This is a genomic window from Pseudomonas kielensis (genome assembly GCF_030505375.1).
In the GTDB taxonomy this organism is placed as follows: Bacteria; Pseudomonadota; Gammaproteobacteria; order Pseudomonadales; family Pseudomonadaceae; genus Aquipseudomonas; species Aquipseudomonas kielensis.
Genome location: NZ_CP130043.1, coordinates 4,034,548 through 4,149,890, shown reverse-complemented (window position 1 = coordinate 4,149,890; position 115,343 = coordinate 4,034,548). Strand labels below are relative to the sequence as shown.

The window sequence follows — 115,343 nt, the reverse complement described above, 5'->3', positions numbered from 1 at the left end:
GTGCCAGGCAATGGCTTCCCCTTCGCGGTCCAAGTCCGTTGCGAGATAGATGGTGTCGGCGTCTTTGGCGAGCCGACGCAGTTCTTCAATGACCTTTTCCTTGCCCGGGAGGATCTCGTACTTGGCTTTCCAGCCGTGGTCCGGATCGACACCCATGCGCGCAACCAACTGCTTGCGCGCCTTTTCCTTAGGCGACAGCGCCGGCACTTCACCAGCAGCCGCCTTGCCGCGCTTGGCGGCAGGCTCTTTGCTGGCGCTAGCCGAACCGCTGGTGGGCAGGTCTCGGATATGGCCGATACTCGACTTCACCACGTATTGGTTGCCCAGATACTTGTTGATGGTCTTGGCCTTAGCCGGGGATTCCACAATGACCAGCGATTTGCCCATGGATCAGAAAATTCCTGAATTCGAGAAGTGAAAGGCGGTTGGCGCCTGACGCGGCACCGCTATATATAGTGGCAACAAGGTGAGGTCAAGCGCAGGGTTCTGCGCGACTTGCGCTTATGGCCGGGAAAAAAGGCTGGGTTCGGCCTGCACCAAAGCAAAGCGCGGGACCTGCTCGCCGTCAACTTCGACCGACTCCAGGAACATGCTCAAAGGGCGCACCCAAAAGCCGTAATCGCCATACAGGGCTTGGTAGAAGACCACTTCCTCTTCGGTTTCGGAGTGCCGTGCAACGTTGAAAACACGGTACTGCGGACCTTTGTAATGCTGGTAGAGCCCGGGTTGGATCGGCATGCTCTGGGCCTCGTTCAAATACGTCGAAATAAAAAACAAAAAAATCTTCAGAAAAACAAAAACCGGGGCACTTGGCCCCGGCTTCCGTCAACGCAACGCTTAAACGCGTTCGAAGACGGTGGCAATGCCCTGGCCGAGGCCAATGCACATGGTCGATACACCGAAGGTGCCGCCATTCTGCTTCATGACATTGAGCAGGGTGCCGGAGATACGTGCACCGGAGCAACCGAATGGGTGGCCCAGGGCGATCGCGCCGCCGTGCAGGTTAACCTTCTCGTTCATCTTGTCGAGCACTTTCAAATCTTTCAGCACCGGCAGGGCCTGTGCGGCGAAAGCTTCGTTGAGCTCGAAGAAGTCGATGTCGGAGATGCTCAGACCCGCGCGCTTCAATGCTTTTTGTGTCGCCGGTACTGGACCATAGCCCATGATCGCCGGATCCACACCCGCCACTGCCATCGAACGGATCACCGCCATTGGCTGGATACCCAGGTCCTGGGCACGCTGCGCCGACATCACGATCATGCACGAAGCACCATCGGTGATCTGCGACGAAGTACCGGCTGTCACGGTGCCGCCCTTTGGATTGAACGCTGGCTTCAATGCCGCCAGGCTTTCCAGGGTGGTTTCCGGACGAATGGTTTCGTCGTAGTCGAACAGCTTCAGGAAACCGTTCTCGTCGTAACCCTGCATCGGGATGATTTCGTCCTTGAACTTGCCTTCCACGGTCGCCTTGTGGGCGAGTTGGTGGGAGCGCACGCCGAAGGCATCTTGCTGCTCGCGGGTAATGCCGTGCATCTTGCCCAGCATTTCCGCGGTCAGGCCCATCATGCCCGAGGCTTTGGCCGCGTACAGCGACATGTGCGGGTTCGGATCGACACCGTGCATCATGCTCACGTGACCCATATGCTCGACGCCGCCGACGACAAATACGTCACCGTTGCCGGTCATGATCGCTTGCGCGGCAGTGTGCAGGGCACTCATGGACGAGCCACACAGGCGGCTGACGGTCTGGCCTGCAGCGGTGTGCGGGATCTGCGTCATCAGGGACGCCATGCGGGCGATGTTCCAGCCCTGCTCCAGGGTCTGGTTGACGCAGCCCCAGATCACGTCCTCGACTTCGTTCGGGTCGACCTTGACGTTGCGTTCCAGCAGTTTGCTGATCAGGTGCGCCGACATGTCTTCAGCACGGGTGTTGCGGTGCATGCCGCCCTTGGAGCGGCCCATCGGAGTACGACCGAAGTCGACAATCACGACGTCTCTAGGATTCAAGCTCATAAAATTTCACTCTCGCTCAAAAGTTGGACGCTTAACCGAAGAACCGCTGGCCGGTCTTGGCCATCTCACGCAGTTTTGCGGTCGGGTGGTACAGCGCGCCCAAATCAGCGTACTGGTCAGCCAGGGCAACGAACTCGGCAACACCGAGCGAATCGATGTAGCGCAGTGCACCGCCACGGAATGGAGGGAAACCAATACCGTAGACCAGGCCCATGTCGGCTTCGGCAGCCGTCTCGACAATGCCGTCTTCCAGGCAACGCACGGTTTCCAGGCACAGCGGGATCATCATCCAGTTGATGATGTCTTCGTCAGTGACTTCGCGCTGCTCGTAAACGATTGGCTTGAGCACTTCCAGCACCGACGGGTCGGCGACTTTCTTCTGCTTGCCGCGCTTGTCGGTCTCGTAGGCGTAGAAGCCCTTGCCGTTCTTCTGGCCCAGGCGCTTGGCTTCGTAGAGCACGTCAACAGCCGAACGACGGTCGTCTTTCATGCGGTCCGGGAAGCCTTCAGCCATCACGTCACGACCGTGGTGACCGGTGTCGATGCCGACCACGTCCATCAGGTACGCCGGGCCCATCGGCCAGCCGAATTTCTCCATGATCTTGTCGATACGCACGAAGTCCACACCGGCGCTGACCAGCTTGGCGAAACCACCGAAGTACGGGAACAGGACGCGGTTGACCAAGAAGCCCGGGCAGTCGTTGACCACGATCGGGTTCTTGCCCATTTTCTTGGCATAGGCAACGGTGGTGGCCACAGCCAGCTCGCTGGACTTCTCGCCACGGATCACTTCCACCAGCGGCATCATGTGCACCGGGTTGAAGAAGTGCATGCCGACGAAGTTTTCCGGACGCTTGAGGGCCTTGGCCAGCAGGCTGATGGAAATGGTCGAGGTGTTGGACGCGAGGATGGTGTCCTCGTTGACCTGGTCTTCGACTTCAGCCAGCACAGCTTGCTTGACCTTCGGGTTCTCGACCACGGCTTCAACCACCAGGTCGACATGTCCGAAGTCGCCGTAGGACAGGGTAGGACGAATGCCGTTGAGCACTTCAGCCATTTTCGCGGCGGTCATGCGACCTTTATCCACGCGACCCACCAACAGCTTGGCAGCCTCTGCCAGGCCTTGCTCGATACCGTGCTCGTTGATGTCCTTCATCAGGATCGGCGTGCCTTTGGACGCCGACTGATAGGCGATACCGCCACCCATGATACCGGCGCCCAATACGGCAGCCTGTTTCACATCCTTGGCGATTTCGTCGTAGGCCTTGGCCTTTTTCTTCAGCTCCTGATCGTTCAGGAACAGACCGATCAAGCTCTGCGCAGCAGAGGTCTTGGCCAGTTTGACGAAACCGGCCGCTTCGATTTCCAGGGCCTTGTCGCGACCGAAGTTCGCGGCTTTCTGGATGGTCTTGATCGCTTCAACCGGCGCCGGGTAGTTCGGGCCAGCTTGACCGGCGACAAAACCCTTGGCGGTTTCGAACGCCATCATTTGCTCGATGGCGTTGAGCTTGAGCTTTTCCAGCTTCGGCTGACGCTTGGCCTTGTAGTCGAACTCGCCAGAAATGGCACGCTTGATCAGCTCCAGCGCAGCTTCCTGCAATTTGTCAGCTTCAACCACAGCATCCACCGCACCGACTTTCAGTGCGTCTTCAGCACGGTTTTCCTTGCCGGCGGCAATCCACTCGATGGCGTTGTCGGCACCGATGAGGCGCGGCAGGCGCACGGTACCGCCGAAGCCTGGGTAGATGCCCAGCTTGACTTCCGGCAGACCGATCTTGGCCGTGGTGGACATGACGCGGTAATCCGCGGCCAGGCACATTTCCAGGCCGCCACCCAACGCGATGCCGTTGATCGCGGCGACGGTTGGCACGTTGAGGTCTTCGAAATCGCTGAAAATCTTGTTGGCTTCGAGGTTGCCCGCAACCAGCTCGGCATCCGGCAGCTTGAAGTTGTCGACGAATTCGGTGATGTCGGCGCCGACGATGAACACGTCTTTACCGCTGCTGACGATCACGCCCTTGACCGACGCATCTGCCTTGATGGCGTCCACGGCCTGACGCAGTTCGTTCAGGGTTAGACGGTTGAACTTGTTGACGGACTCACCCTTGAGGTCGAACTTCAGTTCGACGATGCCACTTTCAAGAGCCTTAACCGTGATGGCTTTACCTTCGTAAATCATCAACTGATCTCCACGATATGGAAGCTGAACAGTACACGTCGGACGCTGATGTCCTGGCTGGGCATAGACGCTACGGTCGATGCTAACGCCATTCCACCAGGCACACCCGCCAACGCGATAGTCGGGATTCTGTAGGAGCGTTCTGAAATACAAACGCTCAATTCATACGCCCGTTTGATTTGGGTACGCCACCTTCACGGAATTTCCGACAATTGTCAATCGCCCAAAACGCTGGTTGAAACGCGACTTTGCGGTCATTTCCGTACCACGAAGACCAGCAACACGCGGCTGCATGTGCTGTCATTCATAGAATCAATATTTAGAATCGTCGCCCTAATCTGCAGCAAGCGCTGCTTTAACAGCTACGCTGGCAGGGGCGATAGAGGAAAAATCAGCGCGCTGGGAGGGATATCCAGCGTAGGATCAGTACGACAGAACGTTTCCGGCCTGCCTGGCCAACTCCAGCCCGATGCTGATTGTCGGGCTTTTTATTGCCCGTCATTAAACGCACCGCGCTCAGGCGAGCGCCTTGAGGGTGGCATCGATCTGCTGCAGCACCTGGGGCTCGCCCTTCTCGCCCCAATACAGGGTGATCATCTGCTTGTCCGCTTCGACCTTGTAGACGTTGCCTGGCAACTTTTCGAAATGAATCAGCAAGGCCGGATCCTCGCAGGGCTCCTGCCACTGATTGACCCACAGGCCCGGGGCTTTCTGCCAGTAGCTCCAACACGCCGGCCGGTTGCCACGGCGCGGCCGGTGGTACTGCGCACACGGGCTGGGGGGCTCCGGCTGCAGCCAGTGCGGCCACTCCTGCGGCGCCAACTGCATGGCCAGGCCGATGCGTCGCGCCTCCATGCGCAGGGCCATCCTGCCGCCCTGGCGACGCGACGGGGCGAGCCATGCCAGGGGGCTGAGCATTACCGCAAGGATTGACACCACTATCCAGACCGTCATATCTGTACTCCCGATTCTTGATGGGCGCATTGATCTCTGTCGAAACCAATACGCTTGAAACCAGCCATACTTACCCTTATCGCAATCCTCAGGAGGTGCACCCCATGCCCTACCACCATATTCTGGTCGCCGTCGATCTAACCGAAGAATGCGATCCCGTGATTCACCGCGCCCGCGAACTGGCGGTGAGCAACAGCGCCAAACTGTCCCTGGTGCACATCGTCGAACCCATGGCCATGGCCTTTGGTGGTGACGTGCCGATGGACCTGTCGCAACTGCAACAACAGCAGTTCGACCAGGCCAAGGAACGCCTCGAGCGCCTGATCCTCAAATATCCGGAGCTGACCAAGGACTGCAGCCACCTGACCTACGGCCAGCCGCGCCAGGAAATCCACCATTTCGCCAAGGAACAGGCCTGCGACCTGATCGTGGTTGGCAGCCATGGCCGTCACGGCCTGGCATTGCTGCTGGGCTCCACCGCCAATGACGTGCTGCACGGCGCGCCGTGCGATGTGCTGGCGGTTCGCCTAGTCAAAAGCTGACACCCGCTCCTACAGGGGTTCGATTCGAGCCTGCTGCATACAAAAAGCCCGGCACTCATCACTGAGCGCCGGGCTTTTTTACTGCAAGATCACTCAGGCATCCAGCTCGGCCCAACGCTCGACCATCACCTCAAGCTCAGCCTGCAACTGCTCCAGCTGGGCAATCACGGCCGCCGTCTCGGCAGCGGGACGCTGATAGAAGCTGGCGTCGGCCATTTGCGCTTCGACGGCCGCGATCTGCTGCTCCATGGCTTCGATCTGACCCGGCAGGGCTTCGAGCTCACGCTGCAACTTGTAGCTGAGCTTCTTTTTGGCCGCGGGTGCTTCCACCGCTGGCGCAGGTGCAGGCGCCGCAGCGACCACAGCCGAGTTCAGGTCAGCCTTGCCCGATTTGCTCTCGGTCACGCCCAGCAGGCGTGGCGAGCCACCCTGGCGCAGCCAGTCCTGGTAGCCGCCGACGTATTCACGCACCTTGCCTTCACCTTCGAAGACCAGGGTGCTGGTCACCACGTTGTCGAGGAATGCCCGGTCGTGACTGACCATCAGCACGGTGCCGTTGAAGGTCAGCAGGACCTCTTCCAGCAACTCGAGGGTTTCCACATCCAGGTCGTTGGTCGGTTCGTCGAGCACCAGCAGGTTGGCTGGTTTGCTGAACAACTTGGCCAGCAACAGACGGGCACGCTCGCCCCCGGACAGCGCCTTGACCGGCGTGCGGGCACGCTGCGGGCTGAACAGGAAGTCACCGAGGTAGCTCAGCACGTGGCGGCTCTGGCCGTCGATGTCGATGAAATCGCGACCTTCGGCAACGTTGTCGATCACGGTTTTTTCCAGGTCCAACTGGTGGCGCAACTGGTCGAAGTAAGCCACGTCGATGCGCGTGCCCTCTTCCACTTTGCCGCTGGTCGGTTGCAGACCGTTGAGCATCAGCTTGAGCAAGGTGGTCTTGCCGGTACCGTTGGCGCCGAGCAGGCCGATACGGTCGCCGCGCGTCAGGACCATCGAGAAATCCTTGATCAGGAATGGACCACCCGGGTGAGCAAAACTCACGTTCTCGAGGACCATCACCTGCTTGCCGGATTTGTCAGCGGTGTCCAGCTGAATGTTCGCCTTGCCGGTGCGCTCGCGGCGCTCGCTACGCTCGACGCGCAGGGCCTTGAGGGCACGTACGCGGCCTTCGTTACGGGTGCGACGGGCCTTGATGCCCTGGCGGATCCAGACTTCTTCCTGGGCCAGCTTTTTGTCGAACAGCGCGTTGGCGGTCTCTTCGGCCGCCAGCGTGGCTTCCTTGTGCACCAGGAAGCTGGCGTAGTCGCCGTTCCAGTCGATCAGCCCGCCGCGATCCAGTTCGAGGATGCGGGTGGCAAGGTTCTGCAGGAATGAACGGTCGTGCGTGATGAACAGCACGGCGCCCTGGAAATCCTTCAGGGCTTCTTCCAACCAGGCAATCGCACCGATGTCCAGGTGGTTGGTTGGTTCGTCGAGCAGCAGCAGGTCCGGCTCGGAAACCAGCGCCTGCGCCAGCAGGACGCGACGACGCCAGCCACCGGACAATTCGGCGAGGGTCTTGTCGGCAGGCAATTGCAGACGGCTCAGGGTGCTGTCGACCAATTGCTGCAAGCGCCAGCCGTCACGGGCTTCGAGGTCGTGCTGGACGTGCATCAGCTTGTCCAGGTCGGCGTCGGTGACAATGTTCTGGCTCAGGTGGTGGTACTGCGCGAGCAGCTCGCCGACACCGTCCAGGCCTTCGGCCACCACGTCGAATACGGTCCGCTCGTCGGCCACCGGCAATTCTTGCGGCAATTCGCCAATCTTGAGGCCAGGTGCGCGCCAGACGGAGCCGTCATCGGGCTTCTGATCGCCCTTGACCAGCTTCATCATGCTGGACTTGCCTGTGCCGTTGCGGCCGATGATGCACACCCGCTCACCACGGGCGATCTGCCAGGACACCTTGTCCAACAACGGCATAGAGCCGAAAGCAAGGGACACATCGCTGAATTTGAGCAGGGTCATGAGCTTCTCCAAAAACTGGGCGCGCATTCTACCTGACTTGAGGCGTCAGAAGGCTGGCATTTTCACTGTAGGAGCACTCTGCACATTAATTGTTGCGAACTTGTGCCGGCGGGCCGGCAAAGCTTTCACCCGTTGCTGGCAAAAGGCTAAGCTACAGATAATCAGTGCTGGCACCTGCTGGCACTTGTCACGATTTCTCTGCCCGGATGTCTCATGCGCAGTCGCCTCTTCAGCTTTTTATCCTGTCTGCTCCTTTCCGCCACTGCCGCTCAATCCGCCCAGGCAGTGGACCTGTCTACCCAACGCCTGTATTACGACGAAGCCAAGCGCGCCCTGGCCAAGGGTGACACCGGTCCGTATTTTCGCTACAGCCAGGCTCTCGCGGACTACCCGCTGGAGCCCTACCTGGCGTATGACGAACTGACCGCCCGCCTGAAAAGCGCGAGCAACGCCGAAATCGAGAAATTCCTCGCCGAGCACGGCGACCTGCCCCAGGCCAACTGGATGAAGTTGCGCTGGTTGCGCTGGCTGGCCGATCGCGGGGACTGGGCGACCTTCCAGAAATACTACGATCCCAAGCTCAATTTCACCGAGCTGGACTGCCTCAACGCGCAGTACCAGATCAGCCACAACCTCAAGGCTGAAGGCTACGCCAACACCGAAAAACTCTGGCTGACCGGCAAATCCCAGCCGGCCGCGTGCGACACCCTGTTCGGCATGTGGGCGGCCCAAGGCCAACTCACCGAACAGAAACGCTGGGAGCGCGCCAAGCTGGCCGCCCAGGCTCGCAACTACGCGCTGGCCAACAGCCTGGTCAGCAGCATGACCACCCTGGCACCCCGTGGCCGCCTGCTGGTGGACGTGGCGCAAAAACCCGAACTGCTGAACCAGCCATCGCGCTTCACCCCGGCGGATGAGCCCATGGCCGATGTGGTCAGCCTGGGCTTGCGCCGCCTGGCCCGCCAGGACCCGGAAAAGGCCATGGCCCTGCTCGACGGTTATGCCAGCAGCATGCATTTTTCCCGCGATGAAAAAGTCGCGATTGCCCGGGAGATCGGCCTGACCCTGGCCCGCCGCTTCGACAGCCGCGCCCTGGACGTAATGACCAAGTACGACCCGGAACTGCGTGACAACACCGTGTCCGAATGGCGCCTGCGCCTGCTGCTGCGCCTGGCCCGCTGGAACGACGCCTATCAGTTGACCCAGCGCCTGCCGCAAGACCTGGCCACCACCAATCGCTGGCGCTACTGGCAGGCCCGCAGCCTGGAACTGGCACAACCGCAGAACCCGCAAGCGCAGACCCTGTACCGCAGCCTCGCCCGTGAGCGGGACTTCTATGGCTTCCTCGCCGCCGACCGCTCGCAGTCTGCGTATTCGCTGAACAACAAGCCCCTGGTGATGAGCCAGGCCTTGATCAACAAAGTGCGCAATACTCCCGGGGTGCGCCGCGCCCTGGAATTCCATGCCCGTGGGCAGATCGTCGACGGCCGCCGCGAGTGGTACCACGTCAGTCGCCACTTCAACCGCGACGAAATGGTCGCCCAGGCCAAGCTGGCCTATGACCTGAAATGGTACTTCCCGGCCATCCGCACCATCAGCCAGGCGCAATACTGGGACGACCTGGACATCCGCTTCCCGATGGCCCACCGCAACACCCTGGTGCGCGAAGCCAAGGTGCGTGGCCTGCACTCCAGCTGGGTGTTTGCCATTACCCGCCAGGAAAGCGCCTTCATGGATGACGCCCGCTCTGGCGTCGGTGCCAGCGGCCTGATGCAACTGATGCCCGGCACCGCCAAGGAAACCGCGCGCAAGTTCAACATCCCCCTGGCCTCGCCCCAGCAAGTGCTGAACCCGGACACCAACATCCAGCTTGGCGCGGCCTACCTGAGCCAAGTCCACAGCCAGTTCAACGGCAACCGGGTACTCGCCTCCGCCGCCTACAACGCCGGCCCCGGTCGCGTGCGCCAATGGCTGCGCGGCGCCGACCACCTGAGCTTCGACGTCTGGGTGGAAAGCATCCCGTTCGACGAAACCCGCCAGTATGTGCAGAACGTGCTGTCTTATTCGGTGATCTACGGGCAGAAGCTCAACTCACCCCAACCGCTGGTGGATTGGCATGAGCGCTATTTTGATGATCAGTAACCTTCCTGACTGAAGAAAAGCCCGCATCATGGGATGCGGGCTTTTTTTTGGCAGGATTTAGCTGGCCTTGGGTGCGAATCCTACCGGCCCACGGATCCCCCACAACAGCTGGACTACTAGGTCGGTTACTGGGTCGGTTCAACACCCCTAAACAGCATCCTGCCGCCCTGAGAGCGGAAAACCCGGCCCCTTCCCTTATGACACCTCATGCCCATCACTGAACTGCAACGCCGCCAGCCGTGCATACAACGCATTGCTGTCAATCAGCTGCTGATGAGTGCCCACCGCCACCAGCTTGCCCTGGTCCATCACGGCGATCCGGTCGGCGTTTTTCACTGTGGCCAGGCGATGGGCGATGACCAGTGTGGTGCGGTTTTTCATCAGGCTCGGCAGGGCCTGCTGGATCAAGTACTCGCTCTGGGCATCGAGGGCGCTGGTGGCCTCGTCCAGTAGCAGGATCGGTGCATCCACCAGCAAGGCGCGGGCGATGGCCAGGCGCTGGCGCTGACCACCGGAAAGCCCCAGCCCGCCATCACCCAGGTGGGTCTGGTAGCCGGCGGGCATCTGCTCGATAAAGTCGTGGGCGTAGGCAATCCGCGCGGCCTCCTGGACCTGTGCCAGGGTTGCCTCGGGTTTGCCATAACGAATGTTCTCCTCAACGCTGCCAAAAAACAGCGCCGGGTTTTGTGAGACCAGGGCGAAGCAGCGACGCAGGTCCTGCGGGTCGAGTAGTGTCAGGTCTACGCCATCCAGCAGAATCTGCCCCTGCAGCGGGTCATAGAAGCGCAGCAGCAGGTCATACACCGTCGACTTGCCCGCTCCCGAAGGCCCGACCAGCGCCAGCGTTTCGCCAGCGTTGATCCGCAGGCTCAAACCGTCGACGGCAAAGCTTTGCGGGCGCGAAGGGTAGCTGAAGCGCACCTCCTGCAGTTGCAGTTCGCCGCGCACCCGCTCGGGCAAGGTTACCAGGCCAGTGGGCGGCGGCTGGATGATGTTTTCCGCACGCAGCAACTCGGCAATCCGCTCGGCCGCACCGGCAGCCCGCTGCAGCTCGCCAATCACCTCGCTCAGGGTGCCAAAGGCACTGCCGACGATCAGGCTGTAGAACACGAACGCCGCCAGCTCCCCGGCGCTGATGCGCCCTGCAATGACGTCCATGCCACCGACCCAGAGCATCACCCCGACTGCGCCGAGCACCAGGATGATGACCAGGGTGATCAGCCAGGCACGCTGCAGAATCCGTTTGCGCGCGGTGTCGAACGCCTGCTCCACCGTGGCCGCAAAACGCTGCTCGTCCTGGGCCTGATGGTTGTAGGCCTGAACCGTCTTGATCTGGCCCAGGGTCTCGGCCACATAGCTGCCGACATCGGCAATCCGGTCCTGGCTCAGGCGCGACAGGCTGCGTACCCGCCGGCCGAAAATCAGGATCGGCGCCAGCACCAACGGCAGCGCCACCACCACAATGCTGGTCAACTTCGGGTTGGTGATGAACAGCAGCACGATACCGCCGATCACCATCAAGGCATTGCGCAGGAACAGCGACAGCGACGAACCGATCACCGATTGCAGCAAGGTGGTATCGGCGGTCAGGCGCGACTGGATCTCGGAACTGCGGTTGTCCTCGTAAAACCCGGGATGCAGGTAGATCAGGTGATTGAACACCTGCCGACGGATGTCCGCCACGCAGCGCTCACCAATCCACGACACCAGGTAAAAGCGGGTGAAGGTCCCCATCGCCAGCCCCACCACCAGCAGCAGGAACAGGCCAATGCTCTGGTTGAGCAGGTGCGGCGATTGGGTCATGAAGCCTTGGTCCACCAGCAGGCGGATGCCCTGCCCCATGGACAGGGTAATGCCGGCGGTGACGATCAGCGCCAGCAAGGCACCCAAGGCCTGCCAGCGATACGGCGCAATAAATTGCAGGGACAAACGAATCGCGCGACGGTGGCGGGCTGACAGCATCAGGATCATCCAAAAGGGCCAACTGAAAGAATTAACGCGGGCCAGCGTACACCGGTCAATTCAAGGGAACTTGGGTAAATCGTAATCAGTCGGATTGAATATGACCTGTAACAATAGCGCCTAGATGCTATTGGTCTAATGTCCGGCTGGAAGTTAAAGAGTATTTCTGGTGGAGTGGAGATACCGCCTGATCGCCCTGCGTAGAGCTGTCACAGTGTGGTCACCTGGCGGATTTAGAGTACGCGCACAACCTGATGAGGAGACAGGCCATGTCCTTGCAACACAGCAGCGATGACAAGATTCAAGTGATTCGCACGCAGCCGCACCAGTCTCTGGGGTGCGCCATTATTGACGCCCAAGGCCGCGAAGTACCGATCACTGAAGACATGATCCAGAGCGCATGCCGCGAACTGGAACAGCGATTGGTCAAGCCTGCCGAACATAAGTGACATATCGCCTGATATCTTCGAACCCGGCCCGCCTAGGCCGGGTTTTTTATGGCCGCGATTGCGCTAGAGCGCCTGCGCACCCAAGGCTGCCACGATCTGACGCAACTCCGGCGACTGGCCTTCGATCTGCACGCGCAGCCCGTCAATCTCGCGGCGCTCCGGGTAGTGCTTGCGCAACAGGTCAAACGCCGTGCGCTGCTCGGCTCCGCTGACCACCAGGCTGCGCCGAAAATCCGCATCGTCGCGGCGCGGGTCGTAGACCCCACGGCAGAGCATCGCCAGCGCCCAGGCTGGATCGCAGCTGGCGCTCAGGCTGACCTGCGCCAGCCAGGGAGCGGGCAGCAGTTGATCCAGCGACACGCTCGCCGGCTGACCGAGGAACTGGCACAACGCCTGATAAATCTGGGCCGTGCCACGTTGCTTGCCATCGAGGCTGTAGCCAGCGATATGGGGGGTCGCGATCACGCACAATTCGGCGAGGGCAATATCGACACTCGGCTCGCCTTCCCAGACGTCCAGTACCGCCTGCAGGTCTTCGCGCTCCAGCAGCACTTCGCGTAGCGCCTGGTTATCCACCACCGGGCCGCGACTGGCATTGATCAACCAGGCACCCGGCTTGAGCTGCTCCAGGCGCTGGCGATCAAACAGGTGCCGGGTCGACGGGGTCAAGGGGGTGTGCAGGCTGATCACATCGCATTGCGCGATGACGTGCTCAAGGCTGGCGTAATCGCCCCCCTCGGCCGCCTGGCGCGGCGGGTCGCAGACCAGCACCTTCCAGCCCAGGCCTTGCAGCACCTTGACCAGCCGCCCACCCACCTGGCCAGCGCCGACCACCCCAAAGGTGCGCTCGGCCAGCGCCACGCCTTCGATCTCGGCCAGGGTCAACAAGCTGCCCAGCACATAGTCGACCACACCACGGGCGTTGCAACCCGGGGCGCTGGACCAACCGATATTGGCCTCGGCAAAGTACTCAAGGTCCAGGTGATCGGTGCCAATGGTGCAGGTGCCGACAAACCGCACCTTGCTGCCTTGCAGCAGGTCGCGACTGACGTGGGTCACCGAGCGCACCAGCAGCACATCGGCTTGCTCGACGGTGGCGCGATCGATGGACCGGCCCGGCACGCGGCGGATTTCGCCGAAACCTTCGAAGAAGGCGTCGAGCAGCGGAATATTTTCGTCAGCAACAATCAGCATGGCAGGCTCCTTTGGCGGACCGGCAGTGTAGCGCAGCTCCCACCAGAGGCGGCGATTACAAATCCACAACACTGGAGTTTTCCTGACTGCTGCGTCAGGGCGTAGAATGCGCCGCCTTGCGCATCAAAACCCTTTGGACGCTTCGCCTGTGAACGCCGTGACTGACAGCACCACCGCTACTGCCCCACCCCGCACCACCCCGGTTCGCCTGGAACTCAAAGGCCTGCTCGGCCTGGCCTTGCCGATCATGGTCGCGCAACTGGCCACCACGGCCATGGGGTTTGTCGATGCGGTGATGGCCGGCCGGGTCAGCCCAAAGGACCTGGCGGCAGTGGCCCTGGGTAACTCGATCTGGATTCCGGTGTACCTGTTGATGACCGGCGTGCTGCTGGCCACCACCCCCAAGGTCGCCCAACGTTTTGGCGCCGGGCAATTCGAGCAGATCGGCCCTCTGACCCGCCAGGCCCTGTGGCTGGCGTTGTTCGTCGGTCTGCTGGGCAGCGGCCTGTTGCTCAGCGCCGAGCCGATCCTGCACTGGATGAAAGTCGACCCGCAGCTGATCGACCCGAGCATGGGCTATCTACAGGGCATCGCATTCGGTTTTCCAGGTATCGCCTTCTACTACGTGCTGCGCTGCTACAGCGATGGCATGGGGCGTACCCGCCCGAGCATGGCCATCGGCCTGAGCGGCCTGCTGCTCAACATCCCGCTCAACTATGCGCTGATCTACGGCCACTTCGGCCTACCGGCCATGGGCGGCGTTGGCTGCGGTTGGGCCAGTGGCATCGTGATGTGGTTCATGGCGCTGAGCATGGCTGGCTGGACCCGCTGGGCGCCCTTCTATGCCCGCACCCGGGTGCTGGTGCGGATCGATCGGCCGCAATGGGCGGTGATCAAACGCCTGATCGGCATCGGCCTGCCGATCGGCATCGCGGTGTTCGCCGAATCGAGCATCTTCGCGGTCATTGCCCTGCTGATCGGCAGCCTCGGCTCGACCGTGGTGGCCGGGCACCAGATCGCTCTGAACATCAGCTCGCTGCTGTTCATGATTCCCTACTCGTTGGGCATGGCGGTCACCGTCCGGGTCGGCCAGGCACTGGGTGCCGGCAACCCCTACCAGGCACGTTTCGCGGCGAAGGTCGGGCTGGGTGCGGCCCTGGTGTTTGCGGCATTCTCGGCGGGCCTGATCCTGCTGTTGCGCGAACCCATCGCCTCGATCTACACCCCTGACCAGAGTGTGATCCAGATCGCCTCGATGCTGATCGTGTATGCCGCGCTGTACCAGTTCTCCGATGCGATCCAGGTGATCTGCGCCGGGGCGCTACGGGGCTATCAGGACACCCGGGTGACGATGATCCTGACCCTGTTCGCCTATTGGGGCATCGGCCTGCCGGTGGGCTACGTACTGGGACTGACCGACTGGTTCGGCCCGGCCAGCGGCCCGAGCGGGTTGTGGGAAGGCCTGATCGCCGGCCTGAGCTGCGCGGCGCTGATGCTGTCGATCCGCCTGGTGCGCAGCGCTCGCAAGCGGATTCGTATTCATCAGCGCACCACCGGCCCTGTAACCGCCGGTTAATCGGACTTCTTGCGAATCCAGTACAGGTAGGTGCCGCTGTCTTCATGCTGGCCGACCAGTTCATGGTCGAGAAACACGCAGAACTTGGGAATGTCGCGACGGGTCGAAGGGTCCGTGGCAATCACCTTGAGCAGGCCGCCGGGGACCAGGTCGCGAATGTGTTGGTGCAGCATCATCACCGGTTCCGGACAGTTCAGGCCGGTGGCGTCGAGGGTGCCGTCAACCGGCGTATGGATCAATTCACTCATGTCTGACTCCTGAAACGTGCCGGCATTGTCGCGCAAAGCCGGGGGCTGCGTCAGCTATGGCGTAACACCATTACTGTGGCAGCGATCCCGCTCGCAATGGGCCCCCACTCAACGGGATTTGGTTTTTTTCACATCATGCCGGCGCAAATGGCAGGTCACTTCCTCGCGGTCGTGATACAGCTGCTTGCAGCCGATATCGACCCGAATCCCGCGGACCTTGAAACCTTCCGCGATGCGCTCGAGCAAGCGCTTCACTTCGGCATAACGCTGCTTCATCGGCAGCTTCAGGTTGACCACCGCTTCGCGGCAATGCCCGTCACCGATCCACTCTTCCAGCATCGCCGCGTTGCGCGCCGGCTTCTCGACGATGTCGCAGACCATCCAGTCCACCGGCTGCTTGGGCTTGAAGGTGAAGCCGTCGGCCATCAAGTGCTGCACCAGCCCGGTGTCCATCAGGCTTTCAGCCATCGGCCCGTTGTCGATAGCCGTGACCAGCATGCCCCGATTGACCAGTTGCCAGGTCCAGCCACCCGGGGCGGCACCGAGGTCGACGCCGGTCATGTCACTGTGCAGGCGCTCATCCCACTGGTCACGCGGGATGAAGTGGTGCCAGGCCTCTTCCAGTTTCAGGGTGGAGCGGCTTGGCGCTTCACGGGGAAACTTCAGGCGCGGAATACCCATCGGCCACATGGCCGAGTTGTTGGCTTCCGCCAGGCCCATGAACACTTCGCGCCCACTTTTGAAGGTCAGCAGCAAACGTGGCTTGTGCGGGTCTTCCACCAGCTTGCCAGCCGCCATGAGCGCCTTGCGCAGGTGGCCTTCGAATTTCTTGCAGAAGTTCGACAGTTCCTTGCCGTCATTGGTATCGACCATTTCCAGCCACAGGCTGCCGCACACCGGGAAATCCGCCAGGTGGGCGAGGATCACACTGATGCGATCGGTTTCCGGCAGATCAATAAAGATTCCGCGCGCCCATTGCCGCGGGAAGATCAACTGGGCAAAACGCTGGCCGCGCATCAAGCGCTCGGCGCCGTCTTCCTCGGTGCAGACGAACTCGGCGCAGGCGCTGGCGGTTTTGGCCTTGGCGTAGCCGGCTACGTTCAAACGCGCAGCATGTTCGGCGATCTCCGAGCAGACTTCACCTTCGAAGCCCGGCCGGCAATGCATAAAGAGGATGTTCATTAAATCTCCTGGGCAAGTGCGCGCAAACTTGCCCTGTAGCAAAGCCTGTCACGAAAACCGGCGCATGATAACTGACTTCGGAACCCTGGACCCGCCCATAGAGTCCAGTAATTAGCCAGCTACTTAAAACAGAGCTAGGTTTAATGCTCTGTCCGTCCCGTCAGTCCGTAGCCGTGCGGACTCAAAGGAGTCATTTCAATGCCGTCCCTCGATAGCCTGAAAACCCTTAGCACCCTGCAAGTCGACGACAAGACCTATCACTACTTCAGCTTGCCGACGGCTGCCAAAGCCCTGGGCAACCTCGACCAGCTGCCGATGTCGCTCAAGGTACTGCTGGAAAACCTGCTGCGCTGGGAGGATGGGAAAACCGTCACCGGCGCCGATCTCAAGGCCCTCGCCGGCTGGCTCAAGGAGCGGCGCAGCGACCGGGAAATCCAGTACCGCCCGGCGCGGGTATTGATGCAAGACTTTACCGGAGTGCCGGCGGTGGTCGACCTGGCCGCCATGCGTGCCGCCATGGCCAAGGCCGGCGGCGACCCGCAACGCATCAATCCGCTGTCGCCGGTGGACCTGGTGATCGACCACTCCGTAATGGTCGACAAATTCGCCAGCAGCAGTGCGTTCGAAGAGAACGTCGACATCGAAATGCAGCGCAATGGCGAACGCTACGCCTTCCTGCGCTGGGGCCAGAGCGCCTTCGACAACTTCAGCGTGGTCCCGCCGGGCACCGGCATCTGCCACCAGGTGAACCTTGAATACCTCGGGCGCACGGTGTGGACCAAAGACGAGGACGGCCGTACCTATGCCTTCCCCGACACCCTGGTGGGCACCGACTCCCACACCACCATGATCAACGGCCTCGGGGTGCTGGGCTGGGGTGTCGGCGGGATCGAGGCCGAAGCGGCGATGCTCGGCCAACCGGTGTCGATGCTGATTCCGGAAGTGATCGGCTTCAAGCTCACGGGCAAGCTCAAGGAGGGCATCACCGCCACCGACCTGGTGCTGACCGTGACCCAGATGCTGCGCAAGAAAGGCGTGGTGGGCAAATTTGTCGAGTTCTACGGCGACGGCCTGGCCGAACTGCCCCTGGCCGACCGCGCCACCATTGCCAACATGGCTCCGGAATACGGCGCGACCTGCGGCTTCTTCCCGGTGGACCAGGTAACGCTGGACTACCTGAGCCTGTCCGGGCGTCCGACTGCGGTGGTCAAGCTGGTGGAGGCCTACAGCAAAGCCCAGGGCCTGTGGCGCCTGCCCGGCCAGGAGCCGGTGTTCAGCGACAGCCTGGCGCTGGACATGGCCAGCGTCGAAGCCAGCCTCGCCGGGCCAAAACGCCCGCAAGACCGGGTCTCGCTGCCCAACGTGGCCCAGGCCTTCAGCGATTTCCTCGGGCTGCAGGTCAAGCCCACCAGCAAGGAAGAAGGCCGCCTGGAAAGTGAAGGCGGTGGCGGTGTGGCCGTAGGCAATGCCGACCTGGTCGGCGAGGCGGATTACCAATACGAGGGTCAGACCTATCGCCTGAAAAACGGCGCCGTGGTCATTGCCGCCATCACCTCCTGCACCAACACCTCCAACCCCAGCGTGATGATGGCCGCCGGGCTGGTGGCGAAAAAAGCCGTGGAAAAAGGCCTGCGGCGCAAACCCTGGGTCAAGAGCTCCCTGGCGCCCGGCTCCAAAGTGGTGACCGACTACTACAAAGCCGCCGGCCTGACCCAATACCTCGACCAACTGGGCTTTGCCCTGGTGGGTTACGGCTGCACCACCTGCATCGGCAACTCCGGCCCCTTGCCGGAGCCAATCGAAAAAGCCATCCAGGGCTCGGACCTCACCGTCGCCTCGGTGCTGTCGGGCAACCGCAACTTTGAAGGCCGGGTCCATCCCCTGGTGAAAACCAACTGGCTCGCCTCGCCCCCGCTGGTGGTGGCCTATGCACTGGCCGGCACGGTGCGCATTGATATCAGCCGCGAATCACTGGGCGACGACAAGGACGGCAACCCGGTGTACCTGCGCGACATCTGGCCCAGCACCCAAGAGATCGCCGATGCGGTCAACCAGGTCAACACCGCCATGTTCCACAAGGAGTACGCCGAAGTATTCGCCGGCGACGAACAGTGGCAGGCCATCGAGGTGCCTCAAGCAGCCACCTACGTCTGGCAGCCAGACTCCACCTACATCCAGCACCCGCCGTTCTTCGACCACATCGACGGCCCGCCGCCAGTGGTCGAGGACGTCAATCACGCCCGGGTACTGGCGCTGCTCGGCGACTCGGTGACCACCGACCACATCTCCCCCGCCGGCAACATCAAAGCCGACAGCCCGGCCGGCCGCTACCTGCGCGAAAAAGGGGTCGAGCCACGGGACTTCAACTCCTACGGCTCACGGCGCGGCAACCATGAAGTGATGATGCGCGGCACCTTCGCCAACATTCGCATCCGCAATGAAATGCTCGGTGGCGAAGAAGGTGGCAACACCCTGTACATCCCCACTGGCGAGAAAATGGCGATCTATGACGCAGCCATGCGCTACCAGGCCGCCGGCACCCCGCTGGTGGTGATCGCCGGGCAGGAATACGGCACCGGCTCCAGCCGCGACTGGGCCGCCAAGGGCACCAACCTGCTGGGGGTCAAGGCGGTGATCGCCGAAAGCTTCGAACGGATTCACCGCTCCAACCTGGTGGGCATGGGCGTCCTGCCGCTGCAGTTCAAGCTCGACCAGAACCGCAAGAGCCTGAACCTCACCGGCAAGGAAACCCTGAGCATCCAGGGGCTCAGCGGCGTGGAACTGACGCCACGGATGAACCTGCCCCTGATCATCACCCGTGAAGACGGCAGCCGCGAGAAAGTCGAGGTGCTGTGCCGGATCGACACCCTCAATGAAGTGGAGTACTTCAAGGCCGGGGGAATCTTGCATTACGTGTTGCGGCAGTTGATTGCCTCGTAAGGGCACCCCGAGCGCTTTTCGGTGGGTACTCGCGCTGCCTTTTCAGCAGCGCGAGTACAAGCCCCATAGCTGCAAACCGACTCATTTCACGCCTCGTGACTTGGAAAGCCCAAGCGTGATGAGGTAACGCTCCTCTGTGGGCCGCTTATAGTCGCGAAAGCGATTAACCATGAGCATGACCTGATACTTGTCACCCGCTAGCCAGTAAGCCGTACCGCCTTTATTGACTTCGCGCAGTTGGGCACGCCATTGGGGGGTATCGGCGAACGATGGAAAGTCCCCGGCCCGATTCGGCGTCCAGCCGCCCTTGCGCCATTGCTCCTGCAGATCCAGTACGACATTGAGGGCGTCATCGAGTAACAGGGGCTCGATTTGCGGGGACATGCGGATACCGCTGATTAACCCATCACTGTTGAAGTTGATGGTGAAAAATCGCGCAAGTGGAGTAATGAACCCATATTGAGGATCGATGAAACGTAGCCGAGCGTCCGACTTGGGAATGCTGAACGCAAAGTGTCCAGGAATGGTTGGACCAATAGCGGCACTGGAGCGCTGACGCATATCCTCCCAGGGCTCGCCAAACTTCAGTGCGATTTCCTTTTCTGACTGTAGTTCGATCGCCCATCCCAGAAAGGCGACTACAGCCAGAGCGACAACCCAATGTCGCCAGCCAAGTTGCGTCAGCCAATTCATCGCATGCCTCTGCCAGAGGCGATATTCCATATCGCCTGTTCGATCTGGTTGCGATCGTTGCTGTGTAACAGTTGATCAAACTGCACCGCCGCCTTGAGTACGAAGGCCATGCGTTGATCAATATCCGACAGGTCAGCAAGAGGATTGCTACTGAAGCCAATCGTGCGTCCGTCATCCACTCGTTGGCACTGGCTGGCCAGGGTCAACTCGATTGCTTGAGCAACACCGGACGGAAAGTCAGTGACATGGGACAGGTGGTTGCCACGTAGCAGTGCGACCAAAACCAGGTCGCTGTACATCGCCGGTTGCAGGATATTCTTCTGTTCGTGCTTGGCAAGATGCTCAACACTCTCGGCGACACGACCGCCCTCGATGGCCTGAAAACTTTCCAGGATTTCATCGTGGTCTGCGCCGAATGCCAGCCTTTCCTGCGCCACAGGCCACAGCACCGGATTCTGAACATTTCCATAGATGTTTTTCCGCGAAGGTAAGCAGGCCTCCAGCGCCGACATCCCCCGCTCTTGATAAAAAACATGCAACGGATACACGTCCAGGAACAGCGTGGTATTACCCATGGACAACATCGTGTACACGTGTTGGTACAGCTGCTGCGCGTAGGACAGTTCGCCCTCGGGCCTGAAATCGATGCCTGGCAGCGGGTTGTTGCGCAGCGCGTGCTCGTAGTCACGTTGTGCTTGCTGGAAGGTCTGGAGTCTGGCCTGTCGCTCGCGTTCGCTGGGCTCGAGCAAGCCATAGAAGCCTGACCTGGCACTCTGTTGCAGTTGCTGCTCGGCGTCATATTCAGCCTGGATCCGGTCGATCGAATCTGCGGCATGCAGCAAGCCACAACCCACCTGTTTTGATGCGAAGGCGGCGAGGCCGGCCCACTGGAAACGCGGGTCCTGCAGCCACAGTCGGGCGTAGGCGGCGTTGATCGCGCGGTTGCGGGCCTTGGGATCGGCGATCAACTGGCCGCCCGGTGCGACGATGGACTCGGCTAGTTGCTGGTAACTGATCCAGAGATTTTCGCAGGCCCTTCCAGGTCGTTCGGTGAAGGTGGGTGTGGGGCGGCTGGGTGTTGCAGTGAAATTGGAGGAGCGCGGCCCGGTTGCAGGCTGCTGGGATGTGGCCGAAGCGGACGGCGGCGTGAAGCGCGGATCTGGTGCGAGGTCCTTGAACTCCTGGCACTGCAGGGTCTGGTTGGCGATCAGGCGTGGTGGTGGGTCGCACTTGCAGTGACAGAGGTCACCGTCCAGGGCGGTGGGGCGTCCTTGCATAAGGTCCACCAGGTGCGGGCCGTCGCAGACGATGACGCCAGTGCTGTCGCAGGCTGGACAAGCCACTTCATCGCCTTCGCGGGCGATGGGCTGGCCGTCGATGGTCCAGAATTCGTAGCCCGTCGTGACGGTGCCGTCGGCGGTGGTCTTGGCCCCGACGGTGATGTGGTAGCGCTTCATGCCAGATTGTTCCCTGTCGATTTGACGAAAGGACGCACGCTAGATGAGGCGCTCGCGGGAAATAAATCAGACGTTTCCTTGAGTGCTGTAGGCCCACTCCGCTAATGACGCATCGGTCGTTTTGCGACGCAGCGCCGACTTCCTGAAAAATAATTTCAATAATTCACCGGACTGGCCGAAACCCTGTCAAAGCCTTGCGGATTGAAAAAGCCATGCGTAATAACCAGCCCATCACTCAACGCGAACGGACCTTCCCGGCACAGCAACGGTTGATTTCCACCACCGATGCCAAAGGCGTGATCAACTACTGCAACGACGCTTTCGTCGAAATCAGTGGGTTCTCCCGTGAAGAGCTGATCCGTGCGCCGCACAATGTGGTCCGTCACCCCGACGTCCCGTCGGCGGTCTTCGCGCATATGTGGGGCACATTAAAACAAGGCCTGCCATGGATGGGCATTGTCAAGAATCGCTGCCAGAACGGTGACCACTACTGGGTCAACGCCTACGTGACCCCGGTGTTCGAAGGCAACCAGGTGATCGGCTACGAGTCGGTGCGGGTCAAGCCCACCGCCGAGCAGATCCGCCGCGCCGAGACCCTGTACCAGCGCATCAACCAGGGCAAGTCCGCCGTTCCCCAGCGTGACAAATGGCTGCCGGTGCTGCAGGACTGGCTGCCGTTCATTCTGGTCAGCCAACTGAGCTTCATGATCGGCGCCACCCTCAACTCGCAATGGGGCTTTGCCCTCGCTGCCGGCCTTTCGGTGCCCCTGGGCCTGCTCGGGTTGAGCTGGCAACAACGCGGCCTCAAACGTCTGTTGCGCCTCGCCGAGCAGACCACCTCCGACCCGCTGATCGCCCAGATGTACACCGACAGCCGTGGCGCCCAGGCGCGCCTGGAGATGTCGATCCTCAGCCAGGAAGCCCGCTTGAAAACCTGCCTGACCCGCCTTCAGGACACTGCCGAGCACCTGACCGAGCAGGCGCGCCAGTCTGACCAACTGGCCCACAACAGCTCCACGGGCCTGGAGCGTCAGCGCGTGGAAACCGAGCAGGTGGCCACCGCCGTCAACCAGATGGCCGCCACCACCCAGGAAGTGGCCAGCCACGTCCAGCGCACCGCAGACGCGACCCAGGAGGCCAACCGCCTGACCGGACGCGGCCGCGATATCGCCGGGGAAACCCGCGACGCCATCCAGCGCCTGTCGGTGGTGGTCGGGGAAACCGGCCTGACCGTGACCCAACTGGCCAAGGACAGCGACGAAATCGGCGGTGTGGTCGATGTGATCAAAGGCATTGCCGACCAGACCAACCTGCTGGCCCTCAACGCCGCCATTGAAGCGGCCCGCGCCGGCGAGATGGGCCGGGGTTTTGCAGTGGTGGCCGACGAAGTCCGGCAACTGGCGCAACGCACCAGCGAGTCGACCGGGCAAATCCACAGCCTGATCGCCAAGCTCCAGCAAACCGCCAGCACCGCCGTGCAAACCATGGAAGCCGGCCATCGCCAGGCAGAAGAAGGCGTGGCACGGGTCCTGGAAGCAGATCAGGCCCTGGTGGGCATCAGCGAGGCGGTGGCCAACATCACCGACATGACCACTCAGATCGCCGCCGCCACCGAGGAGCAGAGCGCCGTGGCCGAAGAAATCAGCCGCAACATCAGCAACATTTCCCATCTGGCCGACCAGACCTCGGAACAGGCGCAGAACTCGGCACTCCTCAGCGAAGAGCTGACCCGGACCGCGAATACCCAGTATTCGCTGGTGGAGCGCTTCAACCGCTGATTGCGATTGATCGCTACGGGGGATCGAGGTTAAGACAGTTGCTCCTACAGCGAGCGTTAGCTCGCCTACAGCTCTTGATCTTGATCCACCCAACTACCGCAAAAACTCCGCAATCCCCTGCGCAGCCGCCGCCAAATGCTGCTCATGACTAACCCCAGAAGCCTTCAGCGGCTTCAAGTCATGATCCGCTGCCACCAGCCACATCAGCTCGATGCAAGGCGCCAAGTCATAACCCTCCACCGTATCCCGATTGCCCAACCCATCCCGCTCACCCTGGACAATCAAGGTTCGGGTTGTTAATCCAGCCAAATGCTCCACTCGCGGCTTCTCCGGCTTACCCACTGGGTAAAACGGATACCCCAGGCACACCAACGCATCCGCACCCAACTCGTCCGCCAGCAAACTGGCCATCCGCCCGCCCATGGACTTGCCGCCAATGGCCAGGCGCCCAGCGACATGACGTCGCACCAGGCTATACACCTCTCGCCAGCACTCGAGCAGCTTCGGCGCCGGATTGGGGGGGCGCCGACCGCCGTCCAGGCGTCGCTGGGCCATGTAGGGAAACTCGAAGCGCAACACATTGACCCCGCGGGCAGCAAGGCGTGCAGCCATGTCACTCATCCAGGCGCTGTCCATCGGCGCACCCGCGCCATGGGCAAGAATCAGGGTCGCCACGGCCGGCGTCGAGGCACCATTCCACAGCCATCCCTGTTCACGCACACACCGCGCCCATTGATCCCCGTCAATACTGGCCTTGTGCTCTTTGTCCATGCTTGCCTCGCTTTTAATCTGCCTATAACTCCAGGCGAAGGGAGCGTTCGTGCCTTGCGCAGACGCCTTCACTTCGGCTGAACCGTGGATGGGGAACCATGAACACTTCTATAAGTACCGCCTATAACTACAAGGTGGTCCGCCAATTCGCCATTATGACGGTGGTCTGGGGCATCGTCGGCATGGGCCTCGGGGTTTTTCTCGCGGCTCAATTGGTCTGGCCTGAACTGAACTTCAATTTGCCGTGGACCAGCTTCGGTCGCCTGCGCCCGTTGCACACCAACGCGGTGATCTTCGCCTTTGGTGGCTGCGCGCTGTTTGCCGCCTCGTTCTACTCGGTCCAGCGCACTTGCCAGACGCAATTGTTCGCGCCAAAAATCGCCGCGTTCACCTTCTGGGGCTGGCAACTGGTGATCCTGCTGGCAGCCATCACCCTGCCGCTGGGCTACACCAGCTCCAAGGAATACGCCGAACTGGAATGGCCGATCGACATCCTGATCACCATCGTCTGGGTCGCCTACGCCATCGTGTTCTTCGGCACGCTGATGAAGCGCAAGACCAAGCACATCTACGTCGGCAACTGGTTCTTCGGTGCATTCATCATCACCGTGGCCATCCTGCACATCGTCAACAACCTGGAACTGCCGGTCAGCCTAACCAAGTCCTACTCGGTGTATGCCGGTGCGACCGATGCCATGGTCCAGTGGTGGTACGGCCATAACGCCGTAGGCTTCTTCCTCACCGCTGGCTTCCTCGGGATGATGTACTACTTCGTGCCGAAACAGGCCGAGCGCCCGGTGTACTCCTATCGCCTGTCGATCGTGCACTTCTGGGCCCTGATCACCCTGTACATCTGGGCTGGCCCGCACCACTTGCACTACACCGCGCTGCCGGACTGGGCTCAGTCGCTGGGCATGGTGATGTCACTGATTCTGCTGGCGCCGAGCTGGGGCGGCATGATCAACGGCATGATGACCCTCTCGGGGGCCTGGCATAAGTTGCGCAGCGACCCGATCCTGCGCTTCCTGGTGGTGTCCCTGGCGTTCTACGGCATGTCGACCTTCGAAGGGCCGATGATGGCCATCAAGACGGTCAACGCCCTCTCCCACTACACCGACTGGACCATCGGCCACGTACACGCCGGCGCACTCGGCTGGGTAGCGATGATCTCCATCGGCGCGCTGTACCACATGATCCCGAAAATCTTCGGCCGCGAGCAGATGCACAGCGTCGGTCTGATCAACGCGCACTTCTGGCTCGCCACCATCGGCACCGTGCTCTACATCGCCTCGATGTGGGTCAACGGCATCGCCCAGGGCCTGATGTGGCGCGCCGTCAACGAAGACGGGACCCTGACCTACTCCTTCGTGGAAACCCTGGTGGCCAGCCACCCAGGCTTCGTCGTACGCCTGGTCGGCGGGGCGATCTTCCTGAGCGGCATGTTCCTGATGGCCTACAACACCTGGCGCACCGTGCGTGAGGCCCAACCAGCCGAAGTCGCCGCCGCGGCGCAGATGGCCTGAGGAGTCCACCATGAAACACGAAACGATTGAAAAAAACGTCGGCCTGCTGCTGTTGCTGATGGTCTTTGCGGTGAGCATCGGCGGTCTGACGCAGATCGTCCCGCTGTTCTTCCAGGACGTCACCAACAAGCCGGTCGAAGGCATGAAGCCCTACACCGCGCTGCAACTGGAAGGCCGCGACATCTACATCCGCGAAGGCTGCGTGCAGTGCCACTCGCAGATGATCCGGCCGTTCCGCGCCGAGACCGAACGTTACGGCCACTACTCGGTAGCCGGAGAAAGCGTCTGGGACCACCCGTTCCTGTGGGGCTCCAAGCGTACCGGCCCGGACCTGGCCCGAGTCGGCGGTCGCTACTCCGATGACTGGCACCGTGCCCACCTGTACAACCCGCGCAACGTGGTACCGGAATCGAAAATGCCGGCCTATCCATGGCTGGTCACCCAGGCCGTGGACAGCAGCAACACCGAAACCAAGCTCAAGGTCATGCGCACCCTGGGCGTGCCCTACACCGACGAGGACATCGCCGGGTCAGTCGCCACGCTCAAGGGCAAGACCGAGATGGACGCCCTGGTCTCCTACCTGCAAGTGCTCGGCACTGCGATCAAGAGCAAGAGGTGAGCCATGCCCTATGAAATATTGAGCGTAATCAGCACTGGAATGATCCGCGGCCTGGGCACCGTCGTGGTGTTCGTGGCCTTTATCGGCCTGACCCTGTGGGTGTTCAACAGCAAGCGCAGCGCGCAATTCGCCGAAGCCCGCCTGCTGCCGTTTGCCGATGAACCCCTGGCCGAAGACGCCAGCACTCAAGAACCTGCAACAAGGAGTACCCGGCCATGACCACCTTCTGGAGTACGTGGATCTGCGTACTGACCATCGGCAGCCTGATCGGCCTGACCTGGCTGCTGGTCGGCACCCGCAAGGGTGAGACCAAGGGCAGTGTCGACCAGACCATGGGCCATGCCTTCGACGGCATCGAGGAATATGACAACCCGCTGCCCCAGTGGTGGTTCCTGCTGTTCGCCGGGACACTGGTGTTTGCCGTGGGCTACCTGATCCTCTACCCGGGCCTGGGCAACTGGAAAGGCGTCCTGCCGGGCTATCAGGACGGTTGGACCCAGACCAAGGAATGGGACAAGGAAATGGCCAAGGCCGATGCCAAGTTTGGGCCGATCTTCGCCAAATTTGCAGCCATGCCCGTGGAAGAAGTGGCCAAGGACCCACAAGCACTGAAGATGGGCGGACGCCTGTTCGCCTCCAACTGCTCGGTGTGCCACGGCTCGGATGCCAAGGGTGCCTTCGGCTTCCCCAACCTGGCGGACAGCGACTGGCGCTGGGGCGGCAGCGCGCAAGCGATCAAGACCACCATCATGGGTGGGCGGATGGCAGCGATGCCGGCCTGGGGTGAAGTCCTGGGGGATGCCGGGGTGAAAAACGTCGCGGCCTATGTGCGCCACGAACTCGCCGGCCTGCCATTGCCAGCGGACAGCGGTGCCGACCTGGCCGCTGGACAGCAAGCGTACAGCACCACGTGCGTAGCCTGTCACGGCGCCAATGGCCAGGGCATGGAGCTGATGGGCGCGCCAAACCTGACGCACCCGGCGGGGTTCATCTACGGCACCAGCCTGGCCCAGTTGCAACAGACCATTCGCCATGGTCGCCAGGGCCACATGCCGGCGCAGAACGAACTGCTCGGCAATGACAAAGTGCAATTGCTGGCGGCGTACGTCTACAGCCTCTCCCACGGCACCAGCGCCCAGCCGCTGCAGGCCGATAGCAAAAGCGAATAACTCGCAACCGCATTACTGTCGCACCTTCCTGGTGCGACAGCTCCCTCCCTCTTTGCGACGCATTGTCGCACCCTCAAAAGGTCTGCCTTTGCGTCCGGCAGATTCGGGTCTAAGCTTGCTGCCAAGCGGACTGGCAAAGGCTGGTCACAGGTCAACCGTTGAGGATGGGTTCGACGTTTCGGTTCGATGAAAGGCCGCAAAGGCCGGTAGATACCGGCTGTCGTCCAAGTTGCCGTCTGTCACCTGCACGCCTCGTTTGAACACACCCAGTTACAACTGACCCGACCCCCTCGCCTCTTTCCTCTGCCGGGACATTTTCCCCCTGGGCAAATTTGTCCCTACGCGGCGCATGGAAAGGCCGCAGAATCAGCTTTTGAAAGCATTGACGCAGGTCATGGCGCGTTGCAATGACCCCCCGCTTTCTCCATACTTGCGGCCGATTTTTATCCCTAATAAAACACCCAAACCGTGGAACCTTAGAATGAGCACAGCAATCAGTCCGACTGCTTATAACTATAAGGTAGTCCGCCAGTTCGCCATCATGACGGTGGTCTGGGGGATCCTTGGCATGGGGCTCGGTGTCTTCATCGCCTCGCAACTGGTCTGGCCGGAGTTGAACTTCGGTCTGCCATGGACGAGCTTTGGACGCCTGCGCCCACTGCACACCAACCTGGTGATCTTTGCCTTCGGTGGTTGTGCATTGTTTGCCACTTCTTATTACGTCGTGCAGCGAACCTGCCAAACGCGACTGATTTCCGACAGCCTCGCGGCCTTCACCTTCTGGGGTTGGCAAGCGGTGATCGTCGGCGCGATTGTTACCTTGCCGCTGGGTTACACCACCACCAAGGAATACGCGGAACTGGAATGGCCTCTGGCTATCCTGCTGGCTATCGTCTGGGTTACCTACGGTCTGGTGTTCTTCGGCACCATCACCAAGCGTAAGACCAAGCACATCTACGTCGGTAACTGGTTCTACGGTGCCTTCATCGTCGTGACGGCGATGCTGCACATCGTCAACCACGCCTCCCTGCCGGTCAGCTTCTTCAAGTCCTACTCGGCCTATGCCGGTGCGACCGATGCCATGATCCAGTGGTGGTACGGCCACAACGCGGTAGGTTTCTTCCTGACCACCGGCTTCCTGGGGATGATGTACTACTTCGTGCCGAAACAGGCCGAGCGTCCGATCTACTCGTATCGCCTGTCGATCGTGCACTTCTGGGCCCTGATCACCCTGTACATCTGGGCAGGCCCGCACCACCTGCACTACACCGCACTGCCGGACTGGGCTCAGTCCCTGGGCATGGCGATGTCGATCATCCTGCTGGCCCCGAGCTGGGGCGGCATGATCAACGGCATGATGACCCTGTCGGGCGCCTGGCATAAGCTGCGCACCGACCCGATCCTGCGCTTCCTGGTGGTGTCCCTGGCGTTCTACGGCATGTCGACCTTCGAAGGCCCGATGATGGCCATCAAGACCGTCAACTCGCTGTCGCACTACACCGACTGGACCATCGGCCACGTACACGCCGGTGCCTTGGGCTGGGTAGCGATGATCTCGATCGGCGCGATCTACCACATGATCCCGAAACTGTTCGGTCGTGCGCAGATGCACAGCACCGGCCTGATCAACACGCACTTCTGGCTCGCGACCATCGGTACCGTGCTCTACATCGCTTCGATGTGGGTCAACGGCATCACCCAGGGTCTGATGTGGCGTGCAATCAACGACGACGGCACCCTGACCTACTCGTTCGTTGAAGCGCTGCAAGCCAGCCACCCGGGCTTTATCGTTCGCGCCCTGGGCGGTGCATTCTTCGCTAGCGGCATGCTGTTCATGGCCTACAACGTATTCCGTACCGTACGTGCCTCGAACCCGGCAGAAGCCAAAGCCGCCGAACAGATTGCTGTAGTTGGAGCTCACTGATGAAGCATGAAGCAGTCGAGAAGAATATTGGCCTGCTGGCCTTCTTCATGGTCATCGCCGTCAGCATCGGCGGCCTGACCCAGATCGTCCCGCTGTTTTTCCAGGATGTCACCAACAAGCCGGTCGAAGGCATGAAGCCACGTACCGCCCTTGAACTGGAAGGCCGCGACGTCTACATCGCCAACGGTTGTGTCGGCTGCCACTCGCAGATGATCCGTCCGTTCCGCGCTGAAACCGAACGTTATGGCCACTACTCGGTAGCCGGTGAAAGCGTCTGGGACCACCCATTCCTGTGGGGCTCCAAACGTACCGGTCCGGACCTGGCCCGAGTCGGCGGTCGTTACTCCGATGACTGGCAGCGTGCGCACTTGTACAACCCGCGCAACGTAGTGCCTGAGTCGAAAATGCCGGCCTACCCGTTCCTCGTGGAAAACAAGCTCGACGGCAAAGACACCGCGAAGAAAATGGAAGTCTTGCGCACGCTCGGCGTCCCTTACACCGACGAAGACATCGCCGGCGCCAAGGATGCTGTGAAGGGCAAAACCGAAATGGACGCGCTGGTGGCCTATCTGCAAGGCCTGGGCACCATCATCAAAAGCAAACGGTGATTTAGATGGATATCGGGATGATTCGTGGCCTGGGCACCGTTGTCGTGATGGTTGCCTTTATCGGTCTGGCCTTGTGGGTGTTCAGCCCCAAGCGCAAATCCGAGTTTGAAGACGCGACCTTGCTGCCTTTCGCGGATGATCCCGAAGCCATCAAGCACGTCGAGCAAGCTTCTAGGAGTAACAAAGAATGACTACGTTCTGGAGTCTGTACGTCACAGTCCTCAGTCTGGGTACCATCTTCGCCCTGACCTGGCTGCTGCTGTCGACCCGCAAGGGCCAGCGCAGCGAACAGACAGATGAGACGGTTGGCCACTCCTTCGACGGGATCGAGGAGTACGACAACCCGCTGCCGAAATGGTGGTTCATGCTGTTCGTCGGCACCATCGTCTTCGCCCTCGGCTACCTGGTTCTGTACCCGGGCCTGGGCAACTGGAAAGGCCTGCTGCCGGGTTACAGCTACCTCGATAACGAGAAGCAGACCCCGTTCGCCAACGGCCAGTCCGGCTGGACCGGCGTTCACGAGTGGGAAAAGGAAATGGCCAAGTCGGACGCCAAGTTCGGTCCGATCTTCGCCAAGTTTGCTGCCATGCCGATCGAAGAAGTCGCCAAGGACCCACAAGCCCTGAAGATGGGTGGCCGCCTGTTCGCCTCCAACTGCTCGGTTTGCCACGGCTCCGACGCCAAGGGCGCTTATGGCTTCCCGAACCTGACCGACGCCGACTGGCGCTGGGGCGGTTCGCCAGCGGAAATCAAGGCCACCATCCTGGGCGGTCGTCACGCCGTGATGCCAGCCTGGGCTGAAGTGATCGGTGAACAAGGTGTCAGCGACGTGGCTGCCTATGTCCTGACCAACCTCGATGGCCGCAAACTGCCAGAAGGCAGCAAAGCCGACCCGGTTGCCGGCCAGAAGCTGTTCGCCGCCAACTGCGTGGCCTGTCACGGCCCTGCGGGCAAAGGCACGCCAGCCATGGGCGCACCTGACCTGACTCACCCGGGCGCGTTCATCTACGGTTCGAGCTTCGCTCAACTGCAGCAGACCATCCGTTACGGCCGTCAGGGCCAGATGCCTGCGCAAGAGCAAATGCAGGGTAACGACAAGGTTCACCTGCTGGCCGCTTACGTCTACAGCCTGTCGCACAGCGAGAAGGCAGCGGACGCCGAGTAAGGCAAACGCTTGATGCAACAACAAACGGCCCCGTCAGTCACCTGACGGGGCCGTTTGTTTTGTGGGGGCCGCCGCCCCTCAATACCGCACGTCTATCACCGACTCGACCTGACGACTGGGCCAGTTGTTGCCTTTGACGCGATGAATCGTCAGCGATTGGCGATCCGCCGCAAAACTGGCGATCAGGTAGCTCTGCTGTGAAGCCGAACCACTGAGAAACACCGGCACCCGACCGAACTCACCGGTCGCATTCCAGTACCGCCCCGAGTAGTCGTGATAGTGCCCGGCAAACACCGCCGTGACCTTGTAGGTCTCGATCATGGTTCTGAACCGGGTAATCTGCTGTTCGCTGCCGGCCCATCCCCGCGGCTTGTGCAGGTTGAGAATAATGATTCGACCCTGCTCCCGAGCCTTCTTCAGGTCGCCTTCGAGCCAGTCCAGCGCATCGTTGATTTCGAACGCCTTGGGGCTTATGAGGGGCACTCCGGAGCTGAAGTTCGCCGAATAGGTCGGCTCGTTGTGCAACTGCACCAAGTGCACATCACCCAGATTGCGTGAATACGCCAGGCTGCCGTAATAGATCTCGGTGCGCCCCGCGACCCGCACGCCGAAGTCCAGGCTGTCGACCTTGCCCCAGTAACGCTGCTTGAACGCCTCGATACTGTCGGCCGCACAGCTGTTGAGAAAACAATCGTCCACGTTGTTTTCGTAGTCGTGATTGCCCAGCCCGTAGTCGTAGAGTCCCTCCAGCCTCGCGTCAAGGATGGGCATCAGTGCCGAGCGTTGCCAGCCATGACCAAAGGCGGTGAGATCGCCATTGATCATCACCGGCACCCGCTGGGCACCCCCAAAGTTCCTGCGGAAATCGGCAATGTCGGCGTATTGGCTATCGATCAACCATTTCGAGCGGCTGTCGCGCTGTGAGTCTGATTCAGGCGAGCCGTCATCGGAGCTTTCGGTCCAGGGATACTGGGGGTCGGAGGTAAAGACCAGGTGCCTAGGTGATTCAGTCACCTGCGCACTGAATGCGCCGGGCGCCCAACAGAAGAGCCCGAGCACGGCGGCTAACTTGTAACAATTAATGAGCTTCATAAAATTCCATTTTCATAAAGGGCTAAGGTGAGTGAGCCAGGTCGATCCTGGCTCGCCACCAACTTACTGCCCCTTGGGAAAATGAAACAAACCCCCGGCTGCACTTAATCAAGTGCCGATGTTTCAACGCTGATGGCAACGCTACTGGCCAGGCACGAGGATCGGGAGGGGAAAATCGTCCATACTGAACAAGTCAATTGACCTGCATCATGATTTGTTACATTTGCTACACCATCCACCCTCTTTTCCCAACGCGACCAAAGGTCGCACCCTTGCGCTAGAGCTTCAGGCGTATCATTGCGCCACTGCAACAGCCTTTTTGACCGCGGTCGGCATGTACTGACCGAGGCATTTTTCCACTGCCGTGGGATGCAATGATGAGCAATCAGATTCCGGTACACGACGTTACTCCGCCTGCCAAGAACGCGAACAACAGCGTCGACCTTTACGCCTCACGAGAAAAAATCTACACCCGCGCCTTCACCGGCCTGTTCCGCAATCTGCGGATGATGGGGGGTGCCGGCCTGTTCCTGCTGTATTTCGGTACGGTGTGGCTGAACTGGGGCGGCCACCAGGCGGTGTGGTGGAACCTGCCGGAGCGTAAGTTCTTCATTTTCGGCGCCACCTTCTGGCCGCAGGACTTCATCCTGCTCTCGGGCCTGCTGATCATTGCCGCCTTCGGCCTGTTCTTCATTACCGTGTACGCCGGACGTATCTGGTGCGGCTATACCTGCCCGCAGAGCGTCTGGACCTGGATCTTCATGTGGTGCGAGAAGGTCACCGAAGGCGACCGCAACCAACGCATCAAGCTGGACAAGGCGCCGATGAGCGCCAACAAGCTCCTGCGCAAGTTCAGCAAACACAGCCTGTGGCTGCTGATCGGCTTCGTCACTGGCATGACCTTCGTCGGCTATTTCTCGCCGATTCGCGAGCTGGTCATCGACTTTTTCACCGGCCAGGCCGATGGCTGGTCGTACTTCTGGGTCGGCTTCTTCACCCTCGCCACCTACGGCAACGCTGGCTGGCTGCGCGAGCAGGTGTGCATTTACATGTGCCCGTACGCACGCTTCCAGAGTGTGATGTTCGACAAGGACACGCTGATTGTTTCCTACGACCCGCGCCGTGGCGAAGCCCGTGGCCCGCGCAAGAAAGGCGTGGACTACAAGGCTCAGGGCCTGGGTGACTGCATCGACTGCACCATGTGCGTACAGGTGTGCCCGACCGGCATCGACATCCGCGACGGCCTGCAGATCGAGTGCATCGGCTGTGCGGCGTGCATCGACGCCTGCGACAGCATCATGGACAAGATGGACTACCCCCGCGGCCTGATCAGCTACACCACCGAGCACAACCTGTCCGGGCAGAAAACCCATAAACTGCGGCCGCGCCTGATCGGCTATGCGCTGGTGCTGCTGGCGATGATCAGCCTCCTGGTGACCGCGTTCTTCATGCGCCCACTGGTGGGTTTCGACGTCAGCAAGGACCGCGTGCTGTACCGCGAGAACGCCGAAGGGCGGATCGAGAACGTCTACAGCCTCAAAGTCATGAACAAGGACCAGCGCGACCATACTTACCTGCTGGAAGCCGCCGGCCTGCCGGACCTCAAGCTGCAAGGCAAGCGTGAGATCAAGGTCGCCGCAGGGGAGATTGTCAGCATGCCGGTCGAGTTATCGAGTGCACCGGAACAACTGCCGTCGAGCACCAACGAGGTGAAGTTCATCCTCAAGGATGCCGACGACGACAGCGTCCACGTTGAAGCCAAGAGCCGATTCATCGGCCCACAAATTCGTTGAGAGAAGTCATCATGCCTGCAGCAAATGCCACCAGCCCTTGGTACAAGCACCTCTGGCCCTGGATCATCATCGCGATCCTGGCCTGTTCGGTGACGCTGACCCTGTCGATGGTGACCATCGCGGTGAACAACCCGGACAACCTGGTCAATGACAATTACTACGAGGCCGGCAAAGGCATCAACCGCTCCCTGGACCGCGAACTGCTGGCCCAGACCCTGCTGCTGCGCGCCAGCGTGCACCTGGACGGGGTCACCGGCGAAGTCGACCTGCACCTGACCGGCAACAGCCAGCCCAAGACACTGGAGCTGAACCTGATCTCGCCGACCCAGCCAGAGAAAGACCGCAAGATCACCCTGACCCGCAGCGAAACCGAACAAGGCCGCTACATTGGCCAGTTGACCGACAAGGTCGAAGGCCGCCGGTTCGTGGAGTTGCTGGGCAGCCAGGACGATCACATCTGGCGCATGTTCGAGGAAGAACAAGTCAGCCACGACAAGGACATGCTGCTGGGTGACGAACCGCTGCAAGGCGCGGAAGACCTGAAGAACTAAACACTGCGCTTCGCGCATTCGCGGGCAAGCCCGCTCCCACAGTTGATCCGCGGTCGGGCAGCCCACCAACGATCCCTGTGGGAGCGGGCTTGCCCGCGAAGAGGCCCTATCCGACGATAGCGATCCAGCGGTACTAGTGATTACTCCATGACCACCATCCCAACCCCCTGCTACCACTGCGCCCTGCCCGTCCCGCCCGGCAGCCGGTTTACCGCCGTGATTCTCGGCGAAACCCGCGAGCTCTGCTGCCCGGGGTGCCAGGCGGTGGCCGAAGCGATCGTCGCCGGCGGCCTGGAGCATTACTACAGCCACCGCAGCGAAGCCTCGGCCAACCCCGAAGCCTTGCCGGTGCAGCTAGTGGACGAGTTGGCGCTGTATGACCGTGCCGACGTGCAAAAACCCTTCGTCCGCCACGACGGCGACCTGGCCGAGACCACCTTGCTGATGGAAGGCATCAGTTGCGCGGCCTGTGGCTGGCTGATCGAGAAGCACCTGCGTGGCCTGCCCGCCGTGGCCGAGGCGCGGCTGAACCTGTCGAACCATCGCCTGCACGTGCGCTGGGTCGATAGCCAGTTGCCGCTGAGTCAGTTGCTCAGCGAACTGCGCCACATCGGCTACGCCGCCCACCCCTACCAGGCCGACCGTGCCAGCGAGCAACTGGCCAGCGAAAACCGCCTGGCCCTGCGCCAACTGGGTGTGGCCGGCCTGCTGTGGTTCCAGGCGATGATGGCGACCATGGCCACCTGGCCGGAATTCAACATCGACCTGAGCCCCGAACTGCACACCATCCTGCGCTGGGTCGCGCTGTTCCTGACCACGCCGATTGTGTTCTACAGCTGCGCGCCGTTCTTCAAAGGGGCGATGCGCGACCTGCGCACCCGCCACCTGACCATGGACGTATCGGTCTCGCTGGCCATTGGCGGCGCCTACCTGGCGGGCATCTGGACCTCGATCACCGGCACTGGCGAACTGTATTTCGACGCGGTCGGCATGTTCGCCCTGTTCCTGCTGGCCGGGCGCTACCTGGAACGCCGGGCCCGGGAGCGTACAGCGGCGGCCACCGCGCAACTGGTGAACCTGTTGCCGGCTTCCTGCCTGCGCCTGAGTAGCGATGGCCAGAGCGAGCGGATCCTGCTGAGCGAATTGCGCCTGGGCGACCGGGTACTGGTGCATCCCGGCGCGATCCTGCCGGCCGACGGGCGGATTCTCGACGGCCAGTCGAGCGTCGATGAGTCGCTGCTGACCGGCGAATACCTGCCCCAGGCCCGGACCCGTGGCGATGCGGTCACCGCAGGCACCCTGAATGTCGAGGGCGCGCTGACCGTCGAAGTCCTGGCCCTGGGCCAGGACACGCGCCTGTCAGCCATCGTTCGCCTGCTGGAGCGGGCCCAGGCGGAAAAACCACGGCTGGCGGAGATCGCCGACAAAGCCGCGCAGTGGTTCCTCCTGTTGTCACTGGTGGCCGCCGTGGCGATCGGCCTGCTCTGGTGGCAACTGGACCCGTCCCGGGCGTTCTGGATCGTCCTGGCGATGCTGGTGGCCACCTGCCCGTGCGCGTTGTCGCTGGCCACGCCCACCGCCCTGACTGCCGCCACCGGCACCCTGCACAAGCTCGGCCTGTTGCTGACCCGCGGCCATGTGCTGGAGGGCCTGAACCAGATCGACACGGTGATTTTCGACAAGACCGGCACCCTCACCGAGGGACGCCTGGCCTTGCGCGCGATCCGCCCCCTGGCCAGTCTCGACAGCGACCAGTGCCTGGCGCTTGCCGCCGCCCTGGAAAACCGTTCCGAACACCCGATTGCCCGCGCATTCGGCCGCGCGCCACTGGCCGCCGAAGAAGTCCTCAGCAGCCCGGGCCTGGGCCTCGAGGGGCGAGTCGGCGAGCAGCGCCTGCGCATCGGCCAGCCGGCTTTCGTCTGTGCACTGAGCGGTTGTGCCGTGCCGGCCATGCCTGAAGAAGCCGGGCAGTGGCTGCTACTGGGCGATGCCCATGGCGCGCTGGCCTGGCTGGTCCTCGATGACCGCCTGCGCAGTGACGCACCCGCCCTGCTCGCCGCCTGCAAGGCCCGGGGCTGGCGTACGCTGCTGCTGTCTGGCGACAGTTCGCCGATGGTCGCCAGCGTGGCCGCCGAACTGGGCATCGATGAAGCCCGGGGCGGCCTGCGCCCGGACGACAAGCTGCAGGTGCTCAAGCAATTGCAGGAGCAAGGCCACAAGGTGTTGATGCTCGGCGACGGAGTCAATGATGTACCGGTGCTGGCTGCCGCCAACATCAGCGTGGCCATGGGCTCGGCCACTGACCTGGCAAAAACCAGTGCCGATGCGGTGTTGCTGTCCAACCGCCTGGACGCCCTGGTGCAAGCCTTCAGCCTGGCCCGCCGGACCCGCCGGGTAATCATCGAGAACCTGCTGTGGGCTGGGCTGTACAATGGCCTCATGTTGCCCTTCGCGGCCCTCGGCTGGATCACTCCGGTGTGGGCTGCGGTCGGCATGTCCATCAGTTCATTGACCGTGGTGCTCAATGCCCTGCGCCTGACTCGCCTGCCGAGCGCGCCCGCAAGCACCCCGCCACACACCCGCGCGCTGCCGGCCTGAGCCTCGCGCGCATGGAGTCCCGATGCCAGCTCTCTACGTGATGATCCCGGCGGCACTGCTGATCGTCGCCATCGCTATCTACATCTTCTTCTGGGCGGTCGACAGCGGTCAGTACGACGACCTCGACGGCCCGGCCCACAGCATCCTGTTCGACGACCAGGATCCGAACCACCAGGCGGCGATCAACGAAGCCGACGGCCACCCGACGGATCCGGCCAAGCCGACCGACAAGACCCCTCCCCATGCTTGAGTTGGCCCCCCTGCTGGTTTCGGCACTGATCCTCGGGCTGCTCGGTGGCGGCCACTGCCTGGGCATGTGTGGCGGGCTGATGGGGGCGCTGACCCTGGCGATCCCCAAGGAACAACGCAGTCGGCGTTTTCGCCTGCTGCTGGCGTACAACCTCGGGCGGATTCTCAGCTACGCCACCGCCGGCCTGCTGATCGGCCTGGCGGGGTGGGCCGTGGCCAATAGTCCGGCGGCGATGTTCATGCGCATCCTCGCCGGCCTGCTGCTGATTGCCATGGGCCTGTACCTCGCGGGCTGGTGGAGCGGCCTGACCCGCATCGAAGGCCTGGGACGAGGCCTGTGGCGCCATATCCAGCCAGTGGCCAGCCGTTTGCTGCCGGTATCAAGCCTGCCGCGCGCCTTGCTGCTGGGCGCCCTGTGGGGCTGGCTGCCGTGTGGGCTGGTGTACAGCACCCTGCTATGGTCCGCCAGCCAGGGCAATGCGCTGGACAGCGCGCTGCTGATGCTCGCCTTTGGCCTCGGCACCTGGCCGGTGCTGTTGGCCACCGGGCTGGCGGCCGAGCGGGTCACCGCCCTGTTGCGCAAGCGCAGCGTGCGCATGACCGGTGGCCTGCTGGTGATCCTGTTTGGCATCTGGACCCTGCCGGGGCCGCATCAGCACTGGCTAATGGGGCACTGAACAAGGCGCCTGCTGCGCCCGTTGATGCAAGTCAACATGCCCACATGGGCAACCCCCTAGACTCGCTGACATTGCTAGCCTATCCGGGGAATGCCCGCATGCTCGACGCCATTCGTTGGGACACAGATCTGATCCGCCGTTACGACCTGGCGGGACCTCGCTACACCTCCTACCCGACCGCGGTGCAATTCCACAGCCAGGTTGGCTCCTTCGACCTGTTCCACGCCCTGCGCGAGAGCCGCAAGGCCCAGCGGCCATTGTCGCTGTACGTGCATGTGCCGTTCTGCGCGAACATCTGCTACTACTGCGCCTGCAACAAGGTCATCACCAAGGACCGTGGTCGCGCGCTGCCGTACCTGCAACGCCTGGAGCAGGAAATCCAGCTGGTGGCCTGCCACCTGGACCCACAGCAGAAAGTCGAGCAACTGCACTTCGGTGGCGGCACCCCGACCTTCCTCAGCCACGACGAACTGCGCCAGTTGATGGCGCAACTGCGCAAGCACTTCAACCTGCTGGACGATGATTCCGGCGACTACGGGATCGAGATCGACCCACGCGAGGCCGACTGGTCGACCATGGGCCTGCTGCGCGAGCTGGGGTTCAACCGGGTCAGCATCGGCCTGCAGGACCTGGACCCGGCGGTGCAACGGGCGGTCAATCGCCTGCAGAGCCTGGAAGAGACCCGGGCGGTGATCGATGCGGCGCGCACCCTGCAATTCCGTTCGATCAACATCGACCTGATCTACGGCCTGCCCAAGCAGACCGCGGAAAACTTCGCCCGCACCGTCGAGGAAGTCATCAGCCTGCAGCCGGACCGGCTCTCGGTGTTCAACTACGCCCACTTGCCCGAGCGCTTCATGCCGCAGCGCCGGATCAACAGCAGCGACCTGCCCGCCCCGGCAGAAAAACTGCAGATGCTGCAGCGCACCATCGAGCAATTGACCGCCGCCGGTTATCGCTACATCGGCATGGACCACTTCGCCCTGCCCGACGATGAACTGGCCATCGCCCAGGAAGAAGCCACCCTGCAGCGCAACTTCCAGGGCTACACCACTCACGGCCATTGCGACCTGATTGGCCTGGGGGTCTCGGCCATCAGCCAGATCGGCGACCTGTATTGCCAGAACAGCAGCGATCTGAGCGAGTACCAGAATGCCCTCGCCAGCTCCCAACTGGGCACCAGCCGTGGCCTGGTCTGCACTCAGGATGACCGAATCCGGCGGGCGGTGATCCAACAGCTGATCTGCAATTTCCATCTGCAGTTCGCCACCATCGAGCAGCAGTTCAACCTCGACTTTCGTGGTTACTTTGGTGAGCTCTGGCCGCAATTGCAGGCCATGGCGAGCGACGGCCTGATTGAGCTCGATAGCGAAAAAATCCTGGTGCTGCCGGCCGGGCGCCTGCTGGTGCGTTCGGTCTGCATGGTGTTCGACGTCTACCTGGAACAGCAGAACCGCCAGCGCTTTTCACGCGTCATTTGACGACGTTACGGACAAATAACCTGCGCTAAGTTGCCGCAGTCTGGTCTCCAGGTCCTCCCGTGGGGTACCCTTACGTCTTATGTGTGTTTTTTCCCACAAGGATCTAAGAAATGTCCGAGCCAGTTAAACTGCGCGCTCACAGCCAGGCTCACTGCAAGGATTGCAGCCTGGCCCCCCTCTGCCTTCCGCTATCGCTGAATCTGGAAGACATGGATGCGCTGGACGACATCGTGAAACGGGGCCGCCCGCTGAAAAAAGGCGAGTTCCTGTTCCGTCAGGGCGACCGATTCGATTCGGTCTTTGCCGTGCGTTCCGGTGCCCTGAAGACCTTCAGCCTCAGCGACGGCGGTGAAGAGCAGATCACCGGCTTCCACTTGCCGAGTGAACTGGTCGGCCTGTCGGGCATGGACACCGAATCCCACCCGGTGTCCGCCCAGGCGCTGGAAACCACTTCGGTGTGCGAAATCCCTTTCGAGCGTCTCGATGAACTGGCCCTGCAACTGCCGCAGTTACGCCGTCAGTTGATGCGGGTGATGAGCCGCGAAATTCGCGACGACCAGCAAATGATGCTGTTGCTGTCGAAGAAGACCGCGGACGAGCGGATTGCCACCTTCCTGGTCAACCTCTCGGCGCGTTTCCGCGCACGCGGGTTCTCGGCCAACCAGTTCCGCCTGAGCATGTCGCGCAACGAAATCGGCAACTACCTGGGTCTGGCGGTGGAAACCGTGTCCCGGGTGTTCACCCGCTTTCAGCAGAACCAGTTGATCGCCGCCGAGGGCAAGGAAGTGCACATCCTCGACCCGATCCAGCTGTGCGCGCTGGCGGGCGGCTCCGTCGAAGGCTGACCCGGCACGGTCGGTCGAGCGCAGCTGCTCGGCCGCCGTTATACTGCTGCATTTGCAGCCTGCCAGGACCTCTCGACGATGCTCATCGACGCCTTCGACATCAAATCCCTGATCCGCCCCGTGATCGACTTTCCCAAGCCTGGCGTGATCTTTCGCGACATCACCCCGTTGTTCCAGTCACCCAAGGCCCTGCGCCTGGTGATGGACAGCTTTGCCCATCGTTATGTCGAAGCCGACTTCACCCACATCGGCGCGATGGATGCCCGTGGTTTCCTGATCGGCTCGGTGCTGGCCTATCAACTGAACAAACCCCTGGTGCTGTTTCGCAAGCAAGGCAAGCTGCCGGCCGACGTGCTGGCCGAGGGTTACCAGACCGAGTACGGCGAAGCCTTCCTCGAAGTCCACGCCGACAGCCTGTGCGAAGGCGACTCGGTGCTGATGTTCGATGACCTGATCGCCACTGGCGGCACCCTGATTGCCGCGGCCAACCTGGCCCGGCGCATGGGAGCGAAGATTTTCGAAGCGGCGGCGATCATCGACCTGCCAGAACTGGGCGGCTCCCAGCGCCTGGAAGACATGGGCATCCCGACGTTCTGCCTGACGCAGTTTGCCTTGTCCGAACAGTAGGCGGTGTCGGTGCTGACGCTATCGCGAGCAGGCTCGCTCCACACAGATTTGGGGGTGACTGCGATATCTGCGCCTGCGGAGAGAGAATCTGCTTGGGTGGTGACCTCTGGGCCGACCGGGATTTGGATTAGAGCGAGTACATATCCATTCTTGCTGTAACGGCTGATAGGGGTTCCGCCCGGCCCGCTCCCACAGGAGGCCTGTGGGTGGCCAGATCACACTGTGGCAGCTAGCCTGTTAGCGATGAGGCTAGCCGCCATAGCGCAATCTACAGCCCCATCTGCTTGCTGATGATCTCGTTCATCACCTCCCGCGTGCCGCCGCCAATGGACAGGATGCGGTTATCGCGGTACAGGCGCTCCACCAGGCTGTCACGCATATAGCCCAGGCCGCCGAGGATCTGCACCGCGTCGTGGGTGATGCGATCCGCGGTGTCGGTGGCGAAGTTCTTGGCCATGGAAATTTCCTTGATCACACTCTGCCCGGCGGCCATTTTTGCCGCCTGGCGATAGGTGAACTCCCGGGACACCTCCAGCGCCGTGGCCATTTCCGCCAGGCGATGCTTGAGCACCTGGAACTTGCCAATGGGCTTGCCGAACGCTTCGCGCTGGCGGGCCCACTTCAGACTCTCTTCAAGCGCCAGTTGCGCGGTCATGTTGGCCATCAGCGCCAACGCCAGGCGCTCACTCTGAAAGTTGCCCATGATGCAGGCAAAGCCCATGTTCTCGGCACCGATCAGGTGGTCCACCGGTACTTTGCAATCGTCGAAGAACAACTCGGCGGTGTCCGAGGCCCACCACCCCATTTTCTTCAATTGGCGCCCAACGCTGAACCCCGGGGTGTCGCGCTCGATCAGCAACAAGCTGATGCCGCCGAACCCTGTATCGCCGGTGCGCACCGCCACCGTATAAAAGTCCGCGCGCACGCCGCTGGTGATAAAGGTTTTGCTGCCATTGACCCGGTAGTGATCACCGTCGCGCACGGCGCGGGTCTGCAGGTTGGCCACGTCGGAGCCGCCACTGGGCTCGGTGACCGCCAGCGCGCTGATCTTTGCGCCGCTGAGTACCTGCGGCACCACCCGCTCGCGCACCTCGGGCCGCGCCCACTTGACGATCGGTGGCAGTCCGATGTCCAGCGAACCCAGCCCGGCCACCAGCCCACCGGAGCCACAGCGCATCAGCTCTTCACTGGCGGCGATCTTGGCAAACAGGTCACCCTCGTGACTGCCACCCAGCGCTTCGGGGTAACCGATGCCCAGGATGCCCGCCGCGCCGGCCTTGAGGTAGAGCTCGCGAGGAAACCCTTCGGCCTCCTCCCACTGGTCGATGTCCGGGATGATCTCGCGCTCGACGAAACGTCTTACGCTATCGCGGACCAATTCATGGCTGGGATCGAAGTATTCCTGGAAGGCAGGCATCGGCGAACTCCACTGAAGGTTCAGCGAAGTTAACCGAGCGCTTGCTTGGTTTTCAACAGATTTGTGGCGATGTGGACTGCCGCAGGCGGCGATGTTTTACAACGCGATCGGCTTACGCCCGGCAAACGAATGCGCCAACGTGCCGCCATCCACCAGTTCCAACTCGCCCCCCAACGGTACCCCGTGGGCGATACGCGAGGTGATCAGGCCCTTGTTGCTGAGCAACTGGGCGATGTAGTGAGCGGTCGCTTCGCCTTCCACGGTCGGGTTGGTGGCGAGGATGATTTCGCTGAAGGTGCCGGCCTCTTCGATCCGCGCCAGCAATTGCGGAATGCCAATGGCTTCCGGCCCCAGGCCATCGAGCGGCGACAAATGGCCCTTGAGTACGAAGTAGCGTCCGCGAAAGCCGGTCTGCTCCACGGCATACACGTCCATCGGCCCCTCGACCACGCACAGCAGGCTGTCGTCGCGGCGGGGGTCGGAGCACTGCGGGCACAGTTCTTCTTCGGTCAGGGTGCGGCACAGGCGGCAATGGCCGACCCCTTCCATTGCCTGGCTCAAGGCCAACGCCAGCCGCGAGCCACCGCTGCGGTCGCGTTCGAGCAGTTGCAACGCCATGCGCTGGGCAGTTTTCTGGCCGACCCCAGGCAAGGTGCGCAGGGCGTCGATCAGTTGGCGAATCAAAGGGCTGAAGCTCATGGGCAAAGGTCCGACAAAACAACGAGACGCGGTTTATACCCGCGCCTCTGGCCAGCGTCAAATGCTCATCGGTCGGTCAGTCAGTCATTGGCCACCCGCACCACCAGCTTGCCGAAGTTGCGCCCCTCCAGCAGGCCGATAAAGGCCTCGGGCGCCTGCTCCAGGCCTTCGACCACGTCCTCGCGGAACTTCACCTTGCCGTCACGCACCCAGGGCGCCATGGCCTTGGCAAACTCGGAGTGGCGATCGCCATAGTCGTCGAACACGATAAACCCCTGCATCCTCACCCGCTTGGTCAGCAAGGTGCGCTGCAGCAGGGGCATGCGGTCCGGGCCCGGCGGCGCCTCTTGCGCGTTGTATTGGGCAATCAGGCCGCACACCGGGATCCGCGCCTTGGGATTGAGCAATGGCAGGACCGCGTCGAACACCTTGCCACCAACGTTTTCAAAGTAAATGTCGACACCCGCACCGCACGCCTGCGCCAGTTGTTCGGCAAAATCCGCACGCTTGTGATCGATGCAGGCATCAAAACCCAGCTCATCGACCACGTAGCGGCATTTATCCGCGCCACCGGCGACGCCGACCACCTTCAGCCCCTTGATCCGCGCCACCTGACCCACCACCGAGCCCACGGCGCCGGAAGCAGCCGCCACGACCAAGGTCTCCCCTTCCTTGGGCTGGCCGATGTCCATCAACCCCATGTAGGCGGTCATGCCCGGCATGCCGAGTACGCCCAGGGCCATGGATGGGCTGGGCAAGCCGGACGGCACCGGGATCAGGGCCCGACCGTCGCTGATGCTGTGGCTCTGCCAGCCAGTGGCACCGACCACCAGGTCACCTTCGTGGAATTTCGGGTTCAGCGAGCGCTCGACCCGGCTGACGGCACCACCGGTCATGACCTCGCCGATGGCCACCGGGGCGGCGTAGGACGGTGCGTCGCTCATGCGTCCGCGCATGTAGGGATCGAGCGACAGGTACAGGGTCTTGAGTAGCACCTGACCTTCGGCCAGGTCGGGCAAGGCTTCGCGCTCGAGCCGAAAGTTCTCCGGGGTCGGCGCGCCCACCGGGCGCGACACCAGCACGATGCGTTGGTTGAGGGTCAATGCGTCTGGCATGTGAGCGTCTCCTTGAGCGAAGGTTTAAGGGGCTATAGCAGCAGACCCTGGGAAACGGCCGGCGTTCGATGTTTTGCAGCGCACCCCGCGCACCAGAAACAAAAATGCCAGGCTAGGCGCCTGGCATTTTTTGTAGTCCATCCGACGCGTCAACGCGAATCAGAATGGCAGCTTCATGCCCGGTGGCAGTTGCATGCCGGCGGTCATGCCGGACATCTTGTCCTGGCTGTTGGCCTCGATCTTGCGCACGGCGTCATTGACCGCAGCCGCGAACACGGCTTCGAGCATCTCTTTGTCGTCTTCGCTCAGGCCTTCCACCAGGCTTGGGTCGATGGTCACGCGCTTGACGTCGTGACGACCGGTCATGACCACGGTGACCATATCGCCACCCGCTTTACCGGTGACTTCGGCGTTGGCCAGCTCTTCCTGCATCTTGGCCATTTTTTCCTGCATCTGCTGCGCCTGCTTCATCAGGCCGGCCATGCCACCTTTCATCATGGGAATCACCTCAAAAGTACGTGGATCAAAACGGTGCCCGGCCCAGTGGACCGGGCACCTTCAGTTTGTTAGCCCTGGCTGACCAGGGCCTCGACAGGTTCAATAGTATCGTTACGGATCACTGCGCCGAACTGTTGCATCATCTGCTGGATGAACGGATCGCCGTGGATCGAGTCCTCAGCCTCGCGCTGACGGTTGGCGCGCCGCCGGGACGATGCCTGGGCCGGGGTTTCCTGCTCGGGCTTGATCAGCTCGATGCTCACCGTCAGGGTGCGCTCCAGCAGCTGGTTCAGGGCATCGTTGAGTCGCCGTTGCTGGGTGGCGTTGAACAGCGCGCTGTGGGCCGGGTCCAGGTGCAGCAACCACTGGTCGCCGTCCACCGCGATCAGCGTGCAGTTGGCGGCGATGCTGCCGGTCATGCCGGAAATCGGCAGTTTCGGGAACAGCTCCAGCCACTGCAGGGCCAGGCCGGTGGCCGGCATCGCTGCGGGCTCCGGTTCCGGCGCAGGCGCAGGCTCGGCGGTGTGCTCGCTGGCCAGTTCATCAAGGTAGCTGTACGCCGAATCCATGTCTGGCTCGATGTAATCCTCGTCCAGCGGCGGCTCATCATCCAGGTCCATGTCTGGCGTGGCGGCGTCCACCTCGGCCACCGAAGGCTCGGGAATCGGCGCGGCGGCCCATTCCGGCGCATCCGGCACCACACTGTCGGGCACCGGCACGGGCATCGGGGTCAGGTCTGGCTGTTCGGCGACGGTCTCGAGCACCGGCTCGACCGCCGGTTGCAGCTCGGCGGCCGGCTCTACCGGGTCGTTCCAGGGCAGGTCGACGACCTCCTCGACAACGGCTGCCGGCTCAGGTGCGACGTACACCTCAGGTTCAGGCTCGACCACCGGCGCCACAGGCGCAGGGGTGGGTGCAGGTGCCGCAACAATCGGCGCAGCGGCCACGACCGGCGCAACAGGCAACGCGCCAGCCACTGAGTGAGCGGAATCAACTGTGGCCTGGCTGATCCCCACTGGCTTTAGCGGCTGCCTCGGCGCATCGGCGGTGTCTGCCGGGCGGAAAGCCAGCATCCGCAGCAGGACCATTTCAAAGCCGCCCCGCGGATCAGGGGCCAGCGGCAGATCGCGCCGACCAATCAGCCCCATCTGGTAATAGAACTGCACATCCTCGGCCGGCAAGGCCTGGGCCAGCGCCAACACCCGGTCGCGGTCGCCCTGACCGTTGTCGACACCTTCGGGCAGTGCCTGGGCAATCGCTACGCGGTGCAACACGTTGAGTATTTCCGAGAGCACGCCGTTCCAGTCAGGGCCTTGCTCGGCCAGGTGGCGGACGCCTTCGAGCAACGCCTTGGCGTCGCCTTCGATCAGCGCGTGCAGGACGTCGTAGACCTGGCCATGGTCGAGGGTGCCGAGCATGGCCCGCACGTCCGCTGCCATGACCTTGCCTTCACCGAAGGCAATCGCTTGGTCGGTGAGGCTCATGGCATCGCGCATCGAACCGTCGGCGGCGCGCCCGAGCAACCACAGGGCGTCGTCTTCGAACGGCACGTTCTCCACGCCCAGGACGTGGGTCAAGTGTTCGACCACGCGCTCAGGCGTCATGTTTTTCAGGGAGAACTGCAGGCAGCGCGACAAAATCGTTGCCGGAAGTTTCTGCGGGTCAGTGGTGGCCAGGATGAACTTGACGTAGGGCGGCGGCTCTTCGAGGGTTTTCAACAGCGCATTGAAGGAATGGCTGGAGAGCATGTGCACTTCGTCGATCAGGTAGACCTTGAAGCGCCCACGGCTCGGCGCGTACTGCACGTTGTCCAGCAGTTCGCGGGTGTCCTCGACCTTGGTCCGGCTCGCGGCGTCGATCTCGATCAGGTCGACAAAGCGTCCCTCATCGATCTCACGGCACACCGAACAGGTGCCGCACGGCGTCGAAGTGATACCTGTTTCACAGTTCAGGCATTTGGCAATGATCCGCGCGATGGTGGTCTTGCCCACCCCGCGGGTGCCGGTAAACAAATAGGCGTGGTGCAGCCGCTGGCTGTCCAAGGCATTGATCAGAGCCTTGAGCACATGGGTCTGGCCGACCATTTCGCGGAACGAGCGCGGACGCCATTTACGTGCAAGAACCTGATAACTCATCGAAAACCGTCGCAACTGGGAAGCGGAAGCGGGTAATGCTAGCGGAGCAAGGGCAAAATTGCATCCGGTGTGCTCGGCTAATCTGGCTAAGATGGTGTCTGGGGGACGTTTTAATCGACGTCGGGCGGTATTTGCTGGAGAGTTTATGCGGTCAGCCTTGGGGGCATTGTTACTGGTCAGCGCCAGCGCTCTTGCGGCGCCCAGCCCTTTGCGTTTCGCCATCACCGACAGCTGGGCCATGCCCATGGTGCAGATCGAGCACGGACGCCCGACCCAGGGCATTTTGCATGACGTGATGCTCAGCCTCGCCACCCAGGTCGGCTTGCCCGCCGAGTTCCACGTCCTGGCCCGCGCGCGCGTGCAAAACGCCATGGAGCACGGGGAAATCGACGTCCGCTGCTACGCCGCGCAATCCTGGCTACCCAACCAGTCCGGCGACTATATCTGGAGCATTCCCCTGTGGTTCCAGCGCGACCTGTTGATCAGCACCCAGCACCGTCATGCGTCGGTAGTCCCGGCCAGCCTGGCCCCCCAATCCATCGGCACGGTGCTGAGCTACAACTACCCGACCCTGCAACCGCTGTTCGACAGCGGGCAACTCAAGCGCGACGACGCCCGCAACCAGGACCAGGTCCTGCAAAAGCTGCTGGCCGGACGCAATGAGTACGGGGTGAGCAACCAGTGGACCCTGGACTGGTTCAATCAACGCTTGTTGCCGGAGCGGCAATTACGCGCCGTCGCCGTCCTGCAGGAGCTGCACGTCGGCTGCTACGTGCGCAACGATCCGGACCTGCCGGTGCAGCGCATCCTGCGGACCCTGCTGCGGATGAAAATGTCCGGTGAGATCGACGACATCATCCGCCTGTATACCGGCACTCAAGAGCCATCACCCTAGGTTCAGACAGCCTCATCCAGCACCTGCCACTGCAGGGGCGCGACGAAATTCGCGACCCAGCCCGGCACCTCGCTGGCCGGCATCGGCCGGGCAATGAAGTAACCCTGGGCGACTTCGCAGCCCAGGGTTAGAAGCAGTTGGCCATGTTCGAGGCTCTGCACTCCCTCGGCGATCACCTCCCGACCAAACGCCCGCGCCAGGCCGATCACGGCAGTGGTCAGGGCCAGGTCGTCGCGATCATGCAGAATATCGCGGACAAAAGACTGATCGATCTTGATGGTTTGCGTGTTCAGGCGCTTGAGGTAACTGAGGGACGAGTGACCGGTACCGAAATCCCCCAGCGTGAACCTCACCCCCAGCGCCTGGCAGGCCTGCAGGCAGGCAGTGACATGCTGGATGTTTTCGATCGCCATGGACTCGACAATCTCCAGGTCCAGCAGATGGGGAGCGACCCGGGCGTGACGCTCCAGCACCTGTTTGAGCCGGTCGAAGAAGTCTGTGCGCTGGAAATGCCGGGCGGCGATATTGACGCTGACCGGCCATTGCTGCCCACTCGCCTGCCACCGGGACAACTGCGCCAGCACCTGGTCTATGACCCACTCGCCGATATCGACGATCAGGTCGGTTTCCTCCACCAGTGGCAAAAACTCCCGTGGCGGCACCGCGCCCTTCTGCGGATGTTCCCAGCGCAACGAGGCTTCGAAACCGACCACGACACCGCCGCGCATATTCACCTTGGGCTGGAAATGCAGGTGCAGCTCATTGCCCAGCAAGGCTTGGCGGACACGGGCGACGGTCTGGTGCGTCGCCTTGACCTCGCGATCGCGCATTACATCAAACAGGTGAAAGCGGTTTCGCCCGCTCTGCTTGGCCACGTACATGGCCTGGTCGGCATGGCGCAACAAGGTCTCGGCGTCATCGCTGTCCAGGGGAAACAGGGTCACGCCGATACTGGCGTAGACGTGAATGTCCTTGCCCTGGATTGAGTAAGCCGCCGAAATCGCCTCCAGCACCCGGTTCAACGCCGCGCGCAGCTCCGCCACATCATGCACATAGCGCAGGATCAGCACAAACTCGTCCCCGGCCAGGCGCGCCACCACATCCTCGCCACGCACAATACTGCGCAGGCGTTTGGCCACTTCCACCAGCAACAGGTCGCCACTGGCATGGCCATAGCCGTCATTGACCGCCTTGAAACCGTCCAGGTCGAGCATGCACACCGCCAGCGGCACCTCTTCGATGCGCGAGCAGTCCAGGGCCTGGTTCAGCAGGTCGGAGAGGAACGCCCGATTGGGCAAGCCGGTCAGCACGTCATGCCCGACCCGCCATTGCAGCGAATGCAGCAACTGGCGCTGCTCGCTGGTATCAAAGCCAATCGACACGTAGCGGTGCACCCGCCCCGTCGACTCGTCCAGCACCGGCAGCAGGGTACTGTCGACCCAATACAGGCTACCGTCCTTGGCCCGGTTGCACAGTTCACCCTTCCAGACATTGCCCAGGGCGATGGTGCGCCACAGCGTGGCAAAGAACTCGTCAGGGTGCAGCCCGGAATTGAGCAGCCGGTGATCGACGCCCAGCAGCTCTTCCCGGCGATATCCGGAGACCGCACAGAACCGGTCGTTGACGTAGGTGATTCGACCATCGAGGTCGGTTTCGGAAAATAGAGCGGCGGCATCCACCGCCCTGCGGTATTTCTCATCCATGAGTTTGGCCTGTGGTGGCTAGCGGTCGTACCGCTCAACCAGCGCGCAACGCTTGGAAGAGGTAGGGGGGGCGTAGTAGAACGGCTCGGCAGGTCGCAGCCCGGAGGGCAACGCAGGCAAAGTCCTTGTAATCGTGCGGGCTGGCATATTCAGATGCACATTAACACTCCATGAACAGCGGTGATGGCCCCCGAACGGGCGAAGACCAACTAGCCTTAAAGGCTTCTAATCAGTCAGACAAAAATCCGCATAGTCGACACTCAACCTGCCATCTGGTTCATTTCTTCCGCTTCCTGCACAGAAGAAACTTGCCCAATGATGGCTGTTTCACATCGCCTAAACTGCGGATTTTTAGCCACCCAATGCCCGTGTCGAGCGCCAATTCTACGAAATACATCACATATTTGAAAGCAAGGTGATGAATCATGCAGTTGTGCAATGCCAAAATCTGTCGTTAAGTTCTTGATTCTAAATGGGAATTGAGCGATGCACATTTCAAGTTTGGGTCCAGCCATCAAACGTTATCGCAAGGTAGCGGGGCTAACTCAGGCTGAACTCGGCGAAAGAACCGGTTTTGACCCCAAAACCATCAGCCGCTTCGAAACCGGCACCTATACCCCCAGTGTTGAAGCCCTGTTCATGCTTGCCAACGCAATGGGAGTGAAGCTCAAAGTGTTTTTCGCCGATTATGGCGACGAAGACGAACAGCGAGCGTATCTGTTTGGTGTCGTACACAAAGCCCCCCCAAAGGATCTGGGAAAGCTGATCGCAGCGGTTGATCACGCCTTGTCCAAGCCTTAGCGCCAGAAACAACCAACAGCAGAGGCAACGTTGATCGCTGCCTCTGCTGTGTCGTTCACGCGCCCATAAAAAAGCGCAACACGCGGGAGCGGCGCCGCCGGGGGCAGACAGCAGAAGACACCCTGGACCGAGAAACGCTCGGAGGGCAATAAACAGCAGGATTCAGGAGTAGATGCTGACAGCGCGGATGGGCTGGAGATGTCCAGCGAGGCTGTAGCACAGCGTTAAGGTGGTAACCCCACCAGCCACACCCCGGCACACAATGTTCCCGCTGTGGCTGCTTCCTTCCGGATCTGACCAGGTTCACGGGTAATCGTTGCGGGGGGACCGATGGGGTCACCATAACGACACTCGCCAGTCGGCGAGCCGCGCCATTGTACCTATCTGAGACGAAGTTACAACCGTTCCCGCAGATTAAAAAAAATGAGCCACTTCAATGACATGCGATAGCCCTGCGAGAACAGCGCAGGTAGCAGCTGGCGCAGCCTGCGTTCGGCGGCGTCGCCGGCGTCGCCCCGACTCACTGGGTGGACCTGATTCAGCGCATGGCGGCCGCCGTGCCGCCGAACGCAGCCTCGCAGGCTCGACAGCTGCTACAGGGCCTGCACCGCCTGGTCGGCGCGGCCGCCTTCTTGCTGGATCACCAGGTGAATGAAGTGCAGCTTGCCGACGACCCCTGGCGGCAGGACGAAGGGGTAGAAGTCAGGCTGGCCCATGCTGCGCGACAGCTCGTTGAGCATGCCAGCCAATTCGATCCAGGCATTGACGAACGACAGGAACGCCGCGGCGCCCGGGTGCTGCGGGTCATAGAGCACGCTGGCAGGAAATGCCGGGTAGTCGAAATCCATCTGCCGAGCGCTCATGCCCAAGCCCAGCGCCGTGTCCACCGCATCCATCATGTGTAGGTAATGGGCCCAGGTTTCCGCCCAGTCTTCCCAGGGGTGCATGGTGGCGTAGGCACTGACGTGGCTTTGCTGCCAATCCACCGGGGCGCCCTGCTGATAATGCCGCTCCAGCGCCTCGGCATAACTGGCGCGCTCATCGCCGAACACCTGGCGACAGCCGTCGAGCCAGGGACCGTTGGCGATCAGACGATCCCAATAATAATGTCCGACCTCATGCCGCAAGTGTCCCAGCAGGGTGCGGTAGGGTTCGCCCATCTGCACCCGGACCCGTTCGCGGTGCGCGTCGTCGGCCTCACGGATATCCAGGGTGACCAGGCCGCTGGCGTGCCCCGTCATCGGCGACTTGCCGTCGAGATCGATGCTGACAAAGTCGAAGGCCAGCCCCTGCTCTTCGTCGATGGAGCGGTCGATAACCTGCAACCCCAGGTCGAGCAATTGCGCGACCAGTCGACGCTTGGCGATCTCCACCTTGCGCCAGTGCTCGTGGTTTTGCGCAATGGACAGATCGGGGATGGTCCGGTTCAGGCGACAGGCAATGCAGTGCGAGTGCGGATCGCCAGCAGGCAGCAGCCAGTTGCAGGCCGCTGGCGTATCGAGGTTGGCGCAGCGCCGAAACAGGCCACCTCCCAGGTCGGCGTCCAAGTGCCAGGTGTCCGGCTGTGGGCCGGGCTGCAGCGACGACAAGCGGCTTTGTTCAGGCTGATAGCCCAGGGCTGCGGCGCAGGCCAGGCACTGGCTGTTGCGAAAAAACAGCGACTGCCCACACCGGCACGGCCAGACCTTGCTGTTGCGTGAACTGTCGCCGATGAAGGGCGCGGCGATCCGTGCGCTGAGTTGCTCGAAGAAGCGGTACATGGCGATCTCTCCCTGGGGGCTGGCCAAGTCTAGATCCTGGCACCGCGTTGATCGTTCCCTCTGACTCTGAGTGTCCGGTTGTCGCCAAGGACGTCAGCGCGGGCAAGCGGAGCGCCGCCCGGCCAGCCCCCACCGTCACACGGTAATGCCGTGCCCGCCCAGGAACGCGACAAAAGCCTGTTCATCCAGCACCTTGAGCCCCAGCTCATTGGCCTTGACCAGTTTCGAGCCGGCGCCCGGCCCTGCCACCACACAATAGGTCTTGGCCGAGACTGAGCCGGCGACCTTGGCGCCCAGGCTTTCCAGCTTGTCCTTGGCGATGTCGCGGCTCATCAGTTCCAGGGAGCCGGTGAGCACCCAAGTCTGCCCGGCCAGCGGCAAGCCTTCGACGACTTTCTTTTCGCTCTGCCAATGCATGCCGAAGTCACGCAACTGCTGCTCAGCCGCCAGGGCTTGCTGGCGATTGTCCTCGTTCGCAAAAAACTCGCGCACCGCGTTGGCCTGTTTCTCCGGCAGAGCCTGGCGCATGTCCAGCCAGTCCGCCTCGATCACCGCTTGCAGCGAACCGAACTTGTCGGCCAGCTTCTGCGCCCCGCCGGGACCGACCGAAGGAATGTGCAACTTGTCGAGCAACCCCCCAAGGGTGGTGCTCGCGGCGAACTCGGCGCCCAGCTCACCCTGATCCTGAATCTCCAGGCCATGAGCCAACAGCTGCTTGATCACCTGCTGATTGTGGCTGTCGGTGAAGAAGCTGCGGATCTCGTGGGCGACCTCCAGGCCGACATCCGGCAAGTACGTCAGCACTTGCGGCAATGCCTGCTGTACGCGCTCCAGCGAGCCCAGCGAGCGCGCCAGGACCTTGGCCGTCTCCTCGCCGACATCCGGAATGCCCAGCGCATAGATAAACCGCGCCAGGCTCTGGCGCTTGCTGTCGGCAATGGCCGCCAGCAGGTTCTTGCTCGACAGTTCGGCAAAGCCTTCCAAGTCGACGATCTGCTCGAACGTCAGCCCATACAGGTCCGCCGGCGAGCTGACCAGGCCTTCATCGACCAACTGTTCGACGCTTTTTTCGCCCAGGCCCTCAATGTCCATGGCCCGCCGCGAAACGAAATGGATAATCGCCTGCTTGAGCTGCGCCCCACAGGCCAGGCGGCCGACGCAGCGGTACACCGCGCCTTCGCTGATGGTTTCGCGCCCCTTGCTGCGCTTGATCAACTGCGTGCGCTCGACATGGGAGCCACAGACCGGGCAGCTCTCGGGAATCTGCACCGGCCGGGCATCGGCCGGACGCCGCTCGGTGACCACCTGCACCACCTGCGGAATCACATCGCCGGCCCGGCGAATGATCACCGTGTCGCCGATCATCAGGCCCAGGCGTGCCACTTCGTCCATGTTGTGCAGGGTCGCATTGGACACCGTCACACCCGCCACTTTCACCGGCTTGAGGCGTGCCACGGGCGTCACCGCACCGGTGCGGCCGACCTGGAATTCCACATCGAGCAATTCGGTGAGTTCCTCCATGGCCGGGAATTTATGGGCAATCGCCCAGCGCGGCTCACGGGCACGAAAGCCCAGCTCACGCTGCGCGGCAATGCTGTTGACCTTGAACACCACGCCATCGATCTCGTAAGGCAGCGCATTGCGCCGCTCACCGATATCGCGGTAATAGTCCAGGCATTCGCCGATGCCCTTGGCCAGTTTCAACTCACGACTGACCGGCACCCCCCAGGTCTTGAGCTGCAGCAGGTTGCCGATGTGGGTGTCGGCAATGTCTGCCGATACCTGACCGATGCCGTAGCAGCAGAACTCCAGCGGCCGGCTGGCGGTGATTTTCGAGTCCAGTTGGCGCAAGCTGCCGGCGGCGGCATTGCGCGGGTTGGCGAAGGTCTTGCCGCCCGCCTCCAACTGCGTGGCATTCAGGCGCTCGAAACCGGCCTTGGACATATAGACTTCGCCGCGCACTTCCAGGGTCGCCGGCCAGCCGCTGCCCTGCAGCTTGAGGGGAATATTGCGCACCGTGCGCACATTGACGCTGATGTCTTCACCGGTGGCGCCATCGCCGCGGGTAGCGCCGCGCACCAGCAGGCCATCCTGGTACAACAGGCTGACGGCCAGGCCATCGAGCTTGGGCTCGCAGCTGTATTCCACTTCGGCGCCGCCGCCAAACAGATCGCCGACCGGCAAGTCCAGGCCTTCGGTGACCCGGCGATCGAACTCGTGCATGTCGGTTTCTTCGAAGGCATTGCCCAGGCTCAGCATGGGCACTTCGTGGCGCACCTGGGTAAACGCCGAGAGCGCCGCGCCGCCCACGCGCTGAGTCGGCGAGTCGTGGCTGATCAGTTGCGGATTGGCCGCTTCCAGCGCCTTGAGCTCCTGGAACAACCGATCGTACTCGGCGTCCGGAATGCTCGGCTCATCCAGCACGTAGTATCGGTAGTTGTGCAGATCCAGTTCAGCGCGAAGCTCTAGAATGCGTTTTTCGGCGGCGTTCATGGGTGTTCTCTCATAAAGCAAAAGAGCAGCCGAGGCTGCTCAATCTGTTGATTCGATAAAAGCTTCGTCGGCAAACCGGCTTCTACGGGAAACCAACAATCCGTAGGAGCTGGCTTGCCAGCGAACAAGCGCTTAGCGCTTCTGGGTCAGGGCACGGCGCTCGAATTCGACGATGCGCTGACGGTAGTGTTCGATGGTCTGTGCGGTCAGGACGCTGCGCTGATCGTCCTTGAGTTCGCCATTGAGTTCCTGGGACAACTTGCGAGCGGCGGCGACCATCACATCGAACGCCTGCTTCGGATGACGCGGACCCGGCAGGCCAAGGAAGAAGCTGACCGCAGGAGTGCTGAAGTGGTCGATGTCATCCAGGTCAAAAATACCCGGCTTGACCGCGTTGGCCATGGAGAACAGGACTTCGCCATTGCCTGCCATGCTTTCGTGGCGGTGGAAAATATCCATCTCGCCAAAACGCAGGCCGCTTTCCAGAATGTTCTGCAACAGCGCCGGGCCCTTGAAGCCACCGGCATCACGGCAGATCACGCTGATCACCAGCACTTCTTCGGCTTGCGGTTGGTCCTTGCTCGCCGCAGCGCTCGAGGCCTTGGTTTCGTCCGGGAAATCGTCGTCACGGCTGCTGAAGCTCGGGCCACCATCCAGGTCCAGGTTGAGGTTCAAGTCGCCCTGGGCCGGCTCGCTGTGACCGCGCTTGCCGCGCTTGGAGCCCGACTCGCGGGGCTCACGGGCAGGCATGCTGACCGACGGCAGATCGTGCTCGTCCAGTTGCGGCTCTTTGTGGTTATCCAGCACGCGCGGCGGGCCCAGCAGTTCAGCACCGCTGTCCTCGTCCGGCAGATTGGACAGGCTGCGGTCCAGGCGAAACTTGAGTTTGCCCTTACCGCCGCGCATGCGCCGCCAGCCATCAAAAAGAATACCGGCAATGACTATGATGCCGATGACGATCAGCCACTCGCGCAGACCGATTTCCATGTAATCCCGTGCCTCTATAAAAAATGCTGAAAAATAAGGGGTTTACAAGCTGCAAACCGCTTTAAAACGTGGCGCCAACTCTATGTTCTGACAGGCGTTTTGCCCACGTACACAATAAATTGACATTAAACTAGCACGACCAAAGGTAACTTTACACCGTCTGTCACAATGGCTTCAGCGAATATGTCGATTGGCCAGCAATCCCTACCGGCGAAAATCCTTACTTCCCATAAACATATGGCTTAAACACAGGACGTCAGGCGTCCACCATCGCCATCGCCTCCTCGACATCCACGGCCACCAGACGCGAACAACCGGGCTCGTGCATCGTTACTCCCATCAATTGGTCAGCCATTTCCATGGCGATCTTATTGTGGGTGATATAGATGAACTGCACCGTCTGTGACATCTCTTTGACCAGTCTTGCGTAGCGTCCAACGTTAGCGTCATCCAGCGGGGCGTCAACTTCGTCGAGCATACAGAACGGCGCAGGATTGAGTTTGAAGATGGCAAATACCAGGGCCAATGCGGTCAGGGCTTTTTCGCCACCGGAGAGCAAATGGATGGTGCTGTTCTTCTTCCCAGGTGGACGCGCCATGATTGTCACCCCTGTATCGAGTAGATCTTCGCCCGTCAGTTCCAAATAAGCGCTGCCGCCACCGAAAACTTTTGGAAACAAGGCCTGCAAACCACCGTTGATCTGATCAAAGGTGTCCTTGAAGCGGTTGCGGGTTTCCTTGTCGATCTTGCGAATGACGTTTTCCAGGGTATCGAGGGCTTCCACCAGGTCGGCGTCCTGGGCGTCCAGATAACGTTTACGCTCGGACTGTTGCTGATATTCGTCGATGGCCGCCAGGTTGATCGCCCCCAGGCGCTGAATCCGTGCGGCAATGCGCTCCAGTTCTTCTTCGGCGTCGTTCTCGTTCGCCTCGGCCACCAGGGTCGCGAGCACGCCGTGCAGGTCGTAGCCGTCTTCGAGCAGTTGCTCCTGCAGGGTTTTGCGGCGCACGGTCAGGGCCTGCCATTCCATGCGCTGCTGCTCGAGCTGGCTGCGGATCAACTGCGACTGCTGCTCAGCCTGGGTGCGCCGCTTCTCGGCCTCGCGCAGCTCACGGTCGGCCTCTTCCAACGCGAGCTGGGCGGTGCGCAGTTCTTCATCGACGCTCATGCGCTTGTCGAGCAACTCTTCGAGCTTGAGCCGCAATTCTTCCAGCGGCGCCTCACCCTCCTCCAGATTGAGGCTCAACTGTTCACGCTTTTCGGTCAGGCGCTCGGACTGCAGCTCCAAGCGCTCCAGGGCCTGACGCGTGGAGTCGTGTTGCGCCTTGAGCGAGCCCAGGCGCACCGCCAACTGGTGCGCATGGTCCTTGTGCTGCCGGGCTTCCTGGCGCACCCGGTCGAGGCGCTCGCGCAGGCTGTCACGCTGGGCCAGCAGCAACTCGCGCTGCTCGGTGTCCAGGGCCATGCTGTCGAGGGCGCCTTGCAATTGCAGGCGCGACTCGCCGATCTGTTCGTGCTCCAGCTCGCGCTGCTCGCCCAGCTCCACCAACTCTTCATCGAGCCGGGTACGACGCAAGGTCAACTGCTCGGCCTTGGCCTTGCCCGCGGACAATTGCGCCTTCAGCTCGCCCTGTTGGCGCGCTTCGTCCTGCAGCAGGCGGCGCAAGTGTTCACGACCGTTCTCCTGTTGTCGCTGCTGGGCCCGCAGGTTCTGCAGGGTGGTCTCAAGGTGTTCGACCGTGGCTTCACGCTCCTCGCGCTCCAGGCCCAGGGCCTGGATTTCCTGGCCACGGGCCAAGACTCCACTTTCGGCTTCGCTGGCGCGGCGCACGCGCAAAAAGTGCCGGCCAATCCAGTAGCCGTCCCGGCTGATCAGGCTTTCGCCGGCCGCTAACTGGCCACGCAAGGCCAAGCCCTGCTCAAGGGTTTCCACCGGCTTGACCTGGCCCAGCCACGGCGACAGATCGATCTGCGCCTCGACCTTGTCCAGCAGGCTGCCTGCGACCCGCACACCGTCGGTACCCGGGCTGAGCAGGCGTAAATCGCCCTGGGCAAAGCCGGCCAGGTCGAAACCGGCGAAATCGTCCACCAGCACCGCTTGCAGGTCAGCCCCCAGCACGGTTTCCACCGCCAGCTCCCAGCCCGCCTGCACGCTCAAGCCCTCGGCCAGGCGCGGGCGCTCGGCCAGCTGCTGCTCACGCAACCATTGCGCCGTGCCGGTGCCCGGGTCGAGTGCGGCTTGCTGCAAGGCCTCCAGCGACGCCAGACGCCCATTGAGTCGTTGCAGGTCGCCCTGGGCCTGCTGCTGATTGTGCAGGGCCTGCTGCAACTCCTGGCGCAACTGTTCAAGGCGTTCGACCTGGGCCTGTTCGCTGGCCTGCAAGTCCTCTAGGGTCGCTTCGCTGGCGGCGAGCTGCTCGCTGAGTTCCATGATTGCCGCGTCTTCCGGGTCAGCGGCCAGCAGATCGCGCTCCTCGGCCAGGCGGCGTTGCCGCTCGGCCAAGCGTTCGACGCTGGTTTCCAACTGTTGAATGCGCGACTGCTGCACCTCGGCCTGGCGCCGGGGCTCGGCCGAACTGAGGTTGAAGGCGTCCCACTGCTCCTGCCAGCCATGCATGGTGGTTTCGGACTCTTCCAGCGCGGCGGCCGCTTCCTCAGCGGCGGCGCTGGTGATTTCCTGCTCCGGGGTCAGCATGTCCAGCTCTTCGCCCAGGGTCAGCAACAGCGTGCGGTCGTGGCCCAGGTGGGATTCGGTTTCCAGGCGCGCGCGCTCGGCTTCCTTGAGATCGTCCTGCAGCTGGCGCAAGCGTTGCTGGCCATGCTGGATGCTCTGCTCGACCCGAGCGATGTCGCCGCCGACCGAATAAAAGCGCCCCTGCACCAGATTGAAGCGCTCGGACAGGTCGTGGTGACCGTCACGCAAGCGTTCGATGCTCGCATCGGCATTGCGCTGCTCGGCCACCAGGGCCTCGAAACTGATTTCCTGAGTGCCGATGATCGCTTCACGCTGGCCGACCTGCTCGTTCAGGTCCTGCCAGCGCAGGGCCGACAGCTGGGCCTTGAGCTGACGCTCCTCGGCCTTGTATTCCTGATATTTCTTGGCGGCCTCGGCCTGGCGGTGCAAACGCTCGAGCTGACGCGTCAGTTCTTCGCGCAGGTCGGTCAGGCGCTCAAGGTTTTCGTGGGTGCGACGGATCCGGTTTTCCGTCTCGCGCCGGCGCTCCTTGTACTTGGAGATCCCTGCCGCTTCCTCGATGAAGTTGCGCAGGTCTTCGGGCTTGGACTCGATCAGCTTGGAGATCATCCCCTGCTCGATGATCGAGTAACTGCGCGGGCCCAGGCCAGTGCCGAGGAAGATGTCGGTGATGTCACGGCGCCGGCACTTGGTGCCATTGAGGTAATAGGTGGTCTGGCTGTCGCGGGTGACTTTGCGGCGAATCGAAATCTCCGCATAGGCGGCGTATTCACCGAGCAAGGTGCCGTCGGAGTTGTCGAACACCAGTTCGATACTGGCCTGGCTCACCGGCTTGCGGCTGGTGGAGCCATTGAAGATGACGTCGGTCATCGACTCGCCGCGCAGGTTCTTCGCCGAACTCTCGCCCATCACCCAACGTACGGCGTCGATGATGTTCGACTTGCCGCAGCCATTGGGCCCGACTACCGCCGCCATGTTACTGGGGAAGTTCACCGTGGTCGGGTCGACGAAGGATTTGAACCCCGCCAGTTTGATGCACTTGAGCCGCACGCTCAGGCCGCCGGCAAGGCAGACAGCACCAGGTCGCAACTGCGCTGGGCGTAGGCCGAGAGCACGATGCGGATCTGTGGCAGGTCACGGGCCAGCACGGCGGCGAGCAGGCGATCGAACAGTTCGAGGAACTCGCTCATTTCCGCCTTGCGTTGTTCCAGGGCCAGGAAATACGCACGGCTCATGGCCGGCTGCAGGTTCTCGACGGTTTCCTGCAGGTAGGGGTTATCGGCGAACGGGTACGCGGCACGCATCACATTGAAGCTGTCGTCGACAAAGGTGCGGATGTCCTGGCGTTCGTAGCTGGCGTTCAGCCGCTGCTGGATCTGCACGAAGGGCGCCATGTCGGCCTGGACTTGCCAGCCATTGGCCACGGCGTTGCCCAGCAGGATGTACAGCTCGCTCATCAGGGTGCACAGGCTCTGCACCTTGTGCGCGGTGAGCTCGGTGACATGGGCGCCGCGTCGCGGCAGGATCGCGACCAGGTGGCGTCGTTCGAGGATCAGCAAGGCTTCACGGACCGAACCGCGGCTGACATTGAGCGCCAGCGTGACCTTCTGTTCCTGGATGCGCTCTCCTGGCTTCATTTCGCCGCGAATGATGCGTTCGGCGAGGTGTTGAGCAATTTGCTCGGCGAGGCTGTCCGGCGCCTTGAACGTCATGGTTTTCCTTCAAACTCTTCGATCTGTACAAGCGGCGCAGTGTAGCGCACTTGGTAGTGGATGATGCAGGGGCCGGCCAGTGGAAATTGGCACGATTCAAGCAAAAGGCGAGCTGGGCCCAGAGGGTCAATACTCAAAGCAGGGGTTGCTGATCGACAAAAGGTGATTTCCTGACCTTTAAGTCAGAAAACCATTGACCGAAAAGTCAGACCTGATAAATTCGGGTCATAACGGTTAACAACAATAATGAGTCTGCGAGGCCTTCCGTGATCCAGTTTTTACTAAACCAGGAACTCCGTAGCGAGCACGCCCTGGACCCCAACCTGACCGTGCTCAACTACCTGCGCGAGCACCTGGGCAAGTCCGGCACCAAAGAAGGTTGCGCCAGTGGTGACTGTGGCGCGTGCACTGTGGTGGTCGGTGAACTGCAACGTGACGACGACGGCCGCGAACATATTCGCTATCGCAGCCTCAACTCGTGCCTGACGTTTGTCTCCTCGTTGCATGGCAAACAGCTGATCAGCGTCGAAGACCTCAAGCATCAGGGCCAACTGCACAGCGTGCAGCAAGCCATGGTCGAATGCCACGGCTCGCAGTGCGGCTTCTGTACGCCGGGGTTCGTCATGTCGCTGTTTGCCCTGCAGAAAAACAGCGACCAGCCCGACGCCCACAAGGCCCATGAAGCCCTCGCCGGCAACCTCTGCCGCTGCACCGGCTACCGGCCGATTCTCGAAGCCGCCGAACAGTCCTGCTGCGCTAAACAGCCCGACCAGTTCGATGCCCGTGAAGCCGAGACCATCGCCCGCCTGAAGGCCATTGCCCCCACCGACATCGGTGAACTCAACAGCGGCGACAAACGCTGCCTGGTGCCGTTGACCGTGGCTGACCTGGCCGACCTCTACGACGCCTACCCGCAAGCCCGGCTGTTGGCCGGCGGCACCGACCTGGCGCTGGAAGTCACTCAGTTCCACCGCACCCTGCCCGTGATGATCTACGTCGGCAACGTTGCCGAAATGAAGCGCATCGAGCATTTTGCCGATCGCCTGGAAATCGGTGCAGCCACCGCCCTCTCCGACTGCTACGAGGCCCTGAAGGCCGAGTACCCGGACTTCGGTGAACTGCTGCAACGCTTCGCCTCCTTGCAGATCCGCAACCAGGGCACCCTGGGCGGCAACATCGGCAATGCTTCGCCCATCGGCGACTCGCCACCGCTGCTGATCGCCCTGGGCGCACAGATCGTGCTGTGCAAAGGCAACACCCGCCGCACCCTGGCCCTGGAAGATTACTTCATCGATTACCGAGTCACCGCGCGCCAGGAAAGCGAATTCATCGAGAAGATCATTGTGCCGCGCGCCAGCGCCGCGCAGCAGTTCCGCGCCTACAAGGTGTCCAAGCGCCTGGACGATGATATTTCCGCAGTCTGCGCCGCCTTCAATCTGCGTATCGACAATGGCGTGATCGCCGACGCCCGCGTCGCCTTCGGCGGCATGGCCGCCACCCCGAAACGGGCCAAAAGCTGCGAAGCGGCGCTGCTCGGCGCGGCCTGGAACCATGCCACCGTCGAAGCCGCCTGCGCTGCCCTGGCAGAAGATTTCACCCCGCTCTCGGACTTCCGCGCCAGCAAGGAATACCGCCTGCTCAGCGCGCAGAACCTGCTGCGCAAATACTTCATCGAACTGCAAACACCGCACATCGAGACCCGGGTGACCGCTTATGTCTAATCATCACGCCGTAGAGAAGACCCAGGCCGAACTGGCTGAACTGTTCGCCAAGGACCTGACCACCGGGGTCGGCCGCAGCGTCAAGCACGACAGCGCCGCCAAGCACGTGTCCGGTGAAGCGCAGTACATCGATGACCGGCTGGAGTTTCCCAATCAGCTGCATGTCTATGCACGGTTGTCGGACCGCGCCCACGCGAAAATCATCAGCATCGACACCCAGCCCTGCTACGCCTTCGAAGGCGTGCGCATCGCCATTACCCATAAAGACATACCAGGCCTGAAAGACATCGGACCGCTGTTGCCGGGCGACCCACTGCTGGCGATCGATGACGTGCAATTCGTCGGTCAACCCGTGCTCGCCGTGGCAGCGAAAGACCTGGAAACCGCACGCAAGGCGGCCATGGCCGCGATCATCGAATATGAAGACCTGGAGCCGGTACTGGACGTGGTCGAAGCCCTGCGCAAACGCCACTTCGTGCTCGACAGCCACACCCACCAACGCGGCGACTCGGCCACTGCGCTCGCCACCGCCGAACATCGCATCCAGGGCACGCTGCACATCGGCGGCCAGGAGCACTTCTACCTGGAAACCCAGATTTCCTCGGTGATGCCAACTGAAGACGGCGGCATGATCGTCTACTGCTCGACCCAGAACCCCACCGAAGTGCAGAAACTGGTGGCCGAAGTCCTCGACGTGTCGATGAACAAGATCGTGGTCGACATGCGCCGCATGGGCGGCGGTTTCGGCGGCAAGGAAACCCAGGCTGCCAGCCCGGCGTGCCTGTGTGCGGTGATCGCCCACCTGACGGGCCAACCGACCAAGATGCGCCTGCCACGGGTCGAAGACATGCTGATGACCGGCAAGCGTCACCCGTTCTATGTCGAGTACGACGTCGGCTTCGACAGCAGCGGACGCCTGCATGGGATCGCCCTGGACCTGGCGGGCAATTGCGGGTGCTCGCCGGACCTGTCGGCTTCCATCGTCGACCGGGCGATGTTTCACTCCGACAACTCCTACTACCTGGGCGATGCGACCATCAACGGTCACCGCTGCAAGACCAACACCGCCTCCAACACCGCCTACCGTGGTTTCGGCGGCCCTCAGGGCATGGTTGCCATCGAAGAGGTGATGGACGCCATTGCCCGCCACCTGGGCCTCGACCCGCTGGCCGTGCGCAAGGCCAACTACTACGGCAAGACCGAGCGCAACGTCACCCACTACTACCAGACCGTCGAGCACAACATGCTCGAAGAAATGACCGCTGAACTGGAAGAGAGCAGCCAATACGCCGAGCGTCGCGAAGCGATCCGCCGCTACAACGCCAACAGCCCGATCCTGAAAAAGGGCCTGGCGCTGACCCCGGTGAAATTCGGCATTTCCTTCACCGCCAGCTTCCTCAACCAGGCGGGCGCGTTGATCCACGTCTACACCGACGGCAGTATCCACCTCAACCATGGCGGCACCGAGATGGGTCAAGGCCTGAACATCAAGGTCGCGCAGGTGGTGGCCGAAGTGTTCCAGGTGGAAATCGACCGCGTGCAGATCACCGCGACCAATACCGACAAGGTGCCGAACACCTCGCCGACCGCCGCCTCCAGCGGCGCCGATCTCAACGGCAAAGCGGCGCAGAACGCCGCAGAAATCATCAAGCAGCGCCTGGTGGAGTTCGCCGCACGCAAATATGAAGTCAGCGAAGCCGACGTGGTGTTCCACAACGGTCACGTGCGGGTCCGCGACCACATCCTGACCTTCGAGGCGCTGATCCAGCAGGCGTATTTCGCCCAGGTCTCGCTGTCCAGCACCGGCTTCTACAAGACCCCGAAAATCTTCTACGACCGTAGCCAGGCCCGTGGTCGGCCGTTCTATTACTTCGCCTTCGGCGCCGCCTGCTGCGAAGTGATCATCGACACCCTGACCGGCGAATACAAAATGCTGCGCACCGACATCCTGCATGATGTCGGCGCCTCGCTGAACCCGGCCATCGATATCGGCCAGGTCGAAGGCGGCTTCATCCAGGGCATGGGCTGGCTGACCATGGAAGAGCTGGTCTGGAACAACAAGGGCAAACTGATGACCAACGGCCCGGCCAGCTACAAGATCCCGGCGGTGGCTGACATGCCGCTGGACCTGCGGGTCAAGCTGGTGGAAAACCGCAAGAACCCGGAAGACACCGTGTTCCACTCCAAGGCCGTGGGCGAGCCGCCGTTCATGCTCGGCATCGCCGCCTGGTGTGCGATCAAGGACGCCGTGGCGAGCCTGGGCGATTACAAACATCAGCCGAACATCGACGCACCGGCGACCCCGGAGCGGGTGTTGTGGGGCTGTGAACAGATGCGCCAGTTGAAGGCGGTGAAGCCAGTCGAAACTGAGCCTGAGCTGGCTCCGCTCTAGGACCGAAGTGCGGCCAATCGCTAGCAGGGCTAGCTCCCACAGAACTTGTGTTGAATTCAGATTCTGTGAACACCACAAAACACTGTGGGAGCTAGCCTGCTAGCGATGACGGCCGAACAGACAATGAAGATGTCGAGGTGAACATGTACAACTGGATCGACGCCCTCGCCGACCTGCAATCCCAGGGCGAAGCCTGCGTCCTGGTGACCATCATCGAAGAGCTCGGCTCGACGCCGCGCAACGCGGGCTCGAAAATGGTCATCAGCGCCACGCACACCTACGACACCATCGGTGGCGGGCATCTGGAATACAAGGCGATGCAGATCGCCCGCGAGATGCTGGCCAGCGGCAAGCAGGACACCCACCTGGAGCGCTTCAGCCTCGGAGCCAGCCTCGGCCAGTGCTGTGGCGGCGCCACCGTGCTGCTGTTCGAACCCATGGGCCAGGTGCAGGCACAGATCGCCGTGTTTGGCGCCGGCCACGTCGGCCGCGCCCTGGTTCCCCTGCTCGCCAGCCTGCCCTGCCGGGTGCGCTGGATCGACTCGCGGGACGCCGAGTTCCCGGAACACATTCCCCATGGCGTGCGTAAAATCGTCAGCGAAGAACCGGTGGACGAAATCGACGACCTGCCGGTGGGCAGCTACTGCATCGTCATGACCCACAATCACCAGCTCGACCTGGAGCTCACGGCCGCCATCCTCAAGCGCAACGACTTCGCCTACTTCGGCCTGATCGGCTCGAAGACCAAGCGCGTGAAGTTCGAACACCGCCTGCGCGATCGCGGATTCGACAACAGCACCGTGCAACGCATGCGCTGCCCGATGGGCATCGGCGAAGTCAAAGGCAAGTTGCCTGTGGAAATTGCCATCTCCATCGCCGGCGAAATCATCGCCACCTATAACGCGAATTTCGGCCAGGGCACCGCTCGCGCCGAACCCATTGCCAAACTGCTGCCCGCTTCACGCCGCAGTCAAGCCACGAACTGAGAACCACCCATGCCTTCGACTCGCAAAGCCTACCGCGCCGCCATCCTGCACAGCATCGCCGACCCTGCCGTGGTCGGGATCGAAGCTTCTTATCAGTACTTCGAAGACGGCTTGCTGGTCACCGAAAACGGCAGGATCAGTGCCCTCGGCCATGCCACCGAGCTGCTGGCCAGCCTGCCGGCGGACATTGAAATCGTCCACCACAAAGACGCCTTGATTACCCCGGGCTTCATCGACACCCACATCCACCTGCCACAAACCGGCATGGTCGGTGCCTATGGCGAACAATTGCTGGACTGGCTCAACACCTACACCTTCCCTTGCGAAAGCCAGTTCGCCGACAAGGCCCACGCCGAGGAAGTCGCCGGAATCTTCATCAAGGAACTGCTGCGCAACGGCACCACCACCGCCCTGGTGTTCGGCAGCGTGCACCCGCAATCGGTGGACGCGTTCTTCGAGCAGGCGCAAAAGCTCGACCTGCGGATGATCGCCGGCAAGGTCATGATGGACCGCAACGCGCCGGACTACCTGACCGACACCGCCGAATCCAGCTACGAGCAAAGCAAGGCGCTGATCGAGCGCTGGCACGGCAAGGGCCGTCTGCACTACGCGGTGACCCCACGCTTTGCGCCGACCAGCACCCCGGAACAACTGACCCTCGCCGGCCAATTGCTCAGCGAGTACCCCGACCTCTACATGCAGACCCACATCAGTGAAAACCTGCAGGAGATCGAATGGGTCAAGGAACTGTTCCCCGAGCGCAAGGGCTACCTGGATGTCTACGACCATTACCAGTTGCTGGGTGAGCGTTCGGTGTTCGCCCACGGCGTACACCTGTGTGACGACGAATGTGCACGGCTGGCCGAGACCGGTTCGGCAGTAGCGTTCTGCCCGACGTCCAACTTCTTCCTCGGCAGCGGCCTGTTCAACCTACCGATGGCCGAGAAACACAACCTCAATGTCGGCCTCGGCACCGACGTGGGCGCCGGCACCAGCTTCTCGCTGCTGCACACCCTCAACGAAGCCTACAAAGTCATGCAACTGCAAGGCGCACGCCTGAGTCCGTTCAAGTCGCTGTACCTGGCAACCCTCGGCGGCGCCCGCGCACTGCGCCTGGAAGACCGTATCGGGACCCTGCAACCGGGCACCGACGCCGACTTCCTGGTGCTCGACTATCACGCCACCCCCCTGCTCAGCTACCGCCTGCAACAGGCGAACAACATCGCCGAAACGCTGTTTGTGCTGATGACCCTGGGGGATGACCGGACGGTGCTGCAGACGTATGCGGCGGGGAACCTGGTGCACCAGCGCTAAGTTTTTTTGCCTGGCAGAACGAAATCGCGGGCGATTCGACTCGCCCGCGATGGACCCGACTCGCGTCTGACTTAGAGCTTGGCGGGCGAGCGCCCTGGCTTCTTGGTCTGCAGCAGATGGGAAAACACCGCGTGTAGATCGTCCGAGGCGCTTTCTTCGTCGAGGTTGAGTTTGCTGTCGATGTGATCCATGTGATGCATCATCAGGTTCACCGCCAGGGTCGCATCGCGAGCTTCGATGGCGTCGATCAACTGAGTGTGCTCGTCGTAGGAACAGTGCGAGCGGTTGCCGCTTTCGTACTGGGCAATGATCAACGAGGTCTGCGACACCAGGCTGCGCTGGAAGCTGATCAGCGGCGCGTTTTTCGCCGCCTCGGCCAGCTTCAGGTGAAATTCCCCGGAAAGGCGGATGCCGGCACCCCGGTCGCCGCGGGAGAAGCTGTCGCGCTCGTCGTTGACCATCTGGCGCAACTCGCTCAGCTCTTCGGCGCTGGCGTGTTCGACCGCCAGTTCGGTAATCGCCCGCTCCACCAGACGCCGGGCCATGAACACCTGGCGCGCCTCCTCGACACTCGGGCTGGCAACCACGGCGCCACGGTTCGGGCGCAACAGCACCACGCCTTCGTGGGCCAGGCGCGACAGAGCGCGGCGAATGATGGTGCGGCTGACCCCGAAAATCTCTCCCAGCGCCTCTTCGCTCAATTTGGTACCGGGCGCCAGGCGCTGTTCGAGGATCGCCTCGAAGATATGCGCATAGACAATATCGTCCTGGGTTCCGCTGCGGCCGGCTTTGCCTGCTCGCGGTTGTTTCTTGAGGGGCTGCAACTGTTCGTTCATGGGCACTCGAGTCGGGAGAACTGCGACGAAGAGACCGTGACTGTAATACGTCACAGTGGATCGCTGGCAAGTATCGCGTAAAAAACACGGCACATTGTACACAACTGCAGGTGGCAACACGACTGTACGGCCATATACGCCCCCGGCTGTATTGCAACGATCAGTTACGTTTGAGTTTAGGCTTGAACCCGCAAAACGCCTTCCCGCTTCACTCGCGGCCTACAAGACTCAAGGAACAGCGCTGTCATGAACGACGCCACCCGCACCCAGCTCCGCCCGCTGGCCGACACTTCACCCTCGGCCATTGTCGCCGGGTTCATCGCAATGATGACCGGCTATACCAGCTCCCTGGTGCTGATGTTCCAGGCCGGACAGGCCGCCGGCCTGACCAGCGGGCAGATTTCCTCGTGGATCTGGGCCATCTCGATCGGCATGGCGGTGTGTTCCATCGGCCTGTCCCTGCGTTATCGCACCCCCATCACCATTGCCTGGTCGACGCCGGGCGCTGCGCTGCTGATCACCAGCCTGTCGGGGGTCAGCTACGGCGAGGCGATTGGTGCCTACATCACTTGCGCGGTGCTGGTAACCATCTGCGGCATGACCGGCAGCTTCGAACGCCTGGTCAAACGCATCCCGGCGTCGCTGGCCGCAGCCTTGCTGGCCGGGATCCTGTTCAAGATCGGCAGCGAGATCTTCGTCGCCGCCCAGCACCGTACCGGTCTGGTCCTGGGGATGTTTTTCACCTACCTGGTGGTCAAGCGCCTGTCGCCGCGCTACGCAGTGCTGGCGGCGCTGTTGATCGGCACGGCCTTGTCGGGGTTCATGGGCCTGCTGGACTTCAGCGGCTTCCACCTCGAAGTGGCGACGCCGGTCTGGACCACCCCACACTTTTCCCTCGCCGCGACCATCAGCATCGGCATCCCGCTATTCGTGGTGGCCATGACCTCGCAGAACATGCCCGGCATCGCCGTGTTGCGCGCCGACGGCTATGACGTGCCGGCCTCGCCCCTGATCACCGCCACCGGCGTTGCCTCGCTGCTGCTGGCGCCGTTCGGCTCCCACGGGATCAACCTGGCGGCGATCAGCGCGGCGATCTGCACCGGGCCGCACGCCCATGAAGATCGCAACAAGCGCTACACCGCGGCGGTCTGGTGCGGGATTTTCTACGGCATTGCCGGGGTCTTTGGAGCAACCTTGGCGGCGCTGTTCGCGGCCCTGCCCAAGGAATTAGTGTTGTCGATTGCCGCACTGGCGCTGTTCGGCTCCATCATCAATGGCCTGAGCATTGCCATGAGTGAAACCCGGGAGCGTGAAGCGGCATTGATCACCTTCATGGTCACGGCGTCGGGGCTGACGCTGTTTTCCATTGGCTCGGCATTCTGGGGGATTGTCGCGGGGGTGGTGACGCTAATGATTCTGAATTGGCGCAAAGCCTGAGCGAAAAAAAAACGGCGACCCGAGGGTCGCCGTTTTTTTCAACATCAAGCTACCGGATTGATCGGCTTTTCCGGGTACCAGACGTCCAGCAACGGGCTGACGGTGACTTCGGTCAGTTCGCTGCGGCCTTTGAGCCAGGCTTCAACAGCAGCACGCTGCTCTTCGGAAACCGAGCCACGCTTCTGCAGGCAAACCAGACCGTAGTCGTCGCCGCCAACATAACCCAGACCGTTGGCTTCCATGGCTTCTTTGAGGAATGCATCGAGGAAAGCGTCAATGGCTTCATCAGCCAAATCTTCCTTGAAATCCAGGTTCAGTTCGAAACCCAGCTCTTGAAATTCATCGACGCACAGTTTTTTGCGCAGACGCTGGGAACGGTTAGTCGCCATTGGAACAATCCTCATAAGTAATATCGGGCGGCACTTTAGCATTTTAAGCCGCCAATTGCCCGACTCTCTGGACGCCGGCCTTACGACCGGTAAAAAAAATAGCCGAATAGCTCGCGTGCTTGCGGCACAAAGCGCTATACCTTGGGCATAATGCCGACAATTTCGTGACCACTGAGGGAATTTATCTTCATGCCCTCATCTTTTTTCCCCTCGGCTGTAGGGTTTTATTTCATATGATCAGATCTTTGCGTCCATTGTTGCTGGCCAGCCTGCTTGTCCCCCTGGCCTTTACGGTTTCTGCTGCGCCCGTCAATACCGCCCTGAGCCCCAGCGTCGAAAAAGCCCTGAAGGCCAGCAAGCTCCCCGACAGCGCGCTGTCGCTGGTGATGATTCCCCTGAACGGCCCGGGCACCCCGACCGTGTTCAATGCCGACGTGTCGGTCAACCCGGCGTCCACCATGAAGCTGGTGACCACCTACGCCGCCCTGGAAATGCTCGGTCCCAACCACCAGTGGAAAACCGAGTTCTACACCGACGGCACCCTCAGCGGCGGCATCCTGCGCGGCAACCTGTACCTCAAGGGTGGCGGCGATCCGAAACTGAACATGGAAAAACTCTGGCTGCTGATGCGCGACCTGCGGGCCAATGGCGTGCAGCAAGTCACCGGCGACCTGGTGCTGGACCGCGGCTTCTTCAATCAACCGCAATTGCCGCAGTTCAACGATGACGGCAATGACGACAACAAGCCGTTCCTGGTCAAGCCCGACGCGGCCATGGTCAACCTCAAGGCCCTGCGCTTCGTGGCCCGCAATGATTCGGGCCGGGTCCTGGTGTCGGTCGAACCGCCGATTGCCAGCATCCGCATCGAAAACCAGGTCAAGGCCGTCAACACCAAGCAGTGCACCGGCGGCGTGCGCTACAACCCGGTGACCCAGGCCGACGGCAGCGTCACCGTGACCGTAGCCGGCCAGTTGGGCGACGGCTGCAGCTCGCAGACCTACCTCTCGCTGCTCGACCACGCGACCTACACCGCCGGTGCCGTAAGGGCGATCTGGCAGGAACTGGGCGGCAGCATCCAGGGCGCGGATCGCCAGGGCGCGGTGCCGAAGAGCGCCAAGGTCCTGGCCCGGGCATTCTCCCCGGACCTGGCGGAAATCATCCGCGACATCAACAAATACAGTAACAACACCATGGCCCAGCAACTGTTCCTCAGCCTGGGCGCGAGATACCGCACCGACGCCGACAGCAACGACGCCATGGCCGCCCAGCGCGTCGTGCGCCAATGGCTGGCGAAAAAGGGCATCACTGCACCGCATTTGGTGATGGAAAACGGTTCCGGCCTGTCCCGTGCCGAGCGCGTCAGCGCCCGTGAGATGGCAAGCATGCTGCAGGCCGCCTGGAGAAGCCCGTACTCGGCCGAATTCGTCAGCTCGATGCCGATTGCCGGCATGGACGGCACCATGCGCAAACGCCTGAAAACCACGGCGATGCGTGGCGAAGCCCACGTCAAGACTGGCACCCTGAACACTGTCCGGGCGATTGCCGGCTTCAGCCGCGACAACAATGGCAACACCTGGGCCGTGGTGGCGATCCTCAACGACAAGGCACCCTTTGGTGCTTCGTCGGTGCTCGATCAAGTGCTGCTGGACCTGTATCGCCAGCCAAAACTGGCGACCGCCGCGTCAGTACTGTAACTCTCGAGTCAAGGCTGCGCGCAGCAGCACGGCATCGGCGCCCTCCCCGGGCGCCAGTTGACGATGCCAACACTGCCGGTGACGGCGCCCAGCACTGCGCGCGGTTCGCGGCAGGCCGCAGCTTTTCCAACCGAACACCCCATAGAGCCAGGCAGCATCAAGGCTCCATGGGGCCATTCGAACCTTAGCGCGCCATGATTTTCCAGGCACGGTGGATCTTGCCGTTACGGGCAAAGTCCGGGTCGATGGTTTGCGCGGTGATTTCCTCGACGGCGTAGCGCGTTGTGAGGTTGTCCTCGAGCTGGAACTTGCGGAAGTTGTTGGAGAAGTACAACACCCCACCCGGTGCCAGGCGCGCCATGGCCAGGTCGAGCAACTGCACGTGGTCACGCTGGACGTCGAAGATGCCTTCCATGCGCTTGGAGTTGGAGAAGGTCGGCGGATCGATGAAGATCATGTCGAACTCATCACGGTTGGCTTCCAGCCAGGCCATGACATCGCCCTGCTCCAGGCGGTTCTTGTCGGAAAAACCGTTGAGCGACAGGTTGCGGCGCGCCCAATCCAGGTAAGTCTTGGACAGGTCGACGCTGGTGGTGCTGCGCGCGCCACCCTTGGCTGCGTGCACGCTGGCGGTCGCGGTGTAGCAGTACAGGTTGAGGAAGCGCTTGCCGGCCGCCTCTTTCTGAATGCGCATGCGCATCGGCCGGTGATCCAGGAACAGCCCGGTGTCGAGGTAGTCGGTCAGGTTGACCAGCAGCTTGACTCCGCCTTCATTGACCTCGACGAACTTGCCCTGGGCACTCTGGCGCTCGTACTGCTTGGTACCGCTCTGGCGCTCGCGACGCTTGACCACCACGCGGCTCTTGTCGATGTTCAGGGCCTGGGGAATGGCGGCCAGGGCATCGAACATCCGCGCCGAGGCTTTTTCCGGATCGATCGACTTCGGTGCCGCGTACTCCTGCACGTGGACCCAGTCGTGGTACAGGTCGATGGCCATCGAGTACTCAGGCATGTCGGCATCGTACACACGGTAGCAGTCGATCCCTTCGCGCTTGACCCACTTGCCCAGGGCCTTGAGGTTCTTCTGCAGACGGTTGGCAAACATCTGCCCACCCTCGCTCAGGCGCGCCTGTTCGACCACCGGTACCGGTGCCGGGGCGGGCTTGATCGGGTTGCCATTCTTGTTGTACTGGCGCTCTTGCGGTTCAACCGGTGCCTGATCGTAGATCGCCTGTTCACGCTCGGCCTGGCGCTGCTCCGGGGTCCGGCGCTCGCCTGTGACAAACTGGTCGGGCAACACTTTGATCAGCAGCAGCTTGCACGGCAAGGCGCCGTTCCAGAAGGCATATTGCTTGTGGCTGCGAATACCCATGCGCTTGCCCAGGTCCGGTGCGCCGGTGAACACCGCCGCTTCCCAGTTCAGGCAGGCCTGACGCAGGCGCTCGCCGAGGTTCTGGTAGAGGTAGAGCAGGCTCGCCTCGTCGCCCAGGCGCTCGCCGTACGGAGGGTTGCAGATCACCAGGCCTTTCTGGTTCTGGTCCGGGCGCGGTTCGAAGGTGGCCACTTCGCCCTGGTAGATCTTGATCCACTCGCTCAGGCCGGCACGCTCGACGTTGTTACGGCCCGGCTGGATCAGGCGCGGATCAGCTTCGTAACCGCGGATCCACAGCGGTGGCTTGGCCAGGCCGGCAGCGGCACGGGCGCTGGCTTCTTCATGGAGTTTTTTCCACAGCGCCGGCACGTGGCCGAGCCAGGCGGTGAAGCCCCATTGCTCACGACGCAGGTTGGGAGCCATGTCCGCGGCAATCATCGCCGCTTCGACCAGGAAGGTACCCACACCGCACATTGGGTCAGCCAGGGCGCCGCCCTCGGCGGCGATGCGTGGCCAGCCGGAACGGATCAGGATCGCCGCCGCGAGGTTTTCCTTCAGCGGGGCGGCACCTTGCTGCAGGCGATAGCCGCGCTGGTGCAGGCTGTGCCCGGACAGATCCAGGGACAGGATCGCTTCGCCACGGTCCAGGCGCAGGTGAATGCGCAGGTCCGGATTGAGCTTGTCGATCGAAGGACGTTCGCCCGTTGGCGTGCGCAATTTGTCGACAATCGCATCCTTGACCTTCAAGGCGCCGAAGTGGGTGTTGTCGATGCCCGAACCGTGACCGCTGAACTCCACCGCCAGGGTGCCGTCCGCCAGCATGTGGTCTTGCCACTCGATATCCAGCACGCCGTGGTAGAGGTCTTCGGCGTCCTTCATCGGGAAGCGCTTGAGGACAAACAGCACGCGGTTTGCCAGGCGCGACCACAGGCACAGGCGATAAGCGGTTTCCATGGTGGCCATGCCGCGCACAGCCGAGGTGTGCTCGCGCGCTTCCTCAAGGCCAAGCCCGACGGCTTCCTCGATGAGCAGGCCTTCAAGGCCTTTTGGGCAAGTGAGGAAGAGTTCGTAACGATCCGACATGGGAGTTCCAGGGCCTTTAGCAATGAGTGAACGGGCAACGCATTGACCGCTCGGTTTTCAATCAAGCGCTTTTCTAAAAGAGCGCTCGCGTGGCACGAAGGTGTGCCGTCCCACCCTGGCGGCTATGCCAGCCAACTGGCTGGAATGAGCTTAGATGCCCGGGCAGATAAAAAATTCGGTGCAACAAAATGTCATAACTCGACCCTTCGTCGAATAGTAACCGAGCGCATCGGTGGGTCATGACCTAGGAAGCATTAGCCTCATCATTCTTTGAGAGCCTGATCATAGCGGGGTTTGGCCAACCACCCGACAAAACCCTCGTTGTTTCTTATGGCCATAACACCTTTATCGTTACGTCCTTATGACAAAACGATCATTCCCTCGATGTGACGCATTGGTTAGAACTCAATACAGGTTGACGCCGCAACGACGTCAACACCTTGGCTCGCCACGCCGGCAGCGAGCCGCCATTGGCAGAGCGTTTTCTGCCTGACCTCGATAGAGGTCGACGCGATACATACAGTCAACAAGTGAGGGAAACACCCTATGAGAAGACTTAAGCGTGATCCGTTGGAAAGAGCATTTTTGCGCGGATATCAATATGGCGTTGGTGGCAAATCCCGTGAGCTTTGCCCATTTACTCTACCGTCGGTACGCCAAGCCTGGATTAACGGCTGGCGAGAAGGACGCGGCGACAACTGGGACGGTATGACCGGCACTGCGGGAATCCATAGACTCAACGAACTTCACGCCGTCGGCTAAACGGGGCACACATTCCGACACGACAACTTGATTACGTAACGACTTAACCATGCACGTCCTCTCCGGACGGCGGGCTTCGGCCCAGGGGCTCCCTTGAGGAGCCCTTTTTTATTCCTGTCTGTAGCCGCTGGCGCAGCCTGCGTTCGGCGGCGTAGCCGTCGTAAACAGGCGCGGTATCAGCGCAGGGCGGCGATGGCGTCGACCGATTCACGGATCAGCGCCGGGCCCTTGTAGATGAAGCCCGAGTAGATCTGCACCAGGCTGGCACCCGCGGCGATTTTCTCAGCCGCGTGCCGTCCTTCGGTGATCCCGCCCGCCGCGATGATCGGCAAGCGCCCTGCCAGTTCCGCCGCCAGCACCTTGACCGTGTGGGTGCTCTTCTCACGCACCGGGGCGCCCGACAGGCCACCCATCTCGTCCCCGTGCTCCATGCCTTCGACGCCCACCCGGCTCAGGGTGGTGTTGGTGGCGATGACCGCGTCCATACCGGTTTCGATCAGCGCCTGCGCCACCTGGGCGGTTTCTTCGTCCGTCATGTCCGGGGCAATCTTGATCGCCAGGGGCACATGCTTGCCATGTCGCAGGGCCAGTTCGGCGCGGCGCGTGGCCAGGTCGGCGAGCAGTTGCTTGAGCGAATCACCGAACTGCAGGCTGCGCAGGCCCGGGGTGTTCGGCGAGCTGACGTTGACCGTGACATAGCTGGCGTGGGCGTAGACCTTGTCCAGGCAGATCAGGTAGTCGTCCACCGCACGCTCGACCGGGGTGTCGAAGTTCTTGCCGATGTTGATCCCCAGCACGCCCTTGTACTTGGCCGCGGCAACCCGGGCCAGCAGATGATCGACGCCGAGGTTGTTGAACCCCATGCGATTGATGATCGCCTCGGCTTGCGGCAAGCGGAAAATCCGTGGTTTGGGGTTACCCGGTTGCGGGCGCGGGGTGACGGTGCCGATTTCGACAAACCCGAAACCAAGCTGGGCAAAACCGTCGATGGCCGCGCCATTCTTGTCCAGGCCTGCAGCCAGGCCAACCGGGTTGGGGAAGTCCAGGCCCATGACATTCACCGGCACATGGGCCGGGGCCTTGCACAGCAAGCCGTTCAGGCCCAGGCGTCCGCCCGCGCCGATCAAGTCCAGGGACAGATCGTGGGAGGTTTCCGGGGAGAGTTTGAACAGCAGTTGGCGGGCCAGGGTATACATGGGCGGGCTTGACTCGGTCGGCGGCAAAATAAGGCGGCGATTATAGCCGGGCATCGGGGTCGCAGGCGAGGCACATGTACAAATCCCTCGGCAATGGCATATGCCTTGCACCGTGAAGCCTATCCGTACTCATGCCAACGCCGGGATGAGTCGAACGACCATGGCGTCGTCATCCGACCTGGCTTGCACAGGGGCCCGGGGCGACGCTTTTTTCTGCAAGGTGCACTCCCGATGAACGAACCATCAGTCGGCCCGCTGGCCTGGGTCAACGGCAGCGACGCGCCGGAAAAGACCTCAATCAACCTGGGGTTCATGGCCCTGAGCGATTGCGCCTCGGTGGTCGTAGCCGCCACCCAGGGCTTTGCCCAGCCTTATGGCCTGACCTTGAACCTCAAGCGCCAAACATCCTGGGCCAACCTGCGGGACAAGCTGACCAGCGGCGAACTGGACGCCGCCCATAGCCTCTATGGCCTGGTGTACGCGGTACACCTGGGCATCGGAGGCGTCGCCGCCACCGAGATGGCCGTGCTCATGGGCCTGAACCACAACGGGCAGAGCATCAACCTGTCCCACGGCCTGCAACGCCTGGGCGTGACCAGTCCTGAGGCACTGGATCGGCACGTGCACCAAAGTCGCCCAAAACTCACCTTTGCCCAGACCTTCCCCACCGGCACCCACGCCATGTGGTTGTACTACTGGCTGGCCAGCCAGGGCATTCACCCGCTGCAGGATGTCACCAGCGTGGTGGTGCCACCGCCGCAAATGGTCGCGCACTTGCAGGCCGGGCGCATCGACGGGTTTTGCGTGGGCGAACCCTGGAGCGCCAGCGCGGTGCAGCAGAACCTCGGCTTTACCCTGGCAACGAGCCAGGCCATCTGGCCTGACCACCCGGAAAAAGTCCTCGGCTGCACGCGCGCCTTCGTCGAGCAATACCCCAATACCGCCCGGGCGCTGGTGATGGCGATCCTGGAAGCCAGCCGGTTCATCGAGCAAAGCCCGGAAAACCGCCGCAGCACCGCACAGTTGCTCAGCGCCGCCGACTACCTCGACACCCCCGTGGACACCATTGAGCCACGCTTGCTGGGCGATTACGCCGACGGGCTCGGCAATCGCTGGCAGGACCCGCACGCGCTGCGCTTTCACGGCCATGGCGAGGTGAACATGCCCTACTTGAGCGACGGCATGTGGTTCATGACCCAGTTCCGCCGCTGGGGCTTGCTGCGCGACGACCCGGATTACCTGGGCGTGGCACGCCAGGTCCAGCAACTGAGCCTGTACCGCGACGCGGCCGGGGCCCTGGGCATAACAGCGGACAGCCATGAGATGCGCAGCAGCCAATTGATCGACGGCAAGATCTGGGACGGTGCCGACCCGGCGGCCTACGCCCGCAGCTTCACCCTGCACGCCATGACCGATACCCCCGCCCTGCGCGCCCGGCCCTGACAGGAGAGCATGAGCATGTTGCGAATCCTGCTGATCAATGACACCGCTAAAAAAGTCGGACGCCTGAAGACCGCCCTGACCGAAGCCGGGTTTGAGGTGATCGACGAATCCGGCCTGACCATCGACCTGCCCGCGCGCGTCGAAACGGTGCGCCCGGACGTGATTCTGATCGATACCGAGTCACCCAGCCGCGATGTGCTGGAACAAGTGGTGCTGGTCAGCCGCGACCAGCCACGCCCCATCGTGATGTTCACCGATGAACACGACCCGGGCGTGATGCGCCAGGCCATCAAGTCCGGCGTCAGCGCCTACATCGTCGAAGGCATCCATGCCGCCCGCCTGCAGCCGATCCTCGACGTGGCCATGGCGCGCTTTGAAAGCGACCAGGCCCTGCGCGCCCAACTGTTTGCCCGCGACCAGCAACTGGCCGAGCGCAAGCGCATCGAACTGGCCAAGGGCCTGCTGATGAAAATGAAGGCCTGCAACGAAGAACAGGCCTACACCCTGATGCGCCGCCAGGCCATGAGTCGCCAGCAGAAGCTGATCCAGGTGGCCGAGCAGATCATTGCCATGAGTGAGTTGCTGGAGTGAGCACCACGCCGAATCAGGCTTGGCGCGTCATCGGTGACGACCCTCGCGAGCCTGCTCGCGATCAGCCCGCCCTCGGCCGCACTGGTTGGCACAGATATCGCTAAGTAATCGGCACAGGTAACCAACGGCGGTTGCCCCACCAACGACAACGACGTCGCACACCCCTTTCGCGCAAGCGCAGCGGGTTGCGGCGTTTTTTCGTTTTGGCCCCACAGACCGGGGCCGGTGGTGCGGCCGTCAAGGCGCCCCACCGCCAAGCTCACGACTCCCTTCGAGACTCTTAACCGCTGAGGTGCGCGATGAATTCAAGCTTCTGGAAATCCGGTCATACCCCGACCCTGTTCTCGGCATTCCTGTATTTCGACCTGAGCTTCATGGTCTGGTACTTGCTGGGCCCCCTGGCGGTGCAAATTGCCGCCGACCTGCACCTGACCACTCAACAGCGCGGGCTGGTGGTGGCCACGCCGATCCTCGCCGGGGCCTTGCTGCGTTTTGTCATGGGCCTGCTCGCCGACCGCCTGTCACCCAAGACCGCTGGCCTGATTGGCCAGGTCATCGTCATCTGCGCGCTGTTCGGTGCCTGGAAGCTGGGCATCCACAGCTACGAGCAAGCCCTGCTGCTGGGGGTGTTCCTGGGGATGGCCGGGGCCTCGTTTGCCGTCGCCCTGCCCCTGGCCTCGCAGTGGTACCCGCCGCAACACCAGGGCAAGGCCATGGGCATCGCCGGTGCGGGCAACTCGGGCACTGTGCTCGCGGCGCTGATCGCGCCGGTGCTGGCAGCCGCGTTTGGCTGGAGCAACGTGTTCGGCTTCGCCCTGATCCCGCTGATCCTGACCCTGATCATCTTCGCCTGGCTGGCGAAAAACGCGCCGCAACGGCCCAAGGCCAAATCCATGAGCGACTACTTCAAGGCCCTGGGTGATCGCGACAGCTGGTGGTTCATGTTCTTCTACTGCGTGACCTTCGGCGGCTTCATCGGCCTGGCCAGTGCCCTGCCCGGCTACTTCAACGACCAGTACGGCCTGAGCCCGGTGACTGCCGGCTACTACACCGCCGCCTGTGTGTTTGGTGGCAGCCTGATGCGCCCACTGGGTGGCGCCCTGGCCGATCGCTTCGGCGGGATCCGCACCCTGCTGCTGATGTACGGTGTCGCGATCGTGTGCATTGCCGCCGTCGGCTTCAACCTGCCCAGCTCCTATGCGGCGCTCGCCCTGTTCGTCTGCACCATGCTTGGCCTTGGCGCCGGCAATGGCGCGGTGTTCCAGTTGGTGCCCCAGCGTTTTCGCCGCGAAATCGGCGTGATGACCGGGTTGATCGGCATGGCCGGTGGGATCGGCGGGTTTGCCCTCGCCGCCGGCATGGGGGCGATCAAACAGAGCACCGGCAGTTATCAACTGGCCTTGTGGCTGTTCGCCAGCCTCGGCATCCTGGCGTGGTTCGGCCTGCACGGGGTCAAGCGCCGCTGGAGAACCACCTGGGGCTCGGCCGCTGTGACCGCGGCGCGGGTCTGAGGCAGCGATGAGCCTGCAATTGAGCTTTGCCGAAGCCAGCGCCATCGGCCCGCGCGAGGAAAACCAGGACGCCCTGCGCCTGGTCACGCCCGCCGCAGAGCTGGCCGCGAGCAAAGGGTTTCTGTTCGCCATCGCCGATGGCGTCAGCCAATGCGCCGATGGCGGGCTGGCCGCGCGCACCACCTTGCAAGCACTGGCCCTGGACTACTACGCCACCCCGCAGACCTGGGGCGTGGCGCAGTCCCTGGACCGCCTGCTGCTCGCGCAGAACCGCTGGCTGCAGGCCAACGGTGGCGGCCTGCCGCTGCTCACCACCGTCAGCGCGCTGGTGCTGCGCGGACAACGTTTCACCCTGGCCCACGTCGGCGATTGCCGGGTGTATCGCTGGCACGCCGAGCAGTTGCAACGCATCAGCGAGGACCATGTCTGGGAACAACCGGGCATGCAACATGTGCTCAAGCGCGCCCTGGGCCTGGACCAACACCTGGTGCTGGATTTTCTCGATGGTGAGTTGCGCGCCGGCGAGTGCTTCGTGCTCCTCAGCGACGGGGTCTGGGCAACCTTGGGCGACACCACGATTGCCGGCATCCTGCGCGATCAGCCGGACCTGCACAGCGCGGCCCAGACCCTGGTCAATGCCGCGCACCTGGCCGGCAGCCAGGACAATGCCAGCGCGCTGCTGGTGCGGGTCGAGGCCCTCGGCGAGGCGAGCATCGGCGATGCCCTGATTCACCTGCAACAATGGCCCCTGCCGCCGCCCCTCAAGCCCGGCCAGCGCTTCGAAGGCTGGCACGTCGAGAAACTGCTGGGGCACAGCCAACAGTCACTGATCTATCGGGTCCACGACAGCCAGCAGCAGCCCTGGCTGTTGAAAACCCTGCCGGCGCAGTTGAGCGACGACAGCCAGGCCGCCCAGGCCCTGCTGTCAGAGGAATGGTTTCTCAAGCGCGTCGCCGGACGCAGTTTTCCCGAGGTCCATCCGGCGACCCAGCGTCAACACCTGTACTACCTGATGCGCGAGTACCCAGGGCAGACCCTTGCCCAAACCTTCACCCAGACCGGTCCGCTGCCCCTGGCGCAATGGCAGGCACTGGCCGAGCGCCTGCTACGCGCGGTGGGCCTGTTGCACCGGCGGCAGATCCTGCATCGCGACATCAAGCCGGAAAACCTGCTGCTCAGTGACGACGGCGAGTTGCGCCTGCTGGATTTCGGCCTGGCGTACTGCCCGGGCTTGTCCGAAGACCAGGCCAACGCACTGCCCGGCACCCCGAGCTACATCGCCCCGGAAGCCTTCAGCGGTGAGGCGCCGTCTGCGCAACAAGACCTGTATGCCGTCGGCGTGACCCTGTATTACCTGGCCACCGGGCAGTATCCCTACGGCGAAATCGAAGCCTTCCAGCGCCCCCGCTTCGGTCAGCCGGTGAATGCCCAGCGCTATCGCCCGGACCTGCCGGACTGGCTGGGGCAGAGCCTGGAGCGCGGGGTCAACGCCGACCCGGCCCAGCGCTACGAAACCGCCGAGCAATGGCTGCTGATTCTCGAACACGGCGAGCGCGGCAGCTTGAGCGTGCGACCCAGACCGCTACTGGAGCGCGAGCCGGTGAAGGTTTGGCGCACCCTGGCGCTGGTGTTGCTGATGATTAACCTGGTGTTGCTGTTTTCCCTCATTCGCCACTGACCCCAGGCCCCGCAAACCCCGTCGGCGTCGCGCCATTGCTGTGCACCGCGCCTTCTATCGGTGCAAAAAGCCCGGTCGGCACCGCCCGAACACCCGGATGAGCCCGATAAAACCGTAGCCTCCACCACTTGGCACAACCACTGCATTAGCCCGTTCATCACACATAAAGCCCAGCCTTCAACGACGAAGGGTGCGCTGCCCGAGAGAACGGGACCAGGACAAAGGCGTCCTCGCTAGAGCACTAGCGGGACGCCTTTTTTTGTTTGCGCAAAATACACCGAGCCAGTCCCATCGACCCGATGACACCGGCCTGAGCTTGCGGAGAACCCGATGAAAAAATTGAAACTGGTGATGATCGGCAACGGGATGGCCGGGGTCCGCACGCTCGAGGAACTGCTCAAGCTGAGCAGCGAACTGTATGACATCACGGTTTTCGGTGCTGAACCCCACACCAACTACAACCGCATCCTGCTGTCCCCGGTGCTGGCAGGTGAACAGACCTTCGAAGAGATCGAGCTCAACGACCTCAATTGGTACCAGGAGCACAACATCACCTTGCTGCTCAACCGCACAGTGGTGGAGATCGACCGGTTCAAGCGCCGGGTCATCGCTGCCGACGGCAGCAGCGCCGAGTACGACCGCCTGCTGATCGCCACCGGCTCGACGCCCTTCATGCTGCCGATCCCGGGCAACACCCTGCAGGGGGTGATTGGCTACCGTGACATCGCCGACACCCAGACCATGATCGACACCGCCCGGACCCACCGCCACGCCGTGGTCATCGGCGGTGGCCTGCTGGGCCTGGAAGCGGCCAACGGCCTGATGCTGCGCGGCATGCACGTGACCGTGGTGCACATCGGCGAATGGTTGTTGGAACGGCAACTGGACAAGACCAGCGGCCAATTGCTGCAAAGCGCCCTGGAACAACGCGGCCTGCACTTTCGCCTGGGTGAGCAAACCCAGGCCCTGCTCGACGCCGGCAACGGTCGGGTCGGCTCGGTGCAATTCAAGAACGGCGACATCATCCCGGCCGACCTGGTGGTGATGGCCGCCGGGATCCGCCCGGCCAGCGAGCTCGCGGAACAGGCCGGCCTGCCCTGCAACCGCGGCATCCTGGTCAACGACACCCTGCAGACCTATGACCCGCGCATCTATGCCATCGGTGAATGCGCCAGCCATCGTGGCATTGCCTACGGCCTGGTGGCGCCGCTGTTCGAGCAGGCCAAGGTCTGCGCCAACCACCTGGCACAGCTGGGGTTCGCCACCTACAAAGGCTCGGTGACCTCGACCAAGCTGAAAGTCACCGGCATCGACCTGTTCTCCGCTGGCGACTTCATGGGGGGCGAAGGCACCGAGACCATCACCCTGCGCGACCCGGTCGGCGGCATCTACAAAAAATTGGTGATCAAGGACGACGTGCTGGTCGGCGCCTGCCTGTACGGCGATACCGCCGATGGCGGCTGGTATTTCCGGCAGATTCGCGAACACCAGGGCATTGCTGCGATCCGTGATCACCTGATGTTTGGCGAACCGGCGTCGAGCGCGGCCGGCCACCAGGACCTGACACTGCAGGAAGCATCATGATGAAGCGTCAGACGACTGCCTCGACCTGCTGCTATTGCGGGGTGGGCTGCGGCATCCTGATCGAGCACGACGGCGAGCAGATCCTCGGCGTCAGCGGCGACCCGACGCACCCGGCCAACTACGGCAAACTGTGCAGCAAAGGCTCAACCCTGCACCTGACCGGTGACCTGGCGGCCCGCGCGCTGTACCCGCAGTTGCGCCTGGGCAAGGGCCTGGCTCGCACCCGCACCGACTGGGACAGTGCCCTTGACCACGCCGCCAGCGTATTTGCCCGGACCATCGCCGAGCACGGTCCGGACAGTGTGGCGTTCTACATCTCCGGGCAACTGCTGACCGAGGACTACTACGCCTTCAACAAACTGGCGCGGGCGCTGGTGGGCACCAACAACATCGACAGCAATTCGCGGCTGTGCATGTCGTCGGCGGTGGTCGGCTACAAGCGCAGCCTGGGCGCCGATGCACCGCCCTGCAGCTACGAAGACCTGGAGCTGAGCGATTGCGTGATGATCGTCGGCAGTAACATGGCCTACGCCCATCCGGTACTGTTTCGCCGCCTGGAGCAAGCCAGGGCCCGTCGGCCGCAGATGAAGGTGATTGTCATCGACCCTCGGCGCACCGACACCTGCGACCTGGCGGACCTGCACCTGGCGATTCTGCCGGGCACCGATGTCGCGCTGTTCCACGGCATCTTGCACCTGCTGCTGTGGGAAGACTGGATCGACCGCAGCTTTATCCAGGCCCATACCGAGGGGCTGGCCGAACTGAAGCAGCTGGTGCGCGACTACACGCCCCCCATGGTGGCGCAACTGTGTGGCATCAGCGTCACCCAGTTGCAGCAGTGCGCGGAATGGGTCGGCACCTCGCCGAGTTTTCTGTCGCTGTGGTGCATGGGCTTGAACCAGTCCACGGCCGGCAGCGCGAAAAACAGCGCACTGATCAACCTGCACCTGGCCACCGGACAAATCGGCCGCCCGGGCGCGGGCCCCTTCTCCCTTACCGGTCAGCCGAATGCCATGGGCGGGCGCGAAACCGGCAGCCTGGCCAATCTGCTGCCAGGCCATCGCGAAGCCAACAATGCCGGGCATCGCGCCGAGGTCGCCGCCTATTGGGGGGTGCCCACGCTGCCGGAAACGCCAGGGCTAAGCGCCATCGAACTGTTCGAGCAGGTCAACAGCGGAAAAATCAAGGCGCTGTGGATCGCCTGTACCAACCCGGCGCAGTCCCTGCCCGACCAACAGAATGTGCGCGCGGCCTTGCAGGCGTGCCCGTTCGTGGTCTTGCAGGAAGCCTTCAGCACCACCGAAACCGCGCCCTTCGCCGACCTGCTGCTGCCGGCCGCCAGTTGGGGGGAAAAGGAAGGCACGGTGACCAACTCCGAGCGGCGGATTTCCCACGTTCGCCGGGCCATTCCCGCACCCGGTGAAGCACGCCCGGATTGGGCGATCACCGTGGATTTCGCTCAACGCCTGGAGAAACACCTGCGCCCGGGTCAGCCCAGCCTGTTTGCCTTCGATCAACCTGGGCAATTGTTCGATGAATTCAAACAGCTGACCCGCGGACGCGACCTGGACCTGTCCGGTATCAGCCACGCCCTGCTCGACCGCCTGGGTCCACAGCAATGGCCTTTCCCCCAGGGCGCCACCTGCGGCACACCACGCCTCTACGTGGACGGGATATTTCCCACGGCCAGCGGGCGCGCGCAATTTATCGCCGAGCCATTTTGCGCCGCCAAGGAGCAACGGGACGCGCACTTTCCCCTGACCCTGATTACCGGGCGCCTGCGGGATCAATGGCACGGCATGAGCCGCACCGGCACCGCGGCGCAACTGTTCGGCCATGTCAGCGAAGCGCTGCTGAGCCTGCACCCGGATGAACTGCAGCGCCAACACTTGAATGCCGGCGACCTGGTCAGCCTCAAGAGCCGCCGCGGCAGTGTGATCGTCGCGCTCGCCAGCGATGACTCGGTACGCCCGGGGCAAGCCTTTCTCCCGATGCACTGGGGCGACCGCTTCCTCAAGGGCGGCGTGAACGTCCTGACCCAGCCGGCGTTCGACCCACTGTCCAAGCAGCCTGAGCTGAAACACAGCGGTGTGCGAATTGAAGCCGTTGAACTGCCGTGGGAGTTCTTCGCCCTGGTCGAGGGCAATGTTCAACAGCATTTCGAGGCGCTGCGCCCGCTCTGCGAAGACTTTTCCTACGTCAGCCTCAGCCTTGCCGGGCGTGAGCGGCCGGCGCTGCTGATACGCGCCGCGTGCGCCCAGGCGCCGGACCCGCAACGGCTGCAGGAGATCGACCAGCACCTGGGGCTCGACCACGGCCCGGTACTGTCCTACGACGATCCGCGTCGCGCCATCGGCAAACGCGTGCGCATCGAACAGGGGCGCATCACCGCGATCCGCCTGGCCGGGGAAACACTGGCCCGGCACTGGTTGCAGAATCTTTGGCTGGAAGGTCGAGTCGATGAGCAATTGCGACCCTGGCTGCTGGCGCCCTTGAGCGCCCCGCCGGGCGCTGCCGGTGCCGCCTCTGGCGCGCAGAAAACCCTGTGCAACTGCAAGAACGTCAGCCACAGCGCCGTGTGCGCCGGCATTCGCAGCGGCCTGGATCTGCAAGGCCTGAAACAACAATTGGGTTGCGGCACGCAATGCGGCTCCTGCGTCCCGGAAATCAAGCGTCTGCTGGCCGCCCAGGTGCGGCCAAGCGCAATCACCTCGTGAGGAATGCAACATGAGCGCAAAAGTCTGGTTGGTGGGTGCAGGCCCGGGTGACCCTGAATTGCTGACCCTCAAGGCGGTACGGGCACTGAGGGAGGCAGACGTGGTAATGATCGATGATCTGGTCAATCCAGCCGTGCTGGAGCATTGCCCCCGGGCGCGGGTCATTGCCGTGGGCAAGCGCGGGGGCTGCCGTTCGACCCCACAAGCCTTCATCCATCGCCTGATGCTGCGTTATGCCCGCCAAGGCAAGTGTGTGGTGCGGCTCAAAGGGGGGGACCCGTGCATATTTGGCCGGGGGGGTGAAGAAGCACAGTGGTTGCGCGAGCGCCAGATCGAGGTCGAACTGGTCAATGGCATCACCGCCGGCCTGGCGGGCGCCACTCAGTGCGATATTTCCCTGACCCTGCGCGGCGTCGCCAGGGGCGTGACCCTGGTGACAGCCCATACCCAGGATGACAGCGAGCTCAATTGGCGCGCACTGGCCCAAGGCGGGACCACCCTGGTGATCTACATGGGAGTGGCAAAACTCGGGGAAATTCGCCAGCAGTTGCTGGACGGCGGGATGGCGCTGGATACGCCGGTGGCAATGATTGAAAACGCATCCATGCCGTGCCAGCGCGAATGCCGAAGCAACCTGACAGCGATGCAGGAAGATGCCTACAGCTTTCAGTTAAAAAGCCCAGCGATCCTTGTGATAGGGGCTGTAGCCGCCTCCGCAGCCCTGGAACAGGGACTGCCGGCGTCCGTGACACCGTTGCCATTGCCGTCCAGCGCAGCGCTGTAACGCCGGCCTGGCAGTAAATCGCAGACAAAGAAAAGCCCGGCCTAAGCCGGGCTTTTCGCGAGCTGCGAGCTAATTACTTAGCTTGAGCTTCAACCTGCGCTTCTACGCGACGGTTAACAGCACGGCCAGCTTCAGTTGCGTTGTCAGCAACTGGGCGGGATTCGCCGTAACCAACGGAGCTAACGCGGCCAGCGTCGATGCCGTCTTTGACCAGAACTTGCTTAACAGCGTCAGCACGACGCTGGGACAGCTTCTGGTTGTAAGCGTCTGGACCTACGGAGTCAGTGTGACCTTCAACCACGGTGGTGGTCTGTGGGTACTGCTTCATGAAGTCAGCCAGGTTTTTCACGTCAGCGTAGCTGTTTGGCTTAACAACAGATTTGTCGAAGTCAAACTTGACGTCCAGCTCAACGCGTACCACTTCAGCAACTGGAGCTTCTGGCTCTGGCTCTGGAGCCGGTGCCGGAACTGGAGCTGGAGCGACTGCGCCGGCGTTGCCGCCGAAGTTCACACCCAGACCAACCAGGGCGGAGTAGTCCCACTTGCCGTTGTCCATTGCGTAGTCAGCTTCAACGCCGGCACGAGCGAACAGGTTGTCGGTGAAGTAGTACTTAACACCGGTACCAACGATGGCCAGAGTCGACTGATCGCGACCGCTGTGACCGTCAGCTTTTACGCTGGTGCGGCTCTGGTGGCCGAAACCGCCGGAAACGTAAGGACGCAGGGAATCTACGCCAGCCTGACCGAAGTGGTAGGTACCCAGCAGGGAGCCGGTGTCACCTTTGATCTTCTGGTTGCCAGTACCGTCGTTCGAACGGGTGTGGTGAGTCTGATCGTAGTTCAGATCGATCGAAACGTCGTCGGTCAGGAAGTAACCGATGCGAGCGCCTGGATTGAAGCCGTCTTCGATGTGCTTGACGCTATCGTTGTACTGCTTCTTGTAGAACAGCTCGCCTTCAACTGCGCCTTGGCCTTGTGCCAGAACGCCGAAAGAAGTAGCGGCAATAAGAGAACCAATGGCCAAGCCCAAGGTGTTTTTCAGTTTCATCCGTTAAATCCCCATCTGGTGATTGTAAAGCAGTCCCACAAACCGGGGGACAACTCGGCGGCAAGTCTATCAGAACTTGCCTACACGTAAGAGATATTTGCGCCGAACTAAGTTTCAGCAATGCCTGCAAATTTCTCACGCAATTTATCTAGAGCGCGTTTGTACCGCATTTTTGTTGCACTCAAACCCATATGCATGATGTCTGCGATCTCCTGAAATTCCAGCTCTGCGACAAATCGTAGCACCAGAATTTCCCGGTCAATCGGGTTCACATGCACCAACCAGCGATCAAGTCCACCCTTTTCCTCAGGTTTCGGCGTCTTTTCTTCCGACGCTTCCTCGAGGGGGTCCAGACTCAAAGCGTCCATCAAGCGACGCTTACGCCGTTCCTTTCGATACTGTGTGATGCACTCGTTGTACGTGATGCTATATAGCCATGTCTTGAACTTGGATTTTCCTTCAAAGTTCTTCAGGCCGTACAGCACCTTCAACATCACTTCCTGACAGACATCGTCCGCGTCGCGATCGTTCCCAAGATATCGTGCACAGACGTTAAATAAAGTTCTCTGGTAACGCCGCATCAGCTCTTCATAAGCGCGCGTGACGTGAAACAGCTCGGTGTGCGAGCGCGCGACCAACTCCTCATCAGAGAGCTCGCGGGGGTCGTAGCGCGTGGATAGCGATTGGGGTTTATTCAAAACAAGTCGGGCCGACAGTCAGGTCAATGTCCGCCGCGGCCCAAGGGTGTCGGGCATTTCGCGGCGGCATACATTAGCAGGGTTTGCCGGGTTAGCGGCTACTAACATGCTGTTCCAGGAGGATCCGATTGGAGAGTGATACTAGCTCACCCTCGTCGGTCAGCAATGTAGTTTTAACCGTGCCGATCTCTTCGATCTGACCTTCGACCTCACCAACACGCACTTGTTGCCCAACCTGATACAACTCACGCACATAGATTCCCGCAAGAATCTGACCGGCAATTTCCCGGCTACCCAATCCCATGGCCAAGGCAACTGCCAGACCAACGGTTATCAAAACGATCACGATCACATGGTTCAGCAGGTCGGTTTTGACTTCGAGCTGACTGATCGCCACCGAGATACTGATGATGATCACCAGGCCCTGGGCTATTCGCCCCAGGCCCGAAGCATAGTCCAGACCGACCCCTTCAGCGGCACCGCGCACCAGGCCATTGGCCAGCTGCGCCAGCAATACCCCTACCAGCAACACCAACGCGGCACCGAACACTTTCGGCAAATACAGTGCAAGCATATCGAGCGTAGCCGAAACTCGCTCCAAGCCAAGGGATTCTGCAGCAGAAACCAGAAAAATAAGCAAAACGAACCAGTAAACGATCTTTCCGATCAGGGTCGAGATCGGAACCTGCAGCCCTGCCCGAGACATCAACTTGGTCAAACCGGTACCGCCCATCAAGCGATCCAGGCCCAGTTTTGCCAACAATTTGGACAACAGGGTGTCCAGCAGCTTGGCCACGACAAACCCCAGCAGCAGCACGACGAGGGCGCCAAACAGATTGGGAATGAAGTTCGCTACCTTGGTCCACAACGCAGTCATTGCCGTGACGAGGCTCTGAGTCCAGAGATCAAGTTCCATATTCAATCAGCCTTATCAGCAGTGCTTGCGTTAGGTTTACGACGGGAAACCGGCGAGACATGGGCCGATCCGTTATTCAGGGCGATCATCAGTGCCGGCAGCCAGCGGCCCAGCAGACTGAACAGATCACCGGCACCCACCTGGCGGTTGGCGGTTTTCAGTACACGACCCAGGCACGCATCATCGTCACGGGTGGACGGGGATGCCTGGAGCATGTCACGTAAAGACTGTTCAAACGGATCGTGCATACGCACCTCTCGTGATATCTGTGAAAGACGCGATCAAAATTCCCCGGGTCACATGACGCCCCTTCATACCCAGCGCAAACGCCGGAACAACCACCACTGGCCCAGCGCCACCGAGACCATGATCAGGCAGGCAACCAGGAAGCCATAGGGACTCTCGGAGAACGGAATGCCACCGACATTGATGCCCAGCAAACCGGTCAGAAAACTCATCGGCAAAAAGATCCCGGTAATGATCCCGAAGCGGTACATGGTGCGGCTCATTTTCACGCTCAGACGCCGGTCTTCGGCCTCCAACACCAGCCCCACGCGCTCGCGGGTCAATTCCAGCTCTTCAAGATAGCGGGTCAGGCTGTTGTTCAATTCGTTCCAGTAGTCGCCGTCATCCTCGACAAACCAGGGCAGTTTGATTCGCGTCAGTTGTCCGAAAATATCCCGTTGCGGCGCCAGAAAACGCTTGAGTCCGGCGGCACGCCGACGGATCTGCAAAATGGAGCCGTGCTCGGGGGTATACCGTTCGTCGGCATCCAGCTTTTCCTCTTCGACATCGACCACTTCCGAGAGGTCGCCCACCAGGTCCTGGACCTTGTGAGTGAGGTACTGGGCCATGTACAGGATCAGTTCGGAAGCCGTCCGCGGCCCCTTGCCCTCGGCCAACTGCACCAACAATTCGTCGGTGGCGCGCAGTGGGCGCAGGCGCAGGGAAATGACCCGTTGGGCCGAGGCGAAAATACGCACCGAGACCATGTCTTCCGGTTCGGCACCAGGGTTGAGGTTGACCCCGCGCAAGAACAGCAGCAATTCGGAGTCCGGCAGCGCCAGCAGGCGCGGCCGGGTGTTCTCCTCCAGCAGCAGGTCACAACTGAATTCACTCAGACCGCTGGATTTACGCAGCCAGGTCTGGGTTTGCGGGTGACTGCGATCCCAGTGCAGCCAGAGGCTTTCGTGGGATTGCAGTTGCAGGTCATCCAGTTCAGTCCGGGCAATCGAACGCGCACCGCCTTTTCCATCCAGCACCAGGGCATGGACCAGCCCCCACTGCGCGTTTTCTTCCTCGAACATCCTCACCCCTGTCTGGTCGCCGTTTATTCAGGCATTTTCAACGCGGTGGGCGAAATGATCACGCCATTGTTGTCCGCATAAATGAACTCGCCCGGACGGAACGTCACACCGGCAAAGGTCACCGGCACGTTGATCTCGCCAAGACCGCGGCGGTCGGACTTCTTCGGATGGCTGGCGAGGGCCTGCACCCCCAGGTCGGTTTGTGCGATGACGTCGACGTCGCGGATGCAGCCGTAGATCACCAAGCCTTCCCAGCCATTCTTGGCCGCTTTCTCGGCAATCATGTCGCCCAGCAGCGCGCAGCGCAGCGAGCCTCCACCATCCACCACCAGCACCTTGCCGTTCCCCGGGAGTTCAGCGTGCTCCTTGACCCGCGAGTTGTCTTCGAAGCACTTGATGGTCACGATTTCACCGCCGAAGGAGTCACGGCCGCCAAAATTGCTGAACATCGGCTCCAAGACCTGTACCAGTTCCGGATAGGTATCGCACAGGTCGGGAGTGAGGTAATGATTCATCGAGAAACTCCTGTAATGAGGAAGACAATCGAGGATGTCACCTTAAAGGAAACGCGCGCTGAGGGTTGCGGTTTAAAGCCGATCTTGCGCGAACACCGCTACTGCATCGCCACGTAAAGTGACCAGAAAAGCCCAATGCGTCATATCTTAGCCGTAAGCGCACCGGAACGAAACGCCCTTGATAGAGCGATCACGTCAGTCTGCACCGACCGTGGCGAGCGCCTGCGCCTGCACGGGTGCCTGCGGATCCGTCAGCCAACGCTGGACCAATGGCCAGACTTCGATTTGCGCGGCTTTGCTCACCAGCATTTGCACATGCCCGAAGTCATCGGCAAAGCCGTGGGCGCGACCCAGGCAAATGTATTGCTTGTGCGTCGAGCCGATTTGCTCGAACAGCTTGCGGCAAGCCCAGTCAGGGTCCTGGTGATCGTTGCTGGCGCTGACGGCCAGAACCGGCACCTGCACCTCGGCCAAGCCCGCCCACCAGTCCTTGTCGGCATCACCAAAACGCCCGAACAGGCCGTACCAGCGCATGCTCTCCAGGGCCAGGCCGATCGGCTCGTCTTCCGGCCCACGCTTGAGACGAGATCCCGACAGTTGGGCAAAACGATTGAGGATGAAACGTCCGCTCCATTCCACCGGGGGAATTTTCAACGGCCAGTAGGTGCGACTCACCTGCGTGCCGAAAAATGCGGCGCTGGCGACATCGGCCTCTTCCAGGTAGTGACCACCCAATGCAGCGGCCAGGGTGATGCCACCCAGTGAATGGCCGATCCAGTGCGGTGCCTGCCCGCTCAGTTCGCGGACGAACGCGGCGATGGCCGGCAGGTCGTAGCGGGCATAGTCGGCCACCCGGTTCTTGCGGTAGTGCTGATTGCGCTGCGACAGGCCGTGCCCACGCATTTCCGCAATCCACACATCAAAACCAGCGCGTGCCAGGTACGCCCCCAGGCCCAGGCCCTTGGGGGAAAACCAGAAACGCCGGTTGGAAAAACTGCCGTGCAGCAAAATCACCGGAACCCCGCGCAGGGCGGGTTCATCGGCCATGCCCAGGCGGGTCACTGCCAGCTCAACGGTGCCGTCCGGGCTGTTGCCCGGTTTCAGGCGATAGACGTCCTCACTCAGATCGCCGCGACGCTCGGCGCTGATCAAGGCGACAGGAAACAGGTTACTGCTGCTTTGCATAATGCTCTTGCACAAAAAAGGGCGGCATCCGAAGGAGCCCGCCCTACTTGAATCTCAAAACAGATCCCTGGTTCCTGTCACTGCAGGAGCCAGGGGCCTGTTCACACCATCAAGCCGAAGCTTGACCCTCAGCCAGGAAGAACCAGGTTTCCAGTACGGAATCGGGGTTCAACGAAACGCTTTCGATGCCCTGCTCCATCAGCCACTTGGCCAGGTCCGGGTGATCGGACGGGCCCTGACCGCAGATGCCGATGTACTTGCCGGCCTTGTTGCAGGCGGCAATGGCATTGGCCAGCAGCTTCTTGACCGCCGGATTACGCTCATCGAACAAGTGCGCAATAATCCCGGAGTCACGGTCCAGGCCCAGGGTCAGCTGGGTCAGGTCGTTGGAGCCGATGGAGAAACCGTCGAAGAATTCCAGGAACTCTTCCGCCAGGATCGCGTTGGACGGCAGTTCGCACATCATGATCACGCGCAGACCGTTTTCGCCGCGGGCCAGGCCGTTCTCGGCCAACAGGTCGACGACCTGGCTGGCTTCGCCCAGGGTGCGCACGAACGGCACCATGATTTCAACGTTGGTCAGGCCCATCTCGTTGCGCACACGCTTGAGGGCGCGGCACTCGAGCTCGAAGCAGTCACGGAAGGCTTCGCTGATGTAACGCGAGGCACCGCGGAAGCCCAGCATCGGGTTCTCTTCTTCCGGCTCGTACAGCTTGCCGCCGATCAGGTTGGCGTATTCGTTGGACTTGAAGTCCGACAGGCGCACGATGACCTTTTTCGGCCAGAACGCAGCGGCCAGGGTGCTGATGCCCTCGACCAGCTTCTCGACATAGAAACCAACCGGATCGTCGTAGCCGGCGATGCGCTTGTCGACGCTTTCCTTGATGTCCGCAGGCAAGCCGTCGTAGTTCAGCAGCGCCTTGGGGTGCACGCCGATCATGCGGTTGATGATGAACTCCAGGCGGGCCAGGCCCACACCGGCGTTCGGCAACTGCGCGAAGTCGAAGGCGCGGTCCGGGTTGCCGACGTTCATCATGATCTTGAACGGCAGCTCCGGCATGGCGTCCACGGAGTTCTTCTTGACGTCGAAACCCAGTTCGCCTTCAAAGATGAAACCGGTGTCGCCTTCGGCGCAGGAAACAGTGACGCCCTGGCCGTCTTTCAGCAGTTGGGTCGCGTTACCGCAGCCCACTACCGCCGGGATCCCCAGCTCACGGGCGATGATCGCCGCGTGACAGGTACGGCCGCCACGGTTGGTGACAATGGCGCTGGCGCGCTTCATGACCGGTTCCCAATCCGGGTCGGTCATGTCGGAAACCAGCACGTCGCCCGGCTGGACCTTGTCCATCTCGGACACGTCCTTGATGATGCGGACCTTGCCGGCGCCAATGCGCTGGCCGATCGCACGGCCTTCCACCAGCACGGTGCCGGTTTCCTTGAGCAGGTAACGTTCCATGACGTTGGCCTGGGTACGGCTCTTCACGGTTTCCGGACGGGCCTGCACGATGTACAGCTTGCCGTCGTCACCGTCCTTGGCCCACTCGATGTCCATCGGGCACTTGTAGTGCTTCTCGATGATCATCGCTTGCTTGGCCAGCTCGCTGACTTCCGCGTCGGACAGGCAGAAGCGCGCGCGCTCGGCCTTGTCGACGTCCACGGTCTTGACCGAACGACCGGCCTTGGCCTCGTCGCCGTAAATCATCTTGATCGCTTTACTGCCCAGGTTGCGGCGCAGGATCGCCGGGCGACCCGCGGCCAGCGTGCCCTTGTGGACGTAGAATTCATCCGGGTTGACTGCGCCCTGGACCACGGTTTCACCCAGGCCGTAGGCGCCGGTGATGAACACCACGTCACGGAAGCCCGACTCGGTATCGAGGGTGAACATCACGCCGGCAGTGCCGGTTTCCGAACGCACCATGCGCTGCACACCGGCCGACAGGGCCACCAGCTTGTGGTCGAAGCCCTGGTGGACGCGGTAGGAAATGGCACGATCGTTGAACAGGGAAGCGAACACTTCCTTGGCTGCACGAATGACGTTCTCGACGCCACGAATGTTCAGGAAGGTTTCCTGTTGACCGGCGAACGAGGCGTCCGGCAAGTCTTCGGCGGTGGCCGAAGAGCGCACGGCCACGGCCATGTCCGGGTTACCGGCCGACAGGGTGGCGAACGCGGTGCGAATCTCGGCGTTGAGCTTCTCCGGGAACTCGGCTTCCATGATCCATTGACGAATTTGCGCGCCGGTACGGGCCAGCGCGTTCACGTCATCCACGTCCAGCGCATCCAGCGCGGCGTGGATCTGGTCGTTCAAACCACTTAATTCGAGAAAATCACGATAAGCCTGAGCTGTCGTGGCAAAGCCACCCGGGACCGATACACCGGCACCCGCAAGATTACTGATCATCTCGCCGAGGGATGCGTTCTTGCCCCCCACATGCTCTACATCATGGACGCCGAGCTTATCGAGGGAAACTACGTACTCTACCAAGGTGATCTCTCCACTAACTGTGTTGGAAAAGCTCAGGTTACTGGCCGCTCAAGGGAGCATTTGCCAGCTGTATGGCCTGGACCTGGAAAATAAGTGAGAATGCCGGCCAATCCGGGCCGCCAAATCGCGCCTATCATATCCAAGAATCGTCACCAGCTTAAGGCCCAAGGCGCAAATGAAACGATCTGCTTTCTTTATCTCCGACGGCACGGGCATTACGGCCGAAACCCTGGGTCAAAGTCTGTTGGCGCAGTTCGAAAACATTACCTTCAGCAAATTCACCCGACCGTACATCGACAGCGTCGATAAAGCGCGGGCCATGGTACAACAAATCAACACGGCCGCCGAAAAGGACGGCTTTCGTCCGATCATCTTCGACACGATCGTCAACCAGGACATACGTGAGATTCTCGCCACGTCCAATGGTTTCATGATCGACATTTTCTCGACCTTCCTCGCCCCGCTGGAGCTGGAACTGAGCGAGCATTCGTCCTACTCGGTCGGCAAGTCGCACTCCATTGGCCACAACTCCAACTACATGGAGCGCATCGAGGCGGTGAACTTCGCCCTGGACAACGACGACGGTGCGCGCACTCACTACTACGACAAGGCCGACCTGATCCTGGTGGGCGTGTCGCGGTGCGGCAAGACACCGACCTGCCTGTACATGGCCATGCAATTCGGCATCCGCGCCGCCAACTACCCGCTGACCGAGGACGACATGGAGCGCCTGCAACTGCCGGCCGCCCTGCGCGCCCACCAGCACAAGCTGTTCGGCCTGACCATCGACCCGGACCGCCTCACCGCCATCCGCAACGAGCGCAAGCCCAACAGCCGGTATTCGAGCTATGCCCAGTGCGAGTTCGAGGTGCGCGAAGTGGAAAACCTGTTCCGCCGCGAAAACATCCCGAACATCAACTCCACGCATTTTTCCGTGGAAGAAATTTCCGCCAAGATCCTGGTGGAAAAAGGCGTCGAACGCCGATTCAAGTAAGGCGCAGCTGAACGGCAAGCCGCAAGCAGGAGCCTGCTCAGACCGCTCCTGCCTGCGGCGTGCAGCTTGCCGCGACCGCCGCAATCCCCTCCCGCAATAACCGATCATCCCCCACCGAATTGCACACGCTCACCCGAATAGCCTGCGGCACGGCCCCATGCCCCACCGCAAACGCTTCAGCGGTGGCAATCAGGTAGCCACTGCGCTTGAGCTCGGCTTCAACCTGGGACGCGCGCCACGGCTCGGGCACGTCGATCCAGAAATGCGGACTGTGGTCGTGCGTGCGGTACTGCAAGCCCTGGAGCAGGTCCTCGACCAGGGCCTTGCGTCGGCGAATCTCAATGATTTGCTGCTCCAGCAATTGCTGGGCGACGCCGGTTTCAATCCACTGCGTGGCCAATTCCAGGGCCAGGGGCGTGGCCATCCAGCAGGAGGCGCGTACCGCTGCCGACAAGCGGCTGAGCAATGCCTGGGGCGCATACAGATAGCCGACCCGCAAGCCCGCCGACACCGCCTTGCTCAGGCTGGCGATCAGTACCGTACGCTCCGCAGCAAAATGGCTCAGCGGCAGTGGCCGTTCCTGGACCAGCACGGCGTGGGCCTGGTCCTCGATGATCAACAGATTGTGCCCACGACAGACCTGCGCCAGGGCCTCGCGGCGCGCCGTGGACATTACCGCGGCCGTGGGATTCTGCAGAGTCGGCGTGCAGTACAGCGCCGTCACCCGGTGTTGGCGACAGGCCTCGTCCAAGGCCGCTGGCAATAACCCTTCGGCGTCCATTGCCAGGCCGATCAGCTTGATCCCCAGATTGCGCGCCACGCTGATCAAGCCGGGGTAAGTCAACTGCTCGGTGACCAGCGTATCGCCCGCCTTGAGCAGCGCCATCAGGGCACACAGCAAACCGTGCTGGCCGCCGTTGACGCAGATCACCTGCTCGGCATGGGCGACGAATTCGCCGTGCCCAAGCCACTGCGCACCCGCCGCCCGATACTCCGGCAGACCGGCGTCCGCGGTGTAACCACTGATGCGCTGCATGGCCCGGGAATCTCCCGCCAGGGCCTGCAGCCCCTGGCTCAGCCACTGCGCCTGACGCCCGGGAATTGGCTGATTGCGACTCATGTCCAGGCACGGCGGCGGTTGCTCACTGACATTGCGGAACCCGCCGTCGCGCGGGCGCTCCATGCCCTGCTCCCGGACATAGGTGCCGTCACCGACCCGGGCGACCACCTTGCCCAGACGCTCCAACTCGGCATAGGCGCGACTGACGGTGCCCACCGTGACCCCGAGGCTGTCCGCCAGCAGGCGATGGGGCGGCAATTTGCAGCCGGGCGCAAGCACGCCGTCTGCCATGCCCTGCTCAACCCCGTCGCTGAGGCGCTGGTACTTCATGCCGGTTCCATGGCGTAGGGCATCCCGCAGGATTGACACCATGGCAATACTTACTTTGACAGCCATTACCACCCCGAATAGCGTGCTGAAAACAGGTTCAATCAGGGATAGACCTTTTCCATGACCCGGTCAATTCCCATCACGCCCAGGTGCCCGAGCATGCCCACTGCCATCGCCGTCGATACCCTCCAAAGACACCCCCGCCGCTGGCTGTCGGGCTTGATCACCAGCGTGCTGTTCCTGATTGTCTGCCTGAGCTGGGGCACGACCTGGCTGGGGATCAAGATCGCCGTCGAAAGCGTGCCGCCGCTGACCGCTGCCGGCCTGCGTTTTCTGATCGCCTTCCCGCTGTTCCTGAGTTTTGCCGCCTGGCGCCGCGAACCCTTGCTGTTTCCCAAGGGCAGTCGCTGGTTCTTCCTGTTCGTCACCCTTTCGTATTTCAGCCTGCCGTACTACTTGCTCAACTATGGCGAGATGCACGTTTCGTCAGGGCTCACCGCCCTCCTGTTCAGCTGCATGCCGGTGTTTATCCTGCTGTTCTCGGCGCTGTTCCTGCGGGAAAAAATCTATGCCTCCCAGGTCCTGGGCATCGCCATCGGCTTTGCCAGCCTGTTCATGATCATCCGCAGCCAGGGCTTGCACCTGGACCATGCCGAACTGTTCGGCGTGCTGGCGATTCTCACGGCGGCGATCCTGCATGCGCTGTGTTACGTGGTGACCAAAAAACACGGGAGCGCCATCAGCGTCATCACCTACAACACCCTGCCGATCGGTATCGCCGGGCTGCTGTTGTTTGTGGCGGGACTGGCGGTCGAGACCCCGGCCTTCGCGACCATCAGCGCGCGCTCGTGGGGTGCCCTGCTCTATCTGGGGCTGGTGGCGTCGGTGGGCGGGTTCATCGTGTACTTCGTCCTGCTCAAGCGCTTGAGTCCGATCATCCTGTCCTTCGTGTTCATCATTTTTCCGGTGTTCGCGGTGATGATCGGCGCCTGGTACGAGGGACAGGTGATTTCGCGGGAACTGATCGGGTACTCGGCGGTACTGCTGATGGGGTTTGCGATCACCAAGTTGCCCGTGGAGAAGTGGCTGGCCAAGTAACCGCCAGCCACGACATCCGCTGCGGCAGGGCTATCGGTCAGATCACGAACAGGTCCATGAAGCGGTTCACCGGTGTCGCTTCAAGGGCCGCCTGATCCTTGCACAGGGCAAAGATCTGCGCCGTGCGTTGGGCGGTGAAACGCGTGGCGAGGTTGGCCTTGAACTTGTCCTCGAGCAACGGAATACCCTCGGCGCGCCGCCGGCGATGGCCGATCGGGTACTCCACCAGCACTTGCTCGGTGCTCGAGCCGTCCTTGAAAAACACCTGCAGGGCATTGGCGATCGAACGTTTGTCGGCCTCCAGGTACTCGCGGGTGAAACGCGGCTCCTCGACGATGACCATCTTCTCGCGCAACACATCGATGATCGGGTGCGCGGCATGGAACTGATCTTCGTAGTGCTCGGCCACCAGGTTACCGAACGCCAGCGGCACGGCGGTCATGTACTGGATGCAGTGATCGCGGTCGGCGGCGTTGGCCAGTTGCCCGACCTTGGAGATGATGCGGATGGCCGATTCGTGGGTGGTGATGACAATCCGGTCGATCTCATGCAGGCGATTACGCACCTGCGGATGCAGGGTCACCGCCGCCTCGCAGGCGGTCTGCGCATGGAACTCGGCCGGGAAGCTGATCTTGAACAGCACGTTTTCCATCACGTAGCTGGCGTAGGGCTGGGAAAAACTGAACGCGCGCTGCTCCGCCGGCTTGAGCGCCAGGTCCTTGTTGGTATGGCTGAACAGTACGTCGTAGAAGCCCCATTGCGCGGCAGTCAGCGCGCCGGGAATGCCCATTTCACCGCGCAGGGCGATGTCCGCCAGGCGCACCCCGCGACTGGACGCGTCCCCCGCTGCCCAGGATTTGCGTGAGCCGGCGTTCGGCGCATGCCGGTAAGTGCGCAGGGCCTGGCCATCGACAAAGGCGTGGGACAGCGCCGCCAGCAATTGCTCGCGGCTGGCGCCGAGGAGTTTGGCGCTGACCGCGGTCGAGGCGACCTTGACCAGCAGCACGTGGTCCAGGCCGACCCGGTTGAAGGAGTTCTCCAGGGCAATCACCCCTTGAATCTCGTGGGCCATGATCATGGCGTCGAGCACCGCGCGCATGGTCAGCGGCGCGTCGCCATTGGCCAGGCGCTTCTGCGACAAGTGATCGGCCAGCGCCAGGATTGCTCCCAGGTTATCCGAGGGATGACCCCATTCCGCGGCCAGCCAGGTGTCGTTGTAGTCGAGCCAGCGGACGATGCAGCCAATGTCCCAGGCCGCCTTCACCGGGTCCAGGCGAAAACTCGTGCCTGGCACCCGGGCGCCAAAGGGCACGATCGTGCCTTCGACCATCGGTCCAAGGTGCTTGGTGCATTCGGGAAAGCGCAGGGCCAGCAGGCCGCAACCGAGGGTGTCGAGCAGGCAGTTGCGGGCGGTGTCCAGGGCCTCTTGGGACTCGATCCGGTAGTTCAGGACGTAGTCGGCAATGTCCTGCAGGACCAGGTCATAGTCGGGACGGTTGTTAAGGTCAACGTTGGCGCTCATGTTCGATTCACTCGGGCAGTGGTTCGTAAATGGGACCTCGGTTCAGGACTGATACGGCTGGGTAACCGATATTTTCTTGTAGGAATGGGCTCGACTGTGGGAGCGAGCGCCCGCTTGCGGCGTGCTCGCTCCCACAAGGGGCGATGTTTCAAGGTTAGAACGAATCCCCCGGGACCCGCACCCAGCCTTCCATCAGCACTCGCGCGCTGCGGCTCATGATGGCTTTGGTCACGGTCCATTCGCCGTCCACCAGGTTAGCCTCTGCGCCGACACGCAAGGTGCCGGACGGATGGCCGAAACGTACCGCGTTGCGCTCGATGCCGCCGGCCGCCAGGTTGACCAGGGTCCCGGTGATGGCCGCCGCTGTGCCGATGGCCACTGCTGCGGTGCCCATCATTGCGTGGTGCAACTTGCCCATGGACAGCGCCCGCACCAGCAGATCGACATCGCCGGCTGCCACGGGTTTGCCGCTGGACGACAGGTAATCGCCAGGCCGCGCGACGAACGCTACCTTGGGGGTGTGTTGGCGCTTGGCCGCTTCGTCGAGGTTGGCAATCAAGCCCATGCGCAAGGCGCCATGGGCGCGGATGGTCTCGAACATGGCCAATGCCTTGGGATCGCCGTTGATCTCGCCCTGCAATTCGCGGCCGGTGTAACCGATATCCTCGGCATTGACGAAAATCGTCGGGATGCCGGCATTGATCATGGTCACCTGCAAGGTGCCAACACCCGGCACGTGCAGCTCATCCACCAGGTTGCCGGTGGGGAACATCGAACCGCCGGCGCCCTCTTCCTCGGCCGCTGGGCTGATGAATTCCAACTGCACTTCAGCGGCCGGGAAGGTCACGCCGTCGAGTTCGAAATCACCGGTTTCCTGCACCGCGCCCTGGGTAATCGGCACGTGAGCGATGATGGTCTTGCCGATGTTGGCCTGCCAGATACGCACCACGGCCACGCCGTTCTCCGGCACACGGGCGGGATCCACCAGGCCGCTGCTGACGGCGAACGAACCGACCGCGGCCGACAGGTTGCCGCAGTTACCGCTCCAGTCGACAAACGGCTTGTCGATGGAAACTTGGCCAAACAGGTAATCCACATCGTGATCGGCCTTGATGCTCTTGGACAGGATCACCGTCTTGCTGGTGCTCGAGGTCGCGGCGCCCATGCCGTCGATCTGCTTTTCGTAAGGGTCGGGGCTGCCAATCACCCGCAGCAGCAGCGCATCGCGCGCCGGGCCAGGAACCTGCGCCGACTCGGGCAGATCCTGGAGGCTGAAGAACACGCCTTTGCTGGTGCCACCACGCATGTAGGTGGCGGGAATCTTGATCTGAGGTGCGTGAGCCATGATGGTCCTTAGTGGGCCGACGCGGGACTGACGCCCCGCGCGGCACGTCGTGTTAAACGGCGACAGCCGATTCGAGGAAGTCCTGGGCAAAGCGCTGCAACACGCCGCCCGCTTCGTAGATCGACACCTCTTCAGCGGTATCCAGGCGGCAGGTGACCGGCACCTGGACCTGCTCACCGTTCTTGCGGGTGATAACCAGGGTCAGGGTTGCACGCGGGGTGCGATCGCCCACCACATCGTAGGTTTCGGTACCGTCAATACCCAGGGTCTTGCGGTCGGTGCCCGGCTTGAACTCCAGCGGCAACACGCCCATCCCTACCAGGTTGGTGCGGTGGATACGCTCGAAGCCTTCGGCCGCGATCGCCTCCACACCCGCCAGGCGCACGCCCTTGGCCGCCCAGTCGCGGGACGAACCCTGGCCGTAGTCGGCACCGGCAATAATGATCAGCGGCTGCTTGCGTTCCATGTAGGTTTCGATGGCTTCCCACATGCGCATGACCTGGCCTTCCGGCTCGACCCGCGCCAGCGAACCCTGCTTGACCTTGCCGTTTTCCTGGACCATTTCGTTGAACAGTTTCGGGTTGGCAAAGGTCGCGCGCTGTGCGGTCAAGTGGTCGCCACGGTGGGTCGCGTAGGAGTTGAAGTCTTCCTCCGGCAGGCCCATTTTCGCCAGGTATTCGCCGGCGGCGCTGTCGAGCATGATCGCGTTGGACGGCGACAGGTGATCGGTGGTGATGTTGTCCGGCAGCACGGCCAGCGGGCGCATGCCCTTGAGCGGGCGGGCCCCGGCCAACGCGCCTTCCCAGTACGGCGGACGGCGGATGTAGGTGCTCTGCTCGCGCCACTCGTAGAGCGGTGCGACTTTCGGGCCGGTGTCTTCATGGATGGCGAACATCGGAATGTACACCTGGCGGAACTGCTCCGGCTTGACCGAGGCCTTGACCACGGCGTCGATTTCTTCGTCGCTTGGCCAGATGTCCTTGAGGCGGATTTCCTGACCGTCGACCACGCCCAGCACGTCTTTTTCGATGTCGAAGCGGATGGTCCCGGCAATGGCATAGGCCACGACCAGCGGCGGCGACGCGAGGAAGGCTTGCTTGGCGTACGGGTGAATCCGCCCGTCGAAGTTGCGGTTACCCGACAACACGGCGGTGGCGTACAGGTCGCGATCGATGATCTCTTGCTGGATCACCGGGTCCAGCGCACCGGACATGCCGTTGCACGTGGTGCAGGCAAACGCCACGACGCCAAAGCCCAATTGCTCCAGCTCGTCGGTCAGGCCGGCCTCGTCCAGGTACAGGGCCACAGTCTTGGAGCCCGGTGCCAGGGACGACTTGACCCACGGCTTGCGGGTCAGGCCCAGCTTGTTGGCGTTGCGCGCCAGCAGGCCGGCGGCAATCACGTTGCGCGGGTTGCTGGTGTTGGTGCAACTGGTGATGGCCGCGATGATCACCGCGCCGTCAGGCATTTGCCCAGGCACGTCATCCCATTGCCCGGAGATACCCTTGGCCGCCAGGTCCGAGGTCGCGACACGGGCGTGCGGGTTGCTCGGGCCGGCCATGTTGCGCACCACCGAAGACAGGTCGAAACTCAGGTTGCGCTCATACTGCGCGCCCACCAGGCTGTCGGCCCACAGGCCCGTCTGCTTGGCGTACTGCTCCACCAGACGCACCTGCTCGTCTTCGCGGCCGGTGAGTTTCAGGTAGTCGATGGTCTGCTGGTCGATGTAGAACATCGCCGCGGTGGCGCCGTATTCCGGGGCCATGTTGGAAATGGTCGCCCGGTCGCCCAGGGTCAGGCGCGATGCACCTTCGCCGAAGAACTCCAGCCAGGCACCGACGACCTTCTGCTGGCGCAGGTATTCGGTCAACGCCAGCACCATGTCGGTGGCGGTGATACCCGGTTGCAGCTTGCCGGTCAGTTCAACGCCGACGCTTTCCGGCAGGCGCATCCAGGAGGCACGGCCGAGCATCACGCTTTCGGCTTCCAGGCCACCGACCCCAATGGCGATCACGCCCAGGGCATCGACGTGCGGGGTATGGCTGTCAGTGCCCACGCACGTATCCGGGAACGCCACGCCGTCACGCACCTGGATCACCGGAGACATTTTCTCCAGGTTGATCTGGTGCATGATGCCGTTGCCCGGCGGGATCACGTCGACGTTCTTGAAGGCTTTTTTGGTCCAGTTGATGAAGTGGAAACGGTCTTCGTTGCGCCGGTCTTCGATGGCGCGGTTCTTCTCGAACGCCTCCGGATCAAAACCACCGCGCTCGACGGCCAGGGAGTGGTCGACGATCAACTGAGTCGGCACCACTGGGTTGACCTGTGCCGGATCGCCACCTTGCAGGGCAATCGCATCCCGCAGGCCGGCCAGGTCCACCAGGGCGGTCTGGCCGAGAATGTCGTGGCACACCACCCGCGCCGGGAACCACGGGAAGTCGAGGTCGCGCTTGCGTTCGATGAACTGCTTCAGGGATTCGGTGAGCGTGGCCGGATCACAGCGACGCACAAGGTTTTCCGCCAGCACGCGGGAGGTGTACGGCAGGGTGTCGTAGGCGCCAGGCTGAATGGCTTCGACCGCCGCACGGACGTCGAAGTAATCCAGTTGGCTGCCGGGCAGCGATTTGCGAAATTCTGTGTTCATCGTCGGGACTCGGGTCACGGTAGTTTCAAGAGGTGGGGCCAGGCGCCAGTTTCGAAATCAACACAATCCACTGTAGGAGCGAGCTTGCTCGCGATGGTGTATCAGTCGACACCAATGTGTATGACTCTCCATCGCGAGCAAGCTCGCTCCTACAGGGATCTGCGTTGAGTTCAGATCCCGGTACCGGCCCTCACCATTCAGCGTTGTTCGATTGGCACGAACTTGCGCTGTTCGACGCCGGTGTACTCGGCGCTCGGGCGGATGATGCGGTTGTTGGCGCGCTGTTCGAACACATGCGCCGCCCAGCCGGTCAGGCGCGAGCAGACGAAGATCGGGGTGAACAGCTTGGTCGGGATACCCATGAAGTGGTACGCCGAGGCATGGTAGAAGTCGGCATTGGGGAACAGTTTCTTCTGCTCCCACATGGTCTTGTCGATGGCTTCGGAGACCGGGAACAGCACCGTGTCACCGACTTCGTCCGCGAGTTTTTTCGACCAGCCCTTGATCACTTCATTGCGCGGATCGTTGTCTTTGTAGATCGCGTGGCCGAAGCCCATGATCTTGTCCTTGCGCTCAAGCATGCCCAGGGTGCCCTTGATCGCGTCTTCAGGCGACGAGAAGCGCTGGATCATTTCCATCGCCGCTTCGTTGGCGCCACCGTGCAGCGGGCCACGCAGCGAACCGATGGCCGCCGTGATGCAGGAGAACAGGTCCGACAGGGTCGAAGCGCAGACCCGCGCGGTGAAGGTCGACGCGTTGAACTCGTGCTCGGCGTAGAGGATCAGCGACACGTTCATCACCTTGACGTGCAACTCGCTTGGCTTCTCATCGTGCAGCAGGTGCAGGAAGTGACCACCGATGGACGGCTCGTCGCTGACGCAATTAATGCGCTTGCCATCGTGGCTGAAGCGGTACCAGTAGCACATGATCGCTGGGAAGGCGGCCAGCAGGCGGTCGGTCTTGTCGTGTTGTTCGCTGAAGCTGTGCTCCGCCTCCAGGTTCCCCAGGAACGAGCAACCGGTGCGCATCACATCCATCGGGTGGGCGTCGGCCGGAATGCGCTCAAGCACTTCCTTCAAGGCTTGCGGCAGGTCGCGCAGCTGGCTCAGCTTGGCGACGTAAGCGTCCAGTTGCGCCCGGCTCGGCAGCTCGCCGTACAGCAGCAGGTAGGCCACTTCCTCGAACTGCGCATCCGCCGCCAGTTCGCGCACGTCGTAGCCACGGTAAGTCAGGCCTGCACCTTCCTGCCCAACGGTGGACAGTGCGGTTTGCCCGGCAACCTGACCACGGAGCCCGGCGCCACTCAATACTTTTGCTTCGGCCATTGCTGTCTCCAATCTTGAATTTTTTAGGGAATCGGCAAGTTCTTTCTGATTAACAACGTATATGTGTAGCAGCTGGCGAGTCCTGCGGACTCGAACGCAGCCTCGCGAGCTCGACAGCGGCTACAGGGCTTGCCTTATTTCTTTGCCGCGAACAGCGCATCGAGCTTCTGCTCGAAGGTGTGGTAGTCGATGCGATCGTAGAGCTCCATGCGCGTTTGCATGGTGTCGATGACGTTCTGCTGCGTGCCATCGCGGCGGATCGCGGTGTAGACGTTCTCGGCGGCCTTGTTCATGGCACGGAACGCCGACAGCGGGTACAGCACCAGCGACACGTCGGCCGCCTTCAGTTGCTCGGTGGTGTACAGCGGCGTGGCGCCGAATTCGGTGATGTTGGCCAGGATCGGCGCTTTCACGCGGCTGGCGAACAGCTTGTACATTTCCAGCTCAGTGATGGCTTCCGGGAACACCATGTCGGCGCCGGCCTCGATGCAGGCAGCGGCTCGATCCAGGGCCGATTCCAGGCCTTCGACGGCCAGGGCGTCGGTACGGGCCATGATCACGAAGCTGTCATCGGTGCGCGCATCCACGGCCGCCTTGATGCGGTCGACCATTTCCTGCTGGGTCACGATTTCCTTGTTCGGACGGTGGCCGCAGCGCTTGGCGCCCACCTGGTCCTCGATGTGGATCGCCGCCGCGCCGAACTTGATCATCGACTTGACGGTACGAGCCACGTTGAAGGCCGAGGAGCCAAAGCCGGTGTCGACATCCACCAGCAACGGCAGGTCGCAGACATCGGTGATCCGACGGACGTCGGTCAGCACGTCATCCAGCCCGGTAATGCCCAGGTCCGGCACGCCGAGGGAGCCGGCAGCCACCCCGCCACCGGACAGATAAATAGCCTTGAAACCGGCGCGCTTGGCCAGCAGCGCGTGGTTGGCGTTGATCGCGCCGACCACTTGCAACGGCTGCTCGCTGGCAACCGCATCACGGAAACGCTGGCCTGGTGTGCTCTTGTTGGAACTCATGACTCACCTCGTGGAGTGACTGTCTGATGGGCGCCGTCCTGATAGTGACGGGCGATGTTGCGTTTTGAGGCGCCGATGTGTCGACGCATCAACAACTCGGCCAATTCACCGTCACGGTCGGCGATGGCATCGAGAATTCGGTGGTGTTCGGCGAACGCCTGGCGCGGCCGATTGGGGGTGGCGGAAAACTGGATGCGGTACATGCGCACCAGTTGATACAGCTCGCCGCAGAGCATTTGGGTCAGCGTACGGTTGCCGCTGCCCTGGATGATCCGGTAGTGGAAGTCGAAATCGCCTTCCTGCTGGTAGTAGCCCACGCCAGCCTGGAATGCCTCGTCGCGCTCATGGGTTTCCAGGACGCGGCGCAGCTCGTCGATCTCTGCGCTGCTCATGCGCTCGGCGGCCAGGCGACAGGCCATGCCTTCCAGCGACTCGCGGATCTCATAGAGCTCGATCAATTCGGCATGGCTCAGCGATACCACTCGGGCCCCGACGTGCGGCACGCGCACCAGCAGGCGCTGACCCTCAAGGCGGTGAATGGCCTCGCGCAGCGGTCCACGGCTGATGCCGTAGGTGCGCGCCAGCTCTGGCTCGGAGATTTTGCTGCCCGGGGCGATGTCACCTTTGACGATGGCCGCCTGGATGCGGCGAAAGACGTTCTCGGAAAGGGTTTCCGAATCGTCCGAGGCCAGCACCGGGGGATCGAGTTGATCCAGCATATTGTCGACACCTTGTGAGTCAATGCGCCATAAACTAGCCAATACCAGTCTGCCAGTCAAAGGAAATAGAGTGATTGTCGACAATCGTCTAATAAACCCTTTGGATAAATCGAAATCGAAGGACCACCTCGGCGCTGGCACCAGAAAACCACCGTGCTAGAATGCCGCCCGCAATTGCCTGTCATCTTTATATGGCAGGCATACGAGGCGCTTGTGCAGCAATGCCAGTCACCTTGAACTGAAGAATGGACAGCAACGCGCCAGGATTTATGAGACTCAAGCACCTCCCTTTATTGCTCTGCCTGTTCTGCCTGCCGGGCCTCGGTTACGCGGGCGAAAAGACCGTGTACGGTCTCAACGAATACGCCCAGCTGTCAGGCATCGACCTGGAAGTCGCGGCCAAACTCGACACCGGGGCCAAGACCGCCTCCCTCAGCGCCCGCGACATCAAGCGTTTCAAACGCAACGGCGAATCCTGGGTGCGCTTCTACCTGGCCATCGACACGGCTCATTCGCACCCCATCGAACGCCCGCTGGCCCGCGTCAGCAAGATCAAGCGGCGCGCCGGCGACTACGATCCCGAAGAGGGCAAGAAGTACACCGCGCGCCCGGTCATCGAGCTGGATATCTGCATGGGATCGGCTTTGCGCAGCATAGAAGTGAACTTGACCGACCGAAGTGCATTCCAATACCCGCTCCTGATCGGCTCCGAAGCCTTGAAACGCTTCGATGCACTGGTCGACCCCAGTCTTAAATACGCTGCTGGCAAACCCGCCTGCGCCACCGACGCTCACACCGCAGAGTAATACCCATGCGCTCTCTTACCCTCCATCTGAAACTGCTGATCGCCATCCTGGTGGTGCTGGGCATTTCAGTTACGGCCTATCAGATTTTCGTGCTGGGCATCCCGGTGACCGAAGACGCCACCGACGACCTGTGGAACATCGACGCCAAGGTCGAGTTTGTCGCCAGCGCCAAGGACCCGGTGAAGATCCAGATGTTCGTGCCGCCCTTGAGCCGCGACTACGTCAGCCTCAATGAAAGCTTCATCTCCAACAACTATGGGGTGGCGGTCAACCGCGTCGACGGCAACCGCAAAGTCACCTGGTCGGCCCGCCGCGCCAAGGGCAACCAGACCCTGTACTACCGCCTGGTGCTGACCAAGCGCTACACCGCCGAAAAACCCAAGATCAAGGGCCCGACCTTCCGCGACAGCATCGCCATCGAAGGCCCGGAGAAAATCGCCGCCGAAGCCCTGCTCGCGCCGATTCGCCAGCACTCGGCCGACGTCGAGACCTTCATCAGCGAAGCGATCAAGCGGGTCAACAACAGCAACGACGACAACGCCAAGATGCTCCTGGCGGGCGACCCGACGCCGGCGCACAAGGCCAAGATCGTCGAACTGCTGCTGTCCATCGCCCACGTGCCGGTGGAAAAGGTCCACACCATCCGCTTGGTGGCCGACCAGCCCCAGTCCCCGGAACTCTGGCTGCGCAGCTTCAACGGTACCGACTGGCTGTACTTCAACCCCGAGACGGGCGAGCAGGGCCTGCCGAGCGACCGCCTGCTGTGGTGGACCGGCGATGACAACCTGATCACCGTGGACGGTGGCAAGAAAGCCACCGTGACCTTCAGCCTGAACAACAGCGAAATGAACGCCATTCGCCTGGCCAAGCTGACCGACGAAAATACCGATGCCAACTTCCTCGAGTACTCGTTGTACGGCTTGCCCCTGCAAACCCAGCAGACCTTCATGATCATGGTCATGATCCCGATTGGCGTGCTGGTGATCCTGGTCCTGCGTAACCTCATCGGCCTGCAGACCCTGGGTACCTTCACCCCGGTGCTGATCGCCCTGGCGTTTCGCGAAACCCAACTGGGCTTCGGTATCGTGCTGTTTACCGTGATTACCGCCCTGGGCCTGTCGCTGCGCTCCTACCTTGAGCACCTGAAACTGCAGATGCTGCCGCGATTGTCGGTGGTGCTGACGTTCGTGGTGGTGCTGATCGCCGCCATCAGCCTGTTCAGCCACAAGCTGGGCCTGGAACGCGGCCTGTCGGTGGCGCTGTTCCCGATGGTGATCCTGACCATGACCATCGAACGCCTGTCGATCACCTGGGAAGAGCGCGGCGGTGGCCATGCCATGAAAGTGGCGATCGGCACCCTGTTCGCGGCCTCCCTGGCGCACCTGATCATGAGCGTGCCTGAGCTGGTGTATTTCGTCTTCACCTTCCCGGCGATCCTGCTGATCCTGGTGGGCTTCATGCTGGCCATGGGGCGTTATCGCGGCTACCGTCTGACCGAGCTGGTGCGTTTCAAAGCCTTCCTCAAGGCTGATTCGTAATGTTCGGCTTCTGGAAGACCTGGAAGGCCCTGGAAGCGCGGGGCATCATGGGCATCAACCGGCGTAACGCCGACTACGTGCTCAAGTACAACAAGCGCAGCCTGTACCCGATCGTCGATGACAAGATCATCACCAAGGAACGGGCAATCAAGGCCGGCATCCACGTGCCGCAGATGTACGGGGTGATCTCCACCGAGAAGGAAATCGACAAGCTCGGCGAGATCATCGACGGGCACAGCGACTTCGTCATCAAGCCGGCACAGGGTGCCGGCGGCGACGGCATCCTGGTGATCGCCGACCGTTTCGAAGGGCGCTACCGCACCGTGTCCGGGAAGATCATCAGCCACGAGGAAATCGAGCACCAGATTTCCAGCATCCTCACCGGCCTGTACTCCCTGGGCGGCCACCGCGACCGCGCACTGATCGAATACCGGGTGATTCCCGACCAGATCTTCAAGAGCATCAGCTATGAGGGCGTGCCGGACATCCGCATCATCGTGCTGATGGGTTATCCGGTGATGGCCATGCTGCGCCTGCCGACGCGTCAGTCCGGCGGCAAGGCCAACCTGCACCAGGGCGCCATCGGCGTCGGTGTCGACCTGGCCACGGGGCTGACCTTGCGTGGCACCTGGCTGAACAACATCATCACCAAACACCCGGACACCACCAACGCGGTGGACGGCGTGCAACTGCCCTACTGGGACGGCTTCATGAAGCTTGCCGCCGGTTGTTATGAACTGTGCGGCCTGGGCTACATCGGCGTCGACATGGTGCTGGACCAGGAAAAAGGCCCGCTGATTCTCGAGCTCAACGCGCGCCCGGGGCTGAACATCCAGATCGCCAACGACTGCGGGCTGACCTTGCGCACCCACGCGGTGGAAGCGCGCCTGGAAGAACTCAAGGCCCAGGGCATCAGCGAAACCGTGGAGGAGCGCGTGCGGTTTGTCCAGGACAGGTTCGGGCATATTCCTGCGGTCGAGGGCTGATCGCCAAACGCTGCACCTATCGCCAGCAGGCTGGCGCCCACAGTGGGTCTGTGGGCAGGCCAGCCTGCTGGCGATAGCCAATCCCCTCTAGGAGCATTTCCTGCAGAGGACTACAATCGCCACCCCGCCTCGATGGCTGATCTACCCCGCTCATGTCGACCTGTTCCGTATACCCGCTGCCCTATCACGCCAATCCCGCCGAGTATTTCGCGGCGATCCGTCATGCCCCCGGCAGCGTGCTGCTCGACAGTGGCCGGCCCAGCGCCGAGCGCGGGCGCTATGACCTGCTCAGCGCCTGGCCGCTGGCGACGCTGGCGGTCGCGCCGGACGAAAGCGGCACCGCATTCCTGCAACGCTTGCGCGCCACCCTTGGCCAATTGGGCGAAGCGGCGATCCCGGCGCCCCTGGAGTTGCCGTTCGCCGGCGGCCTGATCGGCTACCTCAGCTACGATTTCGGCCGCCACCTTGAAGCCCTGCCCCACCAGGCGCAGGACGATCTGCAACTGCCCGATGCGCGCTTCGGCCTGTATGCCTGGGCGCTGATCAGCGACCACCTGCTGGGCACCAGCCAATTGGTGTTTCACCCCACGATCAGCGAAGCCGAGCGCCAGCGCCTGTGCGAGGTGTTCAGCCAACCGGTCGCCGCGAACAGCGCGTCCTTCAGCCTCAAGGGCCCCATGCAGCCCGACCTCAGCCCTGAAGACTATCGGCAGGCATTCGAGCGCATCCAGCACTACATCCAGGCCGGTGACTGCTATCAGGTCAACTTTGCCCAACGGTTCCGCGCCCAATGCCAGGGCGACGCCTGGACGGCCTATTGCGCACTGCGGGCGGCGTGCCCCACGCCGTTCTCGGGCTTCCAGAGCCTGCCCGACGGCGGCGCGGTACTGAGCCTGTCACCCGAACGCTTTGTCAAAGTCAGCCAGCGCCAGGTGGAGACCCGCCCGATCAAAGGCACCCGCCCACGGGGACGCGATGCCGCCGAAGACGCGGCCAACGCCGCCGAATTGCTGGCCAGCCCCAAGGACCGCGCGGAAAACCTGATGATCGTCGACCTGCTGCGCAACGACCTGGGCCGCACCTGCCGTATCGGCTCGGTGCGTGTGCCGCAATTGTTCAGCCTGGAAAGCTACCCCAACGTGCACCACCTGGTGAGCAGCGTCACCGGCGAGCTGGCAGCCGACAAGGACGCCCTCGACCTGATCGCCGGCAGCTTCCCCGGCGGCTCGATCACCGGCGCACCGAAAATCCGCGCGATGCAGATCATCGACGAACTGGAACCCACCCGTCGCGGCCTGTACTGCGGCTCATTGTTGTACCTGGACGTGCGCGGACAAATGGACAGCTCGATCGCCATCCGCAGCCTGCTGGTCAAGGACGCCCAGGTCTGCTGCTGGGGCGGCGGCGGAATCGTCGCCGACTCGCAGTGGCAGGCCGAGTATCAGGAGTCGATCACCAAGGTGAAGGTGCTGCTCGAAACCCTGCAGAACCTATAAAAACATCGCGAGCAGGCTCGCTCCCACAAGGAGATCACATTCCATTGTGGGAGCGAGCCTGCTTGCGATGGCGTCCTCACGGACGGTTACAGGCTCAACTCCCGGTTGGAAGCCTTGATGAACTCCTGCTTCAACTCGGCAAACGTATGCACCGCCGGGAACTGCGGGAACTCGCGGATCACGTTGTCGGGCGCATGGAACAGAATCCCGGCATCGGCTTCGCCCAGCATGGTGGTGTCGTTGTACGAATCACCGGCGGCAATCACCCGGTAGTACAGGCTCTTGAAGGACAGCACGGACTGGCGCTTGGGGTCTTTCTGGCGCAACTGATAACCGGTGACCCGACCCGTCTGGTCGGTGACCAGGCGATGGCAGAGCAAGGTCGGGAACCCCAGCTGACGCATCAGCGGCTGGGAAAATTCGTAGAAGGTGTCGGACAGGATCACCACCTGGAAGCGCTCACGCAGCCAGTTGACGAACTCGACGGCGCCCTCCAGCGGCTTGAGAGTGCCGATGACTTCCTGGATATCGGCCAGCTTCAGGCCGTGCTCGTCGAGGATGCGCAGGCGCTGCTGCATCAACACGTCGTAGTCGGGAATATCCCGGGTGGTTGCCCTGAGGGATTCAATCCCGGTTTTTTCGGCAAAGGCGATCCAGATTTCCGGGACCAGGACACCTTCCAGGTCGAGACAGGCAATTTCCACAACACACTCCCATTTGTACTGATTATTGAGTTGAGCGAGCAAAAGGACTGCCGAACTCTAGCGAGTCGTCACCGGCTGTGCAACGCAGACAAGCGCGCCAGCGGGCCCGGGTTTTTGCTAACATCGCCTCCCTATAGAGCGCTTAGCGCCACCGACCTGTAGGAAACCGCCCTGATGAGCCCATCGTTCGACGTCGCTGAACTCGCCGCGACCTATGCCAACAAATCCGCCCAGGACATTCTCAAACTGGCCTTTGCCGAGTTCGGGGATGACCTGTGGATCTCCTTCAGCGGCGCCGAAGATGTGGTGCTGGTGGACATGGCCTGGAAGCTCAACAAAAACGTCAAGGTCTTCAGCCTCGACACCGGTCGCCTGCACCCGGAGACCTATCGGTTCATCGACCAGGTGCGCGAGCACTACAACATCCCGATCGAACTGGTGTCGCCGGACCACAGCAAGCTGGAACCTTTCGTCAAGGAAAAGGGCCTGTTCAGTTTCTACAAGGACGGTCACGGCGAATGCTGCGGCATCCGCAAGATCGAACCGCTGCGCCGCAAGCTCTCCAGCGTGCGCGCCTGGGCCACCGGCCAACGCCGCGACCAGAGCCCGGGAACCCGCAGCCAGGTGGCCGTGCTGGAAATCGACGGCGCGTTCTCCACCGCCGAACGCCCCCTGTACAAGTTCAACCCGCTGGCGCAAATGAGCAGCGAAGAGATCTGGGGCTACATCCGCATGCTGGAGCTGCCCTACAACAGCCTGCACGAACGCGGCTTCATCAGCATCGGCTGCGAACCCTGCACCCGTCCGGTGCTGCCGAACCAGCACGAGCGCGAAGGTCGCTGGTGGTGGGAAGAAGCCACCCAGAAAGAATGTGGCCTGCACGCCGGCAACATCATCAAGAAAGCCTGATCCTGAAGGAGCGAGGGCCGGCACTGCCCTTGCTCGCGAATCAGACCGCGCTGAATCGCGCAGCCCACTGCTGCTGCGCGAACTGCTCAATGATGAAATCGACAAACGCCCGGGTCTTGCCCGGCAGCAGTTTGTGCTCGGCGTAATAGATGGAAATGTTGCCGTCATCGACATACCAGTCCGGCAACACCCGCTGCAACGTTCCCGCCTGCAGATAACCCAGCGCAAACGGCAGGCTCACCAGCGCGATGCCCAAGCCCTGGGTCGCCGTGGCACAGGCCGCCTCCGAGTCACTCAGGGTCATCCGCACCCTGAGATTCAGCGGGCTGTGTTGCTGCTGGCGACTGGTTAACTGCCAGGAGCGCACGCGGCCGGTCTGCGGCGAGCGAATCAGGATGCCGTCGTGGTGCCGCAGATCATCCGGTTCAATCACCGGCGGTTGGTGTGCCAGGTACTCCGGCGACGCCACCAGCACCCGATGGGCCGGGGTCAGTCGCCGGGCAACCACCCCCTGGGGCAACTCGAAGCCACCGCCAATCGCCGCGTCAAAGCCCTGGCCGATCAGGTCGACCTGGCGGTTATCGAAATGCCAGTCCGGGTTGATCGCCGGATAGCGCCCCAGGAACTCCCCCAGCAACGGCACGATGTACAGTCGGCCGAACACCGTGCCCATACTGACCTTGAGGGTCCCGGCCGGACGCCCTTCGGCACTGGCCAGGTTGGCCACCGCATTCTGGATCGTATGCAGGCTGGCGCTGACCTCGCCGAGAAACAACTGACCGGCCTCGGTCAGCGTCAGGCGTCGGGTGCTGCGCTGAAACAGCCGCACGCCCAGGCGCGCCTCCAGCTTGGCGACACTCTTGCCCACCGCCGCCGGGGTCAGGCTCAAGCGTCGCGCCGCCTCGGCAAAGCTGCCGACCTCGGCACTGCGGACAAAGCATTCGATACTGCTGAAGGTTTCCATGATCGCCACTATAAACTTCTGGTTTACACAGACTATCGCAATCAGGGTCTACTCAGGAGGTAATGGGAAATCGATACTAGGCTCCATCAACCGGGACACTTCGCCCCGGGACTTTGGAGATCGATATGACCACTCAACCTTTGAGCGGCAAAGTAGCGCTGATTCAGGGCGGTTCCCGTGGTATCGGCGCGGCCATCGTCCAGCGCCTGGCTGCTGAAGGCGCCGCCGTTGCCTTTACCTACGTCAGTTCCACCGCCAAGGCTCAGGCACTGCAGGACAGCATCATCGCCGCAGGCGGCAAGGCCCTGGCGATCCAGGCCGACAGCGCCGATGCCGCCGCCATCCGCCAGGCGGTCAATAGCACGGTGCAAACCTTCGGTCGGCTGGACATCCTGGTCAACAACGCAGGCGTGCTGGCCGTTGCTGCGCTGGAGGATTTCACACTCGAAGACTTCGACCAGACACTGGCCATCAACGTGCGCAGCGTATTCATCGCCAGCCAGGAAGCTGCACGGCACATGGGCGCAGGCGGTCGCATCATCAACATCGGCAGCACCAACGCCGACCGCATGCCCTTCGCTGGGGGTGGCCCGTATGCCATGAGCAAGGCCGCACTGGTCGGCCTGACCAAGGGCCTGGCCCGCGACCTGGGTCCACGGGGCATCACCATCAACAACGTGCAACCCGGCCCGGTCGACACCGACATGAACCCGGCCCACGGCGAGTTTGCCGAGAGCCTGATCCCATTGATGGCTGTGGGCCGTTATGGCACCGCTGGCGAAATCGCCAGCTTCGTCGCCTACCTGGCCGGTCCGGAAGCGGGATACATCACCGGCGCCAGCCTGACCATCGACGGTGGTTTTGGCGCCTGAGCCCTTTACAGGTACAAAAAAACGCCGGGCAACCCTGCACAGGTTACCCGGCGTTTTACTGTGCCTGGCTCAGCGCTCAAGCCGTTTCGAGCGCCGGCAAGCCATAGGATTGCAGGGAAAAAGCCTTCAGCGAACGCAAGATGCTGTCGGCATGGGCATACTTTTCGTCAGCCATGGCGGCGTCCGGCACCGCCACCGCGGTCATCCCCGCCGCTTTCGCCGCGGTGACACCAAACGGCGAATCCTCGAACACCAGGCAATCCTCAGGCGCTACGCCCAGGCGGCGCGCGGCGGTGAGGAAGATGTCCGGGGCCGGCTTGGCGGCGCCGACTTCAGGGTCGTCGGCGGTGACGATGGTGTCGAACAGCGCGAACCAGTCACGGTGCAACGTGGTTTTCTGCGCGAAGGACTGACTCGAAGAACTGGTACCCACGGCAATCGGGATGTTGTTGGCCTGCAAATGCTCAACCAGCTCCCGCGCCCCTGGCATCGCCAGCGCAAGGGGGAACCGCTCCTGCATCAAGGGTTCGCGAACCCGCAGGAATTCCTCGGCACTGATGGGCAACTCCAGCGCCTGCACCACGTAGCGCGCCAGGTCGGCGGCGCCACGGCCAATGATGTTCTGCTTGATGCTCCAGTCGAACGTACGGCCATAACGTTGCGCGATGATCTGCGTGACCTCGGTGTAAATGCCCTCGGTATCCAGCAACAGACCATCCATATCAAAAATCACGGCCTTGATCGGGCCCAACTCCAGCTGTGCACTCATCGCATCTGTCCGTTATCAACACAACATTCCAGGAACGGCTCAGGGGCGGCCATGGCCCTCATCGACCGGGCAACGGTCGATGAAAGGGTTCAGCAGCATAACGAGCCTGGTTTGCCTGGGGCAACCATTTGCCCGCCGCGATATTGGCAGCAGGGCCTTCGGCATCCGCGCCGATCAGCTGGAGCTGTGAACCCTGATGGTGTGCGACCAGCACAAACAAAGAAGCCCGACCATAGGGCAGGGCTTCTCTGGTGCATCGCGGCGAAGGATCAGTGACCCTTCTTGCCCATGCTGTTACCTACCGCGCCACCGGCGGCTCCGCCCAGGCCGGCACCGATGGTTGCCCCATTCTTGCCGCCCAGCGAACGCCCGATGACCGAACCGCCGGCCGCGCCGACACCCCCGCCAATGGCGGCCTTGGTGCGATTACCCTTGTGTGCGCCCGCAGCACCACCGGCAGCGCCGGCGACACCCGCGCCAATGGTCGCACCGGTGCTGCCACCGAGCTTCTGACCAACCACATTGCCCAACGCGCCACCCAGGCCGCCACCCAACGCCGCGGTGCCATCACCGGCAGCCATTGCACCTTGAGCGACCAGAAGCCCCAGAACCAAAGCAGGCAGAGTTAAACGCATGACATAAACCTCAAACAGAATATTGAATCGTAGAAAT

The 115,343-nt window shown here is 62.1% G+C and carries 93 protein-coding genes, 1 other RNA gene and 1 pseudogene (1 of these 95 running past the window's edge); 46 read left to right on the top strand and 49 right to left on the bottom strand.

The window, feature by feature from the left end:
* From topA to Q1W70_RS19420, 5 genes are all read right to left on the bottom strand, one after another.
* Nucleotides 1–387, bottom strand: the start of a protein-coding gene (gene topA, locus Q1W70_RS19440) for a type I DNA topoisomerase (protein ID WP_166591883.1). 2,235 nt of this gene lie to the left of the window's left edge; only the first 387 of its 2,622 coding nucleotides appear in the window; it begins with the start codon at nt 385–387; the stop codon falls past the left edge of the window.
* Between the two features lie 114 nt (nt 388–501).
* Nucleotides 502–738, bottom strand: a complete 237-nt coding sequence (locus tag Q1W70_RS19435) for a DUF1653 domain-containing protein (RefSeq protein ID WP_095165329.1) — start codon at nt 736–738, stop codon at nt 502–504.
* A gap of 99 nt (nt 739–837) precedes the next feature.
* Nucleotides 838–2,013: an acetyl-CoA C-acyltransferase FadA gene (gene fadA, locus Q1W70_RS19430; protein WP_025212747.1), complete on the bottom strand. Its 1,176-nt coding sequence runs from the start codon at nt 2,011–2,013 to the stop codon at nt 838–840.
* Between the two features lie 31 nt (nt 2,014–2,044).
* Complete coding sequence (gene fadB / locus Q1W70_RS19425) at nt 2,045–4,192, bottom strand: fatty acid oxidation complex subunit alpha FadB (protein ID WP_185818164.1); 2,148 nt, start codon at nt 4,190–4,192, stop codon at nt 2,045–2,047.
* 516 nt (nt 4,193–4,708) lie between these two features.
* Nucleotides 4,709–5,146 (bottom strand): hypothetical protein, encoded by a 438-nt coding sequence (locus Q1W70_RS19420; protein WP_182341349.1) that lies wholly within the window; start codon nt 5,144–5,146, stop codon nt 4,709–4,711.
* A gap of 104 nt (nt 5,147–5,250) precedes the next feature.
* On the opposite strand from Q1W70_RS19420, the gene Q1W70_RS19415 reads away from it, so the two are divergent.
* A complete protein-coding gene (locus Q1W70_RS19415; protein ID WP_166591879.1) occupies nt 5,251–5,688 on the top strand; it encodes a universal stress protein in 438 nt (145 codons plus the stop codon).
* A 93-nt stretch (nt 5,689–5,781) separates the two neighbouring features.
* On the opposite strand, the gene Q1W70_RS19410 is transcribed toward Q1W70_RS19415, so the two are convergent.
* The gene (locus Q1W70_RS19410) at nt 5,782–7,698 is read right to left on the bottom strand and encodes an ATP-binding cassette domain-containing protein (protein WP_166591878.1); all 1,917 of its coding nucleotides are present in this window, start codon (nt 7,696–7,698) and stop codon (nt 5,782–5,784) included.
* Nucleotides 7,699–7,911: 213 nt separating this feature from the next.
* On the opposite strand from Q1W70_RS19410, the gene Q1W70_RS19405 reads away from it, so the two are divergent.
* Nucleotides 7,912–9,840: a transglycosylase SLT domain-containing protein gene (locus Q1W70_RS19405; protein WP_166591877.1), complete on the top strand. Its 1,929-nt coding sequence runs from the start codon at nt 7,912–7,914 to the stop codon at nt 9,838–9,840.
* 195 nt (nt 9,841–10,035) lie between these two features.
* Here the strand turns inward: Q1W70_RS19405 and Q1W70_RS19400 are convergent, their stop codons facing one another.
* On the bottom strand, nt 10,036–11,811 hold the full coding sequence (locus Q1W70_RS19400; RefSeq protein WP_302097779.1) for an ABC transporter transmembrane domain-containing protein: 1,776 nt from the start codon (nt 11,809–11,811) through the stop codon (nt 10,036–10,038).
* 260 nt (nt 11,812–12,071) lie between these two features.
* Here Q1W70_RS19400 and Q1W70_RS19395 point away from each other — a divergent pair, with 260 nt between their 5' ends.
* On the top strand, nt 12,072–12,251 hold the full coding sequence (locus Q1W70_RS19395) for a PA1571 family protein (protein ID WP_166591875.1): 180 nt from the start codon (nt 12,072–12,074) through the stop codon (nt 12,249–12,251).
* Nucleotides 12,252–12,314: 63 nt separating this feature from the next.
* Here the strand turns inward: Q1W70_RS19395 and pdxB are convergent, their stop codons facing one another.
* Nucleotides 12,315–13,445: a 4-phosphoerythronate dehydrogenase PdxB gene (gene pdxB, locus Q1W70_RS19390; RefSeq protein WP_166591874.1), complete on the bottom strand. Its 1,131-nt coding sequence runs from the start codon at nt 13,443–13,445 to the stop codon at nt 12,315–12,317.
* Between the two features lie 148 nt (nt 13,446–13,593).
* On the opposite strand from pdxB, the gene Q1W70_RS19385 reads away from it, so the two are divergent.
* Nucleotides 13,594–15,021, top strand: coding sequence for an MATE family efflux transporter (locus Q1W70_RS19385; protein WP_182341359.1), 1,428 nt, complete (start codon nt 13,594–13,596; stop codon nt 15,019–15,021).
* Here Q1W70_RS19385 and tusA read toward each other — a convergent pair.
* Nucleotides 15,018–15,260, bottom strand: a complete 243-nt coding sequence (gene tusA / locus Q1W70_RS19380; protein ID WP_182344754.1) for a sulfurtransferase TusA — start codon at nt 15,258–15,260, stop codon at nt 15,018–15,020. The genes Q1W70_RS19385 and tusA overlap by 4 nt on opposite strands.
* Nucleotides 15,261–15,377: 117 nt before the next feature.
* On the bottom strand, nt 15,378–16,451 hold the full coding sequence (rlmM, locus tag Q1W70_RS19375) for a 23S rRNA (cytidine(2498)-2'-O)-methyltransferase RlmM (RefSeq protein WP_302097778.1): 1,074 nt from the start codon (nt 16,449–16,451) through the stop codon (nt 15,378–15,380).
* Nucleotides 16,452–16,649: 198 nt separating this feature from the next.
* Between rlmM and acnA the strand changes: the two genes are divergently transcribed.
* Nucleotides 16,650–19,391 (top strand): aconitate hydratase AcnA, encoded by a 2,742-nt coding sequence (gene acnA, locus Q1W70_RS19370; RefSeq protein WP_302097776.1) that lies wholly within the window; start codon nt 16,650–16,652, stop codon nt 19,389–19,391.
* A gap of 81 nt (nt 19,392–19,472) precedes the next feature.
* Here the strand turns inward: acnA and Q1W70_RS19365 are convergent, their stop codons facing one another.
* Nucleotides 19,473–20,084: a hypothetical protein gene (locus tag Q1W70_RS19365; RefSeq protein WP_166591870.1), complete on the bottom strand. Its 612-nt coding sequence runs from the start codon at nt 20,082–20,084 to the stop codon at nt 19,473–19,475.
* A complete protein-coding gene (locus Q1W70_RS19360) occupies nt 20,081–21,541 on the bottom strand; it encodes a PAAR domain-containing protein (protein WP_302097774.1) in 1,461 nt (486 codons plus the stop codon). The genes Q1W70_RS19365 and Q1W70_RS19360 overlap by 4 nt, the downstream gene beginning before the upstream one ends.
* Before the next feature lie 212 nt (nt 21,542–21,753).
* Here Q1W70_RS19360 and Q1W70_RS19355 point away from each other — a divergent pair, with 212 nt between their 5' ends.
* Nucleotides 21,754–23,319 (top strand): methyl-accepting chemotaxis protein, encoded by a 1,566-nt coding sequence (locus tag Q1W70_RS19355; protein WP_166590115.1) that lies wholly within the window; start codon nt 21,754–21,756, stop codon nt 23,317–23,319.
* A gap of 93 nt (nt 23,320–23,412) precedes the next feature.
* On the opposite strand, the gene Q1W70_RS19350 is transcribed toward Q1W70_RS19355, so the two are convergent.
* Nucleotides 23,413–24,090 (bottom strand): alpha/beta family hydrolase, encoded by a 678-nt coding sequence (locus Q1W70_RS19350; protein ID WP_302097772.1) that lies wholly within the window; start codon nt 24,088–24,090, stop codon nt 23,413–23,415.
* 98 nt (nt 24,091–24,188) lie between these two features.
* On the opposite strand from Q1W70_RS19350, the gene ccoN (Q1W70_RS19345) reads away from it, so the two are divergent.
* The 8 genes from ccoN (Q1W70_RS19345) (at nt 24,189) to ccoP (Q1W70_RS19310) (ending at nt 31,098) form a co-directional block, all read left to right on the top strand.
* Nucleotides 24,189–25,613, top strand: coding sequence for a cytochrome-c oxidase, cbb3-type subunit I (gene ccoN / locus Q1W70_RS19345; RefSeq protein ID WP_166590113.1), 1,425 nt, complete (start codon nt 24,189–24,191; stop codon nt 25,611–25,613).
* 10 nt (nt 25,614–25,623) lie between these two features.
* Nucleotides 25,624–26,232 (top strand): cytochrome-c oxidase, cbb3-type subunit II, encoded by a 609-nt coding sequence (gene ccoO / locus Q1W70_RS19340; protein WP_095165359.1) that lies wholly within the window; start codon nt 25,624–25,626, stop codon nt 26,230–26,232.
* A gap of 3 nt (nt 26,233–26,235) precedes the next feature.
* Nucleotides 26,236–26,451: a cbb3-type cytochrome oxidase subunit 3 gene (locus Q1W70_RS19335; protein ID WP_095165361.1), complete on the top strand. Its 216-nt coding sequence runs from the start codon at nt 26,236–26,238 to the stop codon at nt 26,449–26,451.
* The gene (gene ccoP / locus Q1W70_RS19330; RefSeq protein WP_166590112.1) at nt 26,448–27,401 is read left to right on the top strand and encodes a cytochrome-c oxidase, cbb3-type subunit III; all 954 of its coding nucleotides are present in this window, start codon (nt 26,448–26,450) and stop codon (nt 27,399–27,401) included. The genes Q1W70_RS19335 and ccoP (Q1W70_RS19330) overlap by 4 nt, the downstream gene beginning before the upstream one ends.
* Nucleotides 27,402–27,882: 481 nt before the next feature.
* The gene (gene ccoN, locus Q1W70_RS19325) at nt 27,883–29,325 is read left to right on the top strand and encodes a cytochrome-c oxidase, cbb3-type subunit I (RefSeq protein ID WP_095165365.1); all 1,443 of its coding nucleotides are present in this window, start codon (nt 27,883–27,885) and stop codon (nt 29,323–29,325) included.
* Entirely contained in the window at nt 29,325–29,933 is a 609-nt protein-coding gene (gene ccoO, locus Q1W70_RS19320; protein ID WP_009042961.1) for a cytochrome-c oxidase, cbb3-type subunit II, read from the top strand. The genes ccoN (Q1W70_RS19325) and ccoO (Q1W70_RS19320) overlap by 1 nt, the downstream gene beginning before the upstream one ends.
* A 5-nt stretch (nt 29,934–29,938) precedes the next feature.
* Nucleotides 29,939–30,124, top strand: coding sequence for a CcoQ/FixQ family Cbb3-type cytochrome c oxidase assembly chaperone (locus tag Q1W70_RS19315; protein WP_003175465.1), 186 nt, complete (start codon nt 29,939–29,941; stop codon nt 30,122–30,124).
* A complete protein-coding gene (gene ccoP, locus Q1W70_RS19310) occupies nt 30,121–31,098 on the top strand; it encodes a cytochrome-c oxidase, cbb3-type subunit III (protein ID WP_166590111.1) in 978 nt (325 codons plus the stop codon). The genes Q1W70_RS19315 and ccoP (Q1W70_RS19310) overlap by 4 nt, the downstream gene beginning before the upstream one ends.
* 78 nt (nt 31,099–31,176) lie before the next feature.
* Here ccoP (Q1W70_RS19310) and Q1W70_RS19305 read toward each other — a convergent pair whose 3' ends face one another.
* Nucleotides 31,177–32,112, bottom strand: a complete 936-nt coding sequence (locus Q1W70_RS19305) for a metallophosphoesterase family protein (protein WP_232534553.1) — start codon at nt 32,110–32,112, stop codon at nt 31,177–31,179.
* A gap of 455 nt (nt 32,113–32,567) precedes the next feature.
* On the opposite strand from Q1W70_RS19305, the gene ccoG reads away from it, so the two are divergent.
* The 8 genes from ccoG to Q1W70_RS19265 all read left to right on the top strand — a co-directional run bounded on the left by ccoG (nt 32,568) and on the right by Q1W70_RS19265 (nt 41,011).
* Nucleotides 32,568–33,983 (top strand): cytochrome c oxidase accessory protein CcoG, encoded by a 1,416-nt coding sequence (gene ccoG, locus Q1W70_RS19300; RefSeq protein ID WP_166590109.1) that lies wholly within the window; start codon nt 32,568–32,570, stop codon nt 33,981–33,983.
* Between the two features lie 11 nt (nt 33,984–33,994).
* Nucleotides 33,995–34,534: a FixH family protein gene (locus tag Q1W70_RS19295; protein WP_166590108.1), complete on the top strand. Its 540-nt coding sequence runs from the start codon at nt 33,995–33,997 to the stop codon at nt 34,532–34,534.
* A gap of 147 nt (nt 34,535–34,681) precedes the next feature.
* Nucleotides 34,682–37,132 carry a heavy metal translocating P-type ATPase gene (locus tag Q1W70_RS19290; RefSeq protein ID WP_302097764.1) on the top strand — a complete coding sequence of 817 codons (2,451 nt, stop codon included), beginning with the start codon at nt 34,682–34,684 and terminating at the stop codon, nt 37,130–37,132.
* 22 nt (nt 37,133–37,154) lie between these two features.
* A complete protein-coding gene (ccoS, locus tag Q1W70_RS19285) occupies nt 37,155–37,382 on the top strand; it encodes a cbb3-type cytochrome oxidase assembly protein CcoS (protein WP_095165375.1) in 228 nt (75 codons plus the stop codon).
* On the top strand, nt 37,375–38,058 hold the full coding sequence (locus Q1W70_RS19280) for a sulfite exporter TauE/SafE family protein (protein WP_166590106.1): 684 nt from the start codon (nt 37,375–37,377) through the stop codon (nt 38,056–38,058). The genes ccoS and Q1W70_RS19280 overlap by 8 nt, the downstream gene beginning before the upstream one ends.
* A gap of 98 nt (nt 38,059–38,156) precedes the next feature.
* Complete coding sequence (gene hemN, locus Q1W70_RS19275) at nt 38,157–39,539, top strand: oxygen-independent coproporphyrinogen III oxidase (protein ID WP_302097763.1); 1,383 nt, start codon at nt 38,157–38,159, stop codon at nt 39,537–39,539.
* A 110-nt stretch (nt 39,540–39,649) separates the two neighbouring features.
* Entirely contained in the window at nt 39,650–40,384 is a 735-nt protein-coding gene (gene fnr, locus Q1W70_RS19270) for a fumarate/nitrate reduction transcriptional regulator Fnr (RefSeq protein ID WP_095165381.1), read from the top strand.
* Between the two features lie 78 nt (nt 40,385–40,462).
* Complete coding sequence (locus tag Q1W70_RS19265; protein ID WP_166590104.1) at nt 40,463–41,011, top strand: adenine phosphoribosyltransferase; 549 nt, start codon at nt 40,463–40,465, stop codon at nt 41,009–41,011.
* A gap of 268 nt (nt 41,012–41,279) precedes the next feature.
* On the opposite strand, the gene Q1W70_RS19260 is transcribed toward Q1W70_RS19265, so the two are convergent.
* The 5 genes from Q1W70_RS19260 to dnaX all read right to left on the bottom strand — a co-directional run bounded on the left by Q1W70_RS19260 (nt 41,280) and on the right by dnaX (nt 46,875).
* Nucleotides 41,280–42,428, bottom strand: coding sequence for an acyl-CoA dehydrogenase family protein (locus Q1W70_RS19260; protein WP_166590103.1), 1,149 nt, complete (start codon nt 42,426–42,428; stop codon nt 41,280–41,282).
* Between the two features lie 96 nt (nt 42,429–42,524).
* A complete protein-coding gene (gene recR, locus Q1W70_RS19255; protein ID WP_166590102.1) occupies nt 42,525–43,127 on the bottom strand; it encodes a recombination mediator RecR in 603 nt (200 codons plus the stop codon).
* Nucleotides 43,128–43,207: 80 nt separating this feature from the next.
* A complete protein-coding gene (curA, locus tag Q1W70_RS19250) occupies nt 43,208–44,242 on the bottom strand; it encodes an NADPH-dependent curcumin/dihydrocurcumin reductase (protein WP_166590101.1) in 1,035 nt (344 codons plus the stop codon).
* A gap of 159 nt (nt 44,243–44,401) precedes the next feature.
* A complete protein-coding gene (locus Q1W70_RS19245; protein ID WP_008028561.1) occupies nt 44,402–44,740 on the bottom strand; it encodes a YbaB/EbfC family nucleoid-associated protein in 339 nt (112 codons plus the stop codon).
* A gap of 68 nt (nt 44,741–44,808) precedes the next feature.
* Nucleotides 44,809–46,875, bottom strand: a complete 2,067-nt coding sequence (gene dnaX, locus Q1W70_RS19240; protein ID WP_185818172.1) for a DNA polymerase III subunit gamma/tau — start codon at nt 46,873–46,875, stop codon at nt 44,809–44,811.
* A 145-nt stretch (nt 46,876–47,020) separates the two neighbouring features.
* On the opposite strand from dnaX, the gene Q1W70_RS19235 reads away from it, so the two are divergent.
* Nucleotides 47,021–47,770 (top strand): substrate-binding periplasmic protein, encoded by a 750-nt coding sequence (locus Q1W70_RS19235; RefSeq protein ID WP_182341374.1) that lies wholly within the window; start codon nt 47,021–47,023, stop codon nt 47,768–47,770.
* A 2-nt stretch (nt 47,771–47,772) separates the two neighbouring features.
* Here Q1W70_RS19235 and Q1W70_RS19230 read toward each other — a convergent pair whose 3' ends face one another.
* Nucleotides 47,773–49,473, bottom strand: a complete 1,701-nt coding sequence (locus Q1W70_RS19230; RefSeq protein WP_302097761.1) for a putative bifunctional diguanylate cyclase/phosphodiesterase — start codon at nt 49,471–49,473, stop codon at nt 47,773–47,775.
* A 486-nt stretch (nt 49,474–49,959) separates the two neighbouring features.
* On the opposite strand from Q1W70_RS19230, the gene Q1W70_RS19225 reads away from it, so the two are divergent.
* Entirely contained in the window at nt 49,960–50,274 is a 315-nt protein-coding gene (locus Q1W70_RS19225; protein ID WP_166590097.1) for a helix-turn-helix domain-containing protein, read from the top strand.
* Nucleotides 50,275–50,510: 236 nt separating this feature from the next.
* On the opposite strand, the gene ffs is transcribed toward Q1W70_RS19225, so the two are convergent.
* From ffs to Q1W70_RS19195, 6 genes are all read right to left on the bottom strand, one after another.
* An RNA gene (gene ffs / locus Q1W70_RS19220) (signal recognition particle sRNA small type) lies at nt 50,511–50,607 on the bottom strand.
* 260 nt (nt 50,608–50,867) lie between these two features.
* Nucleotides 50,868–52,034, bottom strand: coding sequence for a zinc-binding metallopeptidase family protein (locus Q1W70_RS19215; protein WP_302098904.1), 1,167 nt, complete (start codon nt 52,032–52,034; stop codon nt 50,868–50,870).
* A 135-nt stretch (nt 52,035–52,169) separates the two neighbouring features.
* Nucleotides 52,170–54,527, bottom strand: a complete 2,358-nt coding sequence (ligA, locus tag Q1W70_RS19210) for an NAD-dependent DNA ligase LigA (protein WP_302097760.1) — start codon at nt 54,525–54,527, stop codon at nt 52,170–52,172.
* Nucleotides 54,528–54,659: 132 nt separating this feature from the next.
* Nucleotides 54,660–55,514, bottom strand: coding sequence for a cell division protein ZipA (gene zipA, locus Q1W70_RS19205; protein ID WP_166590095.1), 855 nt, complete (start codon nt 55,512–55,514; stop codon nt 54,660–54,662).
* Between the two features lie 256 nt (nt 55,515–55,770).
* On the bottom strand, nt 55,771–59,259 hold the full coding sequence (gene smc, locus Q1W70_RS19200) for a chromosome segregation protein SMC (protein WP_302097759.1): 3,489 nt from the start codon (nt 59,257–59,259) through the stop codon (nt 55,771–55,773).
* Nucleotides 59,260–59,261: 2 nt separating this feature from the next.
* Nucleotides 59,262–59,921, bottom strand: coding sequence for a GntR family transcriptional regulator (locus Q1W70_RS19195; protein WP_166590093.1), 660 nt, complete (start codon nt 59,919–59,921; stop codon nt 59,262–59,264).
* Between the two features lie 266 nt (nt 59,922–60,187).
* Here Q1W70_RS19195 and xdhA point away from each other — a divergent pair, with 266 nt between their 5' ends.
* The 4 genes from xdhA (at nt 60,188) to guaD (ending at nt 66,334) form a co-directional block, all read left to right on the top strand.
* On the top strand, nt 60,188–61,642 hold the full coding sequence (gene xdhA, locus Q1W70_RS19190; RefSeq protein WP_166590092.1) for a xanthine dehydrogenase small subunit: 1,455 nt from the start codon (nt 60,188–60,190) through the stop codon (nt 61,640–61,642).
* A complete protein-coding gene (gene xdhB, locus Q1W70_RS19185) occupies nt 61,635–64,034 on the top strand; it encodes a xanthine dehydrogenase molybdopterin binding subunit (protein WP_302097758.1) in 2,400 nt (799 codons plus the stop codon). The genes xdhA and xdhB overlap by 8 nt, the downstream gene beginning before the upstream one ends.
* 143 nt (nt 64,035–64,177) lie before the next feature.
* Nucleotides 64,178–65,020: a xanthine dehydrogenase accessory protein XdhC gene (xdhC, locus tag Q1W70_RS19180; protein WP_166590090.1), complete on the top strand. Its 843-nt coding sequence runs from the start codon at nt 64,178–64,180 to the stop codon at nt 65,018–65,020.
* A 9-nt stretch (nt 65,021–65,029) separates the two neighbouring features.
* Nucleotides 65,030–66,334, top strand: a complete 1,305-nt coding sequence (guaD, locus tag Q1W70_RS19175; protein WP_166590089.1) for a guanine deaminase — start codon at nt 65,030–65,032, stop codon at nt 66,332–66,334.
* Between the two features lie 71 nt (nt 66,335–66,405).
* Here the strand turns inward: guaD and Q1W70_RS19170 are convergent, their stop codons facing one another.
* Nucleotides 66,406–67,170 (bottom strand): GntR family transcriptional regulator, encoded by a 765-nt coding sequence (locus Q1W70_RS19170; RefSeq protein WP_182341415.1) that lies wholly within the window; start codon nt 67,168–67,170, stop codon nt 66,406–66,408.
* Nucleotides 67,171–67,416: 246 nt separating this feature from the next.
* Between Q1W70_RS19170 and Q1W70_RS19165 the strand changes: the two genes are divergently transcribed.
* The gene (locus Q1W70_RS19165) at nt 67,417–68,607 is read left to right on the top strand and encodes a benzoate/H(+) symporter BenE family transporter (protein ID WP_095165439.1); all 1,191 of its coding nucleotides are present in this window, start codon (nt 67,417–67,419) and stop codon (nt 68,605–68,607) included.
* A 44-nt stretch (nt 68,608–68,651) separates the two neighbouring features.
* Here the strand turns inward: Q1W70_RS19165 and Q1W70_RS19160 are convergent, their stop codons facing one another.
* Complete coding sequence (locus Q1W70_RS19160) at nt 68,652–68,996, bottom strand: YggL family protein (RefSeq protein ID WP_095165457.1); 345 nt, start codon at nt 68,994–68,996, stop codon at nt 68,652–68,654.
* Nucleotides 68,997–69,229: 233 nt separating this feature from the next.
* On the opposite strand from Q1W70_RS19160, the gene dacB reads away from it, so the two are divergent.
* Nucleotides 69,230–70,690: a D-alanyl-D-alanine carboxypeptidase/D-alanyl-D-alanine endopeptidase gene (dacB, locus tag Q1W70_RS19155; protein ID WP_166590087.1), complete on the top strand. Its 1,461-nt coding sequence runs from the start codon at nt 69,230–69,232 to the stop codon at nt 70,688–70,690.
* Between the two features lie 184 nt (nt 70,691–70,874).
* On the opposite strand, the gene rlmKL is transcribed toward dacB, so the two are convergent.
* Entirely contained in the window at nt 70,875–73,145 is a 2,271-nt protein-coding gene (gene rlmKL / locus Q1W70_RS19150; protein WP_166590086.1) for a bifunctional 23S rRNA (guanine(2069)-N(7))-methyltransferase RlmK/23S rRNA (guanine(2445)-N(2))-methyltransferase RlmL, read from the bottom strand.
* Between the two features lie 546 nt (nt 73,146–73,691).
* Between rlmKL and rmf the strand changes: the two genes are divergently transcribed.
* The gene (rmf, locus tag Q1W70_RS19145) at nt 73,692–73,907 is read left to right on the top strand and encodes a ribosome modulation factor (protein WP_003223300.1); all 216 of its coding nucleotides are present in this window, start codon (nt 73,692–73,694) and stop codon (nt 73,905–73,907) included.
* 176 nt (nt 73,908–74,083) lie between these two features.
* On the opposite strand, the gene Q1W70_RS19140 is transcribed toward rmf, so the two are convergent.
* Nucleotides 74,084–75,103, bottom strand: coding sequence for a quinone-dependent dihydroorotate dehydrogenase (locus Q1W70_RS19140; protein ID WP_182341421.1), 1,020 nt, complete (start codon nt 75,101–75,103; stop codon nt 74,084–74,086).
* Between the two features lie 231 nt (nt 75,104–75,334).
* Here Q1W70_RS19140 and Q1W70_RS19135 point away from each other — a divergent pair, with 231 nt between their 5' ends.
* The 7 genes and pseudogenes from Q1W70_RS19135 to cobA all read left to right on the top strand — a co-directional run bounded on the left by Q1W70_RS19135 (nt 75,335) and on the right by cobA (nt 85,411).
* Entirely contained in the window at nt 75,335–76,546 is a 1,212-nt protein-coding gene (locus Q1W70_RS19135; protein WP_265538039.1) for a CmpA/NrtA family ABC transporter substrate-binding protein, read from the top strand.
* A 15-nt stretch (nt 76,547–76,561) separates the two neighbouring features.
* Nucleotides 76,562–77,137, top strand: coding sequence for an ANTAR domain-containing response regulator (locus Q1W70_RS19130; protein WP_166590083.1), 576 nt, complete (start codon nt 76,562–76,564; stop codon nt 77,135–77,137).
* Nucleotides 77,138–77,436: 299 nt separating this feature from the next.
* Entirely contained in the window at nt 77,437–78,648 is a 1,212-nt protein-coding gene (locus Q1W70_RS19125) for a nitrate/nitrite transporter (protein ID WP_185818183.1), read from the top strand.
* Between the two features lie 7 nt (nt 78,649–78,655).
* Entirely contained in the window at nt 78,656–80,326 is a 1,671-nt protein-coding gene (locus Q1W70_RS19120; RefSeq protein ID WP_166590081.1) for a bifunctional protein-serine/threonine kinase/phosphatase, read from the top strand.
* A 330-nt stretch (nt 80,327–80,656) separates the two neighbouring features.
* Nucleotides 80,657–81,883 (top strand): annotated as a pseudogene (locus Q1W70_RS19115) (NAD(P)/FAD-dependent oxidoreductase); the annotation flags it as partial.
* A gap of 26 nt (nt 81,884–81,909) precedes the next feature.
* A complete protein-coding gene (locus Q1W70_RS19110) occupies nt 81,910–84,627 on the top strand; it encodes a nitrate reductase (protein WP_166590118.1) in 2,718 nt (905 codons plus the stop codon).
* Nucleotides 84,628–84,637: 10 nt separating this feature from the next.
* Entirely contained in the window at nt 84,638–85,411 is a 774-nt protein-coding gene (gene cobA, locus Q1W70_RS19105; protein WP_166590080.1) for a uroporphyrinogen-III C-methyltransferase, read from the top strand.
* Nucleotides 85,412–85,484: 73 nt separating this feature from the next.
* Here cobA and Q1W70_RS19100 read toward each other — a convergent pair whose 3' ends face one another.
* From Q1W70_RS19100 to ppsA, 8 genes are all read right to left on the bottom strand, one after another.
* Nucleotides 85,485–86,459, bottom strand: a complete 975-nt coding sequence (locus tag Q1W70_RS19100) for an OmpA family protein (RefSeq protein WP_166590079.1) — start codon at nt 86,457–86,459, stop codon at nt 85,485–85,487.
* 107 nt (nt 86,460–86,566) lie between these two features.
* On the bottom strand, nt 86,567–87,157 hold the full coding sequence (sigX, locus tag Q1W70_RS19095; RefSeq protein WP_095165477.1) for an RNA polymerase sigma factor SigX: 591 nt from the start codon (nt 87,155–87,157) through the stop codon (nt 86,567–86,569).
* Between the two features lie 91 nt (nt 87,158–87,248).
* Complete coding sequence (locus Q1W70_RS19090; RefSeq protein WP_007916401.1) at nt 87,249–88,073, bottom strand: mechanosensitive ion channel family protein; 825 nt, start codon at nt 88,071–88,073, stop codon at nt 87,249–87,251.
* Nucleotides 88,074–88,075: 2 nt separating this feature from the next.
* Complete coding sequence (locus Q1W70_RS19085) at nt 88,076–88,321, bottom strand: CrfX protein (protein WP_166590078.1); 246 nt, start codon at nt 88,319–88,321, stop codon at nt 88,076–88,078.
* Between the two features lie 63 nt (nt 88,322–88,384).
* Complete coding sequence (locus Q1W70_RS19080) at nt 88,385–89,380, bottom strand: zinc transporter ZntB (protein WP_166590077.1); 996 nt, start codon at nt 89,378–89,380, stop codon at nt 88,385–88,387.
* Between the two features lie 23 nt (nt 89,381–89,403).
* Nucleotides 89,404–89,895 (bottom strand): ribonuclease E activity regulator RraA, encoded by a 492-nt coding sequence (rraA, locus tag Q1W70_RS19075; protein WP_166590076.1) that lies wholly within the window; start codon nt 89,893–89,895, stop codon nt 89,404–89,406.
* 195 nt (nt 89,896–90,090) lie between these two features.
* Nucleotides 90,091–91,080, bottom strand: a complete 990-nt coding sequence (locus Q1W70_RS19070; protein ID WP_166590075.1) for an alpha/beta fold hydrolase — start codon at nt 91,078–91,080, stop codon at nt 90,091–90,093.
* A gap of 109 nt (nt 91,081–91,189) precedes the next feature.
* Entirely contained in the window at nt 91,190–93,565 is a 2,376-nt protein-coding gene (gene ppsA / locus Q1W70_RS19065) for a phosphoenolpyruvate synthase (RefSeq protein WP_166590074.1), read from the bottom strand.
* A 175-nt stretch (nt 93,566–93,740) separates the two neighbouring features.
* Between ppsA and ppsR the strand changes: the two genes are divergently transcribed.
* Nucleotides 93,741–94,559: a posphoenolpyruvate synthetase regulatory kinase/phosphorylase PpsR gene (gene ppsR / locus Q1W70_RS19060; RefSeq protein ID WP_166590073.1), complete on the top strand. Its 819-nt coding sequence runs from the start codon at nt 93,741–93,743 to the stop codon at nt 94,557–94,559.
* 37 nt (nt 94,560–94,596) lie between these two features.
* Here the strand turns inward: ppsR and Q1W70_RS19055 are convergent, their stop codons facing one another.
* A complete protein-coding gene (locus Q1W70_RS19055) occupies nt 94,597–96,015 on the bottom strand; it encodes an aminotransferase-like domain-containing protein (RefSeq protein WP_265538042.1) in 1,419 nt (472 codons plus the stop codon).
* Nucleotides 96,016–96,108: 93 nt separating this feature from the next.
* On the opposite strand from Q1W70_RS19055, the gene Q1W70_RS19050 reads away from it, so the two are divergent.
* Nucleotides 96,109–97,047, top strand: a complete 939-nt coding sequence (locus Q1W70_RS19050) for a DMT family transporter (RefSeq protein ID WP_265538043.1) — start codon at nt 96,109–96,111, stop codon at nt 97,045–97,047.
* 37 nt (nt 97,048–97,084) lie between these two features.
* On the opposite strand, the gene prpD is transcribed toward Q1W70_RS19050, so the two are convergent.
* The 6 genes from prpD to Q1W70_RS19020 form a co-directional block, all read right to left on the bottom strand.
* Nucleotides 97,085–98,569 carry a 2-methylcitrate dehydratase gene (gene prpD / locus Q1W70_RS19045; protein ID WP_302097756.1) on the bottom strand — a complete coding sequence of 495 codons (1,485 nt, stop codon included), beginning with the start codon at nt 98,567–98,569 and terminating at the stop codon, nt 97,085–97,087.
* A gap of 154 nt (nt 98,570–98,723) precedes the next feature.
* Nucleotides 98,724–99,914: a 2-methylaconitate cis-trans isomerase PrpF gene (prpF, locus tag Q1W70_RS19040; RefSeq protein ID WP_302097755.1), complete on the bottom strand. Its 1,191-nt coding sequence runs from the start codon at nt 99,912–99,914 to the stop codon at nt 98,724–98,726.
* 52 nt (nt 99,915–99,966) lie between these two features.
* Nucleotides 99,967–102,558 carry a Fe/S-dependent 2-methylisocitrate dehydratase AcnD gene (gene acnD / locus Q1W70_RS19035; RefSeq protein ID WP_166590069.1) on the bottom strand — a complete coding sequence of 864 codons (2,592 nt, stop codon included), beginning with the start codon at nt 102,556–102,558 and terminating at the stop codon, nt 99,967–99,969.
* A 197-nt stretch (nt 102,559–102,755) separates the two neighbouring features.
* Nucleotides 102,756–103,883, bottom strand: coding sequence for a bifunctional 2-methylcitrate synthase/citrate synthase (prpC, locus tag Q1W70_RS19030; protein WP_302097754.1), 1,128 nt, complete (start codon nt 103,881–103,883; stop codon nt 102,756–102,758).
* 134 nt (nt 103,884–104,017) lie between these two features.
* A complete protein-coding gene (gene prpB / locus Q1W70_RS19025; RefSeq protein ID WP_027618049.1) occupies nt 104,018–104,908 on the bottom strand; it encodes a methylisocitrate lyase in 891 nt (296 codons plus the stop codon).
* Entirely contained in the window at nt 104,905–105,627 is a 723-nt protein-coding gene (locus Q1W70_RS19020) for a GntR family transcriptional regulator (RefSeq protein ID WP_166590067.1), read from the bottom strand. The genes prpB and Q1W70_RS19020 overlap by 4 nt, the downstream gene beginning before the upstream one ends.
* Before the next feature lie 269 nt (nt 105,628–105,896).
* Between Q1W70_RS19020 and rloA the strand changes: the two genes are divergently transcribed.
* The 4 genes from rloA to pabB all read left to right on the top strand — a co-directional run bounded on the left by rloA (nt 105,897) and on the right by pabB (nt 110,453).
* Nucleotides 105,897–106,433 carry a retropepsin-like aspartic peptidase RloA gene (gene rloA, locus Q1W70_RS19015; RefSeq protein ID WP_166590066.1) on the top strand — a complete coding sequence of 179 codons (537 nt, stop codon included), beginning with the start codon at nt 105,897–105,899 and terminating at the stop codon, nt 106,431–106,433.
* 5 nt (nt 106,434–106,438) lie between these two features.
* Entirely contained in the window at nt 106,439–107,971 is a 1,533-nt protein-coding gene (gene rloB / locus Q1W70_RS19010; RefSeq protein ID WP_166590065.1) for an osmotic stress tolerance membrane protein RloB, read from the top strand.
* Nucleotides 107,971–108,957 carry an alpha-L-glutamate ligase-like protein gene (locus Q1W70_RS19005; protein ID WP_159997133.1) on the top strand — a complete coding sequence of 329 codons (987 nt, stop codon included), beginning with the start codon at nt 107,971–107,973 and terminating at the stop codon, nt 108,955–108,957. The genes rloB and Q1W70_RS19005 overlap by 1 nt, the downstream gene beginning before the upstream one ends.
* Before the next feature lie 152 nt (nt 108,958–109,109).
* Complete coding sequence (pabB, locus tag Q1W70_RS19000) at nt 109,110–110,453, top strand: aminodeoxychorismate synthase component I (RefSeq protein ID WP_166590064.1); 1,344 nt, start codon at nt 109,110–109,112, stop codon at nt 110,451–110,453.
* An 86-nt stretch (nt 110,454–110,539) separates the two neighbouring features.
* Here the strand turns inward: pabB and thrH are convergent, their stop codons facing one another.
* Nucleotides 110,540–111,157, bottom strand: a complete 618-nt coding sequence (thrH, locus tag Q1W70_RS18995) for a bifunctional phosphoserine phosphatase/homoserine phosphotransferase ThrH (RefSeq protein ID WP_166590063.1) — start codon at nt 111,155–111,157, stop codon at nt 110,540–110,542.
* A gap of 174 nt (nt 111,158–111,331) precedes the next feature.
* Between thrH and Q1W70_RS18990 the strand changes: the two genes are divergently transcribed.
* On the top strand, nt 111,332–112,066 hold the full coding sequence (locus tag Q1W70_RS18990; RefSeq protein ID WP_302097753.1) for a phosphoadenylyl-sulfate reductase: 735 nt from the start codon (nt 111,332–111,334) through the stop codon (nt 112,064–112,066).
* Between the two features lie 40 nt (nt 112,067–112,106).
* Here the strand turns inward: Q1W70_RS18990 and Q1W70_RS18985 are convergent, their stop codons facing one another.
* Nucleotides 112,107–113,030: a LysR family transcriptional regulator gene (locus Q1W70_RS18985; RefSeq protein WP_182341450.1), complete on the bottom strand. Its 924-nt coding sequence runs from the start codon at nt 113,028–113,030 to the stop codon at nt 112,107–112,109.
* 125 nt (nt 113,031–113,155) lie between these two features.
* Here Q1W70_RS18985 and Q1W70_RS18980 point away from each other — a divergent pair, with 125 nt between their 5' ends.
* Nucleotides 113,156–113,902 carry a 3-oxoacyl-ACP reductase family protein gene (locus Q1W70_RS18980; RefSeq protein ID WP_166590060.1) on the top strand — a complete coding sequence of 249 codons (747 nt, stop codon included), beginning with the start codon at nt 113,156–113,158 and terminating at the stop codon, nt 113,900–113,902.
* Between the two features lie 76 nt (nt 113,903–113,978).
* Here Q1W70_RS18980 and Q1W70_RS18975 read toward each other — a convergent pair whose 3' ends face one another.
* A complete protein-coding gene (locus tag Q1W70_RS18975) occupies nt 113,979–114,671 on the bottom strand; it encodes an HAD-IA family hydrolase (protein ID WP_166590059.1) in 693 nt (230 codons plus the stop codon).
* Between the two features lie 269 nt (nt 114,672–114,940).
* The gene (locus Q1W70_RS18970; RefSeq protein WP_166590058.1) at nt 114,941–115,306 is read right to left on the bottom strand and encodes a glycine zipper domain-containing protein; all 366 of its coding nucleotides are present in this window, start codon (nt 115,304–115,306) and stop codon (nt 114,941–114,943) included.
* Nucleotides 115,307–115,343: the final 37 nt, after the last annotated feature.

Coding starts and splice junctions, on each gene's coding strand:
- Q1W70_RS19110 (WP_166590118.1), top strand. CDS start 81,910: ATGAAGCGTCAGACGACTGCCTCGACCTGCTGCTATTGCGGGGTGGGC.
- Q1W70_RS18970 (WP_166590058.1), bottom strand. CDS start 115,306: ATGCGTTTAACTCTGCCTGCTTTGGTTCTGGGGCTTCTGGTCGCTCAA.
- prpC (WP_302097754.1), bottom strand. CDS start 103,883: ATGGCCGAAGCAAAAGTATTGAGTGGCGCCGGGCTCCGTGGTCAGGTT.
- ccoN (WP_166590113.1), top strand. CDS start 24,189: ATGAACACTTCTATAAGTACCGCCTATAACTACAAGGTGGTCCGCCAA.
- Q1W70_RS19020 (WP_166590067.1), bottom strand. CDS start 105,627: ATGCTGGATCAACTCGATCCCCCGGTGCTGGCCTCGGACGATTCGGAA.
- Q1W70_RS19245 (WP_008028561.1), bottom strand. CDS start 44,740: ATGATGAAAGGTGGCATGGCCGGCCTGATGAAGCAGGCGCAGCAGATG.
- curA (WP_166590101.1), bottom strand. CDS start 44,242: ATGCCAGACGCATTGACCCTCAACCAACGCATCGTGCTGGTGTCGCGC.
- fadA (WP_025212747.1), bottom strand. CDS start 2,013: ATGAGCTTGAATCCTAGAGACGTCGTGATTGTCGACTTCGGTCGTACT.
- ccoG (WP_166590109.1), top strand. CDS start 32,568: ATGAGCAATCAGATTCCGGTACACGACGTTACTCCGCCTGCCAAGAAC.
- Q1W70_RS19360 (WP_302097774.1), bottom strand. CDS start 21,541: ATGAAGCGCTACCACATCACCGTCGGGGCCAAGACCACCGCCGACGGC.
- Q1W70_RS19130 (WP_166590083.1), top strand. CDS start 76,562: ATGTTGCGAATCCTGCTGATCAATGACACCGCTAAAAAAGTCGGACGC.
- ccoO (WP_095165359.1), top strand. CDS start 25,624: ATGAAACACGAAACGATTGAAAAAAACGTCGGCCTGCTGCTGTTGCTG.
- Q1W70_RS19085 (WP_166590078.1), bottom strand. CDS start 88,321: ATGCACGATCCGTTTGAACAGTCTTTACGTGACATGCTCCAGGCATCC.
- prpD (WP_302097756.1), bottom strand. CDS start 98,569: ATGAGCGCCAACGTTGACCTTAACAACCGTCCCGACTATGACCTGGTC.
- Q1W70_RS19420 (WP_182341349.1), bottom strand. CDS start 5,146: ATGACGGTCTGGATAGTGGTGTCAATCCTTGCGGTAATGCTCAGCCCC.
- Q1W70_RS19195 (WP_166590093.1), bottom strand. CDS start 59,921: ATGACGTTCAAGGCGCCGGACAGCCTCGCCGAGCAAATTGCTCAACAC.
- Q1W70_RS18985 (WP_182341450.1), bottom strand. CDS start 113,030: ATGGAAACCTTCAGCAGTATCGAATGCTTTGTCCGCAGTGCCGAGGTC.
- Q1W70_RS19290 (WP_302097764.1), top strand. CDS start 34,682: ATGACCACCATCCCAACCCCCTGCTACCACTGCGCCCTGCCCGTCCCG.
- Q1W70_RS19295 (WP_166590108.1), top strand. CDS start 33,995: ATGCCTGCAGCAAATGCCACCAGCCCTTGGTACAAGCACCTCTGGCCC.
- hemN (WP_302097763.1), top strand. CDS start 38,157: ATGCTCGACGCCATTCGTTGGGACACAGATCTGATCCGCCGTTACGAC.
- Q1W70_RS19260 (WP_166590103.1), bottom strand. CDS start 42,428: ATGCCTGCCTTCCAGGAATACTTCGATCCCAGCCATGAATTGGTCCGC.
- Q1W70_RS18975 (WP_166590059.1), bottom strand. CDS start 114,671: ATGAGTGCACAGCTGGAGTTGGGCCCGATCAAGGCCGTGATTTTTGAT.
- Q1W70_RS19100 (WP_166590079.1), bottom strand. CDS start 86,459: ATGAAACTGAAAAACACCTTGGGCTTGGCCATTGGTTCTCTTATTGCC.
- Q1W70_RS19395 (WP_166591875.1), top strand. CDS start 12,072: ATGTCCTTGCAACACAGCAGCGATGACAAGATTCAAGTGATTCGCACG.
- xdhC (WP_166590090.1), top strand. CDS start 64,178: ATGTACAACTGGATCGACGCCCTCGCCGACCTGCAATCCCAGGGCGAA.
- ppsR (WP_166590073.1), top strand. CDS start 93,741: ATGAAACGATCTGCTTTCTTTATCTCCGACGGCACGGGCATTACGGCC.
- Q1W70_RS19350 (WP_302097772.1), bottom strand. CDS start 24,090: ATGGACAAAGAGCACAAGGCCAGTATTGACGGGGATCAATGGGCGCGG.
- Q1W70_RS19215 (WP_302098904.1), bottom strand. CDS start 52,034: ATGTACCGCTTCTTCGAGCAACTCAGCGCACGGATCGCCGCGCCCTTC.
- acnA (WP_302097776.1), top strand. CDS start 16,650: ATGCCGTCCCTCGATAGCCTGAAAACCCTTAGCACCCTGCAAGTCGAC.
- xdhB (WP_302097758.1), top strand. CDS start 61,635: ATGTCTAATCATCACGCCGTAGAGAAGACCCAGGCCGAACTGGCTGAA.
- Q1W70_RS19055 (WP_265538042.1), bottom strand. CDS start 96,015: ATGGCTGTCAAAGTAAGTATTGCCATGGTGTCAATCCTGCGGGATGCC.
- Q1W70_RS19365 (WP_166591870.1), bottom strand. CDS start 20,084: ATGAATTGGCTGACGCAACTTGGCTGGCGACATTGGGTTGTCGCTCTG.
- prpF (WP_302097755.1), bottom strand. CDS start 99,914: ATGGCTCACGCACCTCAGATCAAGATTCCCGCCACCTACATGCGTGGT.
- Q1W70_RS19355 (WP_166590115.1), top strand. CDS start 21,754: ATGCGTAATAACCAGCCCATCACTCAACGCGAACGGACCTTCCCGGCA.
- Q1W70_RS19405 (WP_166591877.1), top strand. CDS start 7,912: ATGCGCAGTCGCCTCTTCAGCTTTTTATCCTGTCTGCTCCTTTCCGCC.
- Q1W70_RS19160 (WP_095165457.1), bottom strand. CDS start 68,996: ATGGCGACTAACCGTTCCCAGCGTCTGCGCAAAAAACTGTGCGTCGAT.
- prpB (WP_027618049.1), bottom strand. CDS start 104,908: ATGAGTTCCAACAAGAGCACACCAGGCCAGCGTTTCCGTGATGCGGTT.
- Q1W70_RS19070 (WP_166590075.1), bottom strand. CDS start 91,080: ATGCAAAGCAGCAGTAACCTGTTTCCTGTCGCCTTGATCAGCGCCGAG.
- cobA (WP_166590080.1), top strand. CDS start 84,638: ATGAGCGCAAAAGTCTGGTTGGTGGGTGCAGGCCCGGGTGACCCTGAA.
- Q1W70_RS19135 (WP_265538039.1), top strand. CDS start 75,335: ATGAACGAACCATCAGTCGGCCCGCTGGCCTGGGTCAACGGCAGCGAC.
- pabB (WP_166590064.1), top strand. CDS start 109,110: ATGTCGACCTGTTCCGTATACCCGCTGCCCTATCACGCCAATCCCGCC.
- Q1W70_RS19170 (WP_182341415.1), bottom strand. CDS start 67,170: ATGAACGAACAGTTGCAGCCCCTCAAGAAACAACCGCGAGCAGGCAAA.
- pdxB (WP_166591874.1), bottom strand. CDS start 13,445: ATGCTGATTGTTGCTGACGAAAATATTCCGCTGCTCGACGCCTTCTTC.
- Q1W70_RS19280 (WP_166590106.1), top strand. CDS start 37,375: ATGCTTGAGTTGGCCCCCCTGCTGGTTTCGGCACTGATCCTCGGGCTG.
- Q1W70_RS19315 (WP_003175465.1), top strand. CDS start 29,939: ATGGATATCGGGATGATTCGTGGCCTGGGCACCGTTGTCGTGATGGTT.
- zipA (WP_166590095.1), bottom strand. CDS start 55,514: ATGGAAATCGGTCTGCGCGAGTGGCTGATCGTCATCGGCATCATAGTC.
- Q1W70_RS19225 (WP_166590097.1), top strand. CDS start 49,960: ATGCACATTTCAAGTTTGGGTCCAGCCATCAAACGTTATCGCAAGGTA.
- rloA (WP_166590066.1), top strand. CDS start 105,897: ATGAGACTCAAGCACCTCCCTTTATTGCTCTGCCTGTTCTGCCTGCCG.
- acnD (WP_166590069.1), bottom strand. CDS start 102,558: ATGAACACAGAATTTCGCAAATCGCTGCCCGGCAGCCAACTGGATTAC.
- rlmM (WP_302097778.1), bottom strand. CDS start 16,451: ATGAACATCCTCTTTATGCATTGCCGGCCGGGCTTCGAAGGTGAAGTC.
- dacB (WP_166590087.1), top strand. CDS start 69,230: ATGATCAGATCTTTGCGTCCATTGTTGCTGGCCAGCCTGCTTGTCCCC.
- dnaX (WP_185818172.1), bottom strand. CDS start 46,875: ATGAGTTATCAGGTTCTTGCACGTAAATGGCGTCCGCGCTCGTTCCGC.
- ccoO (WP_009042961.1), top strand. CDS start 29,325: ATGAAGCATGAAGCAGTCGAGAAGAATATTGGCCTGCTGGCCTTCTTC.
- ccoS (WP_095165375.1), top strand. CDS start 37,155: ATGCCAGCTCTCTACGTGATGATCCCGGCGGCACTGCTGATCGTCGCC.
- rloB (WP_166590065.1), top strand. CDS start 106,439: ATGCGCTCTCTTACCCTCCATCTGAAACTGCTGATCGCCATCCTGGTG.
- Q1W70_RS18990 (WP_302097753.1), top strand. CDS start 111,332: ATGAGCCCATCGTTCGACGTCGCTGAACTCGCCGCGACCTATGCCAAC.
- Q1W70_RS19400 (WP_302097779.1), bottom strand. CDS start 11,811: ATGATCCTGATGCTGTCAGCCCGCCACCGTCGCGCGATTCGTTTGTCC.
- fnr (WP_095165381.1), top strand. CDS start 39,650: ATGTCCGAGCCAGTTAAACTGCGCGCTCACAGCCAGGCTCACTGCAAG.
- Q1W70_RS19410 (WP_166591878.1), bottom strand. CDS start 7,698: ATGACCCTGCTCAAATTCAGCGATGTGTCCCTTGCTTTCGGCTCTATG.
- ccoP (WP_166590111.1), top strand. CDS start 30,121: ATGACTACGTTCTGGAGTCTGTACGTCACAGTCCTCAGTCTGGGTACC.
- ccoN (WP_095165365.1), top strand. CDS start 27,883: ATGAGCACAGCAATCAGTCCGACTGCTTATAACTATAAGGTAGTCCGC.
- Q1W70_RS18980 (WP_166590060.1), top strand. CDS start 113,156: ATGACCACTCAACCTTTGAGCGGCAAAGTAGCGCTGATTCAGGGCGGT.
- Q1W70_RS19140 (WP_182341421.1), bottom strand. CDS start 75,103: ATGTATACCCTGGCCCGCCAACTGCTGTTCAAACTCTCCCCGGAAACC.
- rmf (WP_003223300.1), top strand. CDS start 73,692: ATGAGAAGACTTAAGCGTGATCCGTTGGAAAGAGCATTTTTGCGCGGA.
- recR (WP_166590102.1), bottom strand. CDS start 43,127: ATGAGCTTCAGCCCTTTGATTCGCCAACTGATCGACGCCCTGCGCACC.
- Q1W70_RS19125 (WP_185818183.1), top strand. CDS start 77,437: ATGAATTCAAGCTTCTGGAAATCCGGTCATACCCCGACCCTGTTCTCG.
- Q1W70_RS19335 (WP_095165361.1), top strand. CDS start 26,236: ATGCCCTATGAAATATTGAGCGTAATCAGCACTGGAATGATCCGCGGC.
- Q1W70_RS19090 (WP_007916401.1), bottom strand. CDS start 88,073: ATGGAACTTGATCTCTGGACTCAGAGCCTCGTCACGGCAATGACTGCG.
- Q1W70_RS19230 (WP_302097761.1), bottom strand. CDS start 49,473: ATGGATGAGAAATACCGCAGGGCGGTGGATGCCGCCGCTCTATTTTCC.
- Q1W70_RS19080 (WP_166590077.1), bottom strand. CDS start 89,380: ATGTTCGAGGAAGAAAACGCGCAGTGGGGGCTGGTCCATGCCCTGGTG.
- rlmKL (WP_166590086.1), bottom strand. CDS start 73,145: ATGTCGGATCGTTACGAACTCTTCCTCACTTGCCCAAAAGGCCTTGAA.
- rraA (WP_166590076.1), bottom strand. CDS start 89,895: ATGAATCATTACCTCACTCCCGACCTGTGCGATACCTATCCGGAACTG.
- Q1W70_RS19120 (WP_166590081.1), top strand. CDS start 78,656: ATGAGCCTGCAATTGAGCTTTGCCGAAGCCAGCGCCATCGGCCCGCGC.
- ccoP (WP_166590112.1), top strand. CDS start 26,448: ATGACCACCTTCTGGAGTACGTGGATCTGCGTACTGACCATCGGCAGC.
- ligA (WP_302097760.1), bottom strand. CDS start 54,527: ATGAACGCCGCCGAAAAACGCATTCTAGAGCTTCGCGCTGAACTGGAT.
- Q1W70_RS19235 (WP_182341374.1), top strand. CDS start 47,021: ATGCGGTCAGCCTTGGGGGCATTGTTACTGGTCAGCGCCAGCGCTCTT.
- Q1W70_RS19415 (WP_166591879.1), top strand. CDS start 5,251: ATGCCCTACCACCATATTCTGGTCGCCGTCGATCTAACCGAAGAATGC.
- guaD (WP_166590089.1), top strand. CDS start 65,030: ATGCCTTCGACTCGCAAAGCCTACCGCGCCGCCATCCTGCACAGCATC.
- Q1W70_RS19050 (WP_265538043.1), top strand. CDS start 96,109: ATGCCCACTGCCATCGCCGTCGATACCCTCCAAAGACACCCCCGCCGC.
- Q1W70_RS19265 (WP_166590104.1), top strand. CDS start 40,463: ATGCTCATCGACGCCTTCGACATCAAATCCCTGATCCGCCCCGTGATC.
- Q1W70_RS19165 (WP_095165439.1), top strand. CDS start 67,417: ATGAACGACGCCACCCGCACCCAGCTCCGCCCGCTGGCCGACACTTCA.
- Q1W70_RS19435 (WP_095165329.1), bottom strand. CDS start 738: ATGCCGATCCAACCCGGGCTCTACCAGCATTACAAAGGTCCGCAGTAC.
- fadB (WP_185818164.1), bottom strand. CDS start 4,192: ATGATTTACGAAGGTAAAGCCATCACGGTTAAGGCTCTTGAAAGTGGC.
- Q1W70_RS19005 (WP_159997133.1), top strand. CDS start 107,971: ATGTTCGGCTTCTGGAAGACCTGGAAGGCCCTGGAAGCGCGGGGCATC.